The sequence below is a fragment of the Rhizobium sophorae genome (assembly GCF_013087515.1).
GTDB classification, from domain to species: Bacteria; Pseudomonadota; Alphaproteobacteria; order Rhizobiales; family Rhizobiaceae; genus Rhizobium; species Rhizobium sophorae.
Genome location: NZ_JABFCN010000022.1, coordinates 1 through 113228, shown reverse-complemented (window position 1 = coordinate 113228; position 113228 = coordinate 1). Strand labels below are relative to the sequence as shown.

At 61.6% G+C, this 113228-nt stretch carries 108 protein-coding genes and 2 tRNA genes; 56 read left to right on the top strand and 54 right to left on the bottom strand.

Translation table 11 applies throughout. The features are described 5' to 3' along the window. Positions 1 to 94 precede the first annotated feature (94 nt). The gene (gene rocD / locus G9X64_RS13455; protein WP_171376694.1) at positions 95 to 1294 is read right to left on the bottom strand and encodes an ornithine--oxo-acid transaminase; all 1200 of its coding nucleotides are present in this window, start codon (positions 1292 to 1294) and stop codon (positions 95 to 97) included. A gap of 72 nt (positions 1295 to 1366) precedes the next feature. Then, complete coding sequence (rocF, locus tag G9X64_RS13450) at positions 1367 to 2302, bottom strand: arginase (RefSeq protein ID WP_171376693.1); 936 nt, start codon at positions 2300 to 2302, stop codon at positions 1367 to 1369. Positions 2303 to 2425: 123 nt separating this feature from the next. Between rocF and G9X64_RS13445 the strand changes: the two genes are divergently transcribed. Continuing rightward, positions 2426 to 2863 carry an Lrp/AsnC family transcriptional regulator gene (locus tag G9X64_RS13445; protein WP_171376692.1) on the top strand — a complete coding sequence of 146 codons (438 nt, stop codon included), beginning with the start codon at positions 2426 to 2428 and terminating at the stop codon, positions 2861 to 2863. A gap of 60 nt (positions 2864 to 2923) precedes the next feature. Here G9X64_RS13445 and G9X64_RS13440 read toward each other — a convergent pair whose 3' ends face one another. The 3 genes from G9X64_RS13440 to G9X64_RS13430 form a co-directional block, all read right to left on the bottom strand. Then, a complete protein-coding gene (locus G9X64_RS13440; RefSeq protein WP_171376691.1) occupies positions 2924 to 9346 on the bottom strand; it encodes a translocation/assembly module TamB domain-containing protein in 6423 nt (2140 codons plus the stop codon). Positions 9347 to 9413: 67 nt separating this feature from the next. Further along, on the bottom strand, positions 9414 to 11342 hold the full coding sequence (locus tag G9X64_RS13435) for an autotransporter assembly complex protein TamA (RefSeq protein WP_171376690.1): 1929 nt from the start codon (positions 11340 to 11342) through the stop codon (positions 9414 to 9416). A gap of 169 nt (positions 11343 to 11511) precedes the next feature. Beyond that, positions 11512 to 11769: a YMGG-like glycine zipper-containing protein gene (locus tag G9X64_RS13430; RefSeq protein WP_003543419.1), complete on the bottom strand. Its 258-nt coding sequence runs from the start codon at positions 11767 to 11769 to the stop codon at positions 11512 to 11514. A gap of 326 nt (positions 11770 to 12095) precedes the next feature. Between G9X64_RS13430 and hemA the strand changes: the two genes are divergently transcribed. From hemA to G9X64_RS13395, 7 genes are all read left to right on the top strand, one after another. After that, complete coding sequence (hemA, locus tag G9X64_RS13425; RefSeq protein ID WP_168314985.1) at positions 12096 to 13310, top strand: 5-aminolevulinate synthase; 1215 nt, start codon at positions 12096 to 12098, stop codon at positions 13308 to 13310. Positions 13311 to 13670: 360 nt separating this feature from the next. Then, the gene (locus tag G9X64_RS13420; protein ID WP_171376711.1) at positions 13671 to 14648 is read left to right on the top strand and encodes a LacI family DNA-binding transcriptional regulator; all 978 of its coding nucleotides are present in this window, start codon (positions 13671 to 13673) and stop codon (positions 14646 to 14648) included. Between the two features lie 54 nt (positions 14649 to 14702). Next, the gene (locus tag G9X64_RS13415; protein WP_168310312.1) at positions 14703 to 15941 is read left to right on the top strand and encodes an ABC transporter substrate-binding protein; all 1239 of its coding nucleotides are present in this window, start codon (positions 14703 to 14705) and stop codon (positions 15939 to 15941) included. Between the two features lie 75 nt (positions 15942 to 16016). Further along, entirely contained in the window at positions 16017 to 16934 is a 918-nt protein-coding gene (locus G9X64_RS13410; protein WP_129421912.1) for a carbohydrate ABC transporter permease, read from the top strand. Beyond that, positions 16931 to 17794, top strand: coding sequence for a carbohydrate ABC transporter permease (locus tag G9X64_RS13405; RefSeq protein ID WP_072640387.1), 864 nt, complete (start codon positions 16931 to 16933; stop codon positions 17792 to 17794). Before G9X64_RS13410 ends, G9X64_RS13405 begins: the two co-directional genes overlap by 4 nt. Before the next feature lie 19 nt (positions 17795 to 17813). Next, positions 17814 to 19736: a glycoside hydrolase family 127 protein gene (locus G9X64_RS13400; protein WP_171376689.1), complete on the top strand. Its 1923-nt coding sequence runs from the start codon at positions 17814 to 17816 to the stop codon at positions 19734 to 19736. Between the two features lie 11 nt (positions 19737 to 19747). Continuing rightward, positions 19748 to 20833: an ABC transporter ATP-binding protein gene (locus tag G9X64_RS13395; protein ID WP_168314772.1), complete on the top strand. Its 1086-nt coding sequence runs from the start codon at positions 19748 to 19750 to the stop codon at positions 20831 to 20833. 55 nt (positions 20834 to 20888) lie between these two features. On the opposite strand, the gene dxr is transcribed toward G9X64_RS13395, so the two are convergent. Beyond that, the gene (dxr, locus tag G9X64_RS13390) at positions 20889 to 22079 is read right to left on the bottom strand and encodes a 1-deoxy-D-xylulose-5-phosphate reductoisomerase (protein WP_168310315.1); all 1191 of its coding nucleotides are present in this window, start codon (positions 22077 to 22079) and stop codon (positions 20889 to 20891) included. A gap of 379 nt (positions 22080 to 22458) precedes the next feature. Between dxr and G9X64_RS13385 the strand changes: the two genes are divergently transcribed. Both G9X64_RS13385 and G9X64_RS13380 read left to right on the top strand, forming a co-directional pair. After that, complete coding sequence (locus G9X64_RS13385) at positions 22459 to 23109, top strand: hypothetical protein (protein WP_171376688.1); 651 nt, start codon at positions 22459 to 22461, stop codon at positions 23107 to 23109. A 63-nt stretch (positions 23110 to 23172) separates the two neighbouring features. Then, the gene (locus G9X64_RS13380) at positions 23173 to 23463 is read left to right on the top strand and encodes a BON domain-containing protein (RefSeq protein WP_171376687.1); all 291 of its coding nucleotides are present in this window, start codon (positions 23173 to 23175) and stop codon (positions 23461 to 23463) included. A 72-nt stretch (positions 23464 to 23535) separates the two neighbouring features. On the opposite strand, the gene G9X64_RS13375 is transcribed toward G9X64_RS13380, so the two are convergent. Both G9X64_RS13375 and G9X64_RS13370 read right to left on the bottom strand, forming a co-directional pair. Next, positions 23536 to 23688, bottom strand: a complete 153-nt coding sequence (locus tag G9X64_RS13375) for a hypothetical protein (RefSeq protein WP_168310318.1) — start codon at positions 23686 to 23688, stop codon at positions 23536 to 23538. Between the two features lie 119 nt (positions 23689 to 23807). Further along, on the bottom strand, positions 23808 to 24050 hold the full coding sequence (locus G9X64_RS13370) for a hypothetical protein (protein ID WP_168310319.1): 243 nt from the start codon (positions 24048 to 24050) through the stop codon (positions 23808 to 23810). Between the two features lie 147 nt (positions 24051 to 24197). Here G9X64_RS13370 and G9X64_RS13365 point away from each other — a divergent pair, with 147 nt between their 5' ends. Beyond that, positions 24198 to 24722, top strand: a complete 525-nt coding sequence (locus G9X64_RS13365; RefSeq protein ID WP_171376686.1) for a DUF2937 family protein — start codon at positions 24198 to 24200, stop codon at positions 24720 to 24722. Positions 24723 to 24882: 160 nt separating this feature from the next. Here the strand turns inward: G9X64_RS13365 and G9X64_RS13360 are convergent. Then, positions 24883 to 24959 (bottom strand) — tRNA-Arg (locus G9X64_RS13360). 54 nt (positions 24960 to 25013) lie between these two features. Beyond that, entirely contained in the window at positions 25014 to 26177 is a 1164-nt protein-coding gene (locus G9X64_RS13355; RefSeq protein ID WP_171376685.1) for a M20 aminoacylase family protein, read from the bottom strand. A 158-nt stretch (positions 26178 to 26335) separates the two neighbouring features. On the opposite strand from G9X64_RS13355, the gene G9X64_RS13350 reads away from it, so the two are divergent. Both G9X64_RS13350 and G9X64_RS13345 read left to right on the top strand, forming a co-directional pair. Next, the gene (locus G9X64_RS13350; protein ID WP_171376684.1) at positions 26336 to 27469 is read left to right on the top strand and encodes a D-alanyl-D-alanine carboxypeptidase family protein; all 1134 of its coding nucleotides are present in this window, start codon (positions 26336 to 26338) and stop codon (positions 27467 to 27469) included. Between the two features lie 18 nt (positions 27470 to 27487). Then, on the top strand, positions 27488 to 28624 hold the full coding sequence (locus G9X64_RS13345) for a CobW family GTP-binding protein (RefSeq protein ID WP_171376683.1): 1137 nt from the start codon (positions 27488 to 27490) through the stop codon (positions 28622 to 28624). Between the two features lie 31 nt (positions 28625 to 28655). Here G9X64_RS13345 and G9X64_RS13340 read toward each other — a convergent pair whose 3' ends face one another. From G9X64_RS13340 to G9X64_RS13300, 9 genes are all read right to left on the bottom strand, one after another. After that, a complete protein-coding gene (locus G9X64_RS13340; protein WP_171376682.1) occupies positions 28656 to 29429 on the bottom strand; it encodes a FadR/GntR family transcriptional regulator in 774 nt (257 codons plus the stop codon). A gap of 10 nt (positions 29430 to 29439) precedes the next feature. Then, positions 29440 to 30720 (bottom strand): TRAP transporter large permease, encoded by a 1281-nt coding sequence (locus G9X64_RS13335; protein ID WP_151518074.1) that lies wholly within the window; start codon positions 30718 to 30720, stop codon positions 29440 to 29442. Between the two features lie 4 nt (positions 30721 to 30724). Beyond that, positions 30725 to 31303 carry a TRAP transporter small permease gene (locus G9X64_RS13330; RefSeq protein WP_171376681.1) on the bottom strand — a complete coding sequence of 193 codons (579 nt, stop codon included), beginning with the start codon at positions 31301 to 31303 and terminating at the stop codon, positions 30725 to 30727. Positions 31304 to 31451: 148 nt separating this feature from the next. After that, positions 31452 to 32429, bottom strand: a complete 978-nt coding sequence (locus G9X64_RS13325; protein ID WP_171376680.1) for a TRAP transporter substrate-binding protein — start codon at positions 32427 to 32429, stop codon at positions 31452 to 31454. 628 nt (positions 32430 to 33057) lie between these two features. Next, a complete protein-coding gene (locus G9X64_RS13320) occupies positions 33058 to 33282 on the bottom strand; it encodes a sulfurtransferase TusA family protein (protein ID WP_017989572.1) in 225 nt (74 codons plus the stop codon). A gap of 5 nt (positions 33283 to 33287) precedes the next feature. Then, positions 33288 to 34514 carry a L,D-transpeptidase family protein gene (locus G9X64_RS13315; protein ID WP_168314763.1) on the bottom strand — a complete coding sequence of 409 codons (1227 nt, stop codon included), beginning with the start codon at positions 34512 to 34514 and terminating at the stop codon, positions 33288 to 33290. 196 nt (positions 34515 to 34710) lie between these two features. After that, positions 34711 to 35664 carry an acetyl-CoA carboxylase carboxyltransferase subunit alpha gene (locus G9X64_RS13310; RefSeq protein WP_168310328.1) on the bottom strand — a complete coding sequence of 318 codons (954 nt, stop codon included), beginning with the start codon at positions 35662 to 35664 and terminating at the stop codon, positions 34711 to 34713. 62 nt (positions 35665 to 35726) lie between these two features. Then, a complete protein-coding gene (gene xerD / locus G9X64_RS13305) occupies positions 35727 to 36680 on the bottom strand; it encodes a site-specific tyrosine recombinase XerD (RefSeq protein WP_171376679.1) in 954 nt (317 codons plus the stop codon). Positions 36681 to 36685: 5 nt separating this feature from the next. Then, positions 36686 to 36862 (bottom strand): hypothetical protein, encoded by a 177-nt coding sequence (locus tag G9X64_RS13300; protein WP_012759201.1) that lies wholly within the window; start codon positions 36860 to 36862, stop codon positions 36686 to 36688. Positions 36863 to 37009: 147 nt separating this feature from the next. Here G9X64_RS13300 and G9X64_RS13295 point away from each other — a divergent pair, with 147 nt between their 5' ends. The 3 genes from G9X64_RS13295 to G9X64_RS13285 are packed head-to-tail and all read left to right on the top strand — an operon-like array spanning position 37010 to position 40037. After that, positions 37010 to 37600 carry a shikimate kinase gene (locus G9X64_RS13295; RefSeq protein WP_065281446.1) on the top strand — a complete coding sequence of 197 codons (591 nt, stop codon included), beginning with the start codon at positions 37010 to 37012 and terminating at the stop codon, positions 37598 to 37600. Beyond that, on the top strand, positions 37597 to 38727 hold the full coding sequence (gene aroB / locus G9X64_RS13290; RefSeq protein ID WP_168314761.1) for a 3-dehydroquinate synthase: 1131 nt from the start codon (positions 37597 to 37599) through the stop codon (positions 38725 to 38727). Before G9X64_RS13295 ends, aroB begins: the two co-directional genes overlap by 4 nt. After that, entirely contained in the window at positions 38727 to 40037 is a 1311-nt protein-coding gene (locus G9X64_RS13285; RefSeq protein WP_168314760.1) for an HlyC/CorC family transporter, read from the top strand. The genes aroB and G9X64_RS13285 overlap by 1 nt, the downstream gene beginning before the upstream one ends. Before the next feature lie 102 nt (positions 40038 to 40139). Here G9X64_RS13285 and G9X64_RS13280 read toward each other — a convergent pair whose 3' ends face one another. After that, on the bottom strand, positions 40140 to 40424 hold the full coding sequence (locus G9X64_RS13280) for a BolA family protein (protein ID WP_018243805.1): 285 nt from the start codon (positions 40422 to 40424) through the stop codon (positions 40140 to 40142). 102 nt (positions 40425 to 40526) lie between these two features. Between G9X64_RS13280 and G9X64_RS13275 the strand changes: the two genes are divergently transcribed. The 5 genes from G9X64_RS13275 to G9X64_RS13255 all read left to right on the top strand — a co-directional run bounded on the left by G9X64_RS13275 (position 40527) and on the right by G9X64_RS13255 (position 46255). Next, the gene (locus G9X64_RS13275) at positions 40527 to 41144 is read left to right on the top strand and encodes a J domain-containing protein (protein WP_018482761.1); all 618 of its coding nucleotides are present in this window, start codon (positions 40527 to 40529) and stop codon (positions 41142 to 41144) included. A 310-nt stretch (positions 41145 to 41454) separates the two neighbouring features. Continuing rightward, positions 41455 to 42447: a cobaltochelatase subunit CobS gene (cobS, locus tag G9X64_RS13270; protein ID WP_064647653.1), complete on the top strand. Its 993-nt coding sequence runs from the start codon at positions 41455 to 41457 to the stop codon at positions 42445 to 42447. A gap of 12 nt (positions 42448 to 42459) precedes the next feature. Then, complete coding sequence (cobT, locus tag G9X64_RS13265; RefSeq protein ID WP_168310332.1) at positions 42460 to 44358, top strand: cobaltochelatase subunit CobT; 1899 nt, start codon at positions 42460 to 42462, stop codon at positions 44356 to 44358. A 13-nt stretch (positions 44359 to 44371) separates the two neighbouring features. Next, positions 44372 to 45406 carry an esterase-like activity of phytase family protein gene (locus tag G9X64_RS13260; RefSeq protein ID WP_171376678.1) on the top strand — a complete coding sequence of 345 codons (1035 nt, stop codon included), beginning with the start codon at positions 44372 to 44374 and terminating at the stop codon, positions 45404 to 45406. 282 nt (positions 45407 to 45688) lie between these two features. After that, positions 45689 to 46255, top strand: a complete 567-nt coding sequence (locus tag G9X64_RS13255; RefSeq protein WP_168314983.1) for an ATP-binding protein — start codon at positions 45689 to 45691, stop codon at positions 46253 to 46255. Positions 46256 to 46261: 6 nt separating this feature from the next. On the opposite strand, the gene G9X64_RS13250 is transcribed toward G9X64_RS13255, so the two are convergent. Together G9X64_RS13250 and rpmB are read right to left on the bottom strand one after the other, a co-directional pair. Next, a complete protein-coding gene (locus G9X64_RS13250; protein ID WP_171376677.1) occupies positions 46262 to 46897 on the bottom strand; it encodes a VUT family protein in 636 nt (211 codons plus the stop codon). Between the two features lie 112 nt (positions 46898 to 47009). Further along, positions 47010 to 47309: a 50S ribosomal protein L28 gene (gene rpmB / locus G9X64_RS13245; RefSeq protein ID WP_171376676.1), complete on the bottom strand. Its 300-nt coding sequence runs from the start codon at positions 47307 to 47309 to the stop codon at positions 47010 to 47012. Between the two features lie 243 nt (positions 47310 to 47552). On the opposite strand from rpmB, the gene G9X64_RS13240 reads away from it, so the two are divergent. Both G9X64_RS13240 and yddG read left to right on the top strand, forming a co-directional pair. Next, positions 47553 to 48335, top strand: a complete 783-nt coding sequence (locus G9X64_RS13240) for a DUF3108 domain-containing protein (RefSeq protein ID WP_168313448.1) — start codon at positions 47553 to 47555, stop codon at positions 48333 to 48335. 30 nt (positions 48336 to 48365) lie between these two features. Next, the gene (gene yddG, locus G9X64_RS13235; RefSeq protein ID WP_171376675.1) at positions 48366 to 49256 is read left to right on the top strand and encodes an aromatic amino acid exporter YddG; all 891 of its coding nucleotides are present in this window, start codon (positions 48366 to 48368) and stop codon (positions 49254 to 49256) included. Positions 49257 to 49259: 3 nt separating this feature from the next. On the opposite strand, the gene G9X64_RS13230 is transcribed toward yddG, so the two are convergent. Both G9X64_RS13230 and gloB read right to left on the bottom strand, forming a co-directional pair. After that, positions 49260 to 49682, bottom strand: coding sequence for a cupin domain-containing protein (locus G9X64_RS13230; protein WP_168313450.1), 423 nt, complete (start codon positions 49680 to 49682; stop codon positions 49260 to 49262). Beyond that, positions 49682 to 50452: a hydroxyacylglutathione hydrolase gene (gene gloB, locus G9X64_RS13225; RefSeq protein ID WP_171376674.1), complete on the bottom strand. Its 771-nt coding sequence runs from the start codon at positions 50450 to 50452 to the stop codon at positions 49682 to 49684. Before gloB ends, G9X64_RS13230 begins: the two co-directional genes overlap by 1 nt. Before the next feature lie 53 nt (positions 50453 to 50505). Between gloB and G9X64_RS13220 the strand changes: the two genes are divergently transcribed. The 4 genes from G9X64_RS13220 to G9X64_RS13205 all read left to right on the top strand — a co-directional run bounded on the left by G9X64_RS13220 (position 50506) and on the right by G9X64_RS13205 (position 53967). Next, entirely contained in the window at positions 50506 to 51327 is an 822-nt protein-coding gene (locus G9X64_RS13220) for a class I SAM-dependent methyltransferase (protein WP_171376673.1), read from the top strand. A gap of 194 nt (positions 51328 to 51521) precedes the next feature. Then, entirely contained in the window at positions 51522 to 52619 is a 1098-nt protein-coding gene (gene hisC, locus G9X64_RS13215) for a histidinol-phosphate transaminase (RefSeq protein ID WP_171376672.1), read from the top strand. Next, entirely contained in the window at positions 52616 to 53539 is a 924-nt protein-coding gene (locus tag G9X64_RS13210) for a prephenate/arogenate dehydrogenase family protein (protein WP_171376671.1), read from the top strand. Before hisC ends, G9X64_RS13210 begins: the two co-directional genes overlap by 4 nt. 8 nt (positions 53540 to 53547) lie before the next feature. Beyond that, entirely contained in the window at positions 53548 to 53967 is a 420-nt protein-coding gene (locus tag G9X64_RS13205) for a GNAT family N-acetyltransferase (protein ID WP_171376670.1), read from the top strand. Positions 53968 to 54071: 104 nt separating this feature from the next. On the opposite strand, the gene G9X64_RS13200 is transcribed toward G9X64_RS13205, so the two are convergent. Then, a complete protein-coding gene (locus tag G9X64_RS13200; protein WP_171376669.1) occupies positions 54072 to 55088 on the bottom strand; it encodes a DUF2125 domain-containing protein in 1017 nt (338 codons plus the stop codon). 50 nt (positions 55089 to 55138) lie between these two features. On the opposite strand from G9X64_RS13200, the gene G9X64_RS13195 reads away from it, so the two are divergent. Then, the gene (locus G9X64_RS13195) at positions 55139 to 55669 is read left to right on the top strand and encodes a gamma-glutamylcyclotransferase (RefSeq protein ID WP_168314752.1); all 531 of its coding nucleotides are present in this window, start codon (positions 55139 to 55141) and stop codon (positions 55667 to 55669) included. 2 nt (positions 55670 to 55671) lie between these two features. Here the strand turns inward: G9X64_RS13195 and G9X64_RS13190 are convergent, their stop codons facing one another. The 4 genes from G9X64_RS13190 to ftsE all read right to left on the bottom strand — a co-directional run bounded on the left by G9X64_RS13190 (position 55672) and on the right by ftsE (position 59007). Beyond that, the gene (locus G9X64_RS13190) at positions 55672 to 56469 is read right to left on the bottom strand and encodes a lysophospholipid acyltransferase family protein (RefSeq protein ID WP_168313458.1); all 798 of its coding nucleotides are present in this window, start codon (positions 56467 to 56469) and stop codon (positions 55672 to 55674) included. Between the two features lie 88 nt (positions 56470 to 56557). Next, positions 56558 to 57274, bottom strand: coding sequence for a YdcF family protein (locus G9X64_RS13185; RefSeq protein WP_168313459.1), 717 nt, complete (start codon positions 57272 to 57274; stop codon positions 56558 to 56560). A 67-nt stretch (positions 57275 to 57341) separates the two neighbouring features. Further along, positions 57342 to 58355 (bottom strand): cell division protein FtsX, encoded by a 1014-nt coding sequence (locus G9X64_RS13180; RefSeq protein WP_168313460.1) that lies wholly within the window; start codon positions 58353 to 58355, stop codon positions 57342 to 57344. After that, the gene (gene ftsE, locus G9X64_RS13175) at positions 58348 to 59007 is read right to left on the bottom strand and encodes a cell division ATP-binding protein FtsE (protein ID WP_003543317.1); all 660 of its coding nucleotides are present in this window, start codon (positions 59005 to 59007) and stop codon (positions 58348 to 58350) included. The genes G9X64_RS13180 and ftsE overlap by 8 nt, the downstream gene beginning before the upstream one ends. Positions 59008 to 59213: 206 nt before the next feature. On the opposite strand from ftsE, the gene G9X64_RS13170 reads away from it, so the two are divergent. The 3 genes from G9X64_RS13170 to G9X64_RS13160 all read left to right on the top strand — a co-directional run bounded on the left by G9X64_RS13170 (position 59214) and on the right by G9X64_RS13160 (position 61021). After that, entirely contained in the window at positions 59214 to 59873 is a 660-nt protein-coding gene (locus G9X64_RS13170) for a hypothetical protein (protein WP_171376668.1), read from the top strand. A 129-nt stretch (positions 59874 to 60002) separates the two neighbouring features. Next, entirely contained in the window at positions 60003 to 60545 is a 543-nt protein-coding gene (hpt, locus tag G9X64_RS13165) for a hypoxanthine phosphoribosyltransferase (protein ID WP_003567049.1), read from the top strand. Between the two features lie 116 nt (positions 60546 to 60661). Next, a complete protein-coding gene (locus tag G9X64_RS13160; RefSeq protein WP_168313462.1) occupies positions 60662 to 61021 on the top strand; it encodes a response regulator in 360 nt (119 codons plus the stop codon). 145 nt (positions 61022 to 61166) lie between these two features. On the opposite strand, the gene G9X64_RS13155 is transcribed toward G9X64_RS13160, so the two are convergent. The 4 genes from G9X64_RS13155 to argH all read right to left on the bottom strand — a co-directional run bounded on the left by G9X64_RS13155 (position 61167) and on the right by argH (position 67014). After that, positions 61167 to 63818 carry a TIGR02302 family protein gene (locus tag G9X64_RS13155; RefSeq protein ID WP_171376667.1) on the bottom strand — a complete coding sequence of 884 codons (2652 nt, stop codon included), beginning with the start codon at positions 63816 to 63818 and terminating at the stop codon, positions 61167 to 61169. 165 nt (positions 63819 to 63983) lie between these two features. Beyond that, the gene (gene lysA / locus G9X64_RS13150) at positions 63984 to 65252 is read right to left on the bottom strand and encodes a diaminopimelate decarboxylase (protein WP_018448103.1); all 1269 of its coding nucleotides are present in this window, start codon (positions 65250 to 65252) and stop codon (positions 63984 to 63986) included. 11 nt (positions 65253 to 65263) lie between these two features. Next, positions 65264 to 65476: an LPS translocon maturation chaperone LptM gene (lptM, locus tag G9X64_RS13145; protein WP_168313464.1), complete on the bottom strand. Its 213-nt coding sequence runs from the start codon at positions 65474 to 65476 to the stop codon at positions 65264 to 65266. A 134-nt stretch (positions 65477 to 65610) separates the two neighbouring features. After that, the gene (gene argH / locus G9X64_RS13140; RefSeq protein WP_168313465.1) at positions 65611 to 67014 is read right to left on the bottom strand and encodes an argininosuccinate lyase; all 1404 of its coding nucleotides are present in this window, start codon (positions 67012 to 67014) and stop codon (positions 65611 to 65613) included. A gap of 26 nt (positions 67015 to 67040) precedes the next feature. Between argH and tlpA the strand changes: the two genes are divergently transcribed. Beyond that, positions 67041 to 67703, top strand: a complete 663-nt coding sequence (gene tlpA / locus G9X64_RS13135) for a thiol:disulfide interchange protein TlpA (RefSeq protein ID WP_129421869.1) — start codon at positions 67041 to 67043, stop codon at positions 67701 to 67703. A gap of 179 nt (positions 67704 to 67882) precedes the next feature. Here the strand turns inward: tlpA and G9X64_RS13130 are convergent, their stop codons facing one another. The 7 genes from G9X64_RS13130 to G9X64_RS13100 form a co-directional block, all read right to left on the bottom strand. Then, positions 67883 to 68764, bottom strand: a complete 882-nt coding sequence (locus G9X64_RS13130) for a 3-hydroxybutyryl-CoA dehydrogenase (protein ID WP_168313466.1) — start codon at positions 68762 to 68764, stop codon at positions 67883 to 67885. Positions 68765 to 68912: 148 nt separating this feature from the next. Next, complete coding sequence (locus G9X64_RS13125) at positions 68913 to 69854, bottom strand: electron transfer flavoprotein subunit alpha/FixB family protein (RefSeq protein WP_171376666.1); 942 nt, start codon at positions 69852 to 69854, stop codon at positions 68913 to 68915. 25 nt (positions 69855 to 69879) lie between these two features. Continuing rightward, on the bottom strand, positions 69880 to 70629 hold the full coding sequence (locus G9X64_RS13120) for an electron transfer flavoprotein subunit beta/FixA family protein (RefSeq protein WP_171376665.1): 750 nt from the start codon (positions 70627 to 70629) through the stop codon (positions 69880 to 69882). 187 nt (positions 70630 to 70816) lie between these two features. Beyond that, positions 70817 to 71602, bottom strand: coding sequence for a rhomboid family intramembrane serine protease (locus G9X64_RS13115; protein ID WP_168313067.1), 786 nt, complete (start codon positions 71600 to 71602; stop codon positions 70817 to 70819). Between the two features lie 33 nt (positions 71603 to 71635). Beyond that, positions 71636 to 72214 (bottom strand): cob(I)yrinic acid a,c-diamide adenosyltransferase, encoded by a 579-nt coding sequence (locus G9X64_RS13110; RefSeq protein ID WP_168313066.1) that lies wholly within the window; start codon positions 72212 to 72214, stop codon positions 71636 to 71638. Positions 72215 to 72585: 371 nt separating this feature from the next. Beyond that, positions 72586 to 72789 carry a twin transmembrane helix small protein gene (locus G9X64_RS13105; RefSeq protein ID WP_012759165.1) on the bottom strand — a complete coding sequence of 68 codons (204 nt, stop codon included), beginning with the start codon at positions 72787 to 72789 and terminating at the stop codon, positions 72586 to 72588. Between the two features lie 17 nt (positions 72790 to 72806). Next, positions 72807 to 73640, bottom strand: a complete 834-nt coding sequence (locus G9X64_RS13100; protein ID WP_171376664.1) for an SDR family oxidoreductase — start codon at positions 73638 to 73640, stop codon at positions 72807 to 72809. Positions 73641 to 73716: 76 nt separating this feature from the next. On the opposite strand from G9X64_RS13100, the gene G9X64_RS13095 reads away from it, so the two are divergent. Continuing rightward, positions 73717 to 74640: a YihY/virulence factor BrkB family protein gene (locus tag G9X64_RS13095; protein ID WP_003543284.1), complete on the top strand. Its 924-nt coding sequence runs from the start codon at positions 73717 to 73719 to the stop codon at positions 74638 to 74640. On the opposite strand, the gene gluQRS is transcribed toward G9X64_RS13095, so the two are convergent. Next, the gene (gene gluQRS, locus G9X64_RS13090) at positions 74605 to 75486 is read right to left on the bottom strand and encodes a tRNA glutamyl-Q(34) synthetase GluQRS (protein WP_171376663.1); all 882 of its coding nucleotides are present in this window, start codon (positions 75484 to 75486) and stop codon (positions 74605 to 74607) included. The two genes, G9X64_RS13095 and gluQRS, sit on opposite strands and share 36 nt — an antisense overlap. Between gluQRS and G9X64_RS13085 the strand changes: the two genes are divergently transcribed. After that, positions 75485 to 76177, top strand: coding sequence for a DNA-3-methyladenine glycosylase family protein (locus tag G9X64_RS13085; RefSeq protein ID WP_168314982.1), 693 nt, complete (start codon positions 75485 to 75487; stop codon positions 76175 to 76177). The two genes, gluQRS and G9X64_RS13085, sit on opposite strands and share 2 nt — an antisense overlap. Positions 76178 to 76288: 111 nt before the next feature. After that, the gene (locus G9X64_RS13080; RefSeq protein WP_003543279.1) at positions 76289 to 76846 is read left to right on the top strand and encodes an HNH endonuclease; all 558 of its coding nucleotides are present in this window, start codon (positions 76289 to 76291) and stop codon (positions 76844 to 76846) included. 73 nt (positions 76847 to 76919) lie between these two features. Here G9X64_RS13080 and G9X64_RS13075 read toward each other — a convergent pair whose 3' ends face one another. Then, entirely contained in the window at positions 76920 to 77432 is a 513-nt protein-coding gene (locus tag G9X64_RS13075; protein WP_017995314.1) for a disulfide bond formation protein B, read from the bottom strand. Positions 77433 to 77508: 76 nt separating this feature from the next. Continuing rightward, positions 77509 to 78099: a YqaA family protein gene (locus G9X64_RS13070; RefSeq protein ID WP_017995313.1), complete on the bottom strand. Its 591-nt coding sequence runs from the start codon at positions 78097 to 78099 to the stop codon at positions 77509 to 77511. Between the two features lie 195 nt (positions 78100 to 78294). Here G9X64_RS13070 and G9X64_RS13065 point away from each other — a divergent pair, with 195 nt between their 5' ends. Next, positions 78295 to 78585 (top strand): hypothetical protein, encoded by a 291-nt coding sequence (locus G9X64_RS13065; protein ID WP_168313063.1) that lies wholly within the window; start codon positions 78295 to 78297, stop codon positions 78583 to 78585. 47 nt (positions 78586 to 78632) lie between these two features. Here G9X64_RS13065 and G9X64_RS13060 read toward each other — a convergent pair whose 3' ends face one another. Further along, entirely contained in the window at positions 78633 to 80381 is a 1749-nt protein-coding gene (locus tag G9X64_RS13060) for a cation:proton antiporter domain-containing protein (RefSeq protein ID WP_168313062.1), read from the bottom strand. A gap of 216 nt (positions 80382 to 80597) precedes the next feature. On the opposite strand from G9X64_RS13060, the gene G9X64_RS13055 reads away from it, so the two are divergent. Together G9X64_RS13055 and G9X64_RS13050 are read left to right on the top strand one after the other, a co-directional pair. Then, positions 80598 to 80882 carry a hypothetical protein gene (locus tag G9X64_RS13055; protein WP_168313061.1) on the top strand — a complete coding sequence of 95 codons (285 nt, stop codon included), beginning with the start codon at positions 80598 to 80600 and terminating at the stop codon, positions 80880 to 80882. Positions 80883 to 81051: 169 nt separating this feature from the next. Beyond that, positions 81052 to 81339: a hypothetical protein gene (locus G9X64_RS13050; protein ID WP_003543268.1), complete on the top strand. Its 288-nt coding sequence runs from the start codon at positions 81052 to 81054 to the stop codon at positions 81337 to 81339. A gap of 197 nt (positions 81340 to 81536) precedes the next feature. Here the strand turns inward: G9X64_RS13050 and G9X64_RS13045 are convergent. After that, positions 81537 to 81621: transfer RNA gene (locus tag G9X64_RS13045), tRNA-Leu, on the bottom strand. Positions 81622 to 81745: 124 nt separating this feature from the next. Then, entirely contained in the window at positions 81746 to 83041 is a 1296-nt protein-coding gene (locus tag G9X64_RS13040) for an MFS transporter (protein ID WP_168313060.1), read from the bottom strand. Between the two features lie 128 nt (positions 83042 to 83169). Between G9X64_RS13040 and G9X64_RS13035 the strand changes: the two genes are divergently transcribed. Beyond that, positions 83170 to 83748, top strand: a complete 579-nt coding sequence (locus G9X64_RS13035; protein WP_168313059.1) for a TetR/AcrR family transcriptional regulator — start codon at positions 83170 to 83172, stop codon at positions 83746 to 83748. Between the two features lie 90 nt (positions 83749 to 83838). Here the strand turns inward: G9X64_RS13035 and G9X64_RS13030 are convergent, their stop codons facing one another. Then, positions 83839 to 84819 (bottom strand): aldo/keto reductase, encoded by a 981-nt coding sequence (locus G9X64_RS13030; RefSeq protein WP_168314744.1) that lies wholly within the window; start codon positions 84817 to 84819, stop codon positions 83839 to 83841. A 225-nt stretch (positions 84820 to 85044) separates the two neighbouring features. On the opposite strand from G9X64_RS13030, the gene G9X64_RS13025 reads away from it, so the two are divergent. Then, positions 85045 to 86676, top strand: coding sequence for an AMP-binding protein (locus tag G9X64_RS13025; protein WP_168314743.1), 1632 nt, complete (start codon positions 85045 to 85047; stop codon positions 86674 to 86676). 26 nt (positions 86677 to 86702) lie between these two features. Here the strand turns inward: G9X64_RS13025 and G9X64_RS13020 are convergent, their stop codons facing one another. From G9X64_RS13020 to secA, 3 genes are all read right to left on the bottom strand, one after another. Next, entirely contained in the window at positions 86703 to 87980 is a 1278-nt protein-coding gene (locus tag G9X64_RS13020; protein ID WP_171376662.1) for a GNAT family N-acetyltransferase, read from the bottom strand. Further along, complete coding sequence (locus tag G9X64_RS13015; RefSeq protein WP_171376661.1) at positions 87981 to 89396, bottom strand: lipopolysaccharide biosynthesis protein; 1416 nt, start codon at positions 89394 to 89396, stop codon at positions 87981 to 87983. It abuts the gene before it with no gap. 181 nt (positions 89397 to 89577) lie between these two features. Continuing rightward, the gene (gene secA / locus G9X64_RS13010) at positions 89578 to 92295 is read right to left on the bottom strand and encodes a preprotein translocase subunit SecA (protein WP_171376660.1); all 2718 of its coding nucleotides are present in this window, start codon (positions 92293 to 92295) and stop codon (positions 89578 to 89580) included. A 245-nt stretch (positions 92296 to 92540) separates the two neighbouring features. Between secA and G9X64_RS13005 the strand changes: the two genes are divergently transcribed. From G9X64_RS13005 to G9X64_RS12980, 6 genes are all read left to right on the top strand, one after another. Beyond that, positions 92541 to 93422 (top strand): peptidylprolyl isomerase, encoded by an 882-nt coding sequence (locus G9X64_RS13005; protein ID WP_168313053.1) that lies wholly within the window; start codon positions 92541 to 92543, stop codon positions 93420 to 93422. A gap of 112 nt (positions 93423 to 93534) precedes the next feature. Then, positions 93535 to 94776: a bifunctional glutamate N-acetyltransferase/amino-acid acetyltransferase ArgJ gene (gene argJ / locus G9X64_RS13000; protein ID WP_171376710.1), complete on the top strand. Its 1242-nt coding sequence runs from the start codon at positions 93535 to 93537 to the stop codon at positions 94774 to 94776. Continuing rightward, positions 94757 to 95563 (top strand): GNAT family N-acetyltransferase, encoded by an 807-nt coding sequence (locus G9X64_RS12995; protein WP_168313052.1) that lies wholly within the window; start codon positions 94757 to 94759, stop codon positions 95561 to 95563. Before argJ ends, G9X64_RS12995 begins: the two co-directional genes overlap by 20 nt. Beyond that, on the top strand, positions 95560 to 95973 hold the full coding sequence (gene mutT, locus G9X64_RS12990) for an 8-oxo-dGTP diphosphatase MutT (protein ID WP_168313051.1): 414 nt from the start codon (positions 95560 to 95562) through the stop codon (positions 95971 to 95973). Before G9X64_RS12995 ends, mutT begins: the two co-directional genes overlap by 4 nt. Positions 95974 to 96099: 126 nt before the next feature. After that, complete coding sequence (locus tag G9X64_RS12985; RefSeq protein WP_003543245.1) at positions 96100 to 96417, top strand: hypothetical protein; 318 nt, start codon at positions 96100 to 96102, stop codon at positions 96415 to 96417. Between the two features lie 68 nt (positions 96418 to 96485). Then, a complete protein-coding gene (locus G9X64_RS12980; RefSeq protein WP_168314980.1) occupies positions 96486 to 96653 on the top strand; it encodes a Flp family type IVb pilin in 168 nt (55 codons plus the stop codon). A gap of 15 nt (positions 96654 to 96668) precedes the next feature. Here the strand turns inward: G9X64_RS12980 and G9X64_RS12975 are convergent, their stop codons facing one another. Further along, the gene (locus G9X64_RS12975; RefSeq protein WP_171376659.1) at positions 96669 to 97553 is read right to left on the bottom strand and encodes a methyltransferase domain-containing protein; all 885 of its coding nucleotides are present in this window, start codon (positions 97551 to 97553) and stop codon (positions 96669 to 96671) included. Between the two features lie 178 nt (positions 97554 to 97731). Between G9X64_RS12975 and G9X64_RS12970 the strand changes: the two genes are divergently transcribed. The 4 genes from G9X64_RS12970 to G9X64_RS12955 are packed head-to-tail and all read left to right on the top strand — an operon-like array spanning position 97732 to position 100090. Next, a complete protein-coding gene (locus G9X64_RS12970; protein ID WP_168314738.1) occupies positions 97732 to 98508 on the top strand; it encodes a ComF family protein in 777 nt (258 codons plus the stop codon). 31 nt (positions 98509 to 98539) lie between these two features. Continuing rightward, on the top strand, positions 98540 to 98797 hold the full coding sequence (gene grxC, locus G9X64_RS12965; protein ID WP_168313047.1) for a glutaredoxin 3: 258 nt from the start codon (positions 98540 to 98542) through the stop codon (positions 98795 to 98797). A 10-nt stretch (positions 98798 to 98807) separates the two neighbouring features. Continuing rightward, positions 98808 to 99665, top strand: a complete 858-nt coding sequence (locus tag G9X64_RS12960) for a carbon-nitrogen hydrolase family protein (RefSeq protein WP_168314737.1) — start codon at positions 98808 to 98810, stop codon at positions 99663 to 99665. After that, positions 99662 to 100090 (top strand): DUF1178 family protein, encoded by a 429-nt coding sequence (locus G9X64_RS12955; RefSeq protein ID WP_168313045.1) that lies wholly within the window; start codon positions 99662 to 99664, stop codon positions 100088 to 100090. Before G9X64_RS12960 ends, G9X64_RS12955 begins: the two co-directional genes overlap by 4 nt. Before the next feature lie 85 nt (positions 100091 to 100175). Here the strand turns inward: G9X64_RS12955 and ubiG are convergent, their stop codons facing one another. Next, the gene (ubiG, locus tag G9X64_RS12950; RefSeq protein WP_131720600.1) at positions 100176 to 100922 is read right to left on the bottom strand and encodes a bifunctional 2-polyprenyl-6-hydroxyphenol methylase/3-demethylubiquinol 3-O-methyltransferase UbiG; all 747 of its coding nucleotides are present in this window, start codon (positions 100920 to 100922) and stop codon (positions 100176 to 100178) included. Positions 100923 to 101220: 298 nt separating this feature from the next. Here ubiG and G9X64_RS12945 point away from each other — a divergent pair, with 298 nt between their 5' ends. From G9X64_RS12945 to clpB, 6 genes are all read left to right on the top strand, one after another. Next, complete coding sequence (locus tag G9X64_RS12945; RefSeq protein WP_168313044.1) at positions 101221 to 102495, top strand: aspartate kinase; 1275 nt, start codon at positions 101221 to 101223, stop codon at positions 102493 to 102495. 88 nt (positions 102496 to 102583) lie between these two features. Beyond that, on the top strand, positions 102584 to 104851 hold the full coding sequence (gene ptsP / locus G9X64_RS12940) for a phosphoenolpyruvate--protein phosphotransferase (RefSeq protein ID WP_171376658.1): 2268 nt from the start codon (positions 102584 to 102586) through the stop codon (positions 104849 to 104851). A 29-nt stretch (positions 104852 to 104880) separates the two neighbouring features. Further along, a complete protein-coding gene (gene prfA / locus G9X64_RS12935; RefSeq protein WP_027666756.1) occupies positions 104881 to 105960 on the top strand; it encodes a peptide chain release factor 1 in 1080 nt (359 codons plus the stop codon). Further along, positions 105957 to 106817, top strand: coding sequence for a peptide chain release factor N(5)-glutamine methyltransferase (gene prmC / locus G9X64_RS12930; protein WP_171376657.1), 861 nt, complete (start codon positions 105957 to 105959; stop codon positions 106815 to 106817). Before prfA ends, prmC begins: the two co-directional genes overlap by 4 nt. 342 nt (positions 106818 to 107159) lie before the next feature. Continuing rightward, complete coding sequence (locus tag G9X64_RS12925; RefSeq protein ID WP_171376656.1) at positions 107160 to 107909, top strand: DUF4167 domain-containing protein; 750 nt, start codon at positions 107160 to 107162, stop codon at positions 107907 to 107909. 252 nt (positions 107910 to 108161) lie between these two features. Next, positions 108162 to 110762: an ATP-dependent chaperone ClpB gene (gene clpB, locus G9X64_RS12920; protein WP_171376655.1), complete on the top strand. Its 2601-nt coding sequence runs from the start codon at positions 108162 to 108164 to the stop codon at positions 110760 to 110762. A gap of 97 nt (positions 110763 to 110859) precedes the next feature. Here the strand turns inward: clpB and G9X64_RS12915 are convergent, their stop codons facing one another. Together G9X64_RS12915 and G9X64_RS36195 are read right to left on the bottom strand one after the other, a co-directional pair. Beyond that, positions 110860 to 112800: a M23 family metallopeptidase gene (locus tag G9X64_RS12915; protein WP_171376654.1), complete on the bottom strand. Its 1941-nt coding sequence runs from the start codon at positions 112798 to 112800 to the stop codon at positions 110860 to 110862. Between the two features lie 248 nt (positions 112801 to 113048). Next, a partial coding sequence (locus G9X64_RS36195) for a hypothetical protein (protein ID WP_210259665.1) occupies positions 113049 to 113228 on the bottom strand: 180 nt, incomplete at its 5' end.

Here is a 113228-nt window from a genome sequence, read left to right as displayed (position 1 = left end):
TAATCTTGGATGAAAGCCAGGCGGTTTGCTGCCGATCTCCTTCGCATTCCAAGTGCTGTAGTCGAGATCGTGAGAAAAATTTCGCCGATTTTACTCAGCTGATCGTCTTTTCGATCTGCGAGACCGCCCAATCGACCTGCTCCCTCGTTATGACCAATGGCGGAGCGAGGCGGATCGTGTGGTCGTGGGTGTCCTTGGCGAGCAGGCCGCGCTCCTTCAGCGCATGGCAATATTGCCGGGCGCCGCCGGCTTCGGGTTCCAGCTCCACGGCCATCATCAGACCGCGGCCGCGCACGTCCCTCACGATGTTCGAGCGGATCGACCTGAGACCTTCTAGGAAATAGTCGCCCATAACAGCGGCGTTCTCGATCATGCCCTCTTCCGTCAGCACCTTCAGTGCGGCGCGCGCCACCGCGCAGGCGAGCGGATTGCCGCCGAAGGTCGAGCCGTGCTGGCCGGGCTTCAGCACGCCCAGAACTTCGGAATTCGAAAGCACGGCCGACACCGGATAGAAGCCGCCAGACAGCGCCTTGCCGATCAGCGTCACGTCGGCCTCGATGCCTTCGTGCTCTTCGGCCAGCAGTTTGCCGGTGCGGCCGAGACCGGTCTGGATCTCGTCGAGGATGAGGGTGACGTTGTTTGCCGTGCAAAGCTCGCGGATGCGGGTGAAATAACCCGCCGGCGGGATGATGACGCCGGCCTCCCCCTGGATCGGCTCGATCAGCGCCGCCACGGTATTTCCGTTGATTGCGGCGGCGAAAGCCTCGGCATCGCCGAAGGGAATGATGCGGAAGCCTGGCGTGTAAGGGCCGAAACCGCTGCGGGCCTCGGGATCTGTGGAGAAGCTGATGATGCTCAGCGTCCGGCCATGGAAATTATCGGCGCAGACGATGACCTCCGCCTTGCCCTCCGGAACGCCCTTGACCTCATATCCCCATTTGCGCACCGCCTTGATGGCGGTCTCCACCGCTTCGGCACCGGAATTCATCGGCAGGATCTTGTGCGAGCCGGTGAGAGCCGCGAGCTCTTCGTAGAGATAGGCGAGCTGATCGTTGCGGAAGGCGCGGGAGGTGAGCGTCAGCCTGCCAGCCTGCTCGACCATGGCGGCGAGGATCTTCGGATGACAATGGCCCTGGTTGACGGCGGAATAGGCCGAGAGGCAATCGAGATAACGGTTGCCGTCGGTATCCCAGACATGAACACCTTCGCCGCGCGTCAGCACCACGTCGAGCGGCTTGTAGTTATGGGCGCCGAGCCGCTGTTCGGTGGCGATCAGTTTTTCCGAAGTGTTCATGGCCGTTCTCCCATCTTATTTCAACGCATGTTGTTATCGCAAAACCGCTGCACACTTTTGCTCGACATGCTCTTATGCGGCGCGTGTCGGGCGATCGAAGATGCGGCGGCCGAAGAGGCTTGCCGTCAGCTCCACCAAGATGCGGGCGCTCTTGCCGCGATCGTCGAGAAACGGATTGAGTTCGACGAGATCGAGCGACGAGACGAGACCGCTGTCCGAAAGCATTTCCATCACCAGATGGGCCTCGCGAAAGGTCGCGCCGCCAGGCACCGTCGTGCCGACGCCGGGGGCAATCTCGGGATCGAGGAAATCGAGGTCGAGGCTGACATGCAGCAGGCCGTTCGCCTTGGTGACGACATCGAGGATCTCACGCATGATGGCGCCGATGCCCTGCTCGTCGATCGCGCGCATGTCGAAGACATTGACGCCGTGTTCGTGGACTTCCTCGCGCTCGCGCGCATCGACCGAACGGATGCCGACCTGGAAGACATTCCTCGGATCAACGAACGGACGGTCTTTCGGCAGGATCTCGGCGAACTCCGCCTCGCCGCAGAAGAAGGCGACCGGCATGCCGTGAATATTGCCGGAGGGCGAGGTGGCCGGGGAATTGAAATCGGCATGGGCGTCGAGCCAGAGCACAAAGAGCGGGCGGTCTTTGCTGGCGGCATAACGGGCCATTCCGGAGACGCTGCCCATGGAAAGGCTGTGGTCGCCGCCAAGAATCAGCGGAAAACGGCCGGAGGCGGCGACGTCATGGACGCTGCTTTCGAGGGCGCGCGTGAAGGCGCCGACGATCCTCAGATTGTGGGCTTTCGGATGGTTCGGCAGATCCATCGCCGGCACGATGCGCAGATCGCCGAGATCGGCGACATCATGGCCAAGCTCGATCAGCGTCTGGTCGACGCCGGCAATGCGCAAGGCTGCTGGGCCCATGGCAGCCCCTCTGCGGCCGGAGCCTTCTTCCAGCGGCGCGCCGATGAGGGTGACAGATCGCGATTGGGCATTCATGTGGAGGGCTCCGTGTTGAGGCCTGTTTCGGCCGATAATGGGATAAAGGCCTGGCGGCAAAAAGATGGAAAAGTGTCAGAAATGGACTATGATTGCGCAGATTGATAAACCCATTTTGACAAAGTGATAAGCGTGGATGATCTTGACACCGAACTTCTGAGTGCGCTTCGCCACAACGCCCGGATTTCCGTCTCTTCGCTTGCGGCGATGACCGGCGCATCACGGGCAACGGTTGCCGCCCGTATCGACCGTCTGGTCGCCAGCGGCACGATCGTCGGCTTTACCATCCGCACCGGCCATGAAACACGGTCCGCCGGCGTGCGCGCCATCGTCATGATCGAGGTGCTCGGTAAGCTCGCCGACAGGGTGGCCGATCAGTTGAGGGGCCTGCCACAGGTGCGCGCGCTGCACAGCACCAACGGCAAATGGGATTTCGTCGCCGAACTCGAGGACCGCGATCTTGCCGCCTTCGACGAGACGCTGCGCCGCATCCGGCTGATCAACGGCATCAATTCGACCGAGACCAACATCCTTCTCAAGACAAGCAAAACCGGTTTCTAAGCCGGCTTAAAGCTTGTGCATGCTTTCCTCAAATTGCTGCACAGCTTCGGGCGAGATGCATCAGTATTCCCGTTCATAGACAATGCCGGCTTCGCCCTCACCGTTGCCACCGGCCCCTCCGCGCAGCTTGACGCCGCGGCCGACATCGAGGTTGATCACCGCCTTGGCGCCGGCCGAACCGCCCTGCTGCAATTCGAAATAGGTGCGGTCGTTGAGATAGCGGCCGACGCTGACGCTCGTCTGCCCCTTGGAATCGGTGCTGACGTCGAAATCGTCGACGCCGAGCTGGTTGCGCAGGCCTTCGAAAAGCGAGGTGGAGCGGTTGCCGGCCAGCTGACTGACGGCGTCGGCGAGCTGGGCGATCTGCACCGGCGAGAGCTTCGACATCGACTGGCCGAAGATCAGCTGCGCCAGCACCTCGTCCTGCGGCAGCTGGGGTGAGGAGGAAAAGGTGATCGCGGGGTCGGTGGCGAGGCCTGCGACGTCGACGGTCAGCGTCGTCGAGCCGGAGGCCGAGGTCGCTTCCATATCGAGCGCCGGCGTCAGATCACCGGCAAAGGTGATCCTGCTCTTGTCGGAGAAATCCAGACGGCGGTTGAGAATGGTCATGCGGCCGCGGCGCATGGTGAAACCGCCGGTCACGATGGGTGCAGCCGCCGTTCCGCGGATCGTCACACGGCCGCCAAGCTCGGCATCGATGCCGCGGCCGCGTACGAAGATATGCGAGGGCGCATCGATTTCGAGATCCAGCGTGATCACGGAGGATTTCTCGCCGGGTTTCCGCTCGCCGTCATTGCGCAGCTGCGCAATGACTGCCCGCGGCGCATTCTTGTGCCGGATGTCGATTTCTCTCAGCGAGGTCGGCAATTTTTCCGGGACCGTGATCGAGGTCTTGTCCAGTCGAAGCTTGCCGCTCAGCGTCGCATTCATGATCGGCCCCCGCAGGCCGACCGTGCCGTTGACGGTCGAGACGACAAGGGTTCCATCGACATAGACCGCCTTGTCGAGCTTGATCGAAATATCGGCGGGAAAGCCGCCTGCCGGCTGGATGCCGATCGTGCCGCTGGCGGAAATCGTGCCGCCGCCGCCGAGGTTGCCGCTGAGGCGCGATATCACGGCCTGGCTGCCATTGAAGGTCACGGTCGCCGTCAGATTGTTGACGGCCATATTGCGCCGGACGTCAACGAGCTTGGCGCCATTGGTCGAGACCGTGCCGTTGATGACGGGTGCTGCGGCTGTCCCGCCGATCTGCAGGTTGACGGTGGCGACGCCGTCCGCGACGAGGCCCTGCTGCGCAAGCGGGGCGCCGAGCACAGCGAAAGGAAGATTGCCTGTGAAGCGCATGTCCATGGCACGATTGCCTGAAATCACCACGCTGCCGCCGCCCTTCAGTGACATGCCGGCATCACCGGCAAGGCTGGTGTCGACTGTCAGCCTGTTTCCGGCAAGTTTGCCCGATGCGCCGATGGTGAACGGCGAAAGGCCCGCACCTTTTGTCTGGCTCGTCGCCGCGTTCTTCCAGTCGACCTTGAAGTCGACGGAGGGCGCCGATAGCGCGCCGGTGGCCTTTGCGGTCGCCGAGACCGCGCCCTCGGCGGCAAGACCGGGAACGAAGCCGTTGGCGATACCGGCCGGAACATTGGTGGCGTTCGCCGTGACGTCGACCGACCGGATCGACGTACCGGCGATGGCAAGATTGCCGGCAGCTTTCAACGCGATGCCGCCGCCGCCAGTAAGGTTGGCGTCGAAATCCAACCTGTCACCGGCGTATTTTCCCGTCGCCGCCAGTGCAAGGCGGGACAGGCCGGCTGCCTTGGTATGGCTGGTCGCGGCATCCTTCCAGTCGAGCTTGAAATCGACGATCGGATTTGCGGGCGTTCCCGACGTCACGGCGCTTGCCGAAAGCGTGCCTTCGGCACCGAGTCCTGGAACGAAGGCATTTGCGATATTTGCCGGCAGCGCCGGAATATCGGCATTGATCGAAAGGTCCCGGATGGCCGTTCCCGCGATCGTGACGCCGCCCTTCGCCTTGGCCAACACGCCGTCCTTGCCGGCGAGATTGGCGTCGAAATCGACCCTGTCATTGGCGAACTTGCCCGAAGCCGCAGCACTCAGGCCCGAAAGGCCGCTGCTCTTGGTCTGGGCGGTCGCAGCGTTCTTCCAGTCGAGCTTGAAATCGACCGCCGGCTTCGGAAGCGCGCCAGAAGCGGATGCCATTCCCGAGACGGTGCCTTCGGCGGCAAGGCCCGGGATAAAGCCGTTGGCGAGGCCTGCCGGAAGGTTGGCGAGATCGGCCTTGACGTCAAGATTGCGGACCGACGTGCCTGAAATCGCAACATTGCCGGCGGCCTTCAGCGAGAGGCCGTCCTGGCCGGCGAGATTGGCATCGAAATCGAGCCGGTTATCAGCGAAGCGTCCCGATGCGGCAAGTGTGAGGCCCGAGAGGCGAGCGCTTCTGGTCTGGCTGGTCGCAGCATCCATCCAGTCGAGCTTGAAGTCGGCTTTCGGTGCGGCGGGTGTGCCGGCGGCGGACAGGGTGCCTGATATCGTGCCGCCGGCCGCCAGATCGGGAACGAAGGTATTTGCGAGACTGGCCGGGAGCTTGGCGATCTCGGCATCGACCTTGATGCTGTCGATCGCCGTACCGGCCAATGCGACATTGCCCGCGGCCTTCAGCGAGAGGTCTTTGTCGCCGCTGACTGCCGCATTGAAATCAAGCTTGTTGTCGGCAAATTTTCCCGATGCGGTCGCGCCGAGCGCGGCAAGGCCGGCACGTTTTGTGTGGCTCGTCGCTGCATCTTTCCAATTGAGATCGAAATTGGCGGTCGCTGCGGAAAGAGAGCCGCTGGCCGAGACCGTTCCAGAGATCGCGCCTTCGGCGGCGAGATCGGGGACGATGTTGTTTGCGATATTTGCGGGGATATTTGCCAGCGCGGCGTCGACCTTGACATTGCCGACTCTCGTGCCGGTGACGGCGATATTGCCGTTAGCCTTCAGCGAGACGCCGTTGGCGCCGCCGATCACGGTGTCGAAATCGAGCTTGTTGTCTGCGAATTTTCCCGATGCCTTCATGCCAAGATCCGCAAGACCGGCGCGTTTCGTCTGGCTCGTCGCAGCGTTTTTCCAATCCAGATCGAAATTGGCAGTGGGAGCAGCGAGCGAGCCGGAGGCCGCTACACTTCCTGAGATCGTCCCTTCGGCGGCGAGATCGGCGACGAAGCTGTTTGCGATGCTTGCGGGAACATTTGCCAGCGCGACGTCGACCTTGACGTTGCCGATCGTCGTGCCGGTGATGGCGACATTGCCGGTTGCTTTCAGCGAGAGGCTGTTGGCGCCGCCGATCACTGTATCGAAATCGAGCTTGTTGTCGGTGAATTTTCCGGATGCCTTCAGGGCAAGATTCGCAAGGCCGGCGCGTTTCGTCTGGCTCGTCGCGGCATTCTTCCAATCGAGATCGAAATTGGCGGTGGGTGCAGCCAGGGAGCCGGAGGCCGCCATTCTTCCTGTAATCGTGCCTTCGGCAGCGAGATCAGGAACGAAACCGTTGGCGATACGGGCAGGCAGGTTGAGGATATCGGCGTTGACATCCAGCACCGGCGCCTTCGGGTCGGCGAGCGCGACATTGCCGGCGGCCTTCAGCGAGAGGCCGTCATTGCTGCCGACCGTGGTGTCGAAATCGAGCTTGTTGTCGGCGAATTTGCCAATGGCGGTGATGCCGAGCGGTGCCAGGCCGGCTCCCTTTGTCTGGCCCGTCGTCGCATCCTTCCAGTCGAGCTTGAAGTCGGCGACTGGTGCTGCCGGCGTTCCAGTCACGGCAATCGTTCCGGAGATCGTCCCGCCGGCTGAAAGGTTCGGCACGAAACCGTTGGCAAGCGCTGCCGGCAGCTCGCGGATGTCTGCATCGATCTTCAGCGTTTCGCCGGCGGAACCGGTGACGGTCACCGAACCGGCGCCGGTCTTCAGCGTCAGTCCGTTCAGGCTGGCGGCACCGCCGCCGATTGCGACCTGCGTCGGTGCGGCAAGCTCGATCGGGATATTGCGGGGGCTTGCCGAGAAGCGATCAAGGTTCAAATGCACCGTGCCGCCCGCCGCTTCGATATTGCCGGTGGCCAGCACGGGATTGCCGTCATAGGCAGCATCGAGATCGAAATCGGTATGGTCTTGCTGCTTGGTAAAATCGAGCGAAAGGCCGGCGAGCCTGTTCGTTCCGGCACTCACCTCCTCGGCCTTGACCGTGCCGTTTGCCGCAAGGGCTTTGAGATCGCTGACCGTGACATCGATATCCGGCTTGACGATCGCAAGCGTATCTCGGCGGATCGAGCCGCCGGTCGCAAGCAGCTTGAGCGCAATCCTGCCACCATCGCTGCTGACGCCGAGCGACCCTTTGAGATCGCCTTCGGCCTTCTGTCCGCCGAGTGCGGCGAGCAGGCCGATATTGGGGAAATCGAAGGTCAGCGCGCCTGTCGGCTCAAGGGAGGACGAGAATTCCACATTGCCGGTCAGCCGGTTACCGCCGATATCGGCGGTCAGCGCCGGAATGCTCATCTTGCCGTCCTGCGAACTTATGTCACCGTTGACGCTGATCGGCTGGCCGTCGATCGTGCCGGTGGCGCCGATCCTACCCTGCGGGGCCTTAGGATCGGCGAGACCCGACAGGTCGATATTGAGGTTGCCGAGCATGCGGTCGGCCATTTCAAGGTTGGGCGCCTTGAGATTGGCCGTGACGGAGATTGCCGGGAGCTCACCTCCCACTCTCAACGCATAACCCGCCCCGCCGCTGGCGCCGGGGATGAGCTTGCCGATGTCAGGCAACCGGCCGGAGAGATCGGCGTTCAAGATCCCGCCGTCGAGCGCGACGTTGCCGGCGGCTTCGAGCGTGCCGGACTTCAGGACGAGGTTGGACAGCGCGAATTTCGACGGAATGGTGCCGACCACCTGGCTTTCGAGCGAGATCGGTCCGTCGAACCTGCCTGTTGCCGCAGCCGGCAGGGCTGCCGGGTTGATGGTGAGCTTGAGGTTGCCGGTCAGCGCTTGGTCTGTCAGCCGATAGGAGCCGTTGAGGCTGCCGTTGATATTGGCGCTTTCGACGGTGGTGCCGTTGAAGCCGATACCACTGGGCGAGATCTGCAGCGGAGAAGCGATCGTGATCGGGCCTTGGACCGCACGATTGAGGTTCGGCTCGGCAAAGGTCGCGTCGCCGGCAACGAGGCGCAACTGGACGCTGCCGGAACGGGCGGCGAGATTGAAGGCGTCGCTCTTTGCCGTCAGCTTGATGTTGCCGATATCGGCCTGCGGCAGGGTTGCGGTGTCGAGCGAGCCGCTGACGTTCAGTCGGGCGGTCTGCGCATCGCCTGTAAGCGCCAGGTTGAGGCCTGATATAAGAAAGCGCGCTTCGCCTTCGGCGAGCGGCCAGCGGAAATCGACAGGCCCCGACGTGCCGAGCAGATTGGCGTTCAGGCTGTTGTTGCCGGCAGGATCGAGGGTGCCCGAGGCGGCGATCACGACGCTGCCGGTGGCGATATTGCCGGTCTGGATATCGATCTTGCCGTGATTGTCGAAGGTGGTGGCAAGATCGATATTGGTCTGGCCGGCAAAAAGCGGCCGGAATGCCGATGGAAGCAGCGAACTCAGGTCACCGCCGCCCTTGAGGTCGAGGTGGTGCAGCCCATCTTCCGTAATCTGATGCCGAGCTTCGATTGCGGCACGCTGCTGCCCGTCGAGGGCAGCCTGCAATTTGCCTTTCCATTCGGATATCGGCCCCTGGCCATCGAGATCGATGTTGACGGCCGGGCTGTCCGGCAGACCGAGAAAGCCTGCCAGCAGCCCGCCCTTCGGCTCGGACAGCTGCGCCTTCAGCCGCAGCCGGTTTTCGGCTGGCGCAAAAGCGATGTCGGCGGCAAGCCGCGCATCCGGAACCGCGTGACGGCTGACATTGACAACGGCCTCGCCGCCATCGCCGTTCGCCGAAAGGCTGCCTTCGGCGGCGAGCGCAAAGGCGCGGCCGGCAACGGGTGCGGCAAGTTTGATATCGGGCAGCGCGATGCGGTCTATATCGACCTTGATCGGAAGGCTGAATCCGCCGGAATTTTCAGCTTGGGGCCGCGAGGGCAGGGTGCGCACCGGCTTGCGCAGCACGTTGATCGCTTCGATCTCGAAGCGTTTGGCATGGAAGGTTCCGGTCAGCAGCGCAAGCGGATTCCAGTCAATCGCGACGCCATGAATTTCGGCAAAGACGCCCCTGGTGTCGGAGATGGAGATCTCGGCGGCGCGAAGCCCGCCGGTCAAAAGGCCTTGCGGTTCGCGAACCTCGATCGTCATGTCGCGGTTGGAAAGCGTGGAGGCTATCTTTTCGGTGACGATGCGAGCGCCAAAACTGGTGAAGCCGAAGATCGCCAGTGCGACGACGGCAAGAATCAACGTGGCGCCGACGGCATAGCCGGTGAGCCGTACGATCCAGTTGACGATTTTTGTCAGCGTTTGCATCGGCGCGGACACTACCCCGTTTTCATGACGGCCCACAGATTGGAAAACACGAGCGGAATCGGCAATCCTAGAAGGATTGGCCGATGCCGGCGTAGATTCCGTAATCTGTGCCATCTTCGTACTTGTTCAGCGGCATGGCAAAATCAAGCCGCAGCGGGCCGAAAGGCGTTGCATATCGTATTCCGGCGCCGGCGCCGGCGCGGATATCGGAAAAACCCGGAAAGGTGCTGTCCGATACGGTGCCGACATCGATGAAGGGCACGATGCCGATCGTATCGGTGATCTTGATGCGGGCCTCCAGCGAACCGGTCACATAGGAACGGCCGCCGGTGGGATCGCCATTGTCGTTATAGGGCGAGATTTCCTGATAGCTGTATCCGCGCACGGAGCCGCCGCCGCCGGCAAAGAAGCGCTGCGTGGCGGGAATGTCCCCAATGCTGTCGCCGCCGATCAGGACGCCGGCGGCAACCTTGCCGGCAAGCACCACGCCGTCTTCCTGTCCGAACGGCAGATAGCCGGAGATCGAGCCCTCGAATGCCGCATAGGGCGTGGCGTTGAAGATCTCGTAGCCGGGCTTAGCCGAGAGCGTCGCGCGATAACCCTCTGTCGGGTTGAATTTGTCGTCACGTGCGTCGCGATCATATTGGATCGGCAAGGTGAAGGTCAGATAGTCGTTCGTGCCGAAGGCGTCGTCGTCGCGCTCCCAGCTGACCTCGCCGGCTGCCGAGACGGTGTCCTGGTCGGTCAGCTCATAGGAAAGGCCGAGCGAGGCGGTGACGAGCGTGGCGTTATAGGCATCCGGATTTTCGGTCTTGGCGACGATGCCGGCCTTCAGCGTGGCGGCGGGAAAGAAGGCGCCGGGTTTGGTGAACAGGATGCCGGCGGAATAGTCGAGGCTGCCGACATCAGTCGTTTCGCCAAGTCGCGAGACCGCTCCCTCGATCCTCAGCGTTTCGGCTTCGCCGAACAGGTTGCGGTGGCCCCAATAGCCCTGAACACCGAAGCCGTCGGTGGTGGAATATTGCGCGCCGACGCCGAAGTAGCGCCTCTTGCCCTCGGAAACTTCGATCGTCATCGGCAAGGTGCCATCCGGCGCCAATGCATCTCCTTGGTGGATGGTGACGCTCGAAAAGACGCCGAGGGCGCGAAGGCGTTCGCCAGCTTTCTTCAGCGCTTCCGGGGAATAGGCTTCGCCTTTGTTCAGCCGGGAATAACGCTGGATGAACGCTGGCCTGACGGTCTTCTCGCCGGTGACTCCGACGTCGCCGATCGGAGCGATAGGGCCTCCCTCGGCAGCAAGGACGATATCGACGGTATCGCTGTTATGATCGGCGACGACCTTGCGTTCGGTCAACTTGGCGAAGGGCCGGCCTTCGCTCTTCAATTGTTCGACGATCTTGTCGCCGGCCCTGATGATGGCGAGCGAGCCGGCCTGCGCACCGGGGGCGAGATCGTAATCGGCGGGATTGTGGTTTGCGGCATCGCCGCCGAACTGGACCTCCCTGACCTTGAAAACGGGGCCGGGAGTAATGTCGACGGTGACGGGGATCGGCCCTGACCGGTCGAATGTCGGATTGGGCGGCAGGTCGTCGATATTCTTGCCGTCGATGGTGATCGTCACCAGGCCGCCATAACGGGCCTTTTCATACAGAGTGGCGATCAGCCGCTCTCGGTCGTCACGCGCCTTGACAACGATGCCGAGATCGCCGGAAACCGGCTGCTTCTGGTCGCTGACGAGACGGGAACTGTTTTCCAACGCTTCTTTCAGGTCGGGATCGGCGGTATCGGCTTTGAGGTCGACCTGGTAGCGCACCGGATCGGGCACCTGTTCGCCTTCGTCTTCCTCTTTGCCGAAAATGGTGATGCCGAAAAGCTTGAAGGCGTAAGCGTCGCCGATCAGGACCGGTGAGAACGCAGCTGCCGCTGCGACCACCATCATGGTGCCTGTTCGCCGATACGCAGTACCTGTTTTCGGGCTTGTCCCTCTGATCCGCATCCGCCGCTTTTGGTTATGTCTACATTGAAGCTTCGTTGCCCAGCCATGAACAGCTTAGCGACAAAATCGCGCGGGGTGTACCATTTTAAATTGCCAACGCGCTAATTTAGCACAAAAAATCCCGGACGTGTGTCCGGGATTTCCTGAATTTGCCGATTTCAGAGCGCGCTCAGCGCGGGCAACTGTCGATATAGCGGCGGCCGTAGCGGTCGCGATAGTAGCACTGGCCGGGTTGTTCGGCGACGCTGCCGATGAGGGCGCCGGACACGCCGCCGATAGCGGCGCCGACTGCCGCGCCACGCACGTCGCCGGTGACTACACCGCCGATCACGGCGCCAGATGCAGCGCCAATGCCGGCGCCCTGTTGCGTCGGCGTGCAGCTTGCGATCGACAGGCCGATCAATGCGAGTATGACAACTTTCTTCATCTTTTCTCTCCGAGGTTGTTGCCCAGCGGGCAAAGGCCGTCCCTTTTTATTTTTTGTCAGGCTAGACCGAAAACTATGTCGGAAGAAAGGGTTGTCCACCGCTGTCCTGATTTTTTTCGATACAGGATGTTGTCGCCAGCTGCGCGGTTTCGCGAATTTCCATTATGCTTGCCACATCAATTTCGTTGATCGCGGCTCGCATATTCTTTATCTGGAATCATTCAAAACTCTGCGCCTTTTGCCGCAGTTGATGGTAAAGCAAAGGGCAAGGGTTGACGCGCGAACGTCCGGTCAGCAAGAACGGTCGCGTGATACTGGAGCATATGATGGATTTCGAAGCGTATTTTAAAAGCGAGCTGGACGGGCTTCACACCGAGGGCCGTTACCGCGTTTTTGCCGATCTCGAACGTCACCGCGGCAATTTTCCGCGCGCGACGCGCCATACGGCCGATGGCGCAAAAGAAGTTACCGTCTGGTGCTCCAACGACTATCTCGGCATGGGCCAGCATCCCAAGGTGATCGAGGCGATGAAGAACGCCATCGACCACTGTGGCGCGGGTGCGGGAGGCACCCGGAATATTTCTGGCACCAACCATCACCACGTCGTGCTCGAACGTGAGCTTGCCGATCTGCACGGCAAGGAAGCGGCACTGATCTTCACATCAGGCTATGTTTCCAACTGGGCGGCACTCGGCACGCTCGGTGCGAAGATTCCTGGGCTCATAATCTTCTCTGACGCTATGAACCATGCCTCGATGATCGAGGGTATTCGCCACGCCAAGTGCGACAAGGTGATCTGGAAGCACAATGACGTGGCTGATCTCGAAGCCAAGCTCGCTGCCGCCGATCCGAGGGCGCCGAAGCTGATCGCCTTCGAGAGCGTCTATTCGATGGACGGCGATATCGCCCCGATCAAGGAGATCTGCGACCTCGCCGACAAATATGGCGCGATGACCTATCTCGACGAAGTGCATGGCGTCGGCATGTACGGCCCGCGCGGCGGCGGCATTGCCGAGCGCGAGGGGCTGATGGACCGGCTGACCGTGATCGAAGGCACACTCGGCAAGGCTTTCGGGGTGATGGGCGGCTATATCGCCGCTTCGACGGCGCTTTGCGATTTCATCCGCTCGTTTGCTTCCGGCTTCATCTTCACCACGGCGCTGCCGCCGGCACTTGCCGCCGGCGCCGTCGCCTCGATCCAGCACCTGAAGGTCAGCCAGTTCGAGCGCGCCCGCCATCAGGATCGTGTCCGCAAGCTGAGAGCGCTGCTCGACCAGCGCGGCATTCCGCATATGCCCAATCCAAGCCACATCGTGCCGGTGCTGGTCGGCGATGCGGCCAAGTGCAAGTGGATCTCCGATCTGCTGCTCGACAATTGCGGCGTCTACGTCCAGCCGATCAACTATCCGACCGTGCCGAAGAAGACCGAGCGCCTGCGCATCACGCCGACGCCGCTGCATTCCGACGCCGATATCGCCCATCTGGTCGAGGCGCTGCATTCGCTCTGGTCGCGCTGTGCGCTCGCAAGGCACGTCGCCTGATTTTTCGATGATCGCTCGGTTCGAACCGTAATTCAGGGCCTCCACCGGAGGCTCTGACAGCGATCGGTCTTGCTCCCGCAAGACGCTGGAACAAACCTCCCTTGCCCGTCCAAGATCGTCCGCTCTGCGCTTGGTCTTAATACCGATGACACATCGCAATCGGCCTGACCGATGCGCATCGATCTTTCCCTGTGCTTGCCTCTTGCCGCGACTGTGTTGCCGATCCGAGCTTTGGTGTGGCGTGAGAAAACCTTTTCTCACTTGACATAAGGATTGGTAAAAGCTTTTCTCAGATCACCTCAGAAGGAGGACGTTCTGAATATATCGGGAGGAAAAAGAGGCAGGATCACCATCCACGAGGTGGCGGCGGCTGCCGCGGTGAGCATCTCGACGGCGTCGAAAGCTCTCAACGATACCGGCCGGATGGGGTCGGAAACGCGCGAACGGGTGAAACGGATCGCCGCCGAGATCGGATACCGGCCAAATGCGCTGGCGAGAGGTCTTCTCAGCAAGCGCAGCTTTACCATCGGGCTGCTGACGAACGATACTTACGGCCGTTTCACGCTGCCTGTCATGGCGGGTATCTCGGATGCTCTCGTCGATCACGGCGTTTCGGTCTTCCTGTGCGCCATCGAAGACGATCCGGCGCTCGCCCAGATCCATGTCGATGCGATGCTGGACAAACAGGTCGACGGCATCATTGCGACGGGAAAACGCCTGGATCGGCGCCTGCCTGTCGATCTCTCGAATTTGCATGTGCCTGTCGTCTACGCATTCACGGAGGGGACGCAGAACAGTGTCACCTTCCGTTCGGACGACGAACAGGGTGCGCGGCTGGCCGTGGAATGGCTCGTGAAGATCGGACGGCGGCGGATTGCGCACATCACCGGGCCGGAGGACTTCTTCTCAGTGCGGGAACGTGCCGGCGCCTATCACGAGGTGGCAGGTCACCGTGAGCCGGTGCTCTACGGCGTCTGGTCGGAAAGCTGGGGGCATGATGCGGTCGAACAGCTTTGGAAGAGGTCGGGAGAAAAACCGGATGCTCTCTTCTGCGGCAATGACCAGATCGCCCGCGGCGCGGTGGATGCGTTGCGCGAGCGCGGCGTCAAGGTGCCGCATGACGTATCGGTCATCGGGTTCGACAATTGGGAGATTGTCGCGGCCCAGACGCGACCGCCGCTGACGACGGTGGATATGGAACTGAAGGAGCTCGGGCGGCAAGCGGGTTTGACGGTGCTCGCGCTTGCGGAAGGACGGCCTGTCGAACCGGGAGTGAGGAAATTGCCGTGCCGGCTGATCGTCCGGCAGTCATGCGGGGGTGAAGCCCCGAAGGAATGAGAAGAAGAGAATGAGCAAAGGCGCGAGGAGATGCGCCATATCGGGAGGAGTGTCATGATCAAGCGTCTATTGGCGGCGACCAGCATCGCTACCTTGTGCCTGTTTTCGGCCGCGTCAGCCGCCGAGAATGTCGAAATGTGGGTTCGTACGGGGATCGGCGACGCCTTCAAGAAGGTCGTCGAAGCCTATAATTCCGGTCACGAGAACAAGGTCGTGATGACCGAGGTGCCGTTCTCCGAACTCGTGCAGAAATATGCGACGGCAATCGCCGGCGGACAGGCGCCGGACGCGCTTTCGATGGATCTGATCTACAATCCCGCCTTTGCTGCAGCCGGCCAGCTGGAAGACCTGACGGACTGGGCAAAATCCCTGCCCTATTTCAACTCGCTTTCGCCATCGCATGTTCGCCTCGGCACCTATCAGGACCGGATTTACGGCCTGCCGCTTTCGGTTGAGACCTCCGTCTTTGCCTGGAACAAGGATCTCTACAAGAAGGCCGGTCTTGACCCGGAAAAGGCACCGGCGAACTGGGACGAAATTACGGCCAATGCCGAGAAGATCCGGGCACTGGGTGACGATACCTACGGCTTCTATTTCTCCGGCGGCGGCTGCGGCGGCTGCATGATCTTCACATTCACGCCGCTCGTCTGGGGTGCGGGCACCGATATCCTGTCGGCCGACAGCAAGACGGCGACGCTCGATACGCCTCAGATGCGCAAGGCCGTCGATATCTACCGCAACATGGTCAAGAAGGACCTCGTGCCGGCGGGAGCCGCCAGCGACAACGGCGCCAACTTCCTCACCTTCACCAATGGCAAGATCGGCCAGCAAAGCCTCGGCGCCTTTGCCATCGGCACGCTGGTGACCGAGCATCCCGATATCAACTTCGGCGTAACCCTCATTCCCGGCGTCGACGGGAAGCCTTCGTCCTTTGCCGGCGGCGACAACTTCGTGATCACCAAAGGCACGAAGAAGATCGACGCGGTGAAGGAGTTCCTCGAATATGTATATTCGATGGACGGCCAGAAGATCATGGCGAAGTATGGCAGCCTGCCGACGCGTGGCGATATCGCCGACAAGGTGCTTGAGGGCCTCGATCCGCGCATGCAGGTCGGCCTGAAGGCGATCAGTGTGGCCAAGACCCCCTATACGCTGCAGTTCAACGACCTGATCAACAGCGCCAACGGGCCATGGGCAAGCTTCACCAACGCCGCGATCTTCGGCGACGACGTCGACGGCGCGTTTTCGAGTGCGCAATCGGAAATGCAATCGATCATCGATAGCGGCCAGTAAACTCTCCCCCGGCCGCGGCCGGGGAGCGGTGGCAGCTTCCCGGCCAATCCCACTCGACAGATGCGGAGCGTTTTGATGACCGGTTCCGGTTCAGAGATTCTATTGCCTCGGCGCAGGCGACGGCGCAGATCGAACTGGCGTGGCCTCGTCTACATCGCGCCGGCCATGGCGCTGGTCATCGTCTTCTTCATCATGCCGGTTCTCTTCACCGGATGGATGAGCCTGCATAACTGGCCGCTGATGGGGGCGTCCCGCTGGATCGGCTTCAACAATTATTTTCGCATGGCCAACGACACCCGTTTCATGACGGCGCTGAATTTCACGGCCTATTACACCGTAATCGTCACCATCGCGATCTTCGCGATCGCCTTTCCGCTGGCAATCTTCGTCGAAAAGGAACGGCAGTTCGTCGGCGCCTACCGGACGATCATCTTCCTGCCCGTCGTCGTCGGCCTTGCTACCGCCTCCCTGCTTTGGGTCTGGCTCGCGAATGTCGATAGCGGCTTCATCGGCCCGGCCTTGAAGGCGCTCGGCCTCGTCGAAAAGAGCCCCAATCTTCTTGCGACCTTCGACACCGCCTTTCTGACGATCGTGGTGATGGTCGTCTGGAAGATCGCCGGCTTTACGATGATCATTCTTTTGACCGGGCTTCAGGCCATTCCGTCCGAGCTGACGGAGGCCGCCCGCATCGACGGCGCCGGCCGCTGGCAGCGTTTCCGGCACCTGACGCTGCCGCTGATGCGCAAGACGATCGCACTGGCGCTGATCGTCTCCGTCACCGGTTCGATCCTCGCTTTCGACCAGTTCTACATCATGACGTCAGGCGGACCGCAGAACAAGATGATCTCGGTGGTCTACTACATCTTCAATCAGTCGTTCGTGTCGTTCAATCTCGGTTATGGCGCAGCGCTGTCGATCGTGCTTCTCGCCATCCTAATGGCGATCAGCATCGTACAGCTCTGGCTGCTTCGCGTCGGGGAGGAGCGTCCATGACCACCTCAAGGGAGCGCCGCGCGCGCAAGGCCATCCGGACGAAGTCGGCCTATCACCTGACCGGCATCGCTATCTCGATCTTCTTTCTCGCCCCCTTCGTGATCACGTTGTTGTCGTCCTTCCGGCATGGCACGGAGGCCAGCCTGCCGCCATTGCCGCCATGGCCGACCTCAGGCGTCAGCATTGATTCCTACGCACTGCTCGATACGTTCGGCGCCGGCATCTGGCGGCACATGATCAATTCGCTGTTCGTTTCGGTCGCCACCGTGGTGCTCACCGTCGCCGTCAGCCTGCTCGCCGGTTACGGCTTCTCACGCTATCGGTTTCCGATGAAGAATGCGCTTTTCGTGCTGATCATCGCGACGCTAATGATCCCGTTCCAGTCGATCCTGACGCCGCTCTTCATCATCCTGGCAAAACTCGGCCTCAACAATTCGCTGCTTGGGCTGACGCTCGTCTATGTGACGCTGCAACTGCCTTTCTCGGTGTTCATGATGCGCAACGCTTTCGACGCCGTGCCGAAGGAGATCGAAGAGGCCGCGCGCATTGACGGCGCGCGCGACCTCAGGCTCTTGGTCCGGGTTCTTCTGCCGCTGGTGCTTCCCGGCGTCGCGACGGTGGCGATCTTTGCCTTCCTCAATGCCTGGAACGAGTTTCTCGCCGCACTCGTGCTGCTCTCCAGCAATGAGAAATATACTTTGCCGGTGCTGATGACGGCGGTTCGCGCCGGACGGCTCGGCGCCATCAACTGGGGAGCGGTCCAGGCCGGTGTCGTCGTCATGACGATCCCCTGCCTGATCGTCTTCCTGCTCCTGCAACGCTACTACATGCGCGGGCTGATGGCCGGCGCCGTGAAATGATCCCAAGAAGGTAGAGCCCATGACCAAACCAAGCAATGACCGCCAGTTTCGTCCCGTCGCCGTTCCCGATGTGGAGCTCGGCGGCTTCTGGGGCAAATGGCAGGACGCCGTCTGCAATTCCACTGCCGAGACCCTGCTCGACCGCTGCGTCGAGGCTGGCATGCTCAAGGCGATCGATGTCAGCCAGCCGAGCCCGGGGGTCGTCATTCCCATTCAGCCATGGGGCGGGACGACGCAGATGTTCTGGGATTCCGACCTCGGCAAGTCGATCGAAACCATCGCCTATTCGCTCTATCGCCGGCCGAACCCGAAGCTGGAGGCGCGCGCCGACGAGATCATCGATATGTATGAGAAGCTGCAGGGCGACGACGGCTATCTGAACGCCTGGTTCCAGCGCGTGGAGCCGAACCGCCGCTGGACCAATCTGCGCGACCATCACGAGCTCTATTGCGCCGGCCATCTGATGGAAGCCGCGGTCGCTTATTATCAGGCGACCGGCAAACGCAAGCTGCTCGATATCATGAGCCGCTATGCCGATTACATGATCAAAATTTTCGGCCATGGCGAAGGCCAGATCCCGGGCTATTGCGGCCATGAGGAAGTTGAGCTGGCGCTGGTCAAGCTCGCCCGCGTGACCGGCGAGAAGAAATATCTCGAGCTGTCGAAATACTTCATCGATGAACGCGGCACCGAACCGCATTTCTTCACGGCGGAAGCAAGCCGCGACGGCCGCGATGTCTCCGAATACCACCAGAAGACCTATGAATATGCGCAGGCGCACCAGCCGGTGCGCGCGCAGACAAAGGTGGTCGGCCACGCGGTACGCGCCATGTATCTCTATTCGGGCATGGCCGACATCGCCACCGAATACAAGGACGATAGCCTGACGGCAGCGCTGGAAACGCTCTGGGACGATCTGACCACCAAGCAGATGTACATCACCGGTGGCATCGGGCCGGCGGCCTCCAACGAGGGCTTTACCGATTACTTCGATCTGCCGAACGATACCGCCTATGCGGAGACCTGCGCCTCGGTCGGCCTGGTGTTCTGGGCGAGCCGCATGCTCGGACGAGGGCCGGATCGGCGCTATGCCGACATCATGGAACAGGCGCTTTACAATGGCGCGCTGCCGGGGCTGTCCACAGACGGCAAGACCTTCTTCTATGACAACCCGCTTGAAAGTGCCGGCAAGCACCACCGGTGGAAGTGGCACCATTGCCCTTGCTGCCCGCCGAATATCGCCCGGCTGGTGACTTCGATCGGCTCCTACATGTACGCCGTTTCGGATAACGAGATCGCCGTGCACCTCTATGGCGAGAGCACCGCGCGGCTGAAGCTTGCCAACGGCGCCGAGGTCGAACTCGAACAGACCACCAATTATCCGTGGGACGGTGCCGTCGCCTTTACCACCAGGCTGGAAAAACCGGCGCGCTTTGCGCTGTCGCTGCGCATTCCGGACTGGGCCGAAGGCGCAATCCTCAGCATCAATGGAGAGATGCTCGATCTCAACGCCAATATGCGCGACGGATATGTCAGGATCGATCGCGACTGGGCCGCGAGCGATCGTGTTGCCCTCTACCTGCCGCTGGCGCTTCGGCCGCAATATGCCAATCCGAAGGTGCGCCAGGACGCCGGGCGCGTCGCCTTGATGCGCGGCCCGCTGGTCTATTGCGTCGAAACCACGGACAATGGCGACGACCTCAACGCCATCGTCCTGCCGCGTGAGCTCTCCACAGCCGAGACCGTCGTGCTGAAGGACCTCAATGATGCCGTCGCCCTCGATCTCCAGGTCGAGCGCGAGGAAACATCGAACTGGGGAACACCGCTCTACCGCAAGGCGCCGGCCGAAAGGCAGGTCGCCAACGCGCGTTTCGTGCCCTATCATCTCTGGGACAACCGCGCGCCCGGAGAGATGCTCGTCTGGGTCCAGTCGGACAAGTAGGTCTTTTGGGGATGACGAACGGTATGGCTAACAAGAGCGTCGTGCTCCAGGACGTGCGAAAAAGCTATGGCAATCTGCAGGTGGTCCACGGGATCGACCTGACGATCGCGGAGGGTGAATTCGTCGTCTTCGTCGGCCCTTCCGGCTGCGGAAAATCGACGCTTCTGCGCATGATCGCGGGCCTGGAAGACGTGACCGACGGGGAGGTCGAGATCAAGGGACGTGTTGTCACCGATCTCGATCCATCCGAGCGCGGTATCGCCATGGTCTTCCAGTCCTACGCGCTCTATCCGCATATGAGCGTGCGCGACAATCTGGCCTTCGGCTTGAAGATGGCGCGCACGAATGCCGCAGAGATAGAGACCCGCGTCAAGGCCGCTTCCGCGATCCTGAAAATCGACCATCTTCTCGACCGGCGGCCGGGACAGCTTTCAGGTGGCCAGCGGCAGCGTGTGGCGATCGGCCGGGCGATCGTGCGCAAGCCCGATGTCTTCCTGTTCGACGAACCGCTATCCAATCTCGATGCGGAACTGCGCGTTTCGATGCGTATCGAGATCGCCCGCCTCCATCGCGAACTCGGCAACACGATGATCTATGTCACGCACGACCAGACGGAAGCGATGACGCTTGCCGACAAGATCGTCGTGCTGCGCGACGGCCGCGTCGAACAGGCGGGAACGCCGCGGGAGATCTACGAGAATCCCTCCAATACCTTCGTGGCGGGCTTCATCGGCTCGCCGAGGATGAACCTGCTCAATGCCCGTTGGGGTGAGGGCGGCCTGGTCGAAGTCGCCGGCCGGCCCATCGAAAGCGGCCTGCCGCCGGCAAACAGGCTGGTTGGTGGCGCGGTGACGCTCGGTCTGCGGCCGGAGCATCTGAAGGTGGCATCCGACCTATCGGGCAGGCTGACGGCCAGGGTCGATTTTTCGGAATATCTCGGAGGAACGCAATATCTCTATTGCCAGCTTGCCGATAGCCAGTCGCTGACCGTCGAGCATCGGTCACCGATCAGTATTGCGGCGGGCGAGCAGGTGAGCCTGTTGTTTGAGCCGTTGGATTGCAGATTGTTCGACGAGGGCGGGAACCGGTTGCGCTAATAGCGGTCGTTAGGACCAAGGCGGGCGACCACTCGGCGATCGGCCCGTCTGAACTTCACTCGGCGATCGCTAGTGTCATGAGCTCCGCCGCCCTTTGCCGGGCTTCCCTGTCGGCGGCGAAGACATCGTCCATGGCGGCAGCCGGCGGCAGGCCGGCCAGATCGTCCATGACCCTTTCGGTGACCTCGGCCATGGCGAGGAAAGACAGCCGCCCTTCGATGAAAGCTTCGAGCGCGACTTCCTTGGCGCCGTTCAGCACCGCGCCTTGAACACCGCCGCGGGTCATCGCGAGGCGTGCGAGCCGCAGCGCCGGAAACCGCACCTCATCCGGCGCCTCGAAATCCAGCCTGGCGAGCTTGGCAAAATCCAGCCGCTCGACCGGCAGGTTCGACCGGCGCGGAAAGGACAGGGCATAACCAATGGCGGTGCGCATGTCGGGCGCGCCGAGCTGCGCCAGCACCGACCCATCGGAATAGCCGACCATGGAGTGGATGATCGATTGCGGATGGAAGATGACCTCGATTTGTTCGGGTCTGAGGCTGAAAAGGTGCCGGGCTTCGATCATCTCCAGCGCTTTGTTGAACATCGAGGCGCTGTCGATCGAGATCTTCAAGCCCATCGACCAGTTCGGGTGGGCGCGCGCGGTTTCCACCGTCACATCCGCCATGTCACGCAGCGAGGCGGTGCGGAAGGGACCACCGGACGCCGTCAGGATAACCCGCTCGACGGCGTGGCGCTGGCTCTCTTCCAGCACCTGGAAAATCGCGTTGTGTTCGCTGTCGACCGGAAGCAGCTTGCCGCCGCCTTCGCGGATCGCTGCGATGAAGAGATCGCCGGCCGATACCAGGCATTCCTTGTTGGCAAGGGCGATATCGGCGCCGCGGCGGGCGGCGGCAAGGGTCGGTGCCAAGCCCGCAGTGCCGACGATTGCCGCCATCACCCAGTCGGCTTCGCGGTCGGCGGCTTCCATCAGGCCGGATTTTCCCGAAGCGACCGCGATGCCCGTGCCCGAAAGTGCGCTCTTCAGTGATTCGTAATGGCGGTCGTTTGCGGTCACCGCCAGCCGCGCGCCTGATAATTTCGCCTGCCGGGCCAGCAATTCGACATTGCCGTTGCCTGTCAGCACGGAGATTTCGAAGTTCTCCCGTCCGCCCAGGTGATCGACGACATTGAGTGTATTCTGGCCGATCGAACCCGTCGAACCGAAGATGCTGAGGCGCCGCGGCGCGCTTTTGCCGGTCATCATGTGGAATTTCGCGAAAATTTCTCTCGTAGGCTCAGGCTCTACTAGGCTTTGGAGGGGGCGGCAAGTGTGCGGTGCAGCAGATTTCAACCACTGAGGGGTTTACAGAGCCGCAGGTAGATGTGATCCTTCTAACATTGCTGGCGGATTCGGTTCCGACGCGGCCGGTAACGGCCGCATGGCAAGTCGGGCGCCGCGGCGTCCATGAAGAAAAGGCACTCGTTGCCGCCGGCCTTGTGGGCCATACATTAAATCGAGGATGAAACCGGGATGGGCTGCATGGCCGCGATCCCTCATTGCGTTCGTTGCGAACGCTTTCATATGCGCTGCTGCGTCGACTCCGTGCCGCAGCCCTGTGACAGGTCAAAACGTTCTGAACTTCATGACGACATTCAAATTAGCATGCACCCTTTTCGCCATCCTGCTGTCGCTCACGGCCGCAGCGAACGCGGACGACCTGCTGATCTGGTCGCCGGCCAAGCTTTCGGACCGGTCCTACAAGGCGACGGTGGGTTTCCGCCTGCCGGCGGAATGGGAAACGAGCGCTGGCGCCGACATCGCGCTGGCCTCGACCAAAGGCGGAGCGCTGCTGCCCGATTCCGAACAGGCAATGCTTTGGGGCAGGATTACCAGGACGAACGTGACCCCGGCCGGCCGGTCACAACAGGGTGCCAGCGTCAACGTCGATACGCTGCGCGGCAGCGGCGCGCTGACCCTCAGCCGCTCGCGCAGCTGGATACTCTCCGATTCGCTCGACATGCAATCGAGCCGGTCCATCAGTGTCCAATACGACGCGGTCGAGGCCCGGCAGGCTTCGGTGACGGCATCGCAGGCCCTGAAGCTGATCCATCCCTGGACAGGAACCTCGCTTTCGGCAGGGACAGGCATCAGCAATGCCAGCGGCGACTTCTCGAGCACGGTTGGGGTCAGCCAGACCATTCTGCCGAACCTCAATCTCGATGCGTCGGTGAGCAATCCATTTTCCGGAGGTGAGGCGGGCAGCGTCAATCTCCGCTATCGCGTCAACTGGTAGCGGGTGCTGAACCAAAGTCCGCCGATCAGCGTTTCCTACGAGGTTTTCACGGAGGAACGGATCATGGTTTTCAAGGAGCAGACATTTCACGGGCTCGAACCCGAGATGGAAATAGAGATCGCCAATCGTGCGGCGGTCGAAGCGGCCGTTGCCAATGCGCTGGCGATTGCCGGCGGCATCGATGCGTCCGATGTCGAGGTGACGATGGAGAACGATCAGATCGTGCTGAGCGGCACCGTTGCCACGGTGGGCGAAATCGGGCGGGCAACCGCGGTCGCCAAGGCGGTCGAGGGCGTGCATGCGGTGCAGAACCGGATCCTGCTTGGCGGGTCGTCGCTCGACGGCACGCATTAACCAACGGCGGGCGGCTCCGAGCCCGGCCCCTGCCGGGCGAGGACTATTTCCACAGCACCGCCTATAAGCCGATCAACCGGCGAAGCGTTCGACGAGGAAGGACGAGCCGGCCAGACGATCCGTTTTCTGCGCGGCGCCGGACCCCTGCGGCTGGTAGGCGATGGCGAGCAGGACGGCGCTGACGGCGACATAGGCAACTGCCAAAAGAGTCATCTTGATACGCATGATGAATACTCCTGTTTCGCGATAAACGCGGCGGATATGGCGAAGTTCCTCATCGGCGAGATCAGATGGAAAAAGCCCGGCTGGGAAGATCAGCCGGGCTTTTTCCTGCATGGATTGCCTTATCGGCAGATTCGGGTTTCCTTGACGACCGTATGGCCGTGACGGCGGATTTTTTCCGTCTTTGTAAAACAATCCTGGGCCACGTGGCGCGGCCTCATGTGATGGCGGTAATAGGGCCGTTCCGCATGACGGTAAGTGGGGCGCGCATCATCCGTGGTGATGGTCACACTTGCCGCCTGGGACGGCATTGCGGAAAAGATGGACGCAGCAGCAAGCGTGCAGGCAAGAAGAATCTGTTTCATGACGAGCCTCTCTTTCTGAGTTGGTCACGGCATCAACTCGCCGGAAGCGCCGTCGGTTCAATCACATAGAGTTACCGATTGTGTCGACGGCAGAAACCTTTGACGCGCCGGATCGTTAGCGCTGGGGTATAGCCGGAGGCATAGATCATGGGACCGATTGCAAGGATCATCACCATCGTCGCCGGGCTCGCCGGCGGCACGGTTTTTTCGCAGGCGCCGGAATTTGCGCAGCAATACCGCCAGCGGATCGGCGGGGCGATCGACGAATTGCGCGTCATCGTCGATGACTTCAATACTCAGGCCGCCGAGCACCATCTCGATCGCCAGCAGGCGCTGAACGCCTATGCGCAATCATCCGACGATTTCCTGCGCGACCGCGGCGTCTCGATGCAGAGCACGATCACGCGCTACGAAACGCTGCTCTCGCAGCAGTTCCGCCTCGGCACCGCCGCCCCCGCCGCCAAACCATTTGTTCTCCTACGAAATGCGGATGACGTCGTTTTCGCCAATACCTGGCGGGACTTCGTGCCCGGGGTGCCGGTGAGCTTCGCCGGTCTCGTCTGGGGCGCGATTGGTTTTGTCAGTGGCTGGGTCGTGGCTGCGGTGCTCGGATTGGGTGCGCGGCGGATCGTGAGAAGACGAGGAGCCTATCGTCAGGTGCCGCGAGTTTGATACGGAGCAACGCGGCTCGGCGCCGATCTACAAGACTAGATAGTCATTCCCACTGGTCCGCAGCGTGCAAGAGGCGCGGCTGTCTTTCATAGAGGATGGGAATTCCTGTCCAGTGTGAGGCCAAATTGCCATTGGCCGTCTGGGCTCAGCGCTTAAAGACTGGTGATCCCGGCGCGATTCGAACGCGCGACCCCCAGATTAGGAATCTGGTGCTCTATCCTGCTGAGCTACGGGACCACTTGCACGCCATGCATACAAAAGGCTTGGCGGGAAGCCAAGCCTTAATTGTTGTCAGAGGCCGAGGCGCTGTTCGGCGAGGCGGACCCAGTAGGAGATGCCGTGGGCGATGGCTTCGTCGTTGAAGTCATAGGCGGGATTGTGGAGACCGGCGCTGTCGCCGTTGCCGATGAAGATGAAGGCGCCGGGCCGGGCGTTGAGCATGTAGGAGAAATCCTCGCCGCCCATCATCGGATCGATTTCGGCGTTGACGTTTGCCTCGCCAGCGATGGCGCTGGCGGTGGCAACGGCATGTTCGGTCTCATCCGGGTGGTTGACGGTGACGGGATAGTTGCGATGGAAGCTGATTTCGGCCTCGGCGCCGTGGGCCGCGACCAGGCCCTCGATGATCTGCCGGAACCGCGTCTCGGCGAGCGTGCGCACCTCGGGGTCGAGGGTGCGGACCGTTCCGGCGAAGGTCGCATCATTCGGAATGACGTTATGGGCGAAACCGGCATTGAACTTGGTCACCGAGACGACGACCGAGCGCAGCGGATCGGCGGTGCGCGAGGCGATCATCTGCAGATTGGCGACGATCTGGGCGCCGATGGCGATCGGGTCGATCGTCTTATGCGGCTGGGCGGCGTGGCCGCCGCGGCCCTTGATGGTGACGGTGAATTCATCGGTCGCCGCCATGATCGCGCCCTTGCGGGTGGCGAACTGGCCGACCGGCAGGCCCGGCAGATTGTGCATGCCGTAGACCTCTTCGATATCGAAGCGCTCCATCATGCCGTCCTTGACCATCAGATTGCCGCCGCCGCCGCCTTCTTCGGCCGGCTGGAAGATGACCGCGACATTGCCGTTGAAGTTGCGGGTCTCGGCCAGGTATTTCGCAGCCCCGAGCAGCATGGCGGTGTGGCCGTCATGGCCACAGGCATGCATCTTGCCCGGCGTCTTCGAAGCCCAGGGCTTGCCGGTGATTTCGGTGAGCGGCAGGGCGTCCATGTCGGCGCGCAGGCCGACCGTGCGACGGCCTTCGCCCTTGCCCTTGATCAGGCCGACGACACCGGTGCGGCCGATGCCGGTGACGATCTCGTCGACGCCGAATTCCTTGAGCTTTTCGGCGACGAAGGCAGCCGTATTTTCCACAGCGAAGAGGAGTTCGGGCCGGGCGTGGATGTGGCGGCGCCATTCGGCGACCTCGTCCTGCAACTCCGCGGCTCTGTTCAAAATCGGCATATCGGCGTTCCTGTTATGAAATCTCGACAATCTTTCATCGCATCACAAGGGTGTGAGGCTCATGGAAATTACTTAGTCAATGACCTTTGCCATGTCATAGCCATATAGGCTAAATAGGGGAAGATTTCGAGATTTTCCTGATATCCGAAGGACGAACCGTGTCGACGAGCCACTTCCGTTTGTTTGCTGCCTTGCGGCCGCTTTCTTTCGTGTCAGCGGCGACTGCCGTGTTTCTGACTTCCGTTCCGGTGGCCCATGCCAATCCGCACATTCTCGTAGATGTGCAGACCGGCCGTGTGCTCGAGCATGAAGAAGCCTTCCGCAAATGGTATCCGGCCTCGCTGACCAAGCTGATGACCGTATACACCGTGTTCGATGCGATCCGCGCCGGGCAGATCAGCCTTGATACGCCTATCGTCATCAGCAAACGCGCCGCCGCGCAGCCAGCCGCCAAGATGTATTTCAAGCCGGGCCAGAAACTGACGCTCGACAGCGCATTGAAGATCCTGCTGGTGAAGTCCGCCAACGATGTGGCGGTCGCGGTCGCCGAAGCCATCGGCGGCACACAGGAAGGCTTCGTGACGCGGATGAACGGCGAGGCGCTGAAGCTCGGCATGACGGATTCGCATTTCGTCAATCCGAACGGCCTGCCCGGCAAGGGGCAGTATACGACAGCGCGCGACCTTGCGGTGCTGACGGTGGCGTTGCGCCGCGATTTTCCGCAGTATGCCGGTTATTTCGCACTGGAGGGTTTTACCACCGGCCAGCAGAACGTGCCGAGCCTCAACATGCTGATCGGCCGTTTCGCCGGTGCAGACGGCATGAAAACCGGCTTCATCTGCGCTTCGGGCTTCAACCAGATCGGGTCAGCGACGCGCAACGGCCGCACGCTGGTCTCCGTCGTGCTCGGCACCGACAGCCTTGCAGCCCGCGCCGATGCGACGGCGAACCTTTTGCAGAAGGGCTTCACCACCCAGCCTGCCAGCAACGACACGCTGGGTTCGCTGAGACCCTATGGGTCGGGGCAGGACCAGGTGACCGACATCAGCGCCGATATCTGCAGCGCCAAGGGCGCCAAGGTACGCAGCGAAACGCGCGACGAAGTCGGCCGCATGAAGGTGCAGTCACCCTATATCCAGCCGATGGACCACGATCCGCAATTCGTCTTTGCCGGCCTCATTCCGGGCCAGGATCCGCAGCCGGCCGCGCAGCCGGAAAAAATGGCGCGGGGTGATACGGCAGGCGCGATCGCCAACGTGCCGGTGCCGATGCCGCGCCCGACATCCTTTTAAGCTTTAAGGTAAAATAACATGAGCGCGCTCAACGACAGGATTCCGGTCACCATCCTGACCGGCTTTCTCGGCGCCGGCAAATCGACGCTGCTCAACCGCATCCTCAAAGACCCTGTCATGAAGGATGCGGCCGTCATCATCAATGAATTCGGCGATGTCGGCATCGACCACCTGCTGGTCGAAAGTTCCGGCGATTCGATCATAGAGCTGTCCGACGGATGCCTCTGCTGCACCGTGCGCGGCGAGCTTGTCGATACGTTGGCGAACTTGATGGACGCCGTGCAGACGGGCCGCGTCAAACCGGTCAAGCGCGTCGTCATCGAGACGACGGGCCTTGCCGATCCTTCGCCGGTCATGCAGGCGATCATGGGAAATCCCGTCATCGCCACGAATTTCGAGCTTGATGGCGTCGTCACCCTCGTGGACGCGGTGAATGGGCTGCAGACGCTCGACAATCACGAGGAAGCGCGCAAGCAGGCGGCGGTCGCCGACCGGCTGATCGTCTCGAAAAAGACGATGGCCGAGGCAACGGACGGGCTGGAAAAGCGGCTGCGGGCGCTCAACCCGCGCGCGACGATGATGGATGCCGACAGCGCCGAGGCGGGCCGTGCCGCGGTGCTGGTCAACGGGCTCTACGATCCGGCGACGAAGATCGCCGATGTCGGCCGCTGGCTGCAGGACGAGGATGCACACGAGGCGCATCATGATCATGATGGCGATCACCATGGTCACCACCATCATGATCATGCGGATCAGGACCCGCATGACGTCAACCGTCACGATGCCTCAATCCGCTCTTTCTCAATCATCGAAGAGAAACCGATTGATCCGATGGCGCTCGAGATGTTCATCGATCTTCTGCGTTCGGCCCATGGCGAGAAGCTGTTGAGGATGAAGGCGATCGTGTCCGTTTCCGACCGGCCGGATCGGCCGTTGGTGCTGCATGGGGTGCAGAGCATCTTCCACCCGCCGGTGCGGCTTCCCGCCTGGCCAGGGGAAGACCGGCGCACCCGCATGGTGCTGATCACCCGGGATCTGCCGGAAGCCTTCGTGAAGGATCTTTTCGATGCCTTCCTCGGCAAGCCCCGCATCGATATGCCCGATCGTGCGGCGCTGTCGGACAATCCGCTCGCCATTCCCGGCATGCGGATTTAAACCGGTGATTTTTGTTGTTATGCGATCTTCTTCAGGTCTTGCGTTTGAGGATACTTGAAAGCCACTTGGCCTGCTGGCCGCTGAGAAGGCTGCGATAGCGCTCCTGGCTTGCCGCCAGATGGGCACGCATGGCGGCGCGGGCGGCTTCCGGGTCACCGGCAGAAATCGCCTTCAAAATCGCCAAATGCTCGCGCTGCAGGCCTTCCTGATAGTCACGCGACAGCGTGCTATCCGTACCCCAAGGGGAGGCGACGTCGCAGGGGATGGCCCGCATACCAAGCGCATCGAGAACTTCGACATAATATGAATTATTGGTGGCAGCTGCAATTTCTCGGTGGAAGGCGAAGTCGCTCTTGCCGGTTGCTTCGCCGCGCTCGAGCAGCCGGTCGAATTCGAAGAACGCTTCCTGAATCTGCGCTTCCTGAGCCGCATTGCGCCGTAGCGCAGCAAGCCCTGCGCTCTCGATTTCCAGCCCCATGCGCACCTCGATTATGTTGAGTGCATGGGAAACCTTGTTGCCGACATCGGCGCTGATCGAACCGAAGGCAATCGTCGGATGGTTCTTGACGAAGACGCCGGCGCCTTGCCGCGCCTCGACAAGGCCGTCAGCGGCAAGGGTTGCAATCGCCTCACGGATAACGGTGCGGCTGACGCCGAAGAGTTCGCCCATCCGGATCTCCGTCGGCAGCTTTTGGCCGGGCGCGTACACTCCGGACACGACCTGAGCGCGAATGGCCGAAACGACGCCTTCGGAGAGTTTCGGCCTTCGCTCGACCCTGAAGTCTACGGCTGTGTCGGTCGCCATGTCCGCACTCCTATTTGAACACGCTCGGCAGCCACAGCGAAATCGCCGGGATGTAAGTGACCAGCCCGAGCACCACGATGCCCGCACCGTAGAACGGCCAGATCGAGCGCATGGCCTCCCAGACCGAGATCTTGCCGACTGCGCAAGCCACAAATTGCACCGCGCCGACGGGAGGCGTGTTCAGCCCTATACCGAAATTCAGGATCATGATGACGCCGAAATGCACCGGGTCGACACCATAAGCCTGCGCAACCGGCAAGAAGATCGGCGTGCAGATAATGATGGTCGGCCCCATGTCCATGAAAGTGCCGAGCACAAGCATGAGGACATTGAGCAGGAGCAGCACCGTCAGCGGATCGTCGGCGACGCTCTTCATCCAGATCACCAGCGAGGCAGGCACCTTAAGGAAGGCCATCAACCAGGAGAAGGCGGCGGCTGTGCCGATAATCAAAAGCACCATTGCCGTCGTGCGCACGGCGCCCTGCGTGGCGTGAACGAAGTCTCTCCAGCTCATCTGTCGGTAGACCAGGAGGGTTATCAGCAGCGCGTAGAGCACTGCGATGCAAGAGCTTTCCGTCGCAGTGAATATACCGGACCTCACCCCGCCGAAGATGATGGCGATCAGCAGCAGCCCTGGCAGCGCGACGGCGAGCAAATGAGCCACCATGACAAAGCCCGGAAAGGGTTCTGTCGGATAGCCGCGCGAGCGCGCGACGATGTAGGCGGTCACCATGAGCGCAGCCGCGAGCAATAGTCCGGGCAACACGCCGGCGGTGAACAGGTCGGCGATGGAGATCTTGCCGCCGGCCGAGATCGAATAGATGATCATGTTGTGGGACGGCGGCAGGAGCAGCGCGATCAGCGCTGCCATTGAAGTGACGTTCACCGCATAATCGGCGCCATAGCCGCGCTGCTTCATCTGCGGGATCATCAGGCCGCCGACGGCTGCGGCTTCTGCCACCGCCGAACCGGAGATGCCGCCGAACAGCGTGGCGGTGACGATGTTGACCTGGCCGAGGCCGCCGCGTACGTGGCCGACCAGTGATGCGGCAAAGGCGACGATGCGGCTGGCGATGCCGCCGCGCACCATCAGGTCGCCGGCGTAAATGAAAAAGGGGATGGCGAGGAGCGAAAATACGCTCATGCCGGAATTGAGCCGTTGGAAGATGACCAGCGGCGGCAGGCCCATGTAGAGCACCGTGGCGAAGCTGGCGACGCCGAGGCAGAAGGCGATCGGCGTGCCTATCAGCATCAGGGTGGTGAAAACACCAAACAGGATCCAGAGTTCCATCGCACTAGACTTTCAATTTGACGTTCGGATCGGCATTGATGTTTTCGATCTCGACGGCGATTTCCGCCGGCAGAATCTCATCCAGCGCATCGTCGATCGGTTCGCCGGCGAGGCGGAGCACGATACGCTCCAGCGAGAAGATCACGGCAAGCACGCCGCCGCCTACGAGCGGCAGATAGTCGAACGCGCCGGAAATACCCAGCGACGGCAAGGTTGTGTTCCAGGTCAGGCTCATGAGCGCTCCGCCGTACCATACCATTCCGGCGCCGAAGGCGAGAATGACGACGTCCGAGATCATACGCAAAACGCGCTTGCCGGATTTCGGCAGCACATAAAGCAGCACGTCGAAACCAAGATGATTGTTCTCCCGGATGCCGACGGCGGCGCCGAGGAAGATGAACCAGCTCATCAGCATGACCGAGCCCGGCTCCGTCCAGCTCGGCGAGTCATTCAGCACATAGCGGCAAAATACCTGCCAGGCGACAAAGACCGTCATCAGCACCAAGCCGGTGCCCGCAAGCCAAAGGGCGGCGTTGCTCAGGCGCGTCAGAAAATTGACGACGGGTGTCAGGTTGTTCGACATCAGGGCCTCGTCGAAATTGGGCGCTCACTCTCCCTTGGCGGAAGGAAACGAGAAAGATGTGCACGAAGCGGCGGGTGAACCGGGGTGGCGATAACTGTCCACCCCGATAACCGACGCCGCTTTCCGCGACAAAGAAGGCAGGCTAGGGCTACTGCACAGCCTTTACATCCTCGACCATCTTCTTCAGCACGTCGTCTTTCACGTGCTTTTCATAAACCGGAGCCATGGCGTCGATGAACCCCTGCTTGTCCGGCATGGTGATCTGAGCGCCGAGCTTTTCGACATTGGCGCGCGATTCAGCGACCTTGGCTGACCACAGCTCGCGCTGCTTGGCGACGCTGTCTTTGGCTGCCTGTTTGAAGACCGCCTGATCCTCCGGCGTCAGCTTGTCGAATGCCGCTTTGTTCATGACGAACACTTCCGGCAGGATCGTATGCTCGTCGAGCGAGTAGTTCTTCGCCACTTCGGCGTGCTTGGCGGTGTCGTAGCTTGGGAAGTTGTTTTCCGCGCCGTCGATGACGCCCGTTTCGATCGCGGAATAGACTTCTCCATAGGGCATCGGCGTGGCATTGGCGCCGAGGGCCGCCACCATGTCGACGAAGATATCGGACTGGATAACGCGGAACTTCAGACCTTTCATATCGGCAACCGAATTGATCGGCTTCGTTTTGTTATAGAACGAGCGTGCGCCGGCATCGTAGAAGGCAAGCACCACCAGACCGGCCGGCTCGAACGCCTTCTTGATCTGGTCGCCGATGGCGCCGTCCATGACCTTGTGCATGTGCTCTTCCGAACGGAAGATATAGGGCAGAGCCGGAACGATCGATTCCTTCACAGTGCCGTTGAAGGGCGCCATTGACACACGATTAAGCTCGATTACGCCGGAGCGCACCTGCTCGATCGTGTCTTTCTCCTCGCCGAGCTGGGCGGAATGATAGACTTCGAGGGAATAGCGGCCCTGCGTGCGCTCCTTCAACAGTTCGCCAAAATATTTGACGCCCTCGACTGTCGGATAGCCGTCCGGATGCGTATCGGACGATTTCAGCACCGTTTGAGCGCTGGCCGCCCCGCTCATGAATGAAGCGGCAACCATAAGACCGGCCGCCAGTTTAACAAAGTTCTTCATGCTTTCCTCCCGTTTTGCATGACGATGAATTCTCAGAGTGGGTATCCCGGCTTTGTGACTTAGAGGAAGGTCCTCTGCGCGCTTTGCCTTCCAGCGATGTTTCCACAACCGGGCACTGATGGTCCGGCCCGAAAGGTTGCGCCAGTTGGAAGATGCTCATCGAGACATACCAACAAGTCAAAGTGCCCATCGTGTCCGATGGAGCAGCTGCTTACCTCACGCGAACACTGTCGCTCTTCTCATGGAAACAGAAGACTTGGATCGATAGCCTCCTCTATTCTTGCCGTTCCTCCGACCGGCTCACTATGGCTAGAACCTGTAAAGTGCAATGTCAACATACAAAAGCTGTGTAGTTGTATGATGAATTTTCGCCGCGCCTGGTCTCCCACCGGCGGCTGCGAAAGCGCGAGCCGGCCAGGCTGGAGACGCGGGCGACAGCCTTATGGTGGAGGGCGTACGCTTCGTAAGAACCCTCAGGCTCGTCTCATGCCTTGATGTGCGCCGCAAAAATCTAGGGTCAGATACCTCAGCGCGTGGCGATCGTTCAGATTTGCCCGTCGCGTTTCAGGTCTTTGTTTTTACGCATCTCGTTATCGCGAAAACCGCTGCACGGTTTGCGCGACGCGCTTTAGCGCTTGCGGATCAGGAAGCGGTGGCCGCTTTCGGTCTTTTCCGTCTCGACCAGCTCGTGGCCGTCCTCATTGCAGAAATGCGGCATATCGATCACGGCGAGCGGATCGGTGGTGTCGACGCGAATGAGCGTGCCGCTCGCCATGGCGGCAAGCTTCTTGCGTGTCTTGATCACGGGGAGTGGGCATTTCAAGCCGCGAAGATCGTAGAGAACGGGGTTCAAGCCGTTCAGTTCCTCGCCCAGAATTTCCAGAACGGCTTCTTTGCCGTGGCGTCCGCCGTTTCCTGCGGTTCGGGCGCCGCAAAGGCCAGCGGGTTCTGCATCGGCACCGGCACGGCCGTAGGTGTCGCGGCCGCGACGGCCGTTGCCTGCGGCTGGGCAGGTGCTGCAGGCGTGGCGCCCGGCGCGGTCTTGGCGGCGAGGCCCTGCGCGGTGCGCTTGGCCATCAGGTCTTCAAGTTCGGCGACCTTGACCATGCGGCCGGCTTCCAGCGAGGTGCCGGTCGGAGCGTAAGCAAGTTCGCGGCCCTTGCGCAGCTTGGCGACCACGGCCTTGCGTTCGGCTTCCGTGGGATCGTACCAGGCCATGCCGTCAAATTTGCTCATCGCCTTGGCATAGTCGGCATCGTAGGTCTTGCCGTAGGAGGCGAGAGCCGCCGTCAGTGCCGGCGGCGTCGACATAGCAGGGCACTTGCCGGCGGCATTGAAGGCGCCGCCGTCGGTTATCTGCTGATTGAAGACGTATTTCTTCTCGCAGACATTTACCTCGGGCGGGCGCTTCGTCACTTCGAAATTGTCGTAGCCGACCTTCAGCATCTTCCAGAAGTCGTAATTGCTGTCGAGGCGATGCTTGACCATGTTTTCCGCGGTCATGCGGAAGGGGAAAGCCTGCAGCTGCACCGTCGCCTGGCCGCCTTTGAAAGCGTCGCGGGCAAAAGCGTAGATCTCCAGCACCTGCTGGTCGGTCATCGAATAGCAGCCGGAGGAGGAGCAGGCGCCATGGATCATCAGATCGGAACCGGTGCGGCCGTTCGCGGCGTCGTAGCGGTTCGGGAAGCCGGTGTTGATCGCCAGATAATATTTGGAATTGGGGTTCAGGTTGGCGCGCGTCAGGTCGTAGAAACCTTCCGGCGCCTGCCGGTCGCCGGTCTTTACCTTCGGGCCGAGACGGCCGGACCAGGCGCAGATCTTGTAATCGGCGATCTTGTCGAAACGGTTATCGGTCTTCGCCTTCCAGATCTCCATGGCACCTTCTTCCTTGAAGATGCGGATCATGATCGGTGAATTGCGATCCATGCCCTTGGCGGACATCTGAGCGAGGATATGGCTGGGAAGCGGCTGCTCGACCTTGTTCTTGACCTTGGAAAGATCGACCTGCGCGGTTTCCAACGCGTCATTGCAGCCGGACAGAGCCAGCGCCATGAGGGAAATATAGGCAAAATGACGTATGCGCATCCAAACTAGCCCATAAAGATAATGCGACCCGGTCCGCCCATGGAGTCCGGGCATCAAACGGAATCATAGACGGTTTATACTTTACAAGTCCTTACCAGCCTATGACGTGCCTGGAACATCCCCGCAAGCGCGAATGCTACAGATAACATCAATGTGGCCAAGATTTGGCCCCAATCGATGAGAAACCGAATGTCTGTTAGAGATTACGGCCCATGGCGAGGAATTTCTGACGGCGGTCGTTGCGCAACTGCTCGCCGGAGCGGGGTGCCATTTCGGCTAGAGCATTGGCGATCACGTCACCGGTTGCCGCTATCACGCTGTCGGGATCGCGATGCGCTCCACCGAGCGGCTCGGAAATGATGCCGTCGATGACGCCGAGCGTTTTCAGGTCTTCGGCGGTGATCTTCATGTTGGTCGCCGCTTCCCGGGCGCGGGTGGAATCGCGCCAGAGGATGGAGGCGGCGCCTTCCGGCGAGATGACGCTGTAGATCGAATGCTCGAGCATATAGACCTTGTTGCCGGTGGCGATGGCGATGGCGCCGCCCGAGCCGCCTTCGCCGATGACGACGGAGACCAGCGGAACCTTGACGCCGAGACACATTTCCGTCGAGCGGGCGATCGCCTCGGCCTGGCCGCGCTCTTCGGCGCCGACGCCAGGATAGGCGCCTGCCGTATCCACCAGCGAAATCACCGGCAGGCCGAAACGATCGGCCATTTCAAGAATGCGGATCGCCTTGCGGTAGCCTTCCGGGCGGGGGCTGCCGAAATTATGCTTCAGGCGGCTCTTGGTGTCGTTGCCCTTTTCCTGGCCGATGACGGCGACGGGCTGGCCGCGGAAACGGGCAAGGCCCGCCTGGATCGCGGCATCCTCGGAAAATTTTCGGTCGCCGGCGAGCGGCGTGAATTCCTGGAACAGCGTCTTGGCGTAATCGACGAAATGCGGGCGCTGCGGATGGCGGGCGACCTGCGTCTTCTGCCAGGGATTGAGCTTGGAATAGATTTCGACGATCGCCTCGCGGACGCGAACCTCCAGCCTGCCAATCTCATCGGTAGTGTCGATGCTCTCGTCTTCCGTTGCGAGCTTCTTCAGCTCGATGATCTTGCCTTCGAGGTCGGAGATCGGCTTTTCGAAGTCGAGATAATTGTGCATGAGGTGCGTTTCCGTTCCTTGTGCCCGGGGCGTTTTCCTGGCTCCGCCCCATGTCGCCGGTCCTATTCGTGCTTTTTCGCCTGTTTGGCAAGGGGGTGATGCGTCTGGACAAGCTGCTGCAGCCTCTCTTCGAGGACATGTGTGTAGATCTGCGTGGTCGAAATGTCCGAATGGCCGAGGAGTTCCTGTACGACGCGCAGATCGGCGCCGTTGGCAAGCAGGTGGCTCGCAAAGGCGTGGCGCATGACATGCGGCGAGATCAACGACGGCGTCAGGCCGGCGCGGATCGCCAGGTTCTTGAGGTCGCGGGCGAAAACCTGGCGCGGCAGGTATCCCTCCTTCGAGGCAGCGGGAAACAGCCATGGGCTTTCCTGCGGCTCCTTCACTGCTGCATTTTCTGCCGTCAGCAGGCGCCCGTAGGATTTGAGCGCCGATATTGCCGAATGCGACAGCGGCACCAGCCGCTCCTTGTTGCCTTTGCCGCGGATCATCAGGAAACGGCCTTCCTGATCGAGCACACGGGCGGGAAGCGAGACAAGTTCGCTGACCCGCATTCCGGTGGCATAGAGCAGTTCCAGCAGCGCCAGCATACGCAGGCGCTGCAGTTGGCCCGGAGCCGCATCTTCCGCCTCGGCCTCCGCCTGCGAAAGCAGCCTGCCGACCTCTTCGACGCCCATCGTTTTCGGCAGCGGACGGCCCTTCTTCGGCGCGTCGAGTATGCCTGTGGGGTCGTCGGTCCTCAGGCCCTCGGCATAGAGGAACTTGTAGAACTGCCGCATGGCGGCAAGCCGGCGCGCCTGGGACGAGGGTTTGAAGCCCTTTCGGGCGAGCGAGGAGAGATAGGCGGCGAGATCGGCGGAGGCGGCTTCGGTGAGCCGTATGCTGCGCTCCGTCAGGAAGGAGCGGACGTCGTCGAGGTCGCGTTCATAGGATTGCAGCGTATTGGCGGCAGCACCCCGTTCGGCGCTCATCATCTCCAGGAAGGATTCCACATGGACACGGCCGAGATCCACCATGCCGGTTACTTCCTGGTCGTGTCGATGGCGCCCGTGGCGGGCGGATTGACCCTCTCGGACGGAATGCGGATCGTCACGTCGCGCTGCTGCGGCTCCACGAAGGTCACAAGCGCCAGCATCGCTCCGTAGACCGTCCCGGCGAGGATCGCGCAGACGAACAGGAAACGGAACAGGGTCGGCATCAGGTAACTCCTTCATGCTCGCTTCTGTTATAAGAAGCCTATCTGCAAGTGCAAGAAGCGGTATTCAAGCCATGATTCCCTTGCCTGCGACTTGACGCTACACCTGCATTTGTCGATACGGTTTGCAAACAAAGTGTGAATGGACCGATGAGTGAACCACTGCTGACCGTTGCTGACAGCTTGAAAGACAGAGCTCGCGCCGCGCTCGGTTCACGCAATCTCATCCTTGTCGGCCTGATGGGCGCCGGCAAATCCTCCGTCGGGCGCATCGTCGCCAGCCAGCTCGCCATTCCCTTCATCGACAGTGATCTCGAGATCGAGCGGGTGTCGCGCATGACGATCGCCGAGCTTTTCGCCGCCTATGGCGAGCAGGAGTTCCGGGCGCTGGAAGCGCGGGTGATCAAGCGGCTGCTGAAGAGCGGGCCGCGTGTCGTCTCCACCGGAGGCGGCGCCTTCATCAACGACCGGACGCGCAAGCATATCAAGAAGGGCGGCCTTTCCGTCTGGCTGAAGGCCGATCTCGACGTGCTGTGGGACCGGGTCGCCAAGCGCGACACGCGGCCGCTGCTCAAGACCGAAAATCCGAAGCAGACGCTCGAAGGCCTGATGAATGCGCGTTATCCGATCTATGCGCAGGCCGATCTCACCGTGCTTTCGCGCGACGTGCGCAAGGAAATCATGGCCGACGAGGTCTTAAAGGCCGTGATCGAAGCTCAGAAGGAAAGTGCAGCGTCATGAATGCGATACCCTCCGCCCCCGCCATCCGAACGGTGCATGTGCCGCTCGGCGAGCGCGCCTACGACATCCTGATCGGGCCGGGGTTGATTGCGCGGGCCGGCGCCGAGATCGCCTCCCGGCTCAAGGGCCGCAAGGCGGCTGTCGTCACCGACGAAAATGTCGCTCCGCTCTATCTCAAGGCCGTCGTTGCAAGTCTGGATGAAGCGGGCATCGTCTCGGCTGAGGTCGTCCTGCCGGCCGGCGAGAAGACCAAGAGCTTCGAACATCTGATGAGGGCCTGCGATAAGGTGCTCGAAGCCCGCGTCGAGCGCAACGATTACGTCATGGCGCTCGGTGGCGGCGTCATCGGCGATCTTTCGGGATTTGCGGCCGGCATCGTCCGCCGCGGCGTGCGCTTCGTGCAGGTGCCGACCTCGCTGCTATCGCAGGTCGATTCCTCCGTCGGCGGCAAGACCGGCATCAATTCCCGCCACGGCAAGAATCTGATCGGCGTCTTCCATCAGCCGGACCTGGTTCTGGCCGATACGGATGTGCTGAATTCGCTGAGCGCGCGCGAATTCCGCGCAGGTTACGCCGAGATCGCCAAATACGGGCTGATCGACAAGCCGGATTTCTTCGCCTGGCTGGAAGCGAACTGGAAGTCGGTTTTTGCAGGCGGCTCTGCGCGCATCGAGGCGATTGCCACCAGCTGCCAGGCGAAGGCCGATGTCGTCGTTGCCGACGAGCGTGAGAATGGTCAGCGGGCGCTGCTCAATCTCGGCCATACCTTCGGCCACGCGCTGGAAGCGGCGACCGCCTATGACAGTTCCCGCCTCGTGCATGGCGAGGGCGTTTCGATCGGCATGGTGCTGGCGCATGAATTCTCCGCACGGATGAACCTAGCAAGCCCCGACGATGCGCGGCGTGTCGAGCGGCATCTGAAGGAGGTCGGCCTGCCGACCCGCATGTCCGACATTCCGGGCGACCTGCCGCCGGCGGAATCGCTGATGGACGCGATCGCCCAGGACAAGAAGGTCAAGAGCGGCAAGCTCACCTTCATCCTGACGCGCGGCATCGGCCAGTCCTTCGTCGCCGACGACGTTCCGGCGTCCGAAGTGATCAGCTTTCTCCGGGAAAAACATCCCTGATGTCGGTCGAAGGCGCTCTGGCATTTCTCGCGACATACTGGCCGGAGATCCTGTCGATCACGGCGCTGGTGCTCATGTCCGCCTTCTTTTCCGGCTCCGAGACCGCGTTGACCGCCGTTTCGCGCAGTCGTATCCATACGCTCGAGGTCAATGGCGACGAACGCGCCGGCCTCGTTCGGCAGTTGATCGAGCGGCGCGACCGGTTGATCGGCGCGCTGCTCATCGGCAACAATCTCGCCAATATCCTGTCTTCCTCGATCGCCACCAGCCTCTTCCTCGGGCTGTTTGGCAGTTCCGGCGTGGCGCTGGCGACGCTGGCGATGACTGTCATCCTGGTCATCTTCGCCGAAGTGCTGCCGAAGAGCTGGGCGATTTCTAGGCCTGAGCGCTTCGCGCTCGCCGTCGCATTTCCGGCCAGGCTTTTCGTCCTCGTCGTCGGCCCGGTTTCCTCCTTCGTCAACGCGATCGTGCGCCGGATCCTTGCGTTGTTCGGCATCAACCTCTCGCGGGAGATGTCGATGCTGACGGCACATGAGGAACTGCGCGGCGCCGTCGATCTGCTGCACCGCGAAGGTTCCGTGGTGAAGGCCGACCGCGATCGCCTCGGCGGCGTGCTCGATCTTAGCGAACTCGAACTCTCCGACATCATGGTCCACCGCACCGCGATGCGGGCGATCAACGCCGATGATCCGCCGGAAGCGGTGGTGCGCGTCATCCTTGAAAGCCCCTATACGCGCATGCCGTTGTGGCGCGGCACGATCGACAACATCATCGGCGTCGTCCACGCCAAGGATCTGCTGCGGGCGCTTGCCGAGCCGAGCATGGAGCCGCAGAACCTCGATATCGGAAAGATCGCGCAGAAACCGTGGTTCGTGCCCGACAGCACCAACCTCGAGGACCAGCTCAACGCCTTCCTGCGGCGCAAGCAGCATTTCGCCGTCGTCGTCGACGAATATGGCGAGGTGCAGGGCATCGTCACGCTGGAGGATATTCTCGAGGAAATCGTCGGCGACATTTCCGACGAGCACGATATCGAGATACAGGGCGTGCGCCAGGAGGCCGACGGTTCCGTCGTCGTTGACGGCGGCGTGCCGATCCGCGACCTGAACCGTGCGCTCGACTGGAACCTGCCCGACGAGGAGGCGACGACGATCGCCGGCCTCGTCATCCACGAATCGATGACCATCCCGGAAGAGCGCCAGGCCTTCACCTTCCACGGCAAGCGTTTCATCGTCATGAAGCGGGAGAAGAACCGCATCACCAAGCTGCGCATCCGCCCGGCCGGGGAAGACGGCGCAAAGCCCAGCTGATTCCAGTCATTTAAATTGTTACAGCGTCCTTTTGCGCGTCTGAAAAGACGCGCGGCGCTGTAGGATTGCGGGCCGCCAACGCCTATATAGGCTTTGGTGCCGCTACCAGCGGGTCGGTTCGCCGGGTGCTGCCGGTTCGACGGCCAGCGCATGCAGGCCGGCATCGAGCTCCGGTTTCAACAGGTCGGTGATTGCCCGGTGGCGCGCCAGCCGCGACATGCCGGCGAATTTTCCGGAAACGATCCTGACACGCATATGGGTTTCGCCGGTCCCGGTGATATCAGGTTGGTGGCCGGCATGCAGATGGCTTTCGTCGATGACGCTTACGCGTTCGGGCGCGAAGGCTTCGACAAGTTTTTCTTCGATGCGGGTTCGCAGGGTCATCATCCGGTCTTGCTGGTTCGCGAAAAGGGTACCTACCAAGCCAGCAACATTCCCGTTTGTCAATTCTTGTTGTCGCTTCGCGACAGCCCCATAATTAGCGCCGTCATGAGACTTGATTCCAAATATTTCGATCGCATCCGAACACGCCGCAAACGCGAGCCGGAGACAGAGCAGGCGCCGCCTACCTGTCAGTGGGACGGTTGCGACAAGAAGGGGGCGCATCGCGCTCCCGTCGGCCGCAATGCGGAAGGCCAGTTCTTTTTGTTCTGCTTCGAGCACGTCAAGGAATACAACAAGGGCTACAATTATTTCTCCGGTCTTTCGGACGGCGAGATCGCGCGTTACCAGAAAGAGGCGATTACCGGCCATCGGCCGACATGGACGGTCGGCGTCAACAAGGCGGCGAAGGACAGTCCGCTGCATTCGGAGATCCGCTCCGGCGCCTATACCCGGGTTCGCGATCCCTTCGGCTTCGTCAAGGAAGGCGGTAAGGGCAGCGGGCCGCGTTTTCCGCAGGCGCGCAAGCTGAAATCTCTGGAAAGCAAGGCCTTCGAAACGATGGGCCTCGATGCCAATGCGACATCGGCGGAGATCAAGAGCCGCTACAAGGAACTGGTGAAGAAACACCATCCGGATGCCAATGGCGGCGACCGGGGCTCCGAGGAGCGTTTCCGCGCCGTCATCCAGGCCTATCAATTGTTGAAGCAGAACGGTTTTTGTTAATTCCCGTCCTTGCTCTTGGGCTTCAATCGGGTATGGTCCAAATCGGCTGAGGCCGCAGGCAAACGCGGCTCATATTTGTGCGTTTTCCCGACATCGCCTCCGCCGACCTTCCGGACGCGGCGTTTCTTGTCCGGGACTCTTTCAAGAATGCTCGCACGCGGTCATTATCCCGCCGAGGTTTCGTTTCAGTCCCGGAGAAGCATCGCCGACGTTCCGACCTGGACGGGCGCGGAATAAAAAACGCGGCGTCACGGTTGCGACATGGCCTGAGACAGTATGGCCGGGTGGCATCACCCGCCTTGGAGACATGATGAGCAAGATCGACCTGGATATATCAGAACTGCCCGATACCACCGTTTCGGTTCGCGAAGCCTTCGGCATCGACTCCGACATCCGCGTTCCCGCCTACAGCAAGGGCGACGCCTATGTGCCGGACCTCGATACCGACTACCTGTTCGACCGCGACACGACGCTCGCCATTCTCGCAGGCTTCGCCCATAACCGCCGCGTGATGATCTCCGGTTATCACGGCACGGGCAAGTCCTCGCATATCGAGCAAGTGGCGGCGCGGCTCAACTGGCCTTGCGTGCGCATCAACCTCGACAGCCATGTCAGCCGTATCGATCTCGTCGGCAAGGATGCGATCGTCGTCAAGGACGGGCTGCAGATCACCGAATTCAAGGACGGCATCCTGCCCTGGGCCTATCAGCACAATGTCGCGCTCGTCTTCGACGAATATGATGCTGGCCGTCCCGATGTGATGTTCGTCATCCAGCGCGTGCTCGAATCCTCAGGCCGCCTGACGCTGCTCGACCAGAGCCGCGTCATTCGGCCGCACCCCGCCTTCCGTCTGTTTGCGACTGCGAACACGATCGGCCTCGGCGACACGACCGGCCTCTATCACGGCACGCAGCAGATCAACCAGGCGCAGATGGACCGCTGGTCGATCGTCACCACACTGAACTACCTGCCGCATGATCACGAAGTGAACATCGTCGCCGCCAAGGTGAAGAGCTTCGGCAGTGACAAGAACGGCCGCGAGACGGTTTCGAAGATGGTGCGCGTCGCCGACCTGACGCGCGCGGCCTTCATGAACGGTGATCTCTCAACCGTCATGAGCCCGCGCACGGTCATCACCTGGGCCGAAAACGCGGAGATCTTCGGCGATCTCGCCTTCGCCTTCCGCGTCACCTTCCTCAACAAATGCGATGAGCTGGAACGCCCGTTGGTCGCTGAGCACTATCAGCGCGCCTTCGGTGTCGAGCTGAAGGAAAGTGCCGCCAATATCGTTCTCGGAGCTTGAGACCGACCGATCATGGCAGCTCGCGGTGACAATTCGAAAGCAAAGCCCGGCGCGCCTGTCGACGTCGAGCCATTGCGCCGGGCGATAACCGGCTGCGTGCGCTCGATCGCCGGCGACGGTGACGTCGAGGTGACCTTCGCCAATGAACGGCCGGGGATGACCGGTGAGCGCATTCGGCTGCCGGAACTTTCCAAGCGGCCGACGGCGCATGAGCTGGCGGTCACCCGCGGTCTCGGCGATTCGATGGCGCTGCGGCTCGCCTGCCATGACGAGAAGGTGCATGCGACGATGGCGCCGCAGGGCTCGGACGCCCGGGCGATCTTTGATGTGGTCGAGCAGGCGCGCGTCGAATCGATCGGTGCGCTGCGCATGGAGGGCATGGCGTCGAACCTGCGTTCCATGACGGAAGAGAAATATTCCAAGGCGAATTTTACTGGCATCGAGCGCCGGGAAGACGCACCGGTCGGCGAAGCGGTTGCGATGATGGTGCGCGAGAAGCTGACCGGCCAGCGCCCGCCGGCCTCCGCCGGCAAGGTGCTCGACCTTTGGCGCGACTTTATCGAGGACAAGGCAGGGTCCGAACTCGACAACCTGTCAAACGCGATCAACGACCAGCAAGCCTTCGCCAAGGTCATCCGCAACATGCTGTCGGCCATGGAAATGGCCGAGGAATACGGCGACGACGACAGTGACGCCGACAATGACGACCAGTCGGAGCAGGAAGACCAGCCGAGCGGCGACGAACAGGACCAGGACGAGGTCGATGAGGATGCCGGCACCGATGCCGCCCCCGTCGAGGACAGTGAAGTCGCCGACGAGCAGATGGAGGACGGCGAGACCGAAGGCGCCGAAATCTCCGACGACGACATGATGGAAGAGGGTGAGGACGATTCCGAAACGCCGGGCGAGACCCGCCGGCCGAACACGCCTTTTGCCGATTTCAACGAGAAAGTCGATTATCACGTCTTTACCGAAGAGTTCGACGAGATCATCACCGCCGAAGAACTTTGCGACGCCGCCGAGCTGGAGCGCCTGCGCGCCTTCCTCGACAAGCAGCTGGCGCATCTCCAGGGCGCCGTCGGCCGTCTCGCCAACCGGCTGCAGCGCCGGCTGATGGCGCAGCAGAACCGCTCCTGGGATTTCGACCTGGAAGAGGGCTATCTCGATCCGGCCCGGCTGCAGCGCATCATCATCGATCCGATGCAGGCGCTCTCCTTCAAGATGGAGCGCGACACCCAGTTCCGCGATACCGTCGTTACACTGCTCATCGACAATTCCGGCTCGATGCGCGGCCGGCCGATCACGGTTGCCGCCACCTGTGCCGACATTCTCGCCCGCACGCTGGAGCGTTGCGGCGTCAAGGTCGAGATCCTGGGCTTTACGACCAAGGCCTGGAAGGGCGGGCAGGCGCGTGAAAACTGGCTTGCCGGCGGCAAGCCGCAGACGCCTGGCCGCCTCAACGACCTGCGCCATATTATCTATAAATCGGCCGACGCGCCGTGGCGGCGCGCGCGCGCCAATCTCGGGCTGATGATGCGCGAGGGCCTGCTCAAGGAAAATATCGACGGCGAGGCGCTGATCTGGGCGCATAATCGCCTGCTCGCGCGCCGCGAGCAGCGGCGCATCCTGATGATGATCTCGGATGGCGCGCCGGTGGACGATTCGACGCTGTCGGTCAATCCGGGCAATTATCTGGAGCGGCATCTGCGCGCCGTCATCGAACAGATCGAGACGCGCTCGCCTGTCGAACTGCTGGCGATCGGCATCGGCCACGACGTGACACGCTACTATCGCCGTGCCGTGACGATCGTCGACGCGGACGAGCTTGCCGGTGCGATGACCGAGCAGCTTGCCTCACTGTTCGAAGATCAATCCCAGCCGCGCGGCGGCCGGATACGCCGTGCCGGCTGACGCCGCTGGAAAAATGACGGTCAAGCGCCTCTGCCGTGCGGCGTCGATCGCTCTCTGCATCGCAGCCGGCGCTTCCTCGTCATGGGCCGGCGACGGGCCGGTCATTAGCCGGCAAATATCCGACTTCAGGATCGGCTCTTCGGAGACGCAATTCGGATCGCTGGAATTTCTCGGAGGGCTGGAAATGGTCTCCAGCAGAGTGCTGTTCGGCTCGCTCTCCTCCATCCGTTTCCGGCCGGACCAAAAACATTTCGTCGTCGTGCTCGATACCGGCCAATGGTTGACCGGCAGCATCGAGCGCGACGTCAAGGGCAGGCTTTCCGGCCTTTCGGATGTCGAGATCACGCCGATGAAGAACAGCGCCGGGCGCAGCTTCGAAGGCAAGGGACATATGGATGCCGAGGGCCTGGCGCTTGACGGCGACCGGATCCTGGTCTCCTTCGAGCAGGGTCATCGCGTCGATGTCTATCCCGATCCTGGCTTTGCCGGCTCGGGAGCGATCGCCACCCTGCCGATCCTCATCCCGCGAAAGATGCTGGACGACAACCGCGGCATCGAAACCATCACCGTGGCGCCGGCATCCAGCCCGCTGCGGGGCGGCGTGGTCGTCGTCTCCGAACGCGGTCTCGACAGTGACGGCAATCGGCTGGCGGCCATTCTCAGCGGGCCGCTGAAAGGGCGTTTCTCGGTTAAGCGGGACGGCAGCTTCGACATCACCGACGGTGCCTTCCTACCGAACGGCGACCTGCTGCTGCTGGAGCGCCGCTTCAACATGGCCGAAGGCATCGGCATGCGCCTTCGGCGCATCAAGGGCGCCGATATCAGGCCCGGCGCCGTCGTTGACGGCGAATTGTTGCTGGAAGGTAATTTCAACTCGCAGATCGACAATATGGAAGGGCTCGATGCTTTCCAGGCCGCCGACGGCACGACCCGTATCATTCTGGTGTCGGACGACAATCATTCGATCCTGCAGCGCAATCTGATGCTGGAATTCCGGCTTTCGGAAGAGGCCGCGTGGTCAGCACCGAATTCCCGGAAGCGGAATTGATCCTAGCCATCGGCCCGAAAATCGGAATCGATTTCAGAAAGCACGATGCCTAGGTTCAAAATGTTAGAGCGTCCTTTGTGCGTCCGAAAGGACGTACGGCGCTCTATAGCGCGTCGCGATCTTTCAGATTCGCTTGTCGCGCTTTAGGTCTTTGTTTTTACGCATGTCGTTGTCGCAAAACCGCTGCACACTTTTGCGCGACATGCTCTAGGCGTCAGACCGATGTCATATGCCTCGGCTATCCCCCGCGGCATCGACAAAGCAGCCTTCGGAGGGAAATTCATGGTGCATATCCATGTCATGGGCGCGTCCGGTTCCGGCACGACATCGCTCGGCCGCGCGCTTGCCGAAAAGCTCGATATCGCCCATCTCGACACCGACGATTTCTTCTGGCTGCCGACCGATCCGCCGTTCACGACGCCGAGGGATGCCGACGAGCGCATCGGGCTGTTGCTCGATGAGGTGGCGCGGCATGAAGGCTGGATCCTCTCCGGGTCGGCGCTGAAATGGGGAAGGCCGATTGAGCCGCTGTACGATCTGATCGTGTTCCTCAGGATCGACCCCGAACTTAGAATGGCGCGGATCCTTGCGCGGGAGATTGCCCGATACGGAAACAGAATCAGCCCCGGTGGCGACATGGCCGTAAAAAGCGGGGAGTTCCTCGAATGGGCCGCCAGCTACGACACTGCCGGTCCCGAACGCCGCAGCCTTGCGGCGCATGAACAATGGCTGGAAACGCAGACGGCGCCGGTGTTGCGGCTCGATTCGTCACGAGATATCGACGATCTGGTTGCAGAGGCTCTGCTGCATCCCGCGATCGCCGCCGGAGCGGTCCGGCGGCGTCTGTAGCTTCAATTAGCTGGCGCGAGCGGCCTGCATCGGCCGCAGCACATTCATCAGTGCGCCATAGGGCAGCAGCATGATGAGGCCGACGATCATCTTCACGGCGAAATCGCCGATCGCCCAAGAGATCCAGCGCGGAGCCTCGGTGGCGAAGACGCCGAGGATGGGGGCTGCTTCCAGCGCAAAGGGGTCGTTCGGGCCGAGGAAGACGAAGAACGCGGCGAAGGACAGCGAGAAGAACATCACCGTATCGAGCGCCGAGCCGATTAGCGAACCGACCAGCGGCGCGCGCCACCAGGCCTGGCGGCGAAGGCGGTTGAAGACGGCGATATCGAGCAGTTGGCCGGCGAGATAGGCCGAACCGGAGGCGATGGCGATGCGCGGCACCGAGGTGAAGAAGGACAGCGTCACGCCGACGGCGAAGCCGGCAAAGACGACCTTGCGGGCTGCCTGCGGGCCGAACTGGCGGTTGGTCAGATCGGTGATCAGGAAAGCGATCGGATAGGAGAAAGCGCCCCAGGTCAGGATGTCGGCAAGGTTGATGCCGGCGACTTCGGCGTTCAGCGGAAACTGGACAAGGAAGTTGGAGGCGACGACGACGAGCGTCATCAGCGCGACATAGGCAACGGTATAGCGGATCTTCAGCATTTTTTTATCCTGGGTGATGCCACCAGTTGGAGGAGCAAACCGGCAAAGCAAAAGGCTTGTCCGGTATTATCCGTTCAAGCCTTTTGAAGCCGTATGAAAGAAGGGCAGAAGCTTACGCAGCAGCAGCGGCTTCAGCGGTCTTCTTGGCGATCTGACGGCGCAGCAGGCGAGCGCGCATCGACAGTTCGCTTTCGCTGGCCTTCAGCAGGAAGGCATCGAGACCGCCACGATGCTCGACGGAGCGAAGAGCGGCAGCCGAAACGCGAAGACGATAACGCTGGTTGAGAGCGTCGGAAATCAGCGTTACCTGGCACAGGTTCGGCAGGAACCGGCGCTTGGTCTTGTTGTTGGCATGGCTGACATTGTTACCAGTCAGGACGGCCTTGCCGGTCAATTCGCACACGCGGGACATGGAACACCTATTCTTGTTTTTCTCGGGCCATCGAATTGCCATTCCCGGCAAAGCCAGGCGCGCAATCCAACGGGCATGATTGGAAAGTTGCGGTTCTATAGTCAGACAGGCTGCTCGCGTCAAGCCAAACCTTGGCCTTTCCCGCAATTCTGTCAAAAAGCTGCTGTTTTCTTCCCTTCGCGGCAGGAGTATAGAGCGCTCAGCAAGGGCCTGCCAGCGCGCAGCAAGACAAGGCTTTTTTCCATGGCTCATTCGGGCAGACGGATTTTCATTTCGGCCATCGCCGCACTTCTTGCCATACCGGCATCGGCGGCCGAAATCCAGCATCGGACGGAATACCGGGTGGCGCTCGCCGGCCTGCCGATCGCGCGCGCCGCGTTCCTGACGCAGATCGAGGACGATCACAGCTACAAGATCGCCGGCGACATCAATTCTGCCGGTCTTGCCGATCTCGTCACGACGATTTCGGCCAAGACCAGCGTCACCGGCGTCGTGCGCAAGAATAAGCTGCAGGCGTCGAAATATTCGCTCTACTACAAGAGCGGCAAGAGGAAGGCCCGCGTCTACGAGGTCAGCTACCGCAACGGCAACATCATCTCGGCGACGACCACACCGATGCCGAAGCGTCCGAAGAACTGGATCGACGTCACGCCGCGCGACATGCGCTCGGTGCTCGATCCGATCTCCGGTCTGGTCTTCACCGGCGATACCAAGGTCTGCTCGCAGACGCTGCCGATCTTCGACGGCGAGACGCGCATGGATCTGGTGCTGTCGCCGAAGGGCGACGAGGATTTTTCCACCAATGGCTTCAAGGGCAAGGCGACCGTCTGCAGCGTGCGCTTCGTACCGCGCTCGGGCTACAAGAAGGGCCGCAAGGACATCGACTATCTTAGCAAGAGCAACCGCATGGAAATCTGGTTTGCCAAGTCGGACGCGGCAAATGTATACGCTCCTGTCTATGTGCGCATTCCAACCGAATATGGAATGGTGACGATCACTGCCGTCAAATACGGCAGCAACAGCTGACGGGGCTTCTGCCTTCGTGAAGGGGGACAGGTGAAGCTTCGCGCGACGTTGATCGGTTTTACGGCCATTCTGATGTGGTCGTTCCTGGCGTTGTTCACGACCGCCTCCGGCAAGATGCCGCCGTTCCAGCTTTCAGCCGTCTGCTTTGCGATCGGCAGCATTCCCGGCCTCGTCGTGCTGATCCTCAATCCCTCGCGGCTGGCGCTGCTGAAGCAGCCGGCCAAGGTCTGGATAACAGGCATTATGGGGCTGTTCGGTTATCACTTCCTCTATTTTACCGCGCTCCGGAACGCGCCGGCGGTGGAGGCGGGGCTGATCGCCTATCTCTGGCCACTGCTGATCGTCGTCGGTTCGGCGCTGCTGCCGGGCGAACGGTTGCGCTGGTATCATGTGGCAGGTGCGCTTGCCGGGCTTTGCGGCACCTTCCTGATCGTTAGCCGCAACGGCATCGAGTTCGACGGCGCCTATGCCATTGGTTACGGTGCTGCCTTTCTCTGCGCCTTCACATGGTCCGGCTATTCACTGCTGACGCGGCGTTTCGACGCCGTCTCCACGGATGTCGTCACCGGCTTCTGCCTTGCGACCTCCATCCTGTCGCTCTTCTGCCATCTCGGCCTTGAGGCGACCGTCTGGCCGGAAACGACTTTCGAATGGGTCGCCGTCGCCGGGCTCGGGCTCTTTCCGGTCGGTGCTGCCTTCTACGCGTGGGATTACGGCGTCAAGAACGGCGATATCCAGATTCTCGGCGCGGCAAGTTATGCTGCACCCCTGCTTTCGACGCTTATTCTGGTGCTGTTCGGATTTGCCGAGCCGAGCTGGCGCATTGCTCTCGCCTGCCTGCTCGTCACCGGCGGAGCAGCGCTGGCCGCCCGGGACATGTTTCGCCGCAAAACTCCGGCGCAGCCTGCGGTTGCAGCATAGGCTTTAACCGCCTGGCTTCCAACCGGGCGGCGCCATCTCGAAGCTCGAAAATTCAAAGCCGGGTGAGACAGTGCAGCCGACCAGGGTGAAATCGCCAAGGGTTTCGGCCGATTGCCACCAATTGGCGGGAATGATTGCTTGCGGCCGCTCGCCGGCAGGAAGATTCGTTCCGAGCGTCAGGGTCTCGCTTGCCGTTCCGTCTTCCGACCGATGCAGCGAGAGCGGCGCGCCGGCGTAGTAATGCCAGACCTCCGCCGCATCATGGACACGATGCCAGTGCGAACGCTGCCCCCTGGCCAGCAGATAATAGATCGCCGTCGAATGGCCGCGTTCTCCGCCCGCCGTATCGCGGAACGTCTGCACGTACCAGCCACCTTCGGGATGCGGCTGCATGCCGAGTTCGCGGATGATGTCCTCAGGCGACATCAGAAATGGTCCTTGCGCTTGCGGATCTCTGCAAAGACTTCCTCGTTGGTCTTGCCTTCCATCAGCAGATTGCGGCGGATCGCAGGATCGGCGGCGCGCAGAAACGGGTTGGTTTCCTTTTCCAGCCCCAGCGTCGTCGGGATGGTGAATTTGCCGTCGGCGCGCAAGGCCTCGATCTCGGCAGCGCGGTTCTTCAGTCGCTCATTGTCGGGATCGACGGTCAGCGCGAAGCGGGCATTGGACAATGTGTATTCATGGCCGAAATAGATGGCGGTCTCATCGGGCAGCACGGCGAGTTTCTGCAGGGAATGCCACATGTCGGCGGCCGGGCGTTCGAACAGCCGGCCGCAGCCGAGCGCAAACAGCGTGTCAGCGGCAAAGAGGAGCTTATCATCGACGAAGTGATAGCAGATGTGGCCGGCGGTGTGGCCGGGCGTCTCGATGACGTTGACCGTGTGGTCGCCAAAAAGGAAGCTGTCACCATCGCCCATCGTCCGATCGAGGCCGGGAATGGCAATGGCCTCGTTGATCGGGCCGATGATCTCGCAGCCGAACTGTTCCTTCAGCGCCAGGTTGGCTGTGACATGGTCGGTGTGATGATGAGTGGTGAAGATATGGGTGATTTTCCAGCCGCGACGTGTCGCCGCTTCCAGAATCGGCGCCTCCTCCGGCGCATCGATCGCCGCGGTAAAGCCTGTCTCCGGATCGTGCACGAGAACGCCGAAATTGTCGGTGCGGCAGAGAAAAACGTCTAATTCCAAAGGTTTCATCGTTCAATAATCCCTTATCCCAGGAGTCTCGCGGAAATGTAGAGGTTCCGGCCTTGAAGTCCAACCGCCCGCTGATAACATTTGTCGAGATGCACGCCGATATCGTCGACTTACGCCAGTTTTATCATTCCGAGCTCGGACGTCTTGCCGAGCAGTCGATCGCCATGGCGCTGTCCTCGCTCTGGGTGCGGCTGCCGCAGGAGCGTCTGGTCGGTCTCGGTTACGCCGTGCCCTTCCTCGACCGCTTCCAGGCCGATACCGAGCGCACCTTCGCTTTTATGCCGGCCGGGCAGGGCGCGGTGAACTGGCCAATGGGTTCGCTTTCGACGACTGCGCTTGTCTTCGACGAGGAACTGCCGCTGCCGGATTCCTCGATCGACCGGGTGCTGATGGTGCATTCGCTGGAATTCGCCGAAAGCCCGCGCGAGACGCTGAAGGAACTCTGGCGGGTGCTGGCGCCGGGCGGACGGCTGGTCATCGTCGTGCCGAATCGGCGCGGCGTCTGGGCACGCATGGAGCATACGCCCTTCGGTTCGGGCCGGCCCTATTCTCGCGGTCAGCTGACAAATCTGCTGCGCGAGACGAACTTCACGCCGGGCGCGACGGCTGAAGCGCTGTTCTTCCCGCCCTCGAAGCTCAGAACCATCCTGCGCCTGCGGCGCGCCTTCGAGCGGATCGGCCGAACGCTTTGGCCGGCCTTTTCGGGCGTCATCATCGTCGAAGCGCAGAAGCGGCTCTATCAGGGGCTGCCGGTTGCGGCGCGGGCCTCCCGCCGCGTCTTCGTGCCGGTTCTCGCACCTCACGGCGTACCGACCACACGCACGACAGCGCCGCGCGTCTTTTCGAGACGCGCAAAGGACGCTGTAGCACTTTGAATGCTGCATAATTTTATCCGTAAATCGATTCCGATTTAAGGAATTATGCTGGAGCTGACGTCGCTCCCGGCGGTGTCCAACTGCTTGTGTCACGCCCATAGCTCTCGACAACAATCGCATTCCGCTTTAATGCCACTTGGTGTTTTTCAGCCCGGATTTACCGGCAATTCCAAGGTCGAACCATGAGCGTTGAGATGAGCAAACCCGTTCCGCGTCCCGGTATTCTCGATATCGCAGCCTATGTGCCGGGCAAGGAACATGCGCCGGGCGTTGCCCGCGTCTACAAGCTTTCGTCCAACGAAACGCCGCTCGGCGCGAGCCCGAAGGCAATCGAGGCCTTCAAGGCGGTTGCCGACAATCTGGGGCGTTATCCTGACGGGCAGGCGATCGAACTGCGCGAGGCAATCGCCGCCGTGCACGGCCTCAATCCGGCAAACATCCTCTGCGGCAACGGCTCCGACGAGTTGCTCGGCCTGCTCTGCCATGTCTATCTTGGCGCCGGTGACGAGGGCATCATCACCGAGCACGGCTTCCTCGTCTACAAGATCCAGATCCTGGGCGCAGGCGCCACGCCCGTCGTCGTCAAGGAGAAGGACTATACCGTCGATGTCGATGCGATCCTTGCCGCGGTAACGGAGAAGACGAAGATCGTCTTCATCGCTAACCCCGGCAATCCGACCGGCACCTATGTTTCCGTCAGCGAGATCCGCCGCCTGCAGGCCGGACTACCGAAACATGTCGTCCTGGTGCTCGATGCGGCTTACGCCGAATATGTGCGCCGCAACGATTATGAAGCCGGCATCGAGGTCGTATCATCCAATGCCAACGTGGTGATGACCCGCACCTTCTCGAAGGCTTACGGTCTTGCGGCGCTACGCGTCGGCTGGATGTATGCGCCTGCCGAGATCGTCGACGCGCTGAACCGCGTGCGCGCGCCGTTCAACTTGAACGCACCGGCAATCGCCGCCGCCGCCGCTGCCATCCGGGACCAGGCCTTCATCCAGCAGGCCGTCTCCTTCAACCAGATGTGGGTGGAGACGCTAACCCAGGCGCTCGAAGCGATCGGCCTGAAGGTGACGCCGTCCGTTGCCAATTTCGTCCTCATCCATTTCCCCGAGATCGACGGCAAGCGCGCCGCGGATGCCGACGATTTGCTGACGAGCCGCGGTTACATCCTGCGGGCCGTGCGCGGTTATGGCTTCGCCAATGCGCTGCGCATGAGCATCGGCCCGGAGGAGGCCAATCGCGGCGTGATTGCCGCGCTCACCGAATTCATGGGTCATCAGCGATGAGCGTGCAGTTCGATCGTATCGCGCTGATCGGCATCGGCCTGATCGGATCGTCGCTCGCCTATGATATCAGGCGGCTTGGCGTTGCAAGGGAGATCGTCGTCGCCACACGCAGCCCCGATACGCTGAAGCGCGCGGAAGAGCTTGGCCTCGGCGATCGCTATACGACGTCGTCGCAGGATGCAGTCAAGGATGCCGATCTGGTGATCGTCTCGGTGCCGGTCGGCGCTTCGGAAAGCGTGGCGAGGGAGATCTCGGGAAACCTGAAGCCCGGGGCCATCGTCACCGATGTCGGTTCGACAAAGGCTTCTGTCATTGCGCAAATGCTGCCGCATATGCCTGGTAATGTGCATTTCATCCCCGGCCATCCGCTGGCCGGCACCGAAAAATCCGGCCCGGATGCTGGCTTTCCCGGCCTCTTCGAAGGTCGCTGGTGCATCTTCACGCCGGTCGCCGGCACCGACGAGGTGGCACTAAAGCGGCTGCGCAACTTCTGGGAAGCGCTGGGCTCGAAGGTCGACGAGATGGATGCTGAGCATCACGACAAGGTGCTCGCCATCGTCTCGCACCTGCCGCATATCATCGCTTACAATATCGTCGGCACGGCCGACGATCTGGAGACGGTGACGGAGTCTGAGGTCATCAAATATTCCGCCTCCGGCTTTCGCGATTTCACCCGCCTTGCTGCCTCCGACCCGACCATGTGGCGCGATGTCTGCCTGCACAACCGCGATGCGATCCTCGAAATGCTGGCGCGTTTTTCGGAGGATCTCGCCTATCTGCAGCGCGCCATCCGCTGGGGCGAGGGCGACAAGATTTTCGAACTCTTCACCCGCACGCGCGCCATCCGCCGTTCGATCGTCCAGGCTGGCCAGGATGTCGACGCGCCCGATTTCGGCCGCCACGCGCTGGATAAGAAGTAATCGCCGCGATGGTGGAGGTGGCAAGCGCCGGCCTGGCGGATATCGACTGGCTGGTGCGCGAGGATGCCAGCGCCGGTGAAGCGTGGGTATCGCGGTGCGTGGCGCTCGGCGAATATCTGGTTGCCAGGGAGGCCGGCGAGATTGTCGGTTTCCTCCGCTTCTCCCGCTTCTGGGGCAGGGTTCCCTATATGGAAATGATCCGCGTCCTGCCCGGCCACCGCCGGTCGGGCGTTGGAACGGCGCTGTTTCTCGCCTGGGAAGACGCCATGCGCGGCGACGGCGCCCGCCTGCTGATGACGTCGAGCGAATGCGACGAAAGCCGGCCTCAGGACTGGCATCGCCGCAACGGATTCTCCGAAACCGGCGCGATCGAGCTGCCCGGCCTGCAATCGGTCCCGGAAGTCTTCTTCATCAAGCGAATTGCCTGAAGCGCCTCGCGTCGAGCCGTAATCATGCGACGCGCTCAGGCCTGTTCCTATTTCCTGTGCATCCCCCTATCCCAAAACCACTGGACAGTTTTGGGGGAGGTGTATCAGATCGGCGGAATCCGGCCGAGCGGGATGAAGCCGCTGACGGTGGCATTGCCGCGATCGACGACGAGATCGACGGAGACCTTATCGCCGCCGCCGGCAAGCGCCTTCAAGAGTTTCGTTGCCGTGTTGACGGTCGAGGCGATATCCGGGAAGGCCTGTTTCAGGCTGTCGCCCCAGGGGCCGAGCCGTTCGATCTCCAGCTTGAATTTTCCAGAGAGGAAGCCCTGCTCGTCGAAGGAGAAGGGGCCGGTGAGCGTCATCACCTTGCCGTCGCCGATGTCGGCGACGATGCGGCGCAGGTCGCCGGTGGCGCCATTGAGGCCGCTCGGATCACTGCCGTCGATCAGGCCGGCTTTGCCGGCGACGGTCAGATCGATGCTCGCCGACAATTTCGGGAAGATCTGGGGCCAGTCCTTGATCGCCGTATTGGCGTCCTGCACGGAGATCGCGCCGTCGAGATCGGCACCGTTCTGGCGCAGATGGATTTCGGTGCGGGCGGCATCGAAGCTCATGGTCTGGCCGGTGTAGGAGGAGAAGGCCATAGCCTTCAGACCCTCGATGACAGTCGAGCTGCGGTCGATACCCTGCAGCCTGGTTGCAAGACTCGCCTGCAGGTTCGTCCATTGGGCCGAGATCGAAAGGCCGTTGCTGGTGCGGATTTCGGCCGGCGAATCGAGTTCCCAGACGATATTGCCGGGCGCATAGACCTGGGCTGCCGAACGCAGTGCGCCGAAGGTGGCGGAGACGCCGTTGACATTGTCGTCGATGTCGATCTTCGAGCAGAACAGACCGATACGGAAGGGATAGCCGCGGAATTCGATATCGGAGCATTCGCCGCTGACGCCTGCCTGGTCGCGCGGCGCGATCGCCTTCAGCACCGTGGTCTTCAACGCCGACGCCGCATAGAACCAGCCGCCGGTATAAAGCGCGATCGCCAGGAGGACGCCTCCACCCAGCAACCAGAATTTCTTGCTGCTGCCGGATTGGCTGCTGCCGGATCGGCTTGACGCTGCCATGATGTTCTCCAATGGTGAATCGCAAATGTGATTCCGGTCTGGCGTGCGATATGGACGAATTTTGGGTATTTGGCTACGGTTCGCTGATGTGGAATCCGGGCTTCGAGTTCATGGAGCGGGCAGAGGCCCTGGTCTACGGCTACAGGCGTTCGCTCTGCGTCCGCTCCTTTGTCCATCGCGGCACCCGCGATAATCCGGGCCTGGTTCTCGGCCTCGACAGGGGGGGGGCCTGCCGCGGCATGGCTTTCCGCATTTCGCCGGAAAAATGGGATCAGGTGATCGATTATCTCCGCGCTCGCGAGCTGGTCACCAATGTCTATCTGGAGCGCCGGGTGCGGCTGCAGCTTGCCGGCCGGCGCCGGGTAGAAGCGGTCGCCTACATCATCGATCGCGAGCATGAACAATATGCCGGCGCACTGGATGCGCTTGCGGCGGCGCGGGTGGTGAACGAAGCAAAAGGCCAGTCTGGTCCGAATGATGCCTATGTCTTCAACACGCTGATGCATCTGAAGCAGATGGGCATTCGCGACCATTGGCTGGAGCAGGTCGTCAACGAAGTGGAGCGGCTGCGCGCCGCCTGATCTTAGCCAGTTGCCGCGTTCAATTTGCGCAACTCGACCAGTCTGTCGACTGCCGTCGGCGGGAGCGGCAGATGCGGATTTTGCGCGACGGTTTCGAGCAGAAGCTCGTCGCTTGCCCGCTCCGATACCTCGATCAGATGGGCGAAAAAAGCGTCCGGATCCATTCCCGGCATGATCGGCGGCAGGATCCTCACCTTGAAATGGCCGGGATAACGACGAATGCTCCGCCGCGGCCAGAAGAGGCCGGGATGCATGGCGACCGGGACGACGGGGAGGCTGAGGTCGCGGTACATCCGGGCGATGCCGTATTTATAGAGCGGCTCTGCGCCCGGCGGGCGGCGGGTGCCCTCGGGATAGATGATGAGCTGGCGGCCGGTCGAAAGCTCTTCCTTCGTGCGTTTCAGCACTTCCACCATCACCTTGCCGCGGGCGCCGCGATCGACCGGGATCATGCGCTGCTTCTTCGCATACCAGCCGAAGAGCGGAATCCACATCAGTTCGCGTTTCAGGATATAAACCGGATCCTTCAACCAGGGCAGCAGCGCGTAGGTATCCCAGAAGGACTGGTGCTTCGGCGCCAGGATGTAACTGCCATCAGGCAGGTTCTCCAGGCCCTCGATCTCGAAGGTGGTGCCGACGATCACCCGCATCAGCCAGTGGTTGGAGCGCGCCCAGTTCTTCGGGATCGCATAGGCGATCTTGCGCGGCACGACGAAATAGTAGGGCGAGAGCACGATCATCCGGATGATGAGGTTGGCGTAGAAGATCGTGTTGAAGAGAACGGAACGCAGGGCGATCATGAAACTTTCCCGAGGCATGCTCACGCGACCGGCCTACACGATATTGCCCGCCATAAAAAGCGTTTGATGACGCCCTGATGTAAAAGCCTCAATCTTGGCCGGACGCACTTGCCGAGCGCAACCCGGTGTGGCGGCCGAAGCCGGTGACGTTGCGGGCGCCGGTCAGCAGCACTTTCACATATTCGGCCAGCATGACGCGCATCGCATTCGGATCGGTGAACCAGTTGCGGCTCTTCAAATCCGAGTTGACCACGGGATAAGCGATGAACTCGATGTCGGGATCGACATAGGAGAGCTCGGCGAGGCTTCGCGGCATGTGGTAGTTGTTGGTGACGATCAGAACGCTGCGGTATCCCTTGGCGTGGATCCAGTTCGAAGCTTCCTCGGCATTGCCGATCGTATCGATCGCATCGTAGCCGATATCGACACAGCAGGAGAAGAGATCGGCCGAACCCTGCGTCATCTTGCGGATCTGCGCCGGCGTCGTCGTCGGGTGGACTCCCGAAATGAGCAAGCGCTTGCCGGCACCCTTCTGCAGCAGTTCCACCGCCTGGTCGATGCGCTGGTAACCACCCGTCAGGACCACGATGGCATCCGCCTTCGGCTCGGCCGGGGGCTTCAGCGTCGTCACGGAATCAGCGAAACGCAGGAACCCGCCGAACACTAAGGCAATTGCCAGCAAGCAGGCAAAGCCGCCCCAGCGCAGCAGGCGGCGGATCGGCCCACGCCGCGGCGGCAAACCTGCCGGGCGATCAAGCTCCGGGTCCTGATGAATCGGGTTGGGTGTTGTGTGTCCCATCGTCATGAATCGTGATTATACGCTGATTGCGGCGCGGAACAGACGCTTTCTTGGCAAAACGGCACGGTCACGATCAACTTCCGATGCCGTCGGTGCGTGTCGGGTCCGAGCGTAGCGTATCGATTTCGTAGATCGTCCGCATGACGGTCAGCCGCGCGGTGAAGGTGGTCAGGAGCGCGATGACGATCATCGTTGCGAAGATGCCGGCATAGCCGAGCACGCCGACGGAGAAGGTGCCGAAGAGCGCGGTCGCCTGGTCCGTTTCGGGGGTGGCGAGGGTGCGGCTTTGCCAGAAACCGGCGGTGGCGAAGAAGAGGGCGGCAAGCGCGCTGCCGATCGCCGAGCCCTTGAGGCTGATCTTCAGGAAATGCTTCTGGAATTCGGTAGCGACGAAGGAGCTTTCGGCGCCAACGAAATGCAGCACCTCGACGACGTGCCGATTGCCCGACAACGCGCCGCGCGTGGCGAAGACGACGGTGAGCACCATCGCCGTGAAAACCAGAAGCAGGATGCCGGTGCCGATCATGACAGTCGTGTGCGCCATGGACACCAGCCGGTCGACCCAGGTGCGGTGATCGTCGAGGGTAGCCTGCGGGATACTCTCCTTCAGCAACGCCCGCATCGAATCGAAATCCGGCGGATTGTTCTCGTCGATGGTGATGATGACGAGGCGGGGAACGGGCAGATCCTTGAGATCGAGACCGGGGCCGAGCCAGGGTTCGAGCAGCCGTGCGGTCGCCGCCTCGTCGACGATCTGGCCGCTCTTGGTGCCGACGAAGGTCAACGCCAGGTCGCGCGCCTGGGTCAGCGCCTTTTCCATGTCGAGATTGTCGTCCGGCTTGATCTGGATGGTGATCTCGCGGGAGATCTGGCTCTCCCAGCTGGCTGCCGTCGAGCGCACCATGCTGACGCCGCCAAGCGTCAGGCAGGCGAGAAAGGCCATGATCGATATCACCACCATCAAGGCGCTGCCCTGGATGTTGGAAGGCGGCAGGATCGGCGCGGTCGGACGCACGCGCAATTCCGGCCGCTTCTGTTGGGTCTTGGCAGACGCCTTCTCGGGGTTTCTGGACGGGGGCTCAGTCATAAATATCGAGATGCCCCTCTGAGAGGATCATGCGGCGGGCTTCCACCTGCTCCATCAGCGCCAGGTCATGCGTGGCGATCACGACTGCCGTGCCGAGGCGGTTCAGCTCGAGGAAAAGGTTGAGCAGGCGCTTGGCCATCGGCGGGTCGACATTGCCGGTCGGCTCGTCGGCCAGCAGCACTTCCGGCCGATCCATCAGCGCCCGGGCGATTGCGGCGCGCTGCTTCTCGCCGCCGGAGAGTACGGGCGGCAGCACGTTGATGCGTTCGCCGAGGCCGACCCATTTCAAAAGTTCCAGGACGTCGGTCTTGTAGGAACTCTCATCCTTGCCACGCACCCGCAAGGGCAAAGCGACATTCTCATAGGTGGTGAGATGGTCGAGGAGGCGGAAATCCTGGAAGACGATGCCGACGCGGCGACGCAGAAGCGGCAGTTCGGGGCGGGGGATTTCGGAAATGTCGCGCCCGAACATGCGGATCAACCCGCGCGTCGGCTGCAGCGACATGAAAAGCATCCGCAGCAGCGACGTCTTGCCGGCGCCCGATGGGCCGGTCAGGAACTGAAAGGATTTCTTCGGAATGTCGAAGGTCAGGTCCCGGAGGATTTCCGGGCCCATGCCATAGCGCAAACCGACATTCTCGAAGTGGATCAACGGGCAGCTCAGTCTGTTGTGGGTTTCACCGCACGACTTGTTAACCAACACCGTTAACAGCCGGTAAATATTGCTGGAAAGACGCCCGTTTGATGGCGATCTTTGCGAAGCATTAACCATTAAAATTTACGACTGAGCAGGATTCGTTTCAATGCCAAGATTTCCCCTGGCAGCGAAACCATGTGGACATCTGCGAGGCAGCCACCATGGAAGCATCCTCCTTCAGCCGCCGGACGCCGGACCAGACCTATGATTTCCTGCCGCCGGAACCCGCCAATCGTCAGTACCGCTCGGCGCGTCCTGCCGATATCTCCGACGCCGAATTCATTACCCTCGGCAAAGTTCGGCCCAGGGAATTCAATGCAAGGACCTATAACGACAACCGCAAGCGCATGGCTGCCGCACACGCCGCACCGCCGCCGTTCATGCCGGCAATGGCTGCTTCCGTTCTGCAGACCGTGGAATCCTCGCTGCAGCGCGCGTCGATGCGGAGCTTCGCAGCGCTGGTGCTGGCGTTCGTCGTGCTCGTCTTCGGGCTTGCGGGTGGTTTTTCCGGCCTTTCCGGCGAGCGAGCCACTTCGGGAGCATCGCTTCATTTCACCCATGTCACAGTGACGCCGCGTGATGCGAACGGCATGCGCGTGCTCGTCATCAACGGCATCATCGAAAACGAGAGCGGCACGACACAGACGGTGCATCCGATCCGTGCCGATCTCGTGACCGACGAACGGCTGACCGCAAGCATCGTCATCAACCCGCCGGCCGATGTGATCTATGGCGGCCAGAGCCGTGGCTTCTCGGCTCGCGTCCAGCATGCCGGCGGAAAAATGCCGGAGGTCCGGCTTTCCTTCCTGCCACAGACGTAACTGGACATGGGATGGGGCCGACTTTCGCGCCACCGCCGCGCCAATCCCGTTAATTTCATAACCGGTGAGGCTGTTTCAGGCTCGCATATGTGCTAACGGCTTACCCTTCTTTTCATGGAGCAAGCCCTTATGCCTGTCGTGCGCGGAAAAAACATCGAGCCGCTCTTCACTGCCGAGCAGATCGCCGAGCGCAATCATTCGATGGCGCGGGAGATCGCCAACGGCCCGACCAAGGACCTGCTCGTCATCGCCGTGCTGAAGGGTTCCTTCATCTTCGCCGCCGACCTGATTCGCGCCCTGCATGATAGCGGGCTTGCCCCGGAGGTCGAGTTCATCACGCTGTCGAGTTACGGCATCGGCACGGTTTCGCAGGGCGTTCGCATCGTCAAGGATATCGACAGCGACGTGCATGGCCGCGACGTCCTGCTGATCGATGATATCCTCGAATCCGGCCGGACGCTGCTCTTTGCCAAGGAGCTGCTCTTCGAACGCGGCGCGCGCAACGTCACGATCGCCGTGCTGCTCGACAAGCGCGTCAAGCGCAAGGAAAAGCTGGAGGCCGACTATGTCGGCTTCGAATGCCCTGACTATTTTGTCGTCGGCTACGGCATGGATGTCGCTTATGCCTTTCGCGAACTGCCCTTCGTCGGCGTGGTGACCGGGGACGCCTGAGCTGTTGCGTTCGAGACGGGTTGTTAACCATCTCGTCTATCGCTTCCTCATCTTTACCGATCGAAAAGGAAAGTCTGGTGATTTCCGTCGCGGGGCTGATACGGAGCGATGCACATATGGCAAGAATTCTGATTACGGAAGACGAGGACTCCCTGCGGTCCTTCGTAGCCCGGGCCCTGCGGCTTGATGGCCACGAGACCGATGAGGCGGCCGATGGGGCCGAGGGGCTGGAGAAGCTTAAGGACGGGGTCTACGATCTGCTGCTTTCAGATATCCGCATGCCCGTGATGGACGGCATTGAGCTCGCCCATCAGGCAAAAGACGCTTTTCCCAGTTTGAAGATCCTGCTGATGACCGGCTATGCCGAACAGCGCGAACGGGCCGACAATCTTGCCGAAAAGATCATAGATGTCGTTGCCAAACCCTTCGCGCTTCCCGATATCCGCAAGGCTGTCGCCCGGGCGCTCGTCGCTTAGAGCATAATGGCGAAAGGTGTGAGCGTTCTTCGGACGAGATGGTGCTCACCTTCCTCGATTGAGGTCCGGATTTAGATTTTAGGCCGCTCCGGCCTAAAATCATTCTGTTAAAGCGACTGCGATGCATTGTGTGGTGGCGTAGGACCTACTGGATATCCAACAGCCGCTCGAGATAGCGCCGTTCCATTTCCTGCGGTGGATTGTTGCCGAGTTTTTCGCGGATCGCGTCAAGGATTTCTCGCGCCCGCTGAACATCGATTTCGTCAGGCACCTTCACGTCATCGCCGAAATCAGGTCCCTGGGTCCGGCGTGGCCGGCCGAGTGGGTCGCGGCCGTTCTGGTCGCCCTGGCCCACCTGGCCGTTTGGACCTTGACCCTGCTGGCCCTGCTGCGCCTGCATCATCTGGTTCATCATGTCGCGGGCGCCCTGGCGAAGCGCTTCGAGCGCGCGGCCCTGGCCCTCGACGGCCGGTTGGCCGCGGCCCTGGCCGAGTTCACGGCCGGCACCTTCCATTTCGCGTTGCGCCTGGCCAAAGCCTGGGCCGGGCTTCATGCCCATTTCGCCGAGGCTTTTCTGCAATTCGCCGAGCTGCTTGCCGAGCGCATCCTGCTGAGCGCGTAGCTGTTTCAGCGCCTCGCGCAGCTGCTCGGCCGTCATCTGGTCGGAGGGCTGCTCACCTTCCTTGCCTTGCTGTCCCTGCTGCTGATCCTGGGGCTCGCCATTCTCTCCCGGATTCATCTCGTCGAGCAGCGGGTCGTTTTCGCCCATGTCAGTCTCGCCGCGCTGCATGCGGTCCCTGAGCTGCTGATCGAGCCGGAAGGTCTGTTCCATCAGCTTCTGCTGGTCGCGCAGGATCTCGCCGAGCTTGTCCATCTGTTTGCGGGCTTCGCTGTTTTCCTGGCTCTGCTGACCGCGCTGCGGACGGCCCGCCTGCAAGTTGTCCATCATCCGCTGCAATTCCGACAGCATCTGCTGGGCCGCGTCACGATTGCCGGAGCGGGCAAGATTCTCGATCTGGTCCATCATCCGTTCCAGATCCTGCTGGCGCAGGATATTCTGCGCATTCTGGTTCGGCTGCATCGGCGCGTTCTGCATGCGTTGGGCGAGCTCGGTCATATAGTCCTGCATCGCCTTGCGCAGCTCGTCCATCAGCTTCTTGATCTCCGCGTCGGGGGCGTTGCGGTCCAACGCGTCGGCAAGCTTCTGCTGGGCTTCGCGCAGCTTGCGCTCGGCCAGCGAGAGATCACCGTCCTCCATGCCGAGGGCGATCTCCCAGAGATATTGGGCCGTATCCTTCAGCGCATCCTCGCCCTTTGCGAGCTTCATGCGCGCCAAGGCGGATTCGAGCAGCAGGTAGTTGGTAAGCTTGGGGATCGTCTCCTCGGGACGGATGGTCAGCGCCTCGTTCAAGGCGATCGCCTGCGGCATCTTGCGCGTATCGAGCGCGAAGACCTGCCGCTGCTCGGCGACGGCTGCGGCAAGCGGCTCGTTGAAGGGCCGCGACGGCAGCACCATCTCATGCGGCGGGCTGCGGCCGGTCTGGCCAGCGGCATCCTTAGCGACGAGGGTGATGCGCACGCGCTTGCCGGCAAGCGGATGTTCGGTCAGGTTCCGGCTGGTCACGCCCTTGGCGTCGCGGGCGTTGCGGCGGGGGATATCCAGCCGGTACTCCGGCAGCGGATAGAGCGGCGTCGCCGTCGGGTCTGTTTCGACGGGAACGATCTCCGCATGCGCCTCCTGGACGCCGTAATCGTCCTTGACGGTGAAACCGATTTCGAGCGCGCCGTTGACACTGGGCTTCGGCAAACTGTCGAAGGCAATCTCCGGCGCCTTGTCGGGAAGCACGTCGAAGCTCCAGCGGCGGCCATTGACCTCGAGTGCGCCGTTCTCCTGGAGCTTCATCATATGCGTCTGCGCGACAAGAGCCTGGCTGGCCGGTGCCGCCGCCTGTTGCTCGCTGCCTGATGCGGCCGTTTGCTGCGGCTTGGTATCCGCCTGCACGGCGATATCCTGGGCCTCGCCATTCGCCTTGCGGAACACGACTTTTTCGGTCGTCTTTCCGCCGCTGACGCGGACAGTGAGGCCTGAAAACTGCGGAATGCCGATCGGCGCCTGCTCGCTGCCGTCAGCCGTCAGGTAAACCGGGGCGCGGCCGGTATAGGAAGGCGGCGTCACCCACGCGTCGATGCGCACCGCCGGATCGCTGACCACCGGCTCGGGCGCTGCCTGCAATGCGTCGCGGATCGAACCGCCGTTGATCGACAGCGAATAACCGAAGGCAGTAACAAGCAGCAGCGCCGGGACGGCGCGCAACGCGAAACGGTCATGCGCGGCAATATCAGGCCGCGGTAGTCCGGCATCGAGCGCTGCGATCTTTTCGGCCATGCGCGTCTGGTGCTCGCGCCAGAGCGCCCGGCCGAAGGGCGTATCGAAGGCCGGTTCGTCTTCCTGGACGGCGACCGGCTGGTGCGGCAGGCCGTTGCGCTCCTCCAGCATGCGGTCGGCTTCTGCGACTTTCGGCCAACGCAGGGTGCGGAACGGGAGGAGCGAAACCAGAAAAGCGGCGGCAAAGGCAATCAGCAGCAAGATGCGCAGCCAGTCCGGCACGCTGCGGAAGAGGCCGAACCAGGAGGCGCAGAGATAAAAGGCGATGACGGACAGTACCGGCATCAAAGGCGGCAGCAACTGCTCGAAAAAGAGCACGATGCGCGCCAACAGGCGTTTCGTCGTCACCAGCCGGGCAAGCGAGGGACGGAACGCAAATGCACCTTTCTTCTGCCGCGAGGGGCTTGTCATCGGTCCGGTCTCCGCGATCTGGCGTTCTGGAACAGAGGGCGCTTCCGGCGATTGCGGGGCAATACGCTCGTGAACGAAAGGATAACACTCTTTGTGGCGAAGGCGAGGGCGAGCGGCCGGTAATACCGGCTTTTCACGTCTATTCGCCAAAAAGTGATGGCTTGTTCAGTCGAGCCAGGCCGGAACGGAGTCGAGGCTGATCAGTTCGGCATAGGTTCTGCGCGGGCGAATCGTATGAAAATCGCTGCCCCTGACCAGAACTTCGGGCACCAGCAGGCGGCTATTATAAGTGCCGGCCTGGACCGCGCCGTAGGCGCCGGCAGTGCTGACGGCCATTAGGTCGCCGGGCTTCGGCATCGCCATCTCGCGGTCGAGTGCCAGATAATCGCCGGTCTCGCAAACGGGACCGACCACGTCGGCGCGGATGCGGGGCGCGTTGGCCGCCGAAATCGTCACCGGGCGGATCTCGTGATAGGCCTCGTAGAGCGTCGGGCGGATGAGATCGTTCATCGCGCCGTCGACGATGACGAAGGTCTTTTCGCCGCCATCCTTCACATAGAGGACTTCGGTCACGAGGATGCCGGCATTGCCGACGATCAGGCGTCCGGGTTCGGTGATGATCTTGCAGTCCAGGCCGCGCAGCTGGTTCTTGACGATTGCGGCATAGGCATCCGGCAGCGGCGGCGGATTGTTGTCGTCCTTGTAGGGGATGCCGAGGCCGCCGCCGATATCGACGTGATGGATGGTGTGGCCGTCGGCGCGTAGCGTCGCGACAAGGTCGTGCAGCAGCTTGAAGGCGTCGTCGAAGGGCTGCAATTCCGTGATCTGGCTGCCGATATGCATGTCGATGCCGGTGACCTCGATGCCCGGCAGCCTGGCGGCATGGGCGTAGATGGCGCGGGCGCGCTCCCAGGAGATGCCGAACTTGTTTTCCTTCTTGCCGGTCGAGATCTTGGAATGCGTCTTTGCATCGACATCAGGGTTGATGCGGAAAGAGACCGGCGCTTTCTTGCCCGCGCTAACGGCGCGCTGGTTGAGGATCTCGAGCTCCGGCTCGGATTCGACGTTGAAGCAATAGATGCCGGCCTCAAGGGCAAAATCCATCTCGGACGGCGTCTTGCCGACACCTGAGAACATGATGCGGCTCGCCGGAATGTCGGCGGCAAGCGCGCGGCGCAGCTCGCCTTCCGAGACGACATCGATGCCGGCGCCGAGGCGGCCCAGCGTCTTCAGCACCGCCTGGTTCGAATTCGCCTTCATCGCATAGCAGACCATGGAATCCATGTCAGCGAAGGCTTCCGAAAAGACGCGGTAATGGCGCTCCAGCGTCGCGGTGGAATAGACGTAAAAAGGGGTGCCGACCGCCTTGGCGATCTCGGGAACGGGGACGTTCTCCGCATGAAGGACGCCGTCACGGTACTCGAAATGGTTCACGGGTTTGTGCCTTAAAGAAGAGGATCGAGAAGGAAGGGCTTGTCGACGGTTCCCGGCCGTTTCGTCGGCTTGGAAACGTCGCCTTCCTTGGTTGCCGCAGCGCTCGGCGGATCGAGGTCGCCCTTACGCCCGCATCCGACAACGGCAAGGCCGATGACGGCGAGAACCGCCGTCAGGCGGACGAGGTGCGGCAAGCTCTTCATGGATATCCTCTTATGCGGCATGTGATGGCATCATTCATATCGAATGATGGACATCTTCATAGCGAAGTTTATTCGCCTTGTGCACCCTGATTGTTGGGCGGTCTTTCCAGGCCCGCATGAAGGGCGCGGCGGCTTTTCGCCACGCCTGGTATCTCTTAGTTGCGGGCGCGCCAGAAGGCGATCTGCCTTCGCACTTCGGACGGCGCCGTGCCGCCGAAGCTCTTGCGGCTGGCGACCGAGGCCTCGACGGTCAGCACGTCGTAGACCTTGTCGGTGATGTCGGGATGGATCGCCTGCAGATCGGAGAGCGGCAGCTCGGCAAGGTCGCAGCCCTTGCTTTCGGCGAGTGCTACGGCCCGGCCGGTGACGTGATGGGCGTCGCGGAAGGGGAGGCCCGCTTCGCGCACCAGCCAGTCGGCAAGATCAGTCGCCGTCGAATAGCCGGAGCCGGCCGCCGCCTTCATGCGCGCGGTGTTGACGGTCATGTCGCGCACCATGCCGGTCATGGCGGCAATTGCCAATTCCAGGCTCTCGGCGGCGTCGAAGACCTGTTCCTTGTCTTCCTGCATGTCCTTGGAATAGGCGAGCGGCAGGCCCTTCATGATCGTCAGCAACGCCACCAGCGAGCCGTTGATGCGGCCGGTCTTGGCGCGCACCAGTTCGGCGGCATCCGGGTTCTTCTTCTGCGGCATGATGGAGGAGCCGGTCGAGAAGGCGTCGGAGAGACGCACGAAACCGAATTGAGGGGTCGACCAGATGACGATCTCTTCTGCCAGACGCGACAGGTGCATGCCCGCAATCGCTGCGATCGACAGGAATTCGATGGCGAAATCGCGGTCGGAGACCGTATCGATGGAGTTGCGGGTCGGCTCGCGGAAACCGAGCGCCTTGGCCGTCATGTGACGGTCGATCGGATAGCCGGTGCCGGCAAGTGCGGCGGCACCGATCGGGCTTTCATCCAGATGCTCGATGGCGTGGCGCACGCGCGAGCGATCGCGGCCGAACATTTCGACATAGGCCATGCAATGATGGCCGAAGGTAACGGGCTGGGCGGTCTGCAGATGGGTGAAGCCCGGCATGACGCTTTCGGCATGTTCTTCGGCGCGGTCGAGGAAGGCAGCGATCAGGCCGGTCAGCATCTGCTCGGTCTTCTGCAGCTCTTCCTTCACCCAGAGACGGAAGTCGAGCGCCACCTGATCATTGCGCGAGCGGGCGGTGTGCAGGCGGCCCGCCGCCGGTCCGATCAGCGTCGCCAGACGTGCTTCGACATTCATGTGGATGTCTTCGAGCTGACGCGAGAATTCGAAATTGCCGCTTTCGATTTCTGACAGGATCGTGTTTAGCCCGTGAACGATCTTGTCCTTATCTTCGGCGGAAATGATCCCCTGATGGGCGAGCATCGTCGCATGGGCAATCGAACCGCGGATATCCTGCGCGAATAGCTTCTTGTCGAAACCGATCGAGGCATTTATCTCCTCCATGATCGCGTCCGGGCCGGAGGCGAAGCGCCCACCCCACATCTGGTTGGAGGATTTGGTGTCCGTGTTGTTCTCGGCCATGGAAGATGCCCGTCCTGGAGAATGAAATGACGACGAAAAAACCCTTCGGCCTGCCGTCCGGAAAATTGATCGCAATCGCCGCCGTAGCAGGTGTCGTTGCAGGTGCGGCAGCGGTATACGTGAAGGAGACGGGGATTGGCAATGGGATCGGCAGCAGCGCTTCGGCCGAATGCTCGCTGGCGAAGGAGCGTGCTGCCAATCTGGCGCCGCTGATGAAGGGGCAGGTGGCCGCCATGGTTGCCGCCACCGAGCCGCGCAAGCTGACGGCGGTTTCCTTCAACGGGCCGGATGGCAAGCCGCTGACGCTCGACCATTTCGCCGGCAAGACCGTGCTTCTCAATCTCTGGGCCACCTGGTGCGTACCCTGCCGCGAGGAAATGCCGGCGCTGAACGCACTCGAAAAGGAGATGGGCAGCGACAGGTTCCAAGTCGTGCCGGTCAATATCGACACCGGCGACGACGAGAAGCCGAAGACTTTCCTGGCCGAGACCGGCGTCGATGCGCTGCAGTTTTACCGCGACAACACGATCGGCGTCTTCAACAGCCTGAAGAAGGAAGGCCTTGCCTTCGGCCTTCCGGTGACGCTACTGCTCAACGACAAGGGCTGCCTGATCTCCGCCATGAACGGCCCGGCCGCCTGGGATAGCGAAGACGCCAAGGCGCTTATCAAGGGTGCGATCGGGTCGTAACGACGTTGATCAGGAGTCCCCATCTCCTCTCATGAGGAAGACGCCTGCGATTCCGATAAGGACGCAGCATTGCAGCAGGAACATGGGTGTTTCGGTCGACATGGCGTTTCCTCCCGTTCCCGGCAAGGAAAGCATTTCGCGGGCGTTCGGTCCATTCGCCCTTTCTGGTGATGGTCTGCTTACCGCGTCGGGACCGGCACTTCACCGCGATAGTCATAGAAGCCGCGGCCGGACTTGCGTCCGAGCCAGCCGGCTTCGACATATTTCACCAGCAGCGGGCAGGGACGATATTTCGAGTCCGCCAGGCCGTCATGCAGCACCTGCATGATCGAGAGGCAGGTGTCGAGGCCGATGAAATCGGCAAGCTGCAGCGGTCCCATCGGATGGTTGGCGCCGAGCTTCATCGCGGTATCGATGGCATCAACCGTGCCGACGCCTTCATAGAGAGTGTAAATCGCTTCGTTGATCATCGGCAGCAGGATGCGGTTGACGATGAAGGCCGGGAAATCCTCGGCGACGGTGATGGTCTTTTCCAGCGTGCCGACGAATTCCTTGGCGGCGGAGAAGGTCTTCTCGTCGGTGGCGATGCCGCGCACCAGTTCGACCAGCTTCATCACCGGCACCGGGTTCATGAAATGTATGCCCATGAAGCGTTCGGGGCGGTCGGTGGCGGCAGCAAGGCGGGTGATGGAAAGGGAAGAGGTGTTGGTGGCAAGCAGCGCTTCCGGCTTCAGGACCGGACAGACCTGGGTATAGATCTTGCGCTTGACCGTTTCATCCTCGGTGGCGGCCTCGATGACGAGATCGGATGGGGCGAGATCATTGACATCGGACGAGCCTGATATGAGCGACAAGGTCGACTTGCGTTCCTCTTCGGTCATCTTGCCGTTCGTCACCAGGCGGGCCAAGTTGCCGTTGATGGTGGCAAGGCCGGATTCGATGCGGTCCTGCGAGAGATCGTAGACGTGAACCCTATAACCTGCGGCGGCCGAAACATGCGCGATGCCGCAGCCCATCTGGCCGGCACCGATAATACCAATATTCTTCAACACCGCATTCATCTCCAAACCCCCGCACGGCATTCGCCCCCGCGCCGCCGCATTTTTCTAGCAATACTGCCGGACGAAGGATCGCCCGGCAGCAGTAGTAGCCCGATAAAAGATAATTTTCCAGTCATTCGCACGTGCGAAAGAAAGGCATTTGACGCGGTCAGAGCGCCTTTTGCAATTCCGGCAGGGCGTCGAAGAGATCGGCGACCAATCCATAGTCGGCGACCTGGAAGATCGGCGCCTCCTCGTCCTTGTTGATGGCGACGATGACCTTCGAATCCTTCATCCCCGCCAGATGCTGGATGGCGCCTGAAATGCCGCAGGCAATGTAGAGCTGCGGCGCCACCACCTTGCCGGTCTGGCCGACCTGCCAGTCGTTCGGCGCATAGCCGGCATCGACGGCCGCACGCGATGCACCGACGGCGGCACCGAGCTTGTCGGCAAGCGGCAGGATGACCTCCCTGAACTTCTCGGCAGAGCCGAGTGCGCGGCCACCGGAGATGATGATCTTGGCAGACGTCAGTTCCGGCCGGTCGGAGGCCGACAGCGCATCGCCGACGAAGGTCGAAAGCCCCGGATCGGAAACCGCCGGGATCGCCTCTACGGTGGCCGAGCCACCTTCCGGTGCGGAGGCAAAGGATGCGGTGCGCACGGTGATCACCTTCTTGGCATCGCTCGCCTGCACCGTCTGGATGGCATTGCCGGCATAGATCGGCCGCTTGAAGGTATCGGCAGAGATCACCTCGATGATCTCGGAGACCTGGGCGACATCGAGGAGGGCAGCGACGCGCGGCAGCACGTTCTTGCCGACCGAGGTGGCGGCAGACAGGATCGTGTCGTAGCTGCCTGCCAACGAGACGATCAGGTCGGCCAGCGGTTCGGCCAGGTTGTTGGCCAGTTCGTCGCTTTCGGCCAGCAGCACCTTGGAGACGCCGGCAAGCCTGGCCGCTTGTTCGGCAGCAGGCTTGGCCGCCTTGCCGGCAACGAGAATGTGGATGTCGCTTGCCTGTTCCTTGGCGATCTTTGCGGCTGCCGTCAGCGCCTTGGCGGTCTGATCGGACAGGCTTGCATTGTCGTGGTCAGCCAGAAGAAGAATGGTCATGATGATGGCTCCTGTTCCAACCTGATTACAGCACGCCGGCTTCGTTTTTGAGCTTGTCGATGAGTTCGGCGACCGACTTGACCTTGACGCCGGCCTTGCGGCCGGACGGCTCCTCGGTCTTCAACACCTTGAGGCGCGGCGTGGTCGAGACACCGAAGTCTGCCGGGCTCTTCTTGTCGAGCGGCTTCTTCTTCGCCTTCATGATGTTCGGCAACGAGGCATAGCGCGGTTCGTTCAAGCGCAGATCGGTGGTGACGACCGCCGGCAGCTTGACCTCGATCGTCTGCAGGCCGCCATCGACTTCACGGGTGACCTGAGCCTTGCCATCACCGATCTCGATCTTCGAGGCAAAGGTCGCTTGGGGCATGCCAAGCAGTGCTGCCAGCATCTGGCCGGTCTGGTTCGAATCGTCATCGATCGCCTGCTTGCCGACGATGATCAGGCCGGGCTGTTCGGCATCGGCCACAGCCTTCAAGATCTTGGCGACAGTCAGCGGCTCGACCGCATCATCGGTCTCGACCAGGATCGCCCGATCGGCGCCCATGGCAAGGGCCGTCCTCAGCGTCTCTTCGGCCTTGGCCGGACCGATCGACACCACCACCACTTCCTCGGCCTTGCCGGCTTCCTTCAGCCGCAACGCCTCTTCCACCGAGATCTCGTCGAACGGGTTCATCGACATCTTCACATTGGCAAGCTCGACACCCGTGCCATCCGGCTTCACCCGGATCTTCACGTTGTAGTCGACAACCCGTTTGACTGGGACGAGTATCTTCATGGGGTCCTTCCTTCAGGAGAAACTGGCTTCAGAGACTTTTTTAGAAAATGCGCGCTTGGGCGCCGCTCCGATTGTCGAATGGCGACATGGATACGCGCTTTTCCTCCAAATTCAACGCTTCCATGACGCCGGCAGACGATTTGCCTCGGCAATATATGGACGTTTACGTTCACGTCAATATTGTCGTTTAGCGTCGGCCCCAGGGAAAGCGCTGCGCCGTCCGCCCGTCCGGGCCGGCCGCGATGGCCGGGCCAGCGCCTGCGTCGTTTCTCACGGCGCGGGGCGTGACGATCTGCCGGTCGAAGAGCGGCACATCAGGCCGGCGAAACACCAGGATCAGGAAAGCGCCGGCAAGGATGCCGCCGACATGCGCGCCCCAGGAAACGTCGCCATCAGGTGCAATCGCCAGCATGAAGAACTGCTGCCCGATCCACAAAAGCAGCGGCACGAAGGCCGGCAAGGGCAGCGGCACACGGAAAAACACCAGCACCCAGACCCGGACGCGCGGATGCAGCATGACATAGGCTGCAACGACGCCGGAGACCGCCCCCGACGCGCCGACCAGCGGTGCTTCCGAGGTCATCGTCAGCAGGCCGTGGCAGAGCGCGCCGGCGGCCGCGCAAACGAAATAGAAGATCAGGAAGCGCAGATGCCCCATCGCATCCTCGACATTGTCGCCAAAAACCCAGAGGAAGATCATGTTGCCGGCGAGATGCCAGAAGCCGGTATGGACGAAGGCGTAGGTCAGGTAGGTCAGCGGCTCCGGTACGATTTCGAGCCCCGGCGCCAGCACCGCGTGGCCGAATGCGATTGCCGGGATGTAGCCGAGCCCGACGGTCGTCGCCTGGGCTGCCTGCTCGCTCTCCAGGCTGGTCAAAAGCCAGACCGCGATATTCAGGGCGATCAGCGCGAGCGTCACCCACTGGACCTTGATATGTTTCAGCGTATTGGCATCGTGAAGTGGTATGAACATAAAGGCCCCCCGGCGATCGTGATCGGGACAAGCCTATCTGTTTTTTCCCGGAACCCAAAGCACATCCGCATGGCCCCGGTCATTTGCATGACGTGCGGCGACGAAGAGGAAATCGGAGAGCCGGTTGACATATTTCATCGCCGGCTCGCCGACGATTTCGCCGTCGGTGCGGGCAAGCGCCACCATCAAACGCTCGGCGCGTCGTGCAATCGTGCGGGCAAGATGCAGATGGGCGGCAGCCGGGCTGCCGCCCGGCAGGATGAAGGACTTCAGTGGCTCCAGGCCGGCGTTCAACTGGTCGATATCGTGCTCGACGCGGTCGACCTGCGTCTCGACGATCCGTAGGGGCTCGTAGGCGGGCGGCTCACCAGTGTCAGGGGTAGCGAGATCGGCGCCGAGGTCGAAGAGGTCGTTCTGGATCGATATCAGCATGGCGTCGAGTTCCGGCAAGCCGGCCGTGTGCAGCCGCGCCAGGCCGATCGCGGAATTGGCCTCGTCGATCGTACCGTAGGCCTCGACGCGCAGATCGTCTTTGAGCCGGCGCGGGCCGGACACCAGCCCGGTCGTGCCATCATCGCCTGTCTTCGTGTAGATCTTGTTGAGTTTTACCATATGGCACCGCCCCTTGACGGGAGGGCGTTCGCATCATCCCATCCTCCCGCACCAAATCTGTTCAGCCTGGGGCCGATATTGTTGATTTCGTTGGCAGATGATGTCCCTGACACGGGCGTCTGCGCCGTGAATGGCTCCTTCCGCCTGCTCCGTCCTCCGTCATGCTCGGGCTTGACCCGAGCATCCACACCACGTCCATCAGCCGCTACGGGCATGGATCCTCGGGTCAAGCCCGAGGATGACGGAGAGTGGGGTTGGCCTTCTCGCCAAACTCTCCCCGGCATACTGACGCACACCGCGTCGGGGTGTTTCCTCAAGCCGGCACTCATCTCTCTGTACCCATCATCATAATGTCCGCTCCATTGGTCACCTCAAGTCGGGCGGCCGCCGCCGGTCAGCCACAGCGTCACCATGATCAGGATGACGGCGATCGCCTGCAACAGCACACGAAGCTGCATCAGCTTGTTGGAACGGTTGGGATCGCCGCCCTTCATCATGTTGAAGAGGCCGCGGATCAGGACGAGGGCGACGACGCCCATGACGATGATCGCGAGGATATAGGTGACCGTGGACATGGATTCAGCTTTCTCAGTCAGTCCATCCAGCGCATCAGGCGGTAGAAGAGGTCTGCCGGAAGCAGCCGCTTCAGAAACATGCCCTGCTTAGCCGGAGTCGTTACGGGATAATGTGGCCTCGGATTTTTCGAGTTCAATGCGTGCTTCAACACGGAATAGACCGCTTCCGGGCCGAGTTTATGGCGGTTGACCGGCCCCGATCCGTCGAGTCTCGCCAATTGTCTGATGTAATCGACCGCGTGCGGCGAATTTTCGAGGTCGATATGCTCCTTGATCTTTGCGAGCGCATTGGCGGTGAACCGCGTGGCGATCGGTCCCGGCTCGATCAGGCTCACATGGATGCCGCTGCCCTGCAGCTCCATGCGGAGCGTGATGCTGAGGCCTTCCAGCGCGAACTTGGACGCGGTGTAGGCGCCGCGATAGCGATAGGGGACGACGCCGAGGATCGACGAGCATTGCACGATCCGCCCTTGGCCACGTTTGCGCATCGGCGGAATGACCTGCCGTGTCAATTCATGCCAGCCGAAGAAATTCGCCTCGAACTGCGCGCGCAGCGTTGCCGTCGATAGATCCTCGACGGCGCCCGGCTGGCCATAGGCGCCGTTATTGAAGAGCGCGTCGATGCGACCGCCGCTGCGTTCCAGAACCGCGCCGACCAGGTCGGAAATCGTCTCGGTCCTGGCATAGTCCATCAGGAAGGCCTCGATGCCCTCGGTTTCCAGCCCCGGCAAATCTTCCGGCTTGCGCACCGTCGCGAAGACACGCCAGCCATCGACTTTCAGCGACCGCGCGCAATGAGCGCCGATACCGGACGAACATCCGGTCACGACGATGGTGCGCTCTCCCGCCATGGAATGATTCCTGTACAAAATGGGACTCGTTTCCCATATTCGGCCAGAGGATACAATCTGGAAAGCCGGAGACCGAATGCCGAAGGTGCTGCGCACGATCTACGACGTGGTCTATGACGCGATCTGTCACATGGTCGAGGACGACGGCTTTGCCATGGCAAGCCATGTGGCGCTGTCGAGCCTGCTTGCGGTTTTCCCCTTCTTGATCTTCGGCACCGCGCTTGCAAGCTTCCTCGGCGCCGATCAATTTTCCTCGACCGCCATCCACCTGATCTTCGACACCTGGCCCGAGGCGATCGCCAAACCGCTCGCCGACCAGGTGCTGCAGGTGCTGACCATTCCGCGCGGCGGGCTGCTGACGATCTCGGTGCTGGCGGCCGCATATTTCGCTTCGAACGGTGTCGAAGCGCTGCGCATTTCGCTCAATCGCGCCTATCGAGTGCAGGAAACGCGGGCCTGGTATTTCACCCGTCTCGCCAGCCTCGGCTACGTGTTGATCGCGGTCATCATCTTCACGGCGATCAGCATTCTGCTCGTCGCCCTGCCGCTGGCGCTCGATTATTCGAGGAAATGGTTCCCGCTGTTTGCCGATACGCTCGACATCGTCTTCAGCTGGCGCATCTACGGCACGCTGGTGGTTCTGACCGTCGGACTGCTGGTCATGCATCTCTGGCTGCCGGCCGGCAAGCGGCGGGTCTTCGACGTCATCCCCGGTGTGCTGCTGACGCTGCTTCTCTGGCTCGCCGGCGCACTGATCTTTGCCTATTATCTCGCGACCTTCGCCAATTATACGGCAACCTATGCCGGTCTCGCCTCTGTCATGATCGTGCTGATCTTCCTCTACATGGTCGGCGTCATCTTCATCATCGGTGCGGAGATCAATGCAGCGCTGATCAAGTTCCGCGTCTTCCGGATGTTTTCGCACACGCTTTCGATCGTCGGCAGAGAGCGTGTCGAAAGGCAGTCAGAGCCCGACAAGGCGGCGAATATCCGCCCCTGACATGCCCTGGGCGCGCAATTCGCCAAGCCCGCTGTCGCCTTGGCTTTTCGAAAGCTTGCGGCCATCGGCGCCGAGAATGAGACGATGATGGTGATAGACCGGCTGCGGCAGGCCGAGCAGCACCTGCAACAGCCGGTGCACCGATGTGGCGTGGAAGAGGTCGAGCCCGCGCACGACATGGGTGACTCCCTGCAGCGCATCGTCGACAACCACGGACAGATGATAGCTCGATGGCGCATCCGAGCGCGACAGGATGACGTCGCCCCAGACGTCGGGTTCTGCGGCAATCTCGCCTGTCCTGCCGTCGCCCGTTTCCGTCCAGAACAGCAGCTCGCCGATCAGGTCGAGCGCTTTGCGCATATCGAGCCGCCAGGCATGTTTCTTCCCCGAGGTCAGCATGTCCCGCCATTCGTCTGCCGGACGCTCGCGATCATTTGCGGGATAATGCGGAGTGCCGTCGGGATCGCGCGGCCAGAATTCACCCGCCGCCTCGTAGGCGACGACGCGCGCCTTCACCTCGCCGCGCGTCAGAAAGGCCGGATAGACCAGTCCGCGCTCGATCAGTGCGTGCAACGCCGCCTGATATTCGGGAAAATGTTCCGACTGGCGCCGCACCGGGCTTTCCCAGCTGATATCAAGCCATTCGAGATCCCTGAGGATGCCGGCCTCGAACTCGGGCGTGCAGCGCGTCTGGTCGATATCCTCGATGCGCAGCAGCAGGCGCGCTTGTTCGGCCTGCGCCATGTCGCGGTTCAGAAGGGCCGAGAGGGCATGGCCGAGATGCAACGGTCCGTTGGGGCTCGGCGCAAAACGAAAAACGGGTTTTTGACGCTCACTCGTGGTCATGCTTTCTTCTGCCATGGATTCGGCTTTCGAACCACTGCGAGGCAAAGTGCAGATCATTCGCAACGAAGACGATGTCAGGCAGGGGCTCGAAGCGCTGCTTCGCCTCGATCCGCGTCTTGCGCCGATCGTTGCGGAGGCCGGGGCTATTCCGCTCAGGTTGCGCGAGCCCGGCTTTGCCGGTCTTGCCCATATCATCGTCTCGCAGATGGTGTCGCGCGCCAGCGCCGAGGCGATCTGGCGGCGCATGCTGCCGGCGGATGGCTTGCTGACGGCCGAAGGTTACGCACTGCTTCACGCCGAAGCGTGGCGCGAATTCGGTCTGTCGCGCGCCAAGGCCGAGACGCTGTCGCGGATTGCCGAAGCGGTCGCCTCCGGCCGTCTCGATCTCTCCGGGCTATGCCTGAAGCCGCCGGGCGAGGCGCTTGGCGAACTGACCGCACTGAAGGGTGTCGGGCCGTGGACGGCAGAGGTCTATCTGATGTTTTGCGGCGGCCATGCCGATGTTTTCCCGGCCGGCGATGTCGCGCTGCAGAATGCCGTCGGGGCGGCATTCGGTCTTGCCGCGCGGCCGCAGGCGAAGACGCTTGTTGAGCTTTCGGCGGTCTGGTCGCCGTGGCGCTCGGTGGCGGCACGGCTTTTCTGGGCCTACTACGCCACGAAGATGCGCCGTGACATGGTGCCGATCGGCTGATCGGCAACACTCTTCAAATTGCCTTTATCCTCTGAATTTATTGGACTTCACAATCCTGTAACAACCGGCCTAATATACAGGTGCAGATGCCGAATCGATCAGGAGAGTCCCTTGACGATTGCAGTCTCCCCACAGGCCCTGCCGGCGCTCGTCCTGAACGCTGACTACCGGCCACTGAGTTATTACCCCTTGTCGTTGTGGTCCTGGCAGGACGCGATCAAGGCGGTATTTCTCGACCGTGTGAACATCATTGCAGAATATGAACATTCGGTTTCCTCGCCGAGCTTTTCGATGCGGCTTCCGAGTGTCGTGTGCCTGAAGACTTACGTTCAGCCGTCCCGCAATCCCGCTTTCACCCGGTTCAACGTCTTCCTGCGCGACCGGTTCGAATGCCAGTATTGCGGCGCCCATGACGACCTGACCTTCGACCACGTCATCCCGCGCGCCCATGGCGGTGAGACGACTTGGGAGAATGTCGTGGCAGCCTGCTCGCCCTGCAATCTGCGCAAGGGCAGCAAGCTTCCGAAGCAGGCAGGCATGTTCCCGGCGCAGAAGCCCTACCAGCCGACGGTGCAGGATCTGCACAATAACGGCCGGCTGTTCCCGCCGAACTATCTGCATGAAAGCTGGCTCGACTATCTCTATTGGGATACCGAATTGCAGCCCTGATCGAACGGCCTGCAGCGCCGCGCCTCCTTTCAGAGGCGCAAAGGACGCTGCAGCCCTTCGAATGCTGGATTTATCAGGCGGCCTTGCGAACGCCGACAAAGGCGAAGGCTGCGAGCAGGATTCCGGCAATCACGTTCCAGCCCGCAAAAGACAGGCCGAGCACGCGCAGCGCCGCATCGGTGCAGGACGGCCCCTTGATGGTGTTGAGCTCCCCGAGCAGATCGCCGGCATTGGTCGTCATGCTGCTTGCCGTCGTCGAGCAGGTGGCTGGGCCGGGCCAGAAGTGCCATTCGACGCCGGCGTGATAAACTCCCATGCCTGCCGTCACCAGCATCAGGATGCCGGCCGCGAGAATGAGCGCCCGGGTGATCCAGTTCGGCAGGCCGACGAGCTCGGAGATTGCGGCCAAGATCGCGATCGGGATGGCGTAATAATAGGGCTGCCGTTGCAACAGGCAGAGCGCACAGGGAATATAGCCGCCGATATACTGGAAGCCGAGCGCGGTACCGACCGCCGCCGCCATGCCGATGGCGAGCAATATGGAATAGACAAAGCCGGGGCGGGCGAGCGGCGAGGAAATAGTCATGGCGGAGCTCCGCGAGTTTAGTAGAGCATGAGATGCGGATTGATTTTAGGCCTGTTCGGCCGAAAATCATCCTCGCCTAGTGAGCGAAAGAGCGGTAGCCGACATATAGCACGATCACCGTAGCGGCACCGATGCCAACGATTTGGCCGAGGCGCTTCTCGATGAAGTCACGGATCGGCTCGCCGTAGCGGCGCAGCAGCCAAGCGAGGAAGAGGAAACGCGCGCCGCGTGCAATAATCGCCGAAACAATGAAAAGGCCCAGATTGACGTGAATGACGCCAGACAGGATCGTCACGATCTTGATCGGCGGCAGATGCGCAAGACCTGATGTGACAAGCAGCAGCAGGATCCACTCGTAGGTGACATAGGCCTTCATCTGCTCAAAGGCATCGAGCTTGCCGTAGAATTCGAGAACCGGCCGCGCCACCGTCTCATAGGCGTAAAAGCCGAGCGCCCAGCCGGCGATACCGCCGAGTACGGAAGCGACGGTCGCGACCAGCGCGTAGCGATAGGAGCGTTCCGGCCTGGCAAGCGCCATCGGCAGGAACAGCACATCGGCGGGGACGAGAAATATGGAGCTTTCGACGAAGGCGATGACGGCGAGCCAGATTTCGGCCGATTTGCGCGCGGCCAGAGACATGGTCCAGTCGTAAAGTCTGCGGAGCATTCCGTTTCCTTCCTGTTGCAGTGCAAAAAGCTTTAGGGGCCGGGCGCGGTGCTGTAAATGCTCGCCCGTGTCCTTCCTGCCACCGCCGTCAAAATATTTCGTGATGACGGGTGTCCGCGCCTCTCCCAAGATTTCACGGGATTGCGAATCGGCCATTCTGCGGCAAGCTGATTTAGGGTCGACGTACAGGGTGGCATGAGAATGTTCAAAGTGATCGAAGGCGGCCGTGGGCAGGCCGTGCAAATGGATGACTGGTCCGAAGAGCGGCGCGGACCAAGCAGAGACGACGTGCGCCGTGAGGCTGCGCGGCGGATCAGCGAGAGCGGCTATCATCTGTCCCGAATTCGGGAATTCGCGACCGGCGTGCCGATGCTGGCATCACTTAAATACCTGTCGCTGCAGATCGATTTCGCAGCAGAGACGTTGTCGCGGCTCGATCCGATCCCGGAGGATTTCCGCTCCGACGGCTATTGGCCGGCGGGCTGAGGCAATCGCGGCAGCGTAATTGCCGCTGACACGCGGTGATGTTGGCGTCAGGACAGGTCCATCGACTTTTCCCATTGCTGCCGCAGGACGTTCATTTCCGTCCGCTTCTGGGCCATTTCGCTGACGGCGGCGCGCAGATGTGGATGGTGGGACATGAACATGTTGAAGTCGCGCCGCTCGAGCACCTCGAACTGGCAAAAATCGACTGCGATGACGTCGGCGGTGCGCCGTGCGCCGGTCAGCAGCGCCATTTCCCCGAAAAAGGCGCCCGGCTCCAGACGGATCGCGCCACTGGCGAGCCGCACTTCCACCGCGCCGGACGAGATGAAATACATGCTGTCGCCGCGGTCGCCGCGGCGGATGACGCGTTCGCCGGGCGGTGCGGATTTCGCCTTGAAGAGCAGCAGCAGCTCCTCCTGCGCGTCCTCGTTGACTTGTGAGAACAGCGGGAAAGTCTCGATCAGCTGCTGCATCTTCAGTTGATGCTGGCGCTCGCGCTCTTCGCCGAGCGCCCTGATCTTTTCCAGTTCTTTGCCGAGCGCCTTCTGCCTGCTCCTGCCGTAGCTTTCCCAGAGGGAGGGCCACCTCGAATGGATAACTTTCTTCAGGCCGTCGGTTGCGAAGATCACGATCGGGTTGAGTGTGATCGACAGGATCGCGGCAGCCAGGATCAAATCCTGACCCTCATGCGGTAAAAGCCCGAGTGAGACGCCGAGGCCGGCGAGAATGAAGGAAAACTCCCCGATCTGGGCAAGGCCGCCGGCCAATGTCAGTCCCATGCTGATCGGGTATCTGAGCAGGATGACGATGAGAAAGGTGATGATGCCCTTGCCGAGGATGACGAGCGCCAGCGCGCCGATCACGGCCAGCGGCTCGCGCACCAGGATCGAGGGATCGAAGAGCATGCCGACGGAGACGAAGAACAACACGGAGAAGGCATTCTGCAACGGCAGCGAGTCGGCCGCCGCCCTGTGGCTGAGCTGGGATTCGCTCATGACGACGCCGGCGAAAAAAGCGCCGAGCGCAAAGGAGACGCCGAAGATTGCCGCCGAGCCGAAGGCGATGCCGAGTGCGATCGCCAACACCGTCAGCGTAAAGAGTTCGCGCGAGCCGGTGCGGGCGATCATCGTCAGCAGCCAGGGCACGATTCGAGGGCCGAGGAAGATCGCCATGGCGGCGAAGGCCGCAACCTTCAGCAGCGTCAGGCCGATCGTCAGCGCCAGCGGCAGGTCGCCGAGGCCGTGGTTGGCCGTTTCGCTCACGTTGCCGCCCAGAAGCTCCGCGAGCGCCGGCAACAGCACCAGTGCCAGCACCATCACCAGGTCCTCGACGACCAGCCAGCCGACGGCGACGCGTCCGCTTGCGGCGTTGACAAGGTTGCGCTCCTCCAGCGCCTTCAAGAGCACGACGGTGCTCGCTACCGACAGGCTGAGACCGAGGACGATGCCGGCGCCGAGGCTCCAGCCCCAGAGTTTGCAAAGGCCGATGCCCAACAGGGTCGCGAGGATAATCCGTCCGATGGCGCCAGGCACGGCGATGCCGCGCACGGCGAGCAGGTCGGAGGCGGAAAAATGCAGGCCAACGCCGAACATCAAAAGGATGACGCCCATCTCGGCGAGCTGACCGGCAAGGGCGGTATCGGCGACGAAGCCCGGCGTGAACGGCCCCATCAGGATGCCCGCCATCAGGTAGCCGACGAGTGGCGGCAGCCGAAGCCGGTCGGCGCCATAGCCCAGGATCGCCGCGAAAACGAAACTGACGGCGACCGTCGCGATAAGTCCTACTTCCTGATGCACGTCCGCCCTCTCTTGTGATCGCGGCGGCCACTTTGGACGAAGCGCAAGCAAAATTAAACAGTTGATTTGGGGATGGGCTACTGTTTGAGGCCGCCTTTGTTCTCAGTCCTGGCTAAGGAGACGTAGACGTCGTTCATGGCACCGTCCGGCCGTCACCGATGTTGGAACCACATGCGTCTTGTCTCGTTGCCCTTTCATCAGACAAGGAGAAACGACATGCGGAAGATCATCCTGAACTGTACTGTGGCGGCCCTTGCCGCCTGCTCGTTTGCTGCGCCTGTTCTTGCCGACAGCGTTTATGTGAGGGAGCGTTCCTATGATGATGGCTATCGCAATGAGCGGGTCCGACCCGGAATCACCATCAGCGAACGTGGCGTCACTTTCGGTGCTGTGCGCGAACGTGAGCACCGCCGCTATCGCGATAATGCCTGCGAAACCAGGAGCGTCACCCGACAGACCGATGAAGGCGAGGTCACGAGGACGGTTCGACGCTGCAATTAACGAAAAAATATGCGATAAGGACGAAGCCCGGTTCCGACGAGCCGGGTTTTCGCCTTTCGTTGCGCGAATATCTCAATGCGGTGGTGAAAGTCGTCTGTCGGTGTTATGAGCACGCCTTTGGTAAAAGCGCACTCCCAGCGCAAACACCGCCCGCACAGGATTTTTCAGAATGATTGAGCTTACGCCGTCCCAGATCGCCGCACTTAAACTCGCCAGGGATGGAGACCTTTATCCTCAGCCGGCCAATAAATGGACGCACGAGAACGCGACAGTGACTTATGCAAAAACTGACCGGTGGAAAGAGCGGCCTCAGAAAATAAAGTCGGTTACTGCCAAGACGCTGGGCGAGTTGAAGGAGCCGGGTTTTCTGGAGAGGCGGCACCTGGATGACGACGCATCAAAAGACGTCTACGGCATCACGATGGCCGGTAAGATGTGGCTGCTGAAGAACAAGTAGTTTCACCTGAAATGCGAAATTTGCTCGGTAGTCGCCTATCAGGTCTTCAAGGGCTACGCGAAAGCATTTGAGATGACGGTGCTGCTACCGGAGCACTATCGAACCGGTCCGCTTCGTTCCTCACGGAACTGCGGCGCGACAGCCTCCGCTTAGCTGCTCTCTTCGGCCTGCCGAGCCGAAGCTCGCAGGGCGAAGGCTGGTGCCCCATGCCGGGGTCGAACCAGCACTTCTTTCGAAACTCGATTTTGAGTCGAGCGCGTCTACCAATTCCGCCAATGGGGCAACGGATATGAACGGGCGGCTGTCTAACATGCGAGCACCCGCGCGCGCAAGACAGGCAAACGAAGTTATCGGACTGACCCGTTAGAGAGATCCGGCCTCGCTCGAGGCCGGATTTCGTCTGATATCAATGGGCGGCGGCCGGTGCCGGGCTGCTCAGGCCGGACTTCTTCAGCGTGATCGCCAGGATCGAGGCCAACAGGCAGAAGGCGCCGGCGACGAAGAAAGCGGGCAGGTAGCTTGAAAGCTCCGTGCGCGAGAGGCCGGCGCCATAGGCGGCGGTGGCGGCTCCCAGCTGATGGCCGGCAAAGACCCAGCCGAAGACGAGGCCGACCTTTTCGCGGCCGAAGCGGTCGGCGGCGATCTTGACGGTCGGCGGCACGGTGGCAATCCAGTCGAGGCCGTAGAAAATGGCGAAGATGGAGAGACCGTAAAAGCTGAAATCGCTGAACGGCAGGTAGAGCAGCGAGAGGCCACGCAGACCGTAATACCAGAACAGCAGCCAGCGATTGTCGAATCGGTCGGACAGCCAGCCGGAGCCGATGGTGCCGAAGAAATCGAAGATGCCCATGACAGCAAGCACACTGGCGGCGGCCACCGGCACGATGCCGAAATCGCCGCAAAGGGTGACGAAATGGGTCTGGATCAGGCCGTTGGTGCTGAGGCCGCAGATGAAAAAGGTGGCAAAGAGGATCCAGAAGGTCGAGGTCTTCGAGATTTCCTTAAGCACGGTGATCGGCGTCATCAGCGCGACGCCAAGCGAGGTGCTTGCTGGTGGCGGCGTTACATCAGTTTCGCCGAGAGCCGGCAGATTGAGGTCGGCCGGGCGGTCGCGCATGAAGGCAAGCACGGCAAGGGCTGCGACCATGATCATGGCGCAGACGAAAAACACCGTCGAGCGCCAGCCGTAGCGTTCCGTCAGCTCCGCCATCAGCGGCAGGAAGACGAGCTGGCCGGTGGCCGAGCTTGCCGAGAGCATGCCGACGACGAGGCCGCGGTGCTTGGTAAACCAGCGGGAAGAGACGGTCGCGGCGAGCACCATGGCCGTCAGGCCCGTGCCGAAGCCCACGACGATGCCCCAGAGCAATAACAACTGCCATAGCGTCGTCATGAACAGCGAACCGATGAAGCCGGCACCGATCAGCGCCAGCGCGAAGACGATGACCTTGCGCACGCCGAAATAATTCATGAAGGCGGCGGCGAACGGACCCATGAAGCCGAACAGGATCAGGCGAATCGCCAGCGCCGAGGAAATCTGCGAGGTCTCCCAGCCGAACTCGTCCTGCAGCGGCTTGATGAGCACGCCGGGTGCGCCCATGGCGCCGGCGGTGACCAGCATGGTGAGGAAGGTCGCGGCAACGACGACCCAGCCGTAGTGGATGTTGCGCCGGGCAAGGGTGGAGGCGAGGACGGTGGAAACCATGGGCAAGATTCCGTTTGAATTCAGCTTCGAGAAGATACTGGACCGATTTACATGATGGCCATCATATTTCTTGCGTATTGATGATGGACGTCATATATTTTGTCAAGCGACTATTTCTGGAGACGACAATGCGGGTCAGCCGCGAAAAATTTGCCGAAAACCGCGAAAAGATCCTGAGCGTTGCCGGCGTGCTTTTCCGCGAAAACGGTTTCGACGGGGTCGGCGTCGCCGACATCATGAAGGCGGCGGGGCTGACGCATGGCGGCTTCTATGGTCATTTCGGTTCGAAGGACGATTTGGCGCTTGAGGTTAGCCGCAAGCTGATCGACAGGGTCGAAACGCGCTGGAAGGAGCATATCGCCGAATCGCCTGACCGGCCGCTGGCCGCGCTTCTCGACCACTATATCCACTGGCGTACGGTTGACGATCCGGGCGGCAGCTGCGTCTTTGCAACGCTGATCCAGGAAGTGAGCCGCAGCCGCGGCGCCGTCCGCGCGGTCTTCAGCGACGGGCTGTCCGTGCTGGTCGACACGCTTGCCGATATCGTTCCCGGCGAAACGGAAGAGGAGCGCCGCGCCAATGCGACGACAACACTCTCATCGATGATGGGTGCTGTCATTCTTGCCCGTGCGGTCGAGGACAGGGCGCTTGCCGAGCAGTTTCTGGTGACGATGCGCCGGCAGCTCGATCCTGAGAGCCAGAAATAATCTCAGTCGCGAAAGGCGATGGTTTCGATCTCCCTCTCCACGTGGAGAGGGATCTACCTTGCATGTGCCTGAGGACCGAGAAGCCAGCGGCTACTTGAAGCCGGCGATGGCGTGCGGGATGTAGGGTGCCTCCAGTGCCGCGATTTCTTCGGCGGTAAGCTTGACCGAGAGCGAGGCAACGGCGTCCGTCAGGTGGGTCGGTTTGGACGCGCCGATGATCGGGGCGGTCACCGCACTCTTCTGCAGGATCCAGGCGGTTGCGACCTGGGCGCGGGAGATGTTGCGGGCCTTGGCGATTTCGGCCACGGCTCCGACGATCTTGCGGTCGGCATCGATGGACTGCGTGTAGAGCGTCTTGCCGAACTCGTCGGTTTCGCTGCGTGCCGTCGTCTCGTCCCAGTCGCGGGTCAGGCGGCCACGGGCAAGCGGGCTCCAGGGGATGACGGCGATCTTCTGATCCTCGCAGAGCGGCAGCATTTCGCGCTCTTCCTCTCGGTAGAGCAGGTTCAGGTGGTCCTGCATGCTGACGAATTCGGTCCAGCCGTTCAGCCTGGAGACGTAGAGCGCCTTGGCGAATTGCCAGGCATACATGGAGGAGGCGCCGATATAACGCGCCTTGCCCGATTTGACGACGTCGTGCAGTGCTTCCAGCGTTTCCTCGATCGGCGTCGTATAGTCGAAGCGGTGGATCTGGTAGAGATCCACGTAGTCGGTGCCGAGGCGACGCAGGCTGTTGTCAATCTCGTCGAAGATCGCCTTGCGCGACAGGCCGGCGCCGTTCGGGCCCGGCCGCATGCGGTTGAACACCTTGGTCGCGAGCACGATGTCCTCGCGTTTGGCGAAGTCCTTTATGGCACGGCCGACGATCTCCTCTGAGGAACCGTTGGAATAGGTGTTGGCGGTGTCGAGGAAATTGATGCCGAGGTCGATCGCCTGCTTGATCATCGTCCGGCTTTCTTCTTCCCGCAGGCTCCAGGCATGATTGCCGCGGCCGGGATCGCCGAAGGTCATGCAGCCCAAGCAGATCTTCGACACTTCGAGACCGGTCTTCCCAAATTTTGTGTATTCCATGAAACGACTCCGTGATGAATTTAATAACCCCCAGGCTGCCTTGCATGATTTAGCGCGAGATGGCCAAAGTCGCAGGGTGGCAAATGAAGAATCCATGCTGCATGCGCACAATGATCCGTGATCGAGACTTCTGAAGCCGCGCTGATCGCCGTCGAGTCTGGCTGCAGCTTGCACATCCGCGCCGCAAGATGTTAGCTGATGCAGCATTTTTATCGGAATCCGACCATGCAACTGCCGTCCCACGATCGCTATGACGATCTCTATTGCAATTTCTCCTGGCAGACCCCGGAGGATTTCAATATCGGCCGCGCCGTCAGCGACGACTGGGCCGCGAGGGATCCCGAGCGCGTCTGCCTTGAGCATTTCAGCCCCGACGGCGATCACCGCGCAATGACCTATCGCGCGCTCGCCGATCGTTCCTCGGCCTTCGCAAATGCGCTCGTCTCACTAGATATCAAACGCGGCGATCGCGTCGCGCTGCTATTGCCGCAATCCTTCGAAACGGTGATCGCACATGTGGCGATCTATAAGACCGGCGCGATTGCGCTGCCACTGGCGCTGCTCTTCGGCGTCGAGGCGCTGGAATACCGGCTGAAGGCGGCAGGGGCCGCGGCCGTCGTCACCAATGCCTTCGGTCTCGAACGCATCCGGCAGATCCGCGGACGCCTGCCGGCGTTGAAGAATGTCGTCAGCATCGACGGCGCGAGTGGCGATGCGGATGATTTCGCCGAACTGGTGGATGGCCATCCCCCTGTCTTCGACATCGCCAAAACCGGTCCGGACGACCCGGCGCTGATGATCTTCACGTCGGGAACGACGGGGCCGCCCAAAGGCGCGTTGCATGGCCACCGCGTCCTGCCCGGCCATATTCCCGGCATGCAGTTTGCTCATGAGGGCTTTCCGAAAGTGGGCGACAAGGTCTGGACGCCGTCCGACTGGGCCTGGGCGGGCGGTCTGCTCAATGCGTTGCTGCCGAGCCTTCTGCTCGGTGTTCCCGTCGTTTCGTCACCGGCGCAGAAATTCGATGCCGGCATGGCCTATCTCATCATGGCCGAGATGAAGGTGCGCAACGCCTTCATCCCGCCGACGGCGCTGAGATTGATGCGGTCCGTGTCCGATCCGCGCTCGAAATATGATCTGGTGCTGCGCACCATCGGTTCGGCCGGGGAGGCGCTCGGCCGCGAGACCTATGAATGGGCGCGCCATACGCTCGGTATCACCGTCAACGAGTTCTACGGTCAGACGGAGTGCAATTTCGTGCTCGCGTCGAGCGCTGCCTATGGCGTCACCAAAGCGGGCGCCATCGGACGGGCGGTGCCCGGGCATCGTGTCGCGATCGTCAGCGAGACGGGTGACGAATTGCCCGTCGGCGAACCGGGCCAGATCGCCATCGCCAGACCCGATCCTGTCATGTTTCTCGGCTACTGGGACGACGCGGCGGCGACGGAACGAAAGTTCGCCAAAGGCTGGCTGCTCACCGGCGATATCGGCCGACAGGACGCTGAGGGCTATATTACCTTCGACGGACGCGACGACGACGTGATCACATCGTCGGGATATCGCATCGGCCCCGCCGAGATCGAGGACTGCCTGATCGGCCATCCCGCCGTGCAGCTTGCCGCCGCCGTCGGCAAACCCGATGCCGTGCGCACCGAAATCGTCAAGGCCTATATCGTGCTGTCACCAGGCCATCATCCAAGCGAGGCGCTGGCCGCCGAGATAAGAGAATGGGTGAAGACGCGGCTTTCGATGCACGAATATCCGCGCGAAGTGGAATTCATCGATGCCTTGCCGCTGACCACCACCGGCAAGGTGATCCGCCGGCTGCTGCGGGAAATGGCTGCCAACAAGGGATAGAACCGCTACACATTTTGCTGGAATGCTTAGCCCCGGCCGGCAAGCGACATGATCTTCTCCCGCAGCATCTTCGCCATATTGCGGGTGCTGCGGTACATGTGAAGCTGGGCGGTGACCTGGCGCATGTCGCGGTCGCTGTTCTGCGTCAGGCCGATCACCAGCGTTCCCATCTCCTCGCGCTCCTGCCAAAAGCGGCTCATGATCGGATGATCCGAGACGGCGCAGGAATCGGAGCGGACGATATTGGCGTCATCGAGATGCCATTCGGTGAGTTCGCTCATCAGCAGCTTGCCCGGCGAATAGCGGGCATAGTTTTCGTCGTAGGCGGTCTTCCAAGTATAGGCCTCGCCGCCCATCATCAGCACGACGATGGCGGCGATCGCCTTGCCGTTGAGATCGATCGTGTGAATACGCACGGCATCGACGGAGGCAAGGTTCGACACCGCCTCGCGGGCGAAGGCCGTATGATAACGATCGGTGACGAGAGCGCTTCGCCGCTTGCCCTTCCAGCCGCCCGCTTCCATCGCCAGGAATTCCTCGAAGCGGGTATGGATTTCGCGCGGCTGGCGGGCGACGGCATAGACCGCGGTTCCCTGTTCCTCCAGCAGGCGCCACTGGCGGCGCATCTCGCGCATATGCGAGGAGGAGATGGTTTTGCCGAGATAGACCGGCGCCTCTTCCTCGCTCTGCAGCATCGGGCGCAGATAGGGATTGGTAACGGTGACGGGAAGATTGCGGCTGAGCGCCACGGCCTTGATCATGCGAACGAGGATCCCGTTCAGCCTGAGATCCGGCAGTACCAATATGCCGGGCAGATTAAGATCACGCGCGGTCAGCCCTTCGAAGAGATTGTCGAGGGTTTCGGCGGCATCCTCGGCATCGACGAGCGGCGTGCCGAGCGGACCGAAACTGTTTGACCAGCCGCGGATGATCGACGGGCCGACGGCAAAGCCCGGCTTGTCGACCGAAAACGGCAAGAGGAAGCGCATGCGGCTGCGGCCGGCATTGTGGTCGCGGATCAGGGCGAAGTTCACCTGCCGGTCTTCGAGCCGCGGCATGGCGGGGGCGAGGAAGCGGCCGGAGAAAAAGACATTCGGTTCCATCGCCCGGTTGGACAGGAAATCGAGCTCATCCTGAAGCTCATAGCCGAGCTTGCCGGGATAGAGGCAGAGCTCGCGCCCCGGCCGGCCGATCTCGGCGCGAGCCTCGGCCTGCGGCGCTTCGAAATGCAGCGCTGCGAGATCATGCACCATGCGGTTTGCGGCGCTGTCGGTGCTTTCGGTAACGGGGGGAACACGCACCATCTATCGAACTCTCATTTCTGGCGTTGCGGCGGAGGGGCTGGCGAAGGCGAAAAGAACGATGTCGAGGGCGCGGCGCACGGCCACATGCAGCAGGATTGCCTCGACGGCCATGGCCGAAGCCGTGGCGATCGCCGTGCCTTCGATGCCGTAATGCGGGATTAAAGCGAGGTTGAGGCCGACATTGGCCGTCAATGCGCCGGCATAGAGCGCGACGCAGAGGTTCTGCTTGCCTGCCATCATCAGCAGCGTTTCCGCCGGGCCGACCAGCGATTTGGCGAGGATGCCGGCGAGCAGGATCGCCATGACCAGATAACCTGATGTGAAAGCGCCGCCGAAGAGTGACAACAGCAGATGACCGGCCGCAAGCACGACAAGGCCGACCCCGAGCGCCGGCCAGAAGGTCCAGCGGGCGGCGTCGATGGCTGCGGCTGCCAGTTGGGCGTGGTCGCCTTCTGCAATGATCGAGGAAAAGCGCGGGCCGGAGGCTGCCTTGACCGAGAAATTGATGAAATGCACCAGCGCCATCGTCTTGGCGGCGGCGAAATAGATGGCGACATCGTGCGGCTCGAGGAAGATGCCGACGACGACGACGTCGGAGTTGGTCAGCAGGAAGCTCACGCCCTCGATCAGGAAAATCGGAAAGGCGACGCTGAACCAGGCGAGGAAATCGACCTTGCGCGGGCCGTTGTCATAATGCCGGCGAAGGCGGTAAAGCGTTGCGGCATACTGGCCGAGAGCGGTGACGTAGGTGGCGGCGAGCGCTGCCTGCATCGCGGTGACGGCCGTGTGCTCGGCGCCGATGGCAATCGCGATCAGCATGAAGAGGATGATGAGGATCGGCCGGACGATATAGACCGGGCTCAGCGCCATCACCGGCCAATGGTTTGCCCGTGATGTGCCTTCGAGAATGTCGCCGAGCGCGATCATCGGCATGGCGAGCAGGCCGATGAAGATCGGGACGAGATAATAGACCTGGATCGTATCGCCGAAGAAATGCAGCCCGAGCATACCGACGGCGAGCACCGCCGTGCCGGACAGCAGCGCAAAGATGCGCGCCGTGCCGGTCAGGCCGCGGATTTCCTCGAAAGCGCCCGCCGCCCTGTATTGCGGCAGGAAGCGGACGATCGCGGTGTGGAAACCGAGGCATGAGAGATCGCCGAAGACGACGACCAGCACCCAAACGAAAACGAAGATGCCGTATTCATATTCCCCCATCAGCCGGGCGAGCACGATCTGAGAGACGAAGGCAAGCGCTGCGCTGAGGACACGAATCGAAAAGGCCGTCAGCGCCATGCGCTGGGCGGCCGCCCTCTCACCGCGTTCGGTGAGCACGGCAGCAAACAAACGCAGCGTGCGGCCGCCGATCGGGCGCAGGCCCGCGGGCAGCATCTTCTCCGCTGTTTCTATGACCGCCATGATGAACACGCAAAACTCTGAGGTCAGGCAAATCGCCTCTGAAGTCTTGACAGAACAGGGTTAAGAAACGGTTCCGGATCGGGTCTGCCGTCCAACGCTGAAATTCCGGCTTTCCGGCATTGCCGCAGAAAAGAAAATGCCGCCCCGAGGCGGCACTTTCGCGGATCTTTGCGGGCTTGCCTCAGACCTGCTCGAAGGCGCCGTGGCAGTGCTTGTATTTCTTGCCGGAGCCGCAGGGGCAGGTCTCGTTGCGCCCGACCTTGCCCCAGGTCGCTGGATCATCCGGGTTGCGATTTTCGGGAGAAACGATGACTTCCGATGCCTGGTAGATCGCCGGGGCGAAATCGTCCTCGCCGGTCGTCGGATCAAGGTGATGGGCCTGCATCAGCGGCGGTTCAGGCTCGGCAGGGGCCTGCTGCACGAGTTCGACGCGCATCAGCTGGGCGGTGACGGCCTCGCGCAGATTGTTGAGCAGCGCCGTGAAGAGCTCGAAGGCTTCCGACTTGTATTCCTGCAGCGGATCCCGCTGGGCATAGCCGCGGAAGCCGATGACGGAGCGCAGATGGTCGAGGTTGACGATGTGCTCGCGCCAGAGATGATCGAGCGTCTGCATGACGATCGAGCGTTCGACGTAATGCATGATGTCGTCGCCGAAACGCTCGGCCTTTTCCGTGAAAGCCGCATTGGCGGCTTCCGTCAGGCGCTCGCGGATGTCGTCCTCGCCGATGCCTTCTTCCTTCACCCAGTCCTCGACCGGCAGGTCCAGATTGAGAATGTTCAAAGCAGCGGTCTTCAGGCCGGCGGCATCCCATTGTTCGGCATAGGCGCGCTCGGGGATATGCTTTTCGACCATGTCCTCGATCACCTCACGGCGCATGTCGGAAACGGTCTCGGAAATATTGGTCGATTCCATCAGTTCGAGGCGTTGCTCGAAGATCACCTTGCGCTGATCGTTGAGAACGTCGTCATACTTCAAGAGGTTCTTGCGGATATCGAAGTTGCGGGCCTCGACCTTCTTCTGGGCGCGCTCCAGGGCCTTGTTGATCCAGGGATGGACGATCGCCTCGCCTTCCTTGAGGCCGAGCTTGGTCAGCATGCTGTCCATGCGGTCGGAGCCGAAGATGCGCATCAGGTCGTCCTGAAGCGAGAGGTAGAACTTCGAACGCCCAGGGTCGCCCTGACGGCCGGAGCGGCCGCGCAGCTGGTTGTCGATGCGGCGGCTTTCATGGCGCTCGGTGGCGATGACGTAGAGACCGCCGGCTTCGAGCGCCTTCTGCTTGAGTGCCTTGATCTCCTCGACGATTGCCTGGATCCGGGCATCACGCTCCGGTCCGGCTTCGACTTCGCCGAGTTCGCGCTCGATGCGCATCTCGAGGTTGCCGCCGAGCTGGATGTCGGTGCCGCGGCCGGCCATGTTGGTGGCGATGGTGATGGCGCCCGGCACACCGGCCTGGGCGACGATGTAGGCTTCCTGCTCGTGGTATCGGGCGTTCAGCACCTTGAAGTCGTCGAAGCCCTGCTTGCGCAGGCGCTCGGCGAGCAGTTCCGATTTTTCGATCGAGGTGGTGCCGACCAGCACCGGCTGGCCGCGCTTGTGAGCGTCGAGGATCTCCTCGATGATCGCCTTGAACTTCTCGTCGAAGGTCCGGTAGACCTCGTCGTCCTCGTCCAGGCGCTTGATCGGCAGGTTGGTCGGAACCTCGATGACATCGAGATTGTAGATGTTGGCGAATTCTTCCGCTTCCGTCTGCGCCGTACCGGTCATGCCGGCGAGCTTGTCGTACATGCGGAAGTAGTTCTGGAAGGTGATCGAGGCCAGCGTCTGGTTTTCCGGTTGAATCTGCACCTTTTCCTTGGCTTCGAGCGCCTGGTGCTGGCCTTCCGAATAGCGGCGGCCCGGCATCATGCGGCCGGTGAATTCGTCGATGATGACGACTTCGTCGTTGCGGACGATATAGTCCTTGTCGCGCTGGAAGAGCTTGTGGGCCTTCAGCGCATTGTTGACGTGGTGGACGATTGCGACGTTCTCGATGTCGTAGAGCGCGTTGCCCTTCAGGAGGCCGGCCTGGCGGAGCAGGTTCTCCAGCTTCTCGGTGCCTTCTTCGGAGAAGTTGGCGGAGCGCTGCTTCTCGTCGATCTCGTAATCGCTGGGCTCCAACAGCGGAATGAAGGCGTCGATCGTATTATAGAGTTCGGAGCGGTCGTCGAGGGGGCCGGAGATGATCAGCGGCGTGCGCGCCTCGTCGACCAGGATAGAGTCCACTTCGTCGACGATCGCGAAGTTGTGGCCGCGCTGGACCATCTGGTTCTTTTCGTACTTCATGTTATCGCGCAGATAATCGAAGCCGAGTTCGTTGTTGGTGGCGTAGGTGATGTCGCAGGCATAGGCTGCGTGGCGCTCCTCGTCGGAGAGACCGTGGACGATGACGCCGGTGGTCATGCCGAGGAAGCCGTAGACGCGGCCCATGGTCGCGGCGTCGCGCTGGGCGAGGTAATCGTTGACGGTGACGACGTGCACGCCCTTGCCGGAAAGCGCGTTCAGATAGACCGGCAGGGTGGCGACGAGGGTCTTGCCTTCGCCGGTCTTCATCTCGGCGATCGCATTCGAATGCAGGATCATGCCGCCGACCAGCTGTACGTCAAAAGGTCGCAGGCCGAGAACGCGCCGCGAGGCTTCGCGCACGACGGCAAAGGCCGGGATTAGAATGTCGTCGAGCGTCTTGCCCTCGGCGAGCAGGGCGCGAAACTCTGCGGTCTTGGCCGCGAGCTGCTCGTCCGTCAGCGCCTTCGTCTTCTCTTCGATAGAGTTGATGGCGGCGACGTTCGGCTGGAAGGACCGCACGCGGCGGTCATTGGAAGACCCAAATAACTTGCGGGCTATACCGCCAAAGCTGACCATATGACTGGTCCTTTCTCAATATTCATCCCCGACGTTTCTTGTTCGCGGCCCAGCCGAAAATCAGGCGCACGCTTAAAACGCCCGGAAACTGTTCTGGACGCGAGGTTGCGTGACAGATAAGAGGGGGGTCGAATGATGTCAACGGATTTGGCGGATACAGAAAGGCCACAATCCGGTGTTGATGGCTATTTTGGGCTGGATTCAAGGGATGCTGAAACCGGCCATGTAACTGTGAAGGGTATTTCATGTTGAGCACCAACAAACTAGCCGTTCTGGCGTTTGCAACTTTTGTCGCGCTCCAGGCCCCCGCCTATGCCGATGACGCCGTCATCGCCAAGGTCGGCGCCCTGGAGATCCACCAGTCGGAACTCGACCTCGCCGTCGCCAATCTGGACCCGCAGTTGGCGCAGCTTCCCGATGACCAGAAGAAGGTCGCAGCCCTTTCCGCAGCCATCGACGTGAAGCTGCTCGCCGCCGACGCTGCCACCGAGAAGCTCGATCAGACCGACGAATTCAAGAAGCGCATGCAGTATCTCTCCGACCGCGAGTTGCACAATGCCTATTTCAAGAAACATGTCGTCGACATCGTGACGCCTGACGAAGTCAAGGCCCGTTACGACAAGGAAGTCGCCGCCCTGCCGAAGCAGGAGGAAGTCCACGCCCGCCACATCCTCGTCAAGACTGAGGACGAAGCCAAGGACATCATCAAGCAGCTCGACGCCGGCAAGGATTTCGCCGAACTCGCCAAGGAAAAGTCCACCGATCCGAACAAGTCGGAAGGCGGCGATCTCGGCTATTTCTCGCGCGGCCGGATGGTCAAGGAATTCGAAGACGCAGCCTTCGCGCTTGAGAAGGGCACCTATTCCAAGACGCCCGTCAAGACCGATTTCGGCTTCCATGTCATCAAGGTCGAAGATAAGCGCGATGCCCCGCCGCCGCCCTTCGACCAGGTGCAGGATCAGGTTCGTCAACTCGTCATGCGCGACAAGTATCTTGCGCTTCTGAACCAGGCAAAGGCGTCCGCCAAGATCGAGATCACCGACGAGACGCTGCGCAAGGGTTACGACCAGGCAAACAAACAGCCGGAGCCGGGCAGCGAGCCCGTCGCGCCGGCGCCGCAGCAGTAATAGTCGCATCAGGGCCCGGTTCTTCCGGGCCCTTCACTATCGTAGTTGTCGCATTTCCGGACGGCGAAGCGGCGTCCATTTCGCCTGGAAATGCTCATTGGCAGGTCTCATCATGTCCGGTTCCGTCTCTCCGCTCGCTCCGAAATCCTTCGTCTCGATGCCGCCGCTGCGCGGCGTGCGCCTGGCGACGGCCTCCGCCGGCATCAAATATAAGAACCGCACCGACGTGCTGATGATGGTCTTCGACAGACCGGCGGCCGTCGCTGGCGTTTTTACCCGCTCGAAGTGCCCGTCGGCGCCGGTCGATTTCTGCCGGGCCAATCTCCCCCATGGCAGTGCGCGTGCCGTCGTCGTCAATTCAGGCAATGCCAATGCTTTCACCGGCCTGAAGGGCCGCCAGGCGACCGCGCTGACGGCGAAATCGGCTGCCGCTGCCGTCGGCTGCGCCGAAAACGAGGTCTATCTGGCCTCGACCGGCGTCATCGGCGAACCGCTCGATGCCACCAAATTCGCAGGCGTTCTGGACCGAATGCAGGCCGAAGCGACCGGCGATTTCTGGTTCGAGGCCGCCAAGGCGATCATGACGACCGACACCTATCCGAAGGTTTCGACCCGCAGCGCCGAGATCGGCGGCGTCGCCGTGACCATCAACGGCATCGCCAAGGGCGCCGGCATGATCGCGCCCGACATGGCGACGATGCTCTCCTTCGTCGTCACCGATGCCGACATTGCGCCCGCCGCGCTGCAGGCGCTTCTGTCCGACGGCGTCGGCCCGACCTTCAATTCGATGACCGTCGACAGCGACACCTCGACTTCCGATACGCTGATGCTGTTTGCAACGGGTGCCGCAGCCGAGGACGGCCAGGCCCGCATCAAGCGTGTCGACGACCCGCGCCTTGCAGCCTTCCGGGCCGCACTCAACGAAGTGCTGAAAGATCTGTCGCTGCAGGTGGTGCGGGACGGCGAGGGTGCCACCAAGATGCTCGAGATTACCGTGACAGGTGCCGAGAGCGATACCGCCGCCAAGCGCATCGCCTTGTCGATCGCCAATTCGCCGCTGGTCAAGACCGCGGCCGCCGGCGAAGACGCCAATTGGGGCCGTATTGTCATGGCCGTCGGCAAATCCGGCGAGATGGCCGACCGCGACCGTCTCGCCATCTGGTTCGGCGATATCAGGGTCGCCGTCAATGGCGAGCGTGATCCCGATTATTCCGAGGCGGCGGCCTCGGACGTCATGAAGGCGCAGGATATCCCCGTCAAAGTCGATATCGGGCTCGGTGCGGGCACGGCAACGGTCTGGACCTGCGACCTCACCAAGGAATATGTTGCGATCAATGGCGACTATCGGAGCTGATCGTTCATTGGCGCAGGCATCCATTTCCCCACACAATCTGCCGCTGGTGCGCAGGCTGGAGGCCGTCGGCTTCCGTGCCTGGCCGGCGGCATCCGTGCAATATGACGGCAGCTGGCAGGTGCGGCTGACGGCCGGCCACCCGTCCAACCGGCTGAATTCGATCGTGCCGCTCGATCCCTCGGATCATCGCGACGTCGAAATCCGCCTGGAAAAGGCGAGCCGGAAGTTCGAAGCTTATGGTCGCGCCGCCGTGGTCCGCCAGACGCCGCTTGCCTCGCCGGTGCTGATCGAACTTCTACGCGCGCAGAACTGGACGCGCTTCGACGATACGGTGGTGATGACCTGCGACCTTGCCGAGGCGGAGCTGCCGGATACGCTTGATCACCTGCCGACCCATGATGTCGGCCGCTTCGTCGACGCCAACCTTGCCGTCGACCAGGCGCCGCTGAGGCTGAAGCCGGCGCTTGCCGAGATCATTTCGGCGATCAAGCCGCCATCCGGCCTGTTCATGATCGAGAACGCGGCGGACGGCCCGCTTGCGACGGTGCTCTGTGTCCAGGACAACGACCTCGCCGGCATCATGTCGCTTTCGGTCTCCGAGGCGCGGCGGCGCGAGGGGCTTGGCACGGAGATCCTGACCTCGGCGCTGCGCTGGGCGCGCATGCGCAGCGCCCGCTCGGCCTGGTTGCAGGTGAAGCTGTCCAATCGTCCGGCCATCGCACTCTATGAGCGCCTCGGTTTTCGCGACGCCTATCATTATTGCTATTGGCAGCAGGAGCCGCGATGAGCGAGGCGGGCCGGAAGATGTTGCTGGTCGCCGCCTGTGCGCTGATCGATGCCGATGGGCGCATCCTGTTGGCACAGCGCCCCGAGGGAAAGTCGCTCGCCGGCTTGTGGGAGTTTCCCGGCGGCAAGGTCGAGCCGGGTGAGACGCCCGAGGAAACACTGGTACGCGAGCTTGAGGAAGAGCTCGGCATCCACACCAAGATCGCCTGCCTCGCGCCGCTGACCTTTGCCAGCCACTCCTACGAGACCTTCCACCTTTTGATGCCGCTCTATATCTGTCGGCGCTATGAGGGCATTCCCCAGGGCCGCGAGGGCCAGGCGCTGAAATGGGTGCGCCCGCAGGCGCTGCGCGATTATCCGATGCCGCCGGCCGACGAGCCGCTCATCCCGATGTTGCAGGATTTACTTTAGCATTATCTGATTATTATTGTGCCACACCATTTTCGGCTGTGGATATTAATGGATCGTTTAACACCTTCTGCCAAAGATCGGCCTCAATCAAGCATCTGGCGTGCGTGTATTAAAAGGCTTGACGTCATGGACGATGATTTCTGGAAAGCTGTCCGGGAAAAGGAACGGGCTTCGTCTGCCTCGCGCAGGACGGGTGCGCTGAATATCGCGCTTCTGTTCGGCACGGCGGTAGTCGCGCTGACGCTCATCTTGACGCCAATGCTTGCGGATTCCTCGAAGAAAAGCGTCTTTGCCAGTGCTCCGGCGGATTTCGATACAATCACGACGGGATCGATCCCCAAGAGCGAAAGCGGCAAGCGTTATACGATCCGCCGCAGCGTCCTCCAGGATACGCCCGGCTCGGTCTGCGTCGTCCAGGGCTATGGCGTCGGCGCCGGTTGCTGAAAAATGCCGGCCGTCGCCCGATGGTCGTGGAATGGTCGTTTGTCGTCTTCGCGCTAAAGGTTGGGGTAATGCGTCTTTTGAAAGCATTTCTTGCGGATAACAGAGGTGCGACGGCGATCGAATATGGTCTCATCGCCGCGATCATTTGCACCGCGCTCATCTCCGGTCTGGGCTTTTTTACCAATGCCCTGCAGAACGTCTTCAACGTGATCAACAACAATCTGCCCGCGAATTGAGGAAGCTCTGGGCGGTTACTGCCTGAGCTTGTGCTCTTCCACCTTCAGCGCATCGGCAAGGCGCGCCTTGGCCGAGCCCGGCTGGAGCGGCTTTTGCTGGCTCTCGTGCGGCGCCCATCCCGAGACATAGATGATTGAAAAGGTCGCGCGGATACGTCCATCGGGATCGGAATAGCGCTCGGCGTAGATTTCGGCCGCGCGCACGAAGAAGGCGCGCGTCAGCGGCATCCGGCCGCGGGCCGCAAGCGGATTGCTCATGCCCATCGCTCTCAGATCCCGCATCAGCGGAAAAAGCGAATCATATCGTACCGTGTAGTTCTCTGCATCGATCACCGGCAGCGCGAAGCCGCCGCGCTGCATCAGGCTGCCGACATCGCGCACGTCGGCGAAGGGGATGACGCGCGGGCTCGCGCCGCCTGTCATCTCGATCTCAGCGGCCAGCAGCACATCGCGCAGTTCCTGCAGCGTGCCGGCGCCGGGGATCGCCGCCATGAACAGGCCATCCGGCTTCAGGGCGCGGCGGATCTGGATGAAGACACCCGGCGTATCGTTGGTCAGATGCAGGCTGAGCGGCGCAAGGATAAGATTGGCCGATTGCGGTTCGAGCGGCACGTCCTCGAGCGGCGCCTCGATCAATGTTTCGCGCGGCCCAGCGTAGGCCTTCTCGCTTTCGATGCGGATCATCGTGCCGATTTTGCCCGTCGCCAGCGCGGCACGGGCGGCAGCACCGGTTGCGCCATGCAGTTCGACGGCGGTTTCGAAAGTCCGCTCGACGACCGTAAGCCGCTCGGCCATTTCCTCAGCGGCAATGTCGAGCAGAAAGGCGGCTTTCGGGTCGTTGTTTGCAAGCGCGCGATGGCGATGTGCGGCGATCAGGGCTCTGTCGAAGATCGTTTCCATGGCGATGTCCTTAGTCCCGCGCCGCTTGTGCGGCAAGACGATTTTCCTTTCACGAAGAACACGCTAGAGCGCCGCGTCCACAGGACGCGCTAAGGACGCTCTATCACTTCTGAATCTGTGCATAATCCCTTCCGAAAATCGATTCCGATTTTCGGGGTCATGCGCTAGTCTCAGCGGCATGGGACTGATCAACACTGAAAAACCGTCAGAGTTCTTGCGGGCGCATCTCTTGCGACCGTTTTCGGCGCTTGCCGACTTATTCTATCCGCCCGCCTGCTCCGTCTGCGGTATTTCCACAGGCGGCCATCGCGGGCTCTGCGCAAAGTGCTGGTCCGGCATCCGCTTTATCGAACGGCCCTATTGCGAGGTGCTCGGCATTCCCTTTTCGCACGATCTCGGCGCCGGCATCCTCAGCGCCGAGGCCATCGCCAACCCGCCGCCCTTCAACCGGCTGCGGTCGGCGGCAACGCACGACCATGCCGTCCGCGATCTCGTTCATGGGCTCAAATATCGCGATCGCACCGATTTGGCGCCGATGATGGCTGCCTGGATGCTGCGCGCCTCCGACGGGGCGGTCGAGAGCTGCGATGCGCTGATCCCGGTGCCGCTGCACCGTAGCCGCATGCTGGCGCGCAAGTTCAACCAGGCAGCCGAGCTTGCCCGCCATATGGCAAGGCTCTCGGGCAAGCCGCTGCTTGCCGCCACGCTTGTTCGCGTCAAGCGCACCAGCCAGCAGGTCGGCCTTGGCGCCAAGGCGCGCGAGGACAATGTCAGGGGCGCTTTTGCGATTGCCAAGGATTGCGAAAACGACATTTTCGGCAAGCGTATCGTCCTCGTCGACGACGTCTATACCACAGGGGCGACGGTCGCTGCGGCATGCCGGACACTGCGCAAGGCGGGTGCGGCCGACATAACGGTTTTGACCTTTGCAAGGGCTCTCTCCGAGCCTATATGACAGGAATACCCGGCATCAGTCTGGAGAGATTATGGTACCCGTCACCATCTATACACGGCAGTTTTGCGGCTATTGCACCCGCGCCAAGTCCCTTCTCGAAGAAAAGGGCGTCGAATATGTCGAGCACGACGCGACCTTTTCGCCGGATCTTCGCCAGGAGATGATCGGCAAGTCGAACGGCCGTACCACTTTTCCGCAGATCTTCATCGGCGGCGATCATGTCGGCGGTTGCGACGATCTCTTTGCGCTCGATCGGGCCGGCAAACTCGATCCGATGCTGGCGGCTTGAGGAAGAACCGATGAGCTTCAAGGCAGCCGCTGTCCAGATGTGCTCCGGGGTCGATCCGGTGAAGAATGCCGCCGCCATGGCGCGGCTGGTGCGCGAGGCTGCTGCCCAGGGTGCGACCTATGTGCAGACACCCGAGATGACCGGCATGCTGCAGCGAGATCGTGCGGCGGCACGCGCCGTGCTTGCCGACGAGGCGCATGACATCATCGTCAAGACAGGCTCAGAGCTCGCTAGGGAATTCGGCATCCACATGCATGTCGGTTCGACGGCGATCGCCCTTACCGATGGCAAGATCGCCAATCGCGGTTTCCTGTTCGGTCCTGACGGCAGAATCCTCAATCGCTACGACAAAATCCATATGTTCGACGTCGATCTCGACAACGGCGAGAGCTGGCGTGAAAGTGCCGCCTATACAGCCGGCTCGGAGGCCCGCGTCCTGTCGCTGCCCTTTGCCGAAATGGGCTTTGCGATCTGCTACGACGTGCGTTTTCCTGCCCTCTTCCGCGCCCAGGCGGTTGCCGGCGCCGAAGTGATGACAGTTCCTGCCGCCTTCACCAAGCAGACCGGCGAAGCGCATTGGGAGATCCTGCTCAGGGCACGGGCGATCGAAAACGGGGTCTTCGTCATCGCCGCCGCGCAGGCCGGCCGGCACGAGGACGGGCGCGAGACCTTCGGCCATTCGATGATCATCGATCCCTGGGGCGCGGTGCTGGCGTCGGGCGGCGCCAGCGGCGAGGCGGTCATCGTCGCCGAGATCGATCCTGCCGCGGTCAAGGCCGCGCATGACAAGATCCCGAACCTGAGGAATGGCCGGGAATTCTCGGTCGAGAAGATTGCGGGGGCAGTCGCCGGAGGCGTCGCCGCTTGATCCGCTATTCCCTCACCTGTGACAATGCCCATGAATTCGAAGGCTGGTTTTCTGAAAGCGCCGATTTCGACCGTCAGGTCGCGACCGGTTTCCTGACTTGCCCGGTCTGTCATTCCGCCGCCATATCCAAGCTGTTGATGGCGCCTTCGGTGTCGACGGCGCGGAAAAAGGACGAGAGGCAGACGCTGGCGATGGATGCCATGCGCCGCGAGGCCCTGCAAAAACTCAAGGAGGCCGTTGCGGCGGTCAAGGCCAATTCCGAGGACGTCGGCACGCAGTTTCCCGAGGAAGCCCGCAAGATCCATTACGGCGAGGCGGATGCCCGCGGCATCATCGGCCAGGCGACAGTCGATGAGGCGCAGGCGCTCTTGGAAGAGGGTATCGAAATCGCAGCCATTCCAGTTTTGCCGGAAGACGTAAACTGAGATGCACCTCGGCGCGTCTGGCCTCTACAGTTTCGGCCGGAATGTCGCACTGCTGAAAGCGTAGCCGGCTGATTGCCGGTGGGTGCTATGCCGGCCGCTTCGCCAGCAGCATATAATTCACGTCCATATCCTTGGACAGGTTCCACTGGTTCGACAGCGGATTGAAGAAGACGCCGGTGCGGTCGGTGATCTCAAGGCCGCTTGTCACCAGCGGCTTTTCCAGTTCTTCCGGGCGCACCAGCTTTTCATACTGATGCGTGCCGCGCGGCAGCCAGCGTAGAATGTTCTCGGCGGCGAAAATGGCAAGCGCTGCCGCCTTCATCGTGCGGTTGATGGTGGCAACGAAGATCAGGCCGCCGGGGCGGACCATTTTTGCGCAGGTCGTCATGAAGAATTCGACATCGGCGACGTGTTCCACCACCTCCATGTTCAAGACGATATCGAAGGTCTCGCCGGCGTCCGCGAGTTCCTCAGCGGTGACCGCGCGATAGTCGACCGAAACGCCGGAGGCCTTCGCATGGGTGGAGGCGATGCCGATATTCTTCTCGGACGGATCGGCGCCAACGACGGAAGCGCCCATGCGGGCGACAGGTTCGGACAACAGACCGCCGCCGCAGCCGATATCGAGCACGCGCAGACCCTCCAGCGGGCGCGCGCTTTTTGGATCACGGCTGAAATTTTCGCAGGCCTTGTCGCGGATATAGGCGAGCCGGACGGGATTGAACTTGTGCAGTGGTTTGAACTTGCCGGTCGGGCTCCACCATTCCGCCGCCATCGCCGAGAAGCGGTCCACTTCGCCTTGGTCGATCGTGCTTTTGGCGCCTTCCGTCATCGTCCACTCCTTCATTCGTGACATGTGAAGTCGGATGATCGGGGGCATAAGTCAAGGGGCGCGGATCAGGGGATTGGCGAGCGCGGAACCGCTCGCCAATAGCTTTTATCGCGTGCGCTTGCCTCCCCCCGCCAAACTCGCTAAGAGACGCCGCAACTTGGGGCCTTTAGGGCCTGGGCTTTTAGAGCGGTTGCAGAAGTTGGCAATCCGGTTCTTTGGCCCAAGCGGTCTGCCCCAGAGCTTTCGTGATGCCGGGTCCGGTTTTCCGTTTTCCCGGCGCCAGTCGTGGTAGAGGCATATGGCACGCATCGTAATGAAATTCGGCGGCACGTCCGTCGCTGACCTGGACCGTATCAAGAACGTTGCCCGCCACGTAAAACGCGAAGTCGATGCCGGGCACGAGGTGGCGGTGGTCGTCTCGGCCATGTCCGGCAAGACCAATGAACTGGTTGGCTGGGTCCAGGGCACGCCGAAGGTGATCGGCGCCAATTCTCCGTTTTACGATGCGCGGGAATATGATGCGGTGGTCGCATCCGGCGAGCAAGTGACCTCCGGTCTGCTGGCCATCGCATTGCAGGCGATGGATATCAATGCCCGTTCCTGGCAGGGATGGCAGATCCCGATCCACACCGACAACGCGCATGGCGCGGCGCGGATCATGGAGATTGACGGCTCCGACATCGTCAAGCGGATGGGCGAGGGGCAGGTCGCCGTCATCTCAGGCTTCCAGGGGTTGGGACCGGACAACCGTATCGCGACGCTCGGGCGCGGCGGATCGGACACGTCGGCCGTCGCAATCGCGGCAGCTGTCAAGGCAGACCGCTGCGATATCTACACTGATGTCGACGGCGTCTACACCACCGACCCGCGCATCGTGCCGAAGGCGCGCAGGCTGAAAAAGATCGCCTTCGAGGAAATGCTGGAAATGGCCTCGCTCGGCGCCAAGGTACTGCAGGTGCGCTCGGTCGAGCTTGCCATGGTACACAAGGTGCGCACCTTCGTGCGCTCATCATTCGAAGATCCCGATGCTCCGGGCATGGGCGATCTGCTGAACCCGCCCGGAACGCTGATTTGTGACGAGGATGAAATCGTGGAACAGGAAGTAGTTACCGGCATCGCCTATGCCAAGGATGAGGCTCAGATCTCGCTTCGCCGTCTTGCCGACCGGCCGGGCGTTTCCGCGGCGATCTTCGGGCCGCTCGCCGAATCCCATATCAATGTCGACATGATCGTCCAGAATATTTCCGAGGACGGGTCGAAGACCGACATGACCTTCACCGTACCGTCAGGCGACGTCGAGAAGGCGATCAAGGTGCTCGGCGACCATAAGGAGAAGATCGGCTACGATGTCGTGCAGAACGAATCGGGGCTGGTGAAAGTATCGGTCATCGGCATCGGCATGCGCAGCCACGCGGGCGTTGCCGCTACCGCATTTCGTGCACTTGCCGAAAAAGGCATCAACATCAAGGCGATCACCACCTCCGAGATCAAGATTTCCATCCTGATCGACGGTCCCTATGCAGAACTCGCTGTCAGGACTTTGCATTCCTGCTACGGTCTGGATAAGAATTGATTCCCAGCGGGCGGCCTGCCCCTTCAGGTTGAGGAGATGAGGCCGGCCCGCCGGGACTGAGTGCGTTGTTTCGGGAGCTTGAGACGCCATGAGAGACCTTTCCGGCGGTCCGCGCGTGCTGCTCAGGCGGTTGCGCGAGTTGATGGCGGAGCCGCTGGAGCCGCAGGAGCGTCTTGACCGGATTGTTCGCCAGATCGCCGGCAACATGGTGGCGGAGGTTTGCTCCGTCTATGTGCTGCGCGCCGACGGCGTACTCGAACTCTATGCGACCGAAGGCCTCAACCGCGAGGCTGTGCACCTGGCGCAATTGAAGATGGGGCAGGGCCTGGTCGGCACCATCGCGGCCTCGGCCCAGCCGCTCAACCTTTCCGACGCGCAGTCGCACCCTGCCTTCCGCTACCTGCCGGAAACGGGTGAAGAAATCTACCATTCCTTCCTCGGCGTGCCGATCCTCAGGACCGGGCGCTCGCTTGGCGTTCTCGTCGTGCAGAACAAGGCGAGCCGCAACTATCGCGAGGAAGAGCTGGAAGCGCTCGAGACGACGGCGATGGTGCTTGCAGAGATGATCGCCACCGGCGAGCTCAAGAAGATTACCAAGCCGGGCCTCGAACTCGACCTGACGCGTTCGGTCACCGTCGACGGCGATACTTATAATGACGGCATCGGCCTCGGTTACGTCGTGCTGCACGAGCCGCGCATCGTCGTCACCAACTTGCTGAACGAGGATACCGAGAAGGAAATCCGGCGGCTGGCCGAAGCCATGGGCTCGCTCAGGATTTCGATCGACGACATGCTGTCGCGTCGCGACGTCTCGATGGAGGGCGAGCACCGCGAGGTGCTCGAAACCTATCGTATGTTTGCGCACGACCAGGGCTGGGTGCGCAAGCTCGAGGAGGCGATCCGCAACGGCCTGACGGCGGAGGCAGCAGTCGAGAAAGTGCAGAGCGACACCAAGGCGCGGATGATGCGGTTGACCGACCCTTATCTGCGCGAACGCATGCATGATTTCGAGGATCTGGCGAACCGGCTGCTCAGACAGTTGACCGGTTATACCGGCCGGACGACCGGGGAAGGTTTCCCCAGCGATGCGATCATCCTGGCGCGCGCCATGGGAGCGGCCGAACTGCTCGATTATCCGCGTGCCAATGTGCGCGGGCTGGTGCTGGAAGAAGGGGCAGTGACGAGCCATGTGGTGATCGTTGCGCGGGCCATGGGCATTCCGGTCATCGGTCAGGCAGCGGGCGTAGTGGCGCTCGCCGAGAACGGCGATGCTGTGATCATCGACGCCGACGAGGGACATGTGCATCTGCGGCCGATGGCCGATCACCGGCGCTCCTACGAGGAAAAGGTTCGCTTCCGCGCCAGACGGCAGGAGCAGTTCCGGGCGCTGCGCGCCGTCGAGCCGGTGACCAAGGATGGGCAGCGGATCGCGCTGATGATGAATGCCGGCCTGCTGGTCGACCTGCCGCAGCTTTCGGAATCGGGTGCCGAGGGCATCGGCCTGTTCCGCACCGAGCTGCAGTTCATGATCGCCTCCACCATGCCGAAGGCGGAGGAGCAGGAGCAGTTCTATCGCAATGTGATAAAGCAGGCGGCGGGCCGCACCGTCACCTTCCGTACGCTCGACATCGGCGGCGACAAGGTCGTGCCCTATTTCCGCGGCCATGAAGAAGAGAATCCCGCACTCGGCTGGCGCGCCATCCGGCTGTCGCTCGACCGGCCGGGACTGTTGCGCACCCAGCTGCGCGCCCTGCTGAAGGCATCGGCCGACACCGAGTTGAAGCTGATGGTGCCGATGGTGACCGAGGTTTCCGAGCTGAAGATGGTGCGCGAGCTATTGCAGAAGGAAGTGCAGCACCTCTCGCGCTTCGGCCACGGGCTGCCGCGCAAGCTGCAATTCGGGGCGATGCTAGAGGTGCCGGCACTGCTCTGGCAGCTCGACGAGTTGATGGAGGCGGTTGATTTTGTCTCGGTCGGTTCGAACGATCTCTTCCAGTTCTCGATGGCAGTCGATCGCGGCAATGCACGGGTCTCGGACCGCTTCGATCCACTGGGCAAGCCGTTCTTGCGCATCCTGCGCGATATCGTGCGCGGGGCGGAGCGGAACAAGACGCCGGTGACGCTCTGTGGCGAGCTCGCCAGCAAACCGATCTCGGCGATGGCGCTGCTCGGTATCGGCTTCCGCTCGATCTCGATGTCGCCGGCCTCGATCGGACCGGTGAAGGCGATGCTGCTCGGGCTCGATGTCGGGGCACTGGCGAAGGCGATGGACGAGGTGCTGGACGATCACCACGCCTTGATGCCGATGCGCGAGGTGCTTGCCCGCTTCGCCGAGAGCCACAATATTCCCCTTTAGACAGAGATTAAGAAGAATCGGAGTGAAGGGTGGCCAAGCTTCCCGTTGAAAAGATGCGCGAGCTGGAACGTCGTTTCGGCGAGATCGAGGCGCGCATGTCGGCTGGCCCGGCTGCCGATGTCTATGTGAAGCTCGCATCCGAATATTCCGAGCTGCAGCCTGTCGTGACGAAGATCCGCGTCTATGAGAAGGCGGTCGCCGAGCTTGCCGATCTCGAAACGCTGCTCGAGGACAGGTCGGTCGACCGCGAGATGCGCGACCTCGCCGAGCTCGAGCTGCCCGAGGTGAAGGAACAGATCGAGGCGCTTGAGCAGGAGATGCAGATCCTGCTTCTGCCGAAGGATGCAGCGGATGAAAAGAGCGCGATCCTCGAAATCCGCGCCGGCACGGGCGGCTCGGAAGCGGCCCTTTTCGCCGGCGATCTCTTTCGCATGTATGAGCGCTTTGCGGCGGAAAAGGGCTGGAAGGTGGAGGTGCTCTCGGCAAGTGAGGGCGAAGCCGGCGGCTACAAGGAAATCATCGCGACGATCACCGGCAGGGGGGTCTTTGCCAAGCTGAAATTCGAATCCGGCGTGCATCGCGTGCAACGCGTGCCGGAAACCGAGGCGGGCGGGCGTATCCATACGTCGGCCGCAACGGTTGCGGTGCTGCCAGAGGCCGAGGAGATCGACATCGAGATCCGGGCTGAAGATATCCGCATCGACACGATGCGCTCTTCGGGTGCGGGCGGCCAGCACGTCAATACGACGGACTCGGCTGTGCGCATCACCCACCTGCCGAGCGGCATTGTCGTCACCAGCTCGGAAAAGTCGCAACACCAAAATCGCGCCAAGGCGATGCAGGTGCTGCGCTCAAGGCTTTACGATGCCGAGCGGCAGAGAGCCGACAGCGAGCGCTCTGCCGATCGCAAGAGCCAGGTCGGCTCCGGCGACCGCTCGGAACGTATCCGCACCTATAATTTCCCGCAGGGGCGGGTAACGGACCATCGCATCAATCTGACGCTCTACAAGCTCGACCGGATGATGGAAGGCGAGATCGAGGAGGTCGTCGACGCGCTGATGGCCGATTACCAGGCCAGCCAGCTGGCACAGCTCGGCGAGCAACAATGAGCTCGACGGTCGCCGATATGCTTGCCGAAGCGCGCCGTCGCTTCACCGAAGCAGGTATCGTCGACCCGGGGACCGATGCGCGGCTGCTTGTCGCGGGTCTTCTGAAACTGTCGCCGACCGAGCTGTTGACGCGATCGGCCGAGAGGCTTTCTGCCGAGCAGGCCGAAGTGATTTTCAAGGCGCTGGAGCGGCGGCTTGCTCATGAGCCGGTGCATCGCATTCTCGGCGAGCGGGAATTCTACGGCCTGCCGCTTCGGCTTTCGGCGGAAACGCTGGAACCGCGGCCGGATACGGAAATCCTGGTCGATACGGTTCTCGTCTATCTCAAAGACCTTGCAAAGACGCAAAACCGTCTCCATATCCTTGACATGGGAACCGGGACCGGGGCGATATGCCTTGCGCTTTTGAGCGAATGTCCTGATGCGTCAGGTGTCGGCAGCGACATATCGGCGGATGCACTTTTGACGGCAAGATCGAATGCAGAAAGAAACGGGTTGCAGGATCGTTTTGAGGCCGTACAGTCGAATTGGTTCGAGAACATCCAGGGATCCTTTCACGCGATTGTCTCAAATCCGCCCTATATTGCTTCCAATGTCATTCACGATCTCGCTCCCGAAGTGACGAAATTTGATCCGGCTGCGGCTCTGGATGGCGGCCCGGATGGACTTGACGCTTACAAAGCCATAGCCAAGGATGCGGCAAGGTTCATCAGGCCCGATGGGGTCGTCGGACTGGAGATCGGCTACGATCAGCGAAACGAAGTGACGGCGATCTTTGAAGCGAAAGGCTTCAGGTGCCTCAAATCCGTGAAAGATTATGGTCAGAACGACAGGGTGCTCGTGTTCGCGCTCGCGTGAAAGACGATAATGCGGCATTGGACGAGACATTATTGTTATTGCGAAGAAAAGGCTTGGATTTCCCGGTGAAGCAATATAGGTTGCGGTCACGTGTTGGGCAGATAGGAATGAACGAGATTCGTTCGGTACTTGGTTTGCCTCGGGGGTCCGCTCTTTTAAACGAGAGTTTCAACGGTTGAACACGACCCAATGCGTGAATCAGTCAAACTGACTTGAGAACCAAGCGGCAGGTCGGCGCAAAGGCGCAGTATGCTCGCGGCACAAAGGTCCTGATCCGGTTTTCCGGTCATGGCGGTTGGTGCCATGTATCCATCACAAACAGAGAATTCAGGTGAACGATCTATGAGGCCAGGACAGCAGAACAAGCGCGGTCGAGGGCGTGGTAACAATAACAACGGCGGCGGCGGTGGAAATAACAATAACAACAATTTCAACCGCAAGGGCGGCAATCCGCTGACCCGTTCCTATGACAGCTCCGGCCCCGATGTGAAGATTCGCGGTACGGCGCAGCATATCGCCGAAAAATACGCGCAGCTCGCCCGCGACGCCCAAAGCTCCGGCGACCGTGTGATGGCCGAGAACTATCTCCAGCACGCTGAACATTACAATCGGATCATCGCCAGCGCCCAAGCGCAGATGCAGGAACGCTTCCAGCGCGACGACCGTGGTGAGTACAATGATCGCGAAGGTGCGGACCGCGACGGCGACGACATGGATAACAATGAGAATGACAATGACAATGACGGTGACGATGTCGTTATCGTCCAGCCGCCGCAGAGCAGGCCGCACCAGCCGCAGCAGAGCAGACAGCACCAGGCACAGCCGAAGCCGCTAGCCGCTCAGGCGCCTGCACCCCAGTCCGAGGCCATCGATGGAACTGGCCCGCAGCCGGAGATCGAAGGCATTCCGGCCGAAGTCGCGATGGACGAGGAAGGTGCCGGCGGCCAGCCGCGCGAACGCCAGCCCCGCCGCCGCAGCACCGGCAGCCGTCCCCGTCGCCCGCGTCGCGGTGCTGAGGGCGAAGAAGCCGCCGCTGAAGGCGAGGGCGCCTCTGCCGAGGCGCCGGTGCTGGCTGACGTCGCCTCGGAATGAGGATTTCGCTTCCCCTTCAGGGGAGAGCGTGGCGTTCATGCGATCTACTCGAATTAGCTTGAAAATCCCCGGCCTTGTGCCGGGGATTTTCATTTTATGGGCTCTTTAAACTGGCAGAACAGGCTACCATATTCTCTTCGAACTGCTTCGCCCGAATCCCAGCCGGGCAAAGCGCGACCTGCCTTTTCAGGGGGTCGATCTCAATCATCGGTCTGCGCCTCGTCAGGGCAGGGCGATCCATGGAGGTAGAATATGAATATCGAGAAATATTCGGAGCGGGTGCGCGGTTTCATCCAGTCCGCTCAGACCTATGCGCTGGCGCAAGGTCACCAGCAATTCACGCCCGAACATGTGTTGAAAGTCCTGCTCGACGACGATCAGGGAATGGCGGCGTCGCTGATCGAGCGCGCCGGCGGCGATGCCAAGGCCGCCCGCCTGGCCAATGACGCGGCTCTCGCCAAATTGCCGAAGATCTCCGGCGGCAACGGAAACATCTATCTGGCACAACCGCTCGCCAAGGTCCTTTCGACCGCCGAAGAAGCGGCGAAGAAGGCCGGCGACAGCTTCGTCACGGTGGAGCGCCTGCTGCAGGCGCTGGCGATCGAATCCTCGGCCTCGACCTTTTCGACGCTGAAGAACGCAGGCGCGACGGCGCAGGGCCTCAACCAGGTCATCAACGACATCCGCAAGGGTCGGACGGCGGATTCCTCCAATGCTGAGCAGGGTTTCGACTCGCTGAAAAAGTTCGCACGCGATCTCACCGCCGAAGCCCGCGAGGGCAAGCTCGACCCGGTGATCGGCCGCGACGACGAAATCCGCCGCACCATCCAGGTGCTTTCGCGCCGCACCAAGAACAATCCTGTGCTGATCGGCGAACCCGGCGTCGGCAAGACGGCGATCGTCGAGGGCCTGGCGCTGCGCATCGTAAACGGCGACGTGCCGGAATCGCTCAAGGATAAGAAGCTGATGGCGCTCGACATGGGCGCGCTGATTGCCGGTGCGAAATACCGCGGCGAATTCGAGGAGCGGCTGAAGGCCGTGCTCAATGAAGTCCAGGCGGAAAACGGCGAGATCATCCTGTTCATCGATGAGATGCACACGCTGGTGGGCGCCGGCAAGGCGGATGGGGCGATGGATGCCTCCAACCTCCTGAAGCCCGCCCTTGCCCGTGGCGAGCTGCATTGCGTCGGCGCGACCACGCTTGATGAATATCGCAAACATGTCGAGAAGGATCCGGCCCTTGCCCGCCGCTTCCAGCCCGTCGTCGTCGACGAACCGACGGTCGAAGACACGATCTCGATCCTGCGCGGCCTGAAGGAAAAATACGAGCAGCATCACAAGGTGCGCATCGCCGATGCGGCGCTGGTGGCGGCGGCAACGCTTTCCAACCGCTATATCACCGACCGTTTCCTGCCCGACAAGGCGATCGACCTGATGGACGAGGCGGCGGCGCGGTTGCGCATGCAGGTGGATTCCAAACCGGAAGAGCTCGACGAACTCGACCGCCGCATCATGCAGCTGAAGATCGAGCGCGAAGCGCTGAAAAAAGAAACGGACGTCGCGTCCGCCGACCGTCTGAAGCGGCTTGAAACCGAAGTGACCGATCTCGAGGAACAGGCCGATGCGCTGACGGCCCGCTGGCAGGCGGAAAAGCAGAAACTCGGCCTTGCCGCCGATCTCAAGAAGCAGCTCGATGATGCCCGCAACGAACTGGCGATCGCCCAGCGCAAAGGCGAATTCCAGCGTGCCGGCGAGCTGACCTACGGCGTCATTCCCGATCTTGAAAAGCAGCTCGTCGATGCCGAGAAGCAGGATGGCGACCGCGGCGCGATGGTGCAGGAGGTGGTCATCCCCGACAACATCGCCCATGTCGTGTCCCGCTGGACCGGCATTCCGGTCGACAGGATGCTGGAGGGCGAACGCGACAAGCTGCTTCGAATGGAAGACGAACTGGCGAAATCGGTGATCGGTCAGGGCGATGCGGTTCAGGCCGTGTCGCGCGCCGTCCGCCGCGCGCGCGCCGGCCTGCAGGATCCGAACCGGCCGATCGGCTCGTTCATCTTCCTCGGTCCGACCGGCGTCGGCAAGACGGAGCTCACCAAGGCGCTCGCCCGCTTCCTCTTCGACGACGAAACGGCGATGGTGCGCATGGATATGTCGGAATATATGGAGAAGCACTCCGTTGCCCGGCTGATCGGAGCACCTCCCGGCTATGTCGGTTATGATGAAGGCGGAGCGCTGACGGAAGCCGTGCGCCGCAGGCCCTATCAGGTCGTGCTGTTCGACGAGATCGAAAAGGCGCATCCCGACGTCTTCAACATATTGCTGCAGGTGCTGGACGACGGACGTCTGACGGACGGCCAGGGCCGGACGGTCGATTTCCGCAACACGATGATCATCATGACCTCGAACCTCGGCGCCGAATATCTGACGCAACTGAGGGACGGCGACGACAGCGACACGGTTCGCGAGCAGGTGATGGAGGTCGTGCGCGGGCATTTCCGGCCGGAATTCCTGAACCGCATCGACGAGATCATCCTCTTCCATCGCCTGAAGCGCGAGGAGATGGGCGCGATCGTCGATATCCAGCTGAAGCGGCTGGTGGCTCTGCTGTCCGAGCGCAAGATCGTCATCGATCTCGACGAGGAAGCCCGCCACTGGCTGGCGAACAAGGGTTACGATCCGGTCTACGGCGCAAGGCCGCTGAAGCGGGTGATCCAGAAGTTCGTGCAGGATCCGCTGGCCGAGCAGATCCTGTCCGGCCAGGTGCCGGATGGATCAACGGTGACGGTGACGAGCGGTTCGGACCGGCTGCAGTTCAGCACGAGGCAGACGGTGAGCGAAGCGGCGTGAATCCAGTTTGCCGGATGAATGAGAAATGGCGGCTTCGGCCGCCATTTTTCGTTAGGCGGGAGTACCGACCGGCGGGTCATTGTCGGTTTAATGGAAATTACTTGCTCGCCACCTGGTCTGGCGTCTGGTTGTTCAGCAGCGTATCGATGCGCTTGCGCTCGTCCTCGAATTTCGCCAGCGCCTCGCCCTGCAGCGATTTTCCGCCCGGCAAGCGAATGCGCAGTGGATCGACCTTGGTGCCGTTGACGATCAGCTCGTAATGCAAGTGCGGGCCGGTGGATTCGCCCGTCGTGCCGACCCAACCGATCACCTGGCCCTGGCGGATCTTGGCACCGGGGACGACGCCCTTGGCAATGGCGCTCTGGTGATTGTAGGAGGATTCATAGCCGTTGGCATGGCGCACGATCGTCTGGTTGCCATAACCGCCGGAATCCCAGCCGGCTTTTTCAACCGTGCCGTTGCCGGCGGCGATGATCGCCGTACCGCGGGGTGCAGCCCAATCGACGCCGGTGTGCATGCGGGCGAAACCGAGGATCGGGTGGCGGCGCATGCCGAAGCCCGATTTGAAGATGCCATTCGGCACCGGATTGCGCAGCAGGAACTGGCGGATGCTCTTGCCGTTCTCGTCGAAATAATCGACCGTGCCGTCGTCGGGATCCTGGAAGCGGTAGAAGCGTGTCTGCGTATCGCCGAAACGGGCGTTGACATAGAGGAGTTCGGAATCTTCGGTCGCTTGACCGGCGCTGTCGGCAACGGAGAAAAAGGCCTCGAGACTGTCGGTCGGCCTCAGCTGCGCCTGGAAATCGACATTGCTGGCGAGCAGCTTGATGATCAGCGCCGTCATATCCTTGGTCATGCCGTAGGAAAGGGCAGCACGATAGATGCCGTCATAGACGCGCGGCAGGTTCTGGCCGGGGGGCGGTGCGAAGGAATTGTCATCGAAGGCAGTGGCGATGGCATCCAACATCGGCGGCTCGCTGCCGGGCACATATCTGCCCTTGTCGTCAACGGCCACGGTGACGAGATGGCGCGTGCCGCGATAGACGCTGGCTCGAATGATCTTTGCCTGTTCGCCCTTCTGAATGATGCCGATGCGCAGCACGTCACCCTTGTCGAGATCACCAGAACCCAGTTGCTGTGCGATATAGCCGGCAATGCCATCGGCATATTGCTGCGGATAGCCTGAATCCGTCAACGCCTTGGCGATCGGCGTGTCGACACGCACTGGCAGGATGTCGTCGGCGAATTCTTCGGTTTGCGGCGTGATCGATTCCGATGCGGAGACCGTCATGTTCTGTTCGAGCACGCGGGCGGACAGACCGGCGGTCAGATCGACATCGGCGTCCTCGTTGGAGAAACGACGCGGATCGACGTAATAAAGGGCTGCGAGCTGAGTGTTGCCGTCGGTCAGCACCGAGCCGTTGGAGCGCACATTCTCTTCGACCTCCTCGAGCGACAGGCCGGACGCCATCTGCATGCTGGTCTTGCCGGTCGGGAAGGGAATGGTCTTCAGGCTGACTTCGGATTCGACGTCGGAGCCGTAAAGCGCGCCTGTGCGGCTTTGCGGTGCGGGCTGCGGCTCGTCGGCGGAAAAGATCGCCAGAGGATCGAAGTCGGGATAGTCCTCCGTCGCCACATGGTTGGCGGCCAGCGTCATCTTCACATGGGCGAAGGGCTGGCGGCGCACGACTTCCTTTTCGCCGTCATGGACGACGGTGGACACTTCCAAGATGGCACGGTCGGACGGTTTTGCGGCGATGGCCGGCGCGATCAGCCGGCCACCGCGGACCACTGTCGTATCCTCATGCGCGTCTGCCGCGACGCTCGCATAGGCTTCGGCGGGGATCGCCAGTTGCTGGCGGCCGTCAAGGGCGGCAAAAAGGGCGACACCCATCAGGACGGATGATGTAATGCCGGTGAGGAACGTGCCCGAGAGCCAGCGCAAGGAAACCTCGCGGCGGTCGGGTGCGCGCCTGCCGTCGGCCAGAAGCGGAGGCTCGTTGCCCAACGAGCGGATCATCATTTTCTCCGTCATCATGGCAGTCGGGTCCGCGTCCTTACATCAGGCGTCTGTGGGAGCATTTATCGGCCATCCTGGCTGGGGCGAAAGATGTGCATATTTTGGGCATGGAAGTCAAATCACTCAGGAAAAGGCAGTCTGCCTGCATTTGCCTGTGTGAATCATGTGTCTCTTAAGACCAGCAGATTGTGATGATGTCGGGGCGCAGAAGACAAAAGAGCGTTCTTTCCACGAAAAGTCGAAAGACATTCATTTTTCCTGGCCATCTAAGGCCGGTCGGAATCCGGGAAAGGACCGCATTTGAGTGTCGCCCGGAATTTTGCCTGGAAAAACAATGACCTGAAAGAAAAATCAAATTTTTCAAAAAGCGCTGTTGACTGTTTCGGTGGGTTAGTTCTATAAGCCCCCTCACTGAACGAGGGCGGCGGCGCTGCTGGCGACGAAGT

Bases quoted from the DNA above. Each gene is read 5' to 3' on its own strand.
- G9X64_RS12995 (WP_168313052.1), top strand. From the start codon at position 94,757: ATGGCGACTATCGGAGCTGATCGTTCATTGGCGCAGGCATCCATTTCC.
- G9X64_RS12980 (WP_168314980.1), top strand. From the start codon at position 96,486: ATGCGTCTTTTGAAAGCATTTCTTGCGGATAACAGAGGTGCGACGGCG.
- G9X64_RS13155 (WP_171376667.1), bottom strand. From the start codon at position 63,818: ATGACAAGCCCCTCGCGGCAGAAGAAAGGTGCATTTGCGTTCCGTCCC.
- G9X64_RS13200 (WP_171376669.1), bottom strand. From the start codon at position 55,088: ATGGCAGCGTCAAGCCGATCCGGCAGCAGCCAATCCGGCAGCAGCAAG.
- aroB (WP_168314761.1), top strand. From the start codon at position 37,597: ATGAATGCGATACCCTCCGCCCCCGCCATCCGAACGGTGCATGTGCCG.
- G9X64_RS13050 (WP_003543268.1), top strand. From the start codon at position 81,052: ATGATTGAGCTTACGCCGTCCCAGATCGCCGCACTTAAACTCGCCAGG.
- rocD (WP_171376694.1), bottom strand. From the start codon at position 1,294: ATGAACACTTCGGAAAAACTGATCGCCACCGAACAGCGGCTCGGCGCC.
- G9X64_RS13325 (WP_171376680.1), bottom strand. From the start codon at position 32,429: ATGAAGAACTTTGTTAAACTGGCGGCCGGTCTTATGGTTGCCGCTTCA.
- G9X64_RS13410 (WP_129421912.1), top strand. From the start codon at position 16,017: ATGACCGGTTCCGGTTCAGAGATTCTATTGCCTCGGCGCAGGCGACGG.
- G9X64_RS13340 (WP_171376682.1), bottom strand. From the start codon at position 29,429: ATGGCGACCGACACAGCCGTAGACTTCAGGGTCGAGCGAAGGCCGAAA.
- G9X64_RS12915 (WP_171376654.1), bottom strand. From the start codon at position 112,800: ATGATGACGGAGAAAATGATGATCCGCTCGTTGGGCAACGAGCCTCCG.
- G9X64_RS13085 (WP_168314982.1), top strand. From the start codon at position 75,485: ATGCTTTCTTCTGCCATGGATTCGGCTTTCGAACCACTGCGAGGCAAA.
- G9X64_RS13415 (WP_168310312.1), top strand. From the start codon at position 14,703: ATGATCAAGCGTCTATTGGCGGCGACCAGCATCGCTACCTTGTGCCTG.
- clpB (WP_171376655.1), top strand. From the start codon at position 108,162: ATGAATATCGAGAAATATTCGGAGCGGGTGCGCGGTTTCATCCAGTCC.
- G9X64_RS13400 (WP_171376689.1), top strand. From the start codon at position 17,814: ATGACCAAACCAAGCAATGACCGCCAGTTTCGTCCCGTCGCCGTTCCC.
- G9X64_RS13405 (WP_072640387.1), top strand. From the start codon at position 16,931: ATGACCACCTCAAGGGAGCGCCGCGCGCGCAAGGCCATCCGGACGAAG.
- cobT (WP_168310332.1), top strand. From the start codon at position 42,460: ATGGCAGCTCGCGGTGACAATTCGAAAGCAAAGCCCGGCGCGCCTGTC.
- G9X64_RS13385 (WP_171376688.1), top strand. From the start codon at position 22,459: ATGACGACATTCAAATTAGCATGCACCCTTTTCGCCATCCTGCTGTCG.
- G9X64_RS13180 (WP_168313460.1), bottom strand. From the start codon at position 58,355: ATGACTGAGCCCCCGTCCAGAAACCCCGAGAAGGCGTCTGCCAAGACC.
- hpt (WP_003567049.1), top strand. From the start codon at position 60,003: ATGCCTGTCGTGCGCGGAAAAAACATCGAGCCGCTCTTCACTGCCGAG.
- G9X64_RS13160 (WP_168313462.1), top strand. From the start codon at position 60,662: ATGGCAAGAATTCTGATTACGGAAGACGAGGACTCCCTGCGGTCCTTC.
- G9X64_RS13435 (WP_171376690.1), bottom strand. From the start codon at position 11,342: ATGCGGATCAGAGGGACAAGCCCGAAAACAGGTACTGCGTATCGGCGA.
- G9X64_RS13030 (WP_168314744.1), bottom strand. From the start codon at position 84,819: ATGGAATACACAAAATTTGGGAAGACCGGTCTCGAAGTGTCGAAGATC.
- cobS (WP_064647653.1), top strand. From the start codon at position 41,455: ATGAGCAAGATCGACCTGGATATATCAGAACTGCCCGATACCACCGTT.
- gluQRS (WP_171376663.1), bottom strand. From the start codon at position 75,486: ATGACCACGAGTGAGCGTCAAAAACCCGTTTTTCGTTTTGCGCCGAGC.
- G9X64_RS13065 (WP_168313063.1), top strand. From the start codon at position 78,295: ATGAGAATGTTCAAAGTGATCGAAGGCGGCCGTGGGCAGGCCGTGCAA.
- G9X64_RS13055 (WP_168313061.1), top strand. From the start codon at position 80,598: ATGCGGAAGATCATCCTGAACTGTACTGTGGCGGCCCTTGCCGCCTGC.
- G9X64_RS13255 (WP_168314983.1), top strand. From the start codon at position 45,689: ATGGTGCATATCCATGTCATGGGCGCGTCCGGTTCCGGCACGACATCG.
- G9X64_RS13295 (WP_065281446.1), top strand. From the start codon at position 37,010: ATGAGTGAACCACTGCTGACCGTTGCTGACAGCTTGAAAGACAGAGCT.
- lptM (WP_168313464.1), bottom strand. From the start codon at position 65,476: ATGCCGCATAAGAGGATATCCATGAAGAGCTTGCCGCACCTCGTCCGC.
- argJ (WP_171376710.1), top strand. From the start codon at position 93,535: ATGTCCGGTTCCGTCTCTCCGCTCGCTCCGAAATCCTTCGTCTCGATG.
- G9X64_RS13300 (WP_012759201.1), bottom strand. From the start codon at position 36,862: ATGCCGACCCTGTTCCGTTTCCTGTTCGTCTGCGCGATCCTCGCCGGG.
- G9X64_RS13035 (WP_168313059.1), top strand. From the start codon at position 83,170: ATGCGGGTCAGCCGCGAAAAATTTGCCGAAAACCGCGAAAAGATCCTG.
- prmC (WP_171376657.1), top strand. From the start codon at position 105,957: ATGAGCTCGACGGTCGCCGATATGCTTGCCGAAGCGCGCCGTCGCTTC.
- G9X64_RS13380 (WP_171376687.1), top strand. From the start codon at position 23,173: ATGGTTTTCAAGGAGCAGACATTTCACGGGCTCGAACCCGAGATGGAA.
- G9X64_RS13110 (WP_168313066.1), bottom strand. From the start codon at position 72,214: ATGGTAAAACTCAACAAGATCTACACGAAGACAGGCGATGATGGCACG.
- xerD (WP_171376679.1), bottom strand. From the start codon at position 36,680: ATGGTGGATCTCGGCCGTGTCCATGTGGAATCCTTCCTGGAGATGATG.
- G9X64_RS13280 (WP_018243805.1), bottom strand. From the start codon at position 40,424: ATGATGACCCTGCGAACCCGCATCGAAGAAAAACTTGTCGAAGCCTTC.
- rpmB (WP_171376676.1), bottom strand. From the start codon at position 47,309: ATGTCCCGCGTGTGCGAATTGACCGGCAAGGCCGTCCTGACTGGTAAC.
- mutT (WP_168313051.1), top strand. From the start codon at position 95,560: ATGAGCGAGGCGGGCCGGAAGATGTTGCTGGTCGCCGCCTGTGCGCTG.
- G9X64_RS13285 (WP_168314760.1), top strand. From the start codon at position 38,727: ATGTCGGTCGAAGGCGCTCTGGCATTTCTCGCGACATACTGGCCGGAG.
- G9X64_RS12925 (WP_171376656.1), top strand. From the start codon at position 107,160: ATGAGGCCAGGACAGCAGAACAAGCGCGGTCGAGGGCGTGGTAACAAT.
- ubiG (WP_131720600.1), bottom strand. From the start codon at position 100,922: ATGACGGAAGGCGCCAAAAGCACGATCGACCAAGGCGAAGTGGACCGC.
- G9X64_RS13130 (WP_168313466.1), bottom strand. From the start codon at position 68,764: ATGAATGCGGTGTTGAAGAATATTGGTATTATCGGTGCCGGCCAGATG.
- G9X64_RS13015 (WP_171376661.1), bottom strand. From the start codon at position 89,396: ATGGCGGTCATAGAAACAGCGGAGAAGATGCTGCCCGCGGGCCTGCGC.
- G9X64_RS13105 (WP_012759165.1), bottom strand. From the start codon at position 72,789: ATGTCCACGGTCACCTATATCCTCGCGATCATCGTCATGGGCGTCGTC.
- G9X64_RS13210 (WP_171376671.1), top strand. From the start codon at position 52,616: ATGAGCGTGCAGTTCGATCGTATCGCGCTGATCGGCATCGGCCTGATC.
- G9X64_RS13240 (WP_168313448.1), top strand. From the start codon at position 47,553: ATGGCTCATTCGGGCAGACGGATTTTCATTTCGGCCATCGCCGCACTT.
- G9X64_RS13125 (WP_171376666.1), bottom strand. From the start codon at position 69,854: ATGACCATTCTTCTTCTGGCTGACCACGACAATGCAAGCCTGTCCGAT.
- G9X64_RS12970 (WP_168314738.1), top strand. From the start codon at position 97,732: ATGGGACTGATCAACACTGAAAAACCGTCAGAGTTCTTGCGGGCGCAT.
- tlpA (WP_129421869.1), top strand. From the start codon at position 67,041: ATGACGACGAAAAAACCCTTCGGCCTGCCGTCCGGAAAATTGATCGCA.
- G9X64_RS13185 (WP_168313459.1), bottom strand. From the start codon at position 57,274: ATGACGATGGGACACACAACACCCAACCCGATTCATCAGGACCCGGAG.
- rocF (WP_171376693.1), bottom strand. From the start codon at position 2,302: ATGAATGCCCAATCGCGATCTGTCACCCTCATCGGCGCGCCGCTGGAA.
- G9X64_RS13095 (WP_003543284.1), top strand. From the start codon at position 73,717: ATGCCGAAGGTGCTGCGCACGATCTACGACGTGGTCTATGACGCGATC.
- G9X64_RS13365 (WP_171376686.1), top strand. From the start codon at position 24,198: ATGGGACCGATTGCAAGGATCATCACCATCGTCGCCGGGCTCGCCGGC.
- G9X64_RS13275 (WP_018482761.1), top strand. From the start codon at position 40,527: ATGAGACTTGATTCCAAATATTTCGATCGCATCCGAACACGCCGCAAA.
- G9X64_RS13075 (WP_017995314.1), bottom strand. From the start codon at position 77,432: ATGACTATTTCCTCGCCGCTCGCCCGCCCCGGCTTTGTCTATTCCATA.
- grxC (WP_168313047.1), top strand. From the start codon at position 98,540: ATGGTACCCGTCACCATCTATACACGGCAGTTTTGCGGCTATTGCACC.
- secA (WP_171376660.1), bottom strand. From the start codon at position 92,295: ATGGTCAGCTTTGGCGGTATAGCCCGCAAGTTATTTGGGTCTTCCAAT.
- G9X64_RS13260 (WP_171376678.1), top strand. From the start codon at position 44,372: ATGACGGTCAAGCGCCTCTGCCGTGCGGCGTCGATCGCTCTCTGCATC.
- G9X64_RS13020 (WP_171376662.1), bottom strand. From the start codon at position 87,980: ATGGTGCGTGTTCCCCCCGTTACCGAAAGCACCGACAGCGCCGCAAAC.
- G9X64_RS12975 (WP_171376659.1), bottom strand. From the start codon at position 97,553: ATGGAAACGATCTTCGACAGAGCCCTGATCGCCGCACATCGCCATCGC.
- G9X64_RS13375 (WP_168310318.1), bottom strand. From the start codon at position 23,688: ATGCGTATCAAGATGACTCTTTTGGCAGTTGCCTATGTCGCCGTCAGC.
- G9X64_RS13395 (WP_168314772.1), top strand. From the start codon at position 19,748: ATGACGAACGGTATGGCTAACAAGAGCGTCGTGCTCCAGGACGTGCGA.
- G9X64_RS13025 (WP_168314743.1), top strand. From the start codon at position 85,045: ATGCAACTGCCGTCCCACGATCGCTATGACGATCTCTATTGCAATTTC.
- ptsP (WP_171376658.1), top strand. From the start codon at position 102,584: ATGAGAGACCTTTCCGGCGGTCCGCGCGTGCTGCTCAGGCGGTTGCGC.
- G9X64_RS13120 (WP_171376665.1), bottom strand. From the start codon at position 70,629: ATGAAGATACTCGTCCCAGTCAAACGGGTTGTCGACTACAACGTGAAG.
- G9X64_RS13205 (WP_171376670.1), top strand. From the start codon at position 53,548: ATGGTGGAGGTGGCAAGCGCCGGCCTGGCGGATATCGACTGGCTGGTG.
- G9X64_RS13190 (WP_168313458.1), bottom strand. From the start codon at position 56,469: ATGATCGCCCTGCGTTCCGTTCTCTTCAACACGATCTTCTACGCCAAC.
- G9X64_RS13370 (WP_168310319.1), bottom strand. From the start codon at position 24,050: ATGAAACAGATTCTTCTTGCCTGCACGCTTGCTGCTGCGTCCATCTTT.
- G9X64_RS13330 (WP_171376681.1), bottom strand. From the start codon at position 31,303: ATGTCGAACAACCTGACACCCGTCGTCAATTTTCTGACGCGCCTGAGC.
- G9X64_RS12945 (WP_168313044.1), top strand. From the start codon at position 101,221: ATGGCACGCATCGTAATGAAATTCGGCGGCACGTCCGTCGCTGACCTG.
- G9X64_RS13100 (WP_171376664.1), bottom strand. From the start codon at position 73,640: ATGGCGGGAGAGCGCACCATCGTCGTGACCGGATGTTCGTCCGGTATC.
- G9X64_RS13355 (WP_171376685.1), bottom strand. From the start codon at position 26,177: ATGCCGATTTTGAACAGAGCCGCGGAGTTGCAGGACGAGGTCGCCGAA.
- G9X64_RS13195 (WP_168314752.1), top strand. From the start codon at position 55,139: ATGGACGAATTTTGGGTATTTGGCTACGGTTCGCTGATGTGGAATCCG.
- G9X64_RS13310 (WP_168310328.1), bottom strand. From the start codon at position 35,664: ATGCACAATTATCTCGACTTCGAAAAGCCGATCTCCGACCTCGAAGGC.
- dxr (WP_168310315.1), bottom strand. From the start codon at position 22,079: ATGATGACCGGCAAAAGCGCGCCGCGGCGCCTCAGCATCTTCGGTTCG.
- G9X64_RS13250 (WP_171376677.1), bottom strand. From the start codon at position 46,897: ATGCTGAAGATCCGCTATACCGTTGCCTATGTCGCGCTGATGACGCTC.
- G9X64_RS13070 (WP_017995313.1), bottom strand. From the start codon at position 78,099: ATGCTCCGCAGACTTTACGACTGGACCATGTCTCTGGCCGCGCGCAAA.
- G9X64_RS13335 (WP_151518074.1), bottom strand. From the start codon at position 30,720: ATGGAACTCTGGATCCTGTTTGGTGTTTTCACCACCCTGATGCTGATA.
- hisC (WP_171376672.1), top strand. From the start codon at position 51,522: ATGAGCAAACCCGTTCCGCGTCCCGGTATTCTCGATATCGCAGCCTAT.
- G9X64_RS13170 (WP_171376668.1), top strand. From the start codon at position 59,214: ATGGAAGCATCCTCCTTCAGCCGCCGGACGCCGGACCAGACCTATGAT.
- G9X64_RS13230 (WP_168313450.1), bottom strand. From the start codon at position 49,682: ATGTCGCCTGAGGACATCATCCGCGAACTCGGCATGCAGCCGCATCCC.
- G9X64_RS13005 (WP_168313053.1), top strand. From the start codon at position 92,541: ATGTTGAGCACCAACAAACTAGCCGTTCTGGCGTTTGCAACTTTTGTC.
- G9X64_RS12960 (WP_168314737.1), top strand. From the start codon at position 98,808: ATGAGCTTCAAGGCAGCCGCTGTCCAGATGTGCTCCGGGGTCGATCCG.
- G9X64_RS13345 (WP_171376683.1), top strand. From the start codon at position 27,488: ATGAGCGCGCTCAACGACAGGATTCCGGTCACCATCCTGACCGGCTTT.
- G9X64_RS13430 (WP_003543419.1), bottom strand. From the start codon at position 11,769: ATGAAGAAAGTTGTCATACTCGCATTGATCGGCCTGTCGATCGCAAGC.
- G9X64_RS13440 (WP_171376691.1), bottom strand. From the start codon at position 9,346: ATGCAAACGCTGACAAAAATCGTCAACTGGATCGTACGGCTCACCGGC.
- G9X64_RS13115 (WP_168313067.1), bottom strand. From the start codon at position 71,602: ATGTTCATACCACTTCACGATGCCAATACGCTGAAACATATCAAGGTC.
- G9X64_RS13315 (WP_168314763.1), bottom strand. From the start codon at position 34,514: ATGCGCATACGTCATTTTGCCTATATTTCCCTCATGGCGCTGGCTCTG.
- hemA (WP_168314985.1), top strand. From the start codon at position 12,096: ATGGATTTCGAAGCGTATTTTAAAAGCGAGCTGGACGGGCTTCACACC.
- argH (WP_168313465.1), bottom strand. From the start codon at position 67,014: ATGGCCGAGAACAACACGGACACCAAATCCTCCAACCAGATGTGGGGT.
- G9X64_RS13040 (WP_168313060.1), bottom strand. From the start codon at position 83,041: ATGGTTTCCACCGTCCTCGCCTCCACCCTTGCCCGGCGCAACATCCAC.
- gloB (WP_171376674.1), bottom strand. From the start codon at position 50,452: ATGAAACCTTTGGAATTAGACGTTTTTCTCTGCCGCACCGACAATTTC.
- G9X64_RS12985 (WP_003543245.1), top strand. From the start codon at position 96,100: ATGGACGATGATTTCTGGAAAGCTGTCCGGGAAAAGGAACGGGCTTCG.